Annotated in this window: 116 protein-coding genes and 4 pseudogenes (1 of these 120 cut by a window edge); 44 read left to right on the forward strand and 76 right to left on the reverse strand. The window is 69.7% G+C overall.

Features of this window, described 5'->3' with window-relative positions; translation table 11 throughout:
• Positions 1–286: 286 nt before the first annotated feature.
• The 11 genes and pseudogenes from EAO72_RS24455 to EAO72_RS24505 form a co-directional block, all read right to left on the reverse strand.
• Positions 287–1,499 (reverse strand): annotated as a pseudogene (locus EAO72_RS24455) (DoxX family membrane protein); the annotation flags it as partial.
• 308 nt (positions 1,500–1,807) lie between these two features.
• A complete protein-coding gene (rlmB, locus tag EAO72_RS24460) occupies positions 1,808–2,764 on the reverse strand; it encodes a 23S rRNA (guanosine(2251)-2'-O)-methyltransferase RlmB (RefSeq protein WP_148019395.1) in 957 nt (318 codons plus the stop codon).
• Between the two features lie 82 nt (positions 2,765–2,846).
• Positions 2,847–4,250, reverse strand: a complete 1,404-nt coding sequence (gene cysS / locus EAO72_RS24465) for a cysteine--tRNA ligase (RefSeq protein WP_148019396.1) — start codon at positions 4,248–4,250, stop codon at positions 2,847–2,849.
• A 114-nt stretch (positions 4,251–4,364) separates the two neighbouring features.
• Positions 4,365–4,769, reverse strand: a complete 405-nt coding sequence (locus EAO72_RS24470) for a PPOX class F420-dependent oxidoreductase (protein WP_148019397.1) — start codon at positions 4,767–4,769, stop codon at positions 4,365–4,367.
• Positions 4,766–6,034 (reverse strand): MFS transporter, encoded by a 1,269-nt coding sequence (locus tag EAO72_RS24475; RefSeq protein ID WP_148019398.1) that lies wholly within the window; start codon positions 6,032–6,034, stop codon positions 4,766–4,768. Before EAO72_RS24475 ends, EAO72_RS24470 begins: the two co-directional genes overlap by 4 nt.
• Positions 6,031–7,788: an ABC transporter permease subunit gene (locus tag EAO72_RS24480; protein ID WP_148019399.1), complete on the reverse strand. Its 1,758-nt coding sequence runs from the start codon at positions 7,786–7,788 to the stop codon at positions 6,031–6,033. Before EAO72_RS24480 ends, EAO72_RS24475 begins: the two co-directional genes overlap by 4 nt.
• A gap of 4 nt (positions 7,789–7,792) precedes the next feature.
• Positions 7,793–9,313, reverse strand: a complete 1,521-nt coding sequence (locus EAO72_RS24485; RefSeq protein ID WP_148019400.1) for an ABC transporter substrate-binding protein — start codon at positions 9,311–9,313, stop codon at positions 7,793–7,795.
• Between the two features lie 27 nt (positions 9,314–9,340).
• Positions 9,341–9,934, reverse strand: coding sequence for a GNAT family N-acetyltransferase (locus tag EAO72_RS24490; RefSeq protein WP_148019401.1), 594 nt, complete (start codon positions 9,932–9,934; stop codon positions 9,341–9,343).
• Between the two features lie 125 nt (positions 9,935–10,059).
• On the reverse strand, positions 10,060–10,572 hold the full coding sequence (gene ispF, locus EAO72_RS24495) for a 2-C-methyl-D-erythritol 2,4-cyclodiphosphate synthase (protein ID WP_148019402.1): 513 nt from the start codon (positions 10,570–10,572) through the stop codon (positions 10,060–10,062).
• Positions 10,562–11,308 carry a 2-C-methyl-D-erythritol 4-phosphate cytidylyltransferase gene (ispD, locus tag EAO72_RS24500; protein ID WP_148019403.1) on the reverse strand — a complete coding sequence of 249 codons (747 nt, stop codon included), beginning with the start codon at positions 11,306–11,308 and terminating at the stop codon, positions 10,562–10,564. Before ispD ends, ispF begins: the two co-directional genes overlap by 11 nt.
• Positions 11,309–11,794: 486 nt before the next feature.
• Positions 11,795–12,277, reverse strand: coding sequence for a CarD family transcriptional regulator (locus EAO72_RS24505; protein WP_006380568.1), 483 nt, complete (start codon positions 12,275–12,277; stop codon positions 11,795–11,797).
• A gap of 713 nt (positions 12,278–12,990) precedes the next feature.
• On the opposite strand from EAO72_RS24505, the gene EAO72_RS24515 reads away from it, so the two are divergent.
• On the forward strand, positions 12,991–13,668 hold the full coding sequence (locus tag EAO72_RS24515; protein WP_148019404.1) for a copper chaperone PCu(A)C: 678 nt from the start codon (positions 12,991–12,993) through the stop codon (positions 13,666–13,668).
• 93 nt (positions 13,669–13,761) lie between these two features.
• Here EAO72_RS24515 and EAO72_RS24520 read toward each other — a convergent pair whose 3' ends face one another.
• The gene (locus tag EAO72_RS24520; RefSeq protein WP_073733027.1) at positions 13,762–14,442 is read right to left on the reverse strand and encodes a response regulator transcription factor; all 681 of its coding nucleotides are present in this window, start codon (positions 14,440–14,442) and stop codon (positions 13,762–13,764) included.
• Complete coding sequence (locus EAO72_RS24525; RefSeq protein ID WP_148019405.1) at positions 14,439–15,713, reverse strand: sensor histidine kinase; 1,275 nt, start codon at positions 15,711–15,713, stop codon at positions 14,439–14,441. Before EAO72_RS24525 ends, EAO72_RS24520 begins: the two co-directional genes overlap by 4 nt.
• Before the next feature lie 198 nt (positions 15,714–15,911).
• Here EAO72_RS24525 and phoU point away from each other — a divergent pair, with 198 nt between their 5' ends.
• Together phoU and EAO72_RS42155 are read left to right on the forward strand one after the other, a co-directional pair.
• Positions 15,912–16,589, forward strand: a complete 678-nt coding sequence (gene phoU / locus EAO72_RS24530) for a phosphate signaling complex protein PhoU (RefSeq protein ID WP_148019406.1) — start codon at positions 15,912–15,914, stop codon at positions 16,587–16,589.
• Positions 16,590–16,784: 195 nt separating this feature from the next.
• Positions 16,785–16,934, forward strand: a complete 150-nt coding sequence (locus EAO72_RS42155; RefSeq protein WP_187285195.1) for a hypothetical protein — start codon at positions 16,785–16,787, stop codon at positions 16,932–16,934.
• A 73-nt stretch (positions 16,935–17,007) separates the two neighbouring features.
• Here the strand turns inward: EAO72_RS42155 and EAO72_RS24535 are convergent, their stop codons facing one another.
• Complete coding sequence (locus EAO72_RS24535) at positions 17,008–18,387, reverse strand: MDR family MFS transporter (RefSeq protein WP_148019407.1); 1,380 nt, start codon at positions 18,385–18,387, stop codon at positions 17,008–17,010.
• Positions 18,388–18,570: 183 nt separating this feature from the next.
• On the opposite strand from EAO72_RS24535, the gene EAO72_RS24540 reads away from it, so the two are divergent.
• Positions 18,571–19,332, forward strand: a complete 762-nt coding sequence (locus EAO72_RS24540; protein WP_148019408.1) for a phosphoglyceromutase — start codon at positions 18,571–18,573, stop codon at positions 19,330–19,332.
• An 854-nt stretch (positions 19,333–20,186) separates the two neighbouring features.
• On the opposite strand, the pseudogene EAO72_RS24545 reads toward EAO72_RS24540, so the two are convergent.
• From EAO72_RS24545 to EAO72_RS24590, 10 genes and pseudogenes are all read right to left on the reverse strand, one after another.
• Positions 20,187–21,414, reverse strand: a pseudogene (locus EAO72_RS24545) (tyrosine-type recombinase/integrase).
• Positions 21,414–21,614: a helix-turn-helix transcriptional regulator gene (locus EAO72_RS24550; RefSeq protein ID WP_030636111.1), complete on the reverse strand. Its 201-nt coding sequence runs from the start codon at positions 21,612–21,614 to the stop codon at positions 21,414–21,416. Before EAO72_RS24550 ends, EAO72_RS24545 begins: the two are co-directional and overlap by 1 nt.
• A gap of 2 nt (positions 21,615–21,616) precedes the next feature.
• Positions 21,617–22,990, reverse strand: coding sequence for a replication initiator protein RepSA (gene repSA, locus EAO72_RS24555; protein WP_148019409.1), 1,374 nt, complete (start codon positions 22,988–22,990; stop codon positions 21,617–21,619).
• Positions 22,991–23,117: 127 nt separating this feature from the next.
• On the reverse strand, positions 23,118–23,420 hold the full coding sequence (locus EAO72_RS24560; protein ID WP_148019410.1) for a SpdD-like protein: 303 nt from the start codon (positions 23,418–23,420) through the stop codon (positions 23,118–23,120).
• Between the two features lie 44 nt (positions 23,421–23,464).
• Positions 23,465–23,599 carry a hypothetical protein gene (locus EAO72_RS43285; protein ID WP_148019411.1) on the reverse strand — a complete coding sequence of 45 codons (135 nt, stop codon included), beginning with the start codon at positions 23,597–23,599 and terminating at the stop codon, positions 23,465–23,467.
• A 13-nt stretch (positions 23,600–23,612) separates the two neighbouring features.
• Complete coding sequence (locus EAO72_RS24570) at positions 23,613–23,804, reverse strand: mobile element transfer protein (protein WP_014047488.1); 192 nt, start codon at positions 23,802–23,804, stop codon at positions 23,613–23,615.
• 18 nt (positions 23,805–23,822) lie between these two features.
• Entirely contained in the window at positions 23,823–24,488 is a 666-nt protein-coding gene (locus tag EAO72_RS24575; RefSeq protein WP_148019412.1) for a DUF2637 domain-containing protein, read from the reverse strand.
• A gap of 77 nt (positions 24,489–24,565) precedes the next feature.
• Positions 24,566–25,921 (reverse strand): FtsK/SpoIIIE domain-containing protein, encoded by a 1,356-nt coding sequence (locus tag EAO72_RS24580; RefSeq protein WP_148019413.1) that lies wholly within the window; start codon positions 25,919–25,921, stop codon positions 24,566–24,568.
• Between the two features lie 2 nt (positions 25,922–25,923).
• On the reverse strand, positions 25,924–26,280 hold the full coding sequence (locus EAO72_RS24585; RefSeq protein ID WP_148019414.1) for an SCO3933 family regulatory protein: 357 nt from the start codon (positions 26,278–26,280) through the stop codon (positions 25,924–25,926).
• 139 nt (positions 26,281–26,419) lie between these two features.
• Entirely contained in the window at positions 26,420–27,199 is a 780-nt protein-coding gene (locus EAO72_RS24590) for a GntR family transcriptional regulator (protein ID WP_148019415.1), read from the reverse strand.
• Between the two features lie 18 nt (positions 27,200–27,217).
• Here EAO72_RS24590 and EAO72_RS24595 point away from each other — a divergent pair, with 18 nt between their 5' ends.
• Positions 27,218–27,685, forward strand: coding sequence for an NUDIX hydrolase (locus EAO72_RS24595; protein ID WP_148019416.1), 468 nt, complete (start codon positions 27,218–27,220; stop codon positions 27,683–27,685).
• 378 nt (positions 27,686–28,063) lie between these two features.
• On the opposite strand, the gene EAO72_RS24600 is transcribed toward EAO72_RS24595, so the two are convergent.
• From EAO72_RS24600 to EAO72_RS43290, 7 genes are all read right to left on the reverse strand, one after another.
• Positions 28,064–29,170, reverse strand: coding sequence for a DNA cytosine methyltransferase (locus tag EAO72_RS24600; protein WP_148019417.1), 1,107 nt, complete (start codon positions 29,168–29,170; stop codon positions 28,064–28,066).
• Positions 29,167–29,919 (reverse strand): MAE_28990/MAE_18760 family HEPN-like nuclease, encoded by a 753-nt coding sequence (locus EAO72_RS24605; protein WP_148019418.1) that lies wholly within the window; start codon positions 29,917–29,919, stop codon positions 29,167–29,169. The genes EAO72_RS24600 and EAO72_RS24605 overlap by 4 nt, the downstream gene beginning before the upstream one ends.
• Positions 29,916–30,992, reverse strand: coding sequence for a DUF262 domain-containing protein (locus EAO72_RS24610; protein ID WP_148019419.1), 1,077 nt, complete (start codon positions 30,990–30,992; stop codon positions 29,916–29,918). Before EAO72_RS24610 ends, EAO72_RS24605 begins: the two co-directional genes overlap by 4 nt.
• A gap of 301 nt (positions 30,993–31,293) precedes the next feature.
• Entirely contained in the window at positions 31,294–31,596 is a 303-nt protein-coding gene (locus EAO72_RS24615) for a hypothetical protein (protein ID WP_148019420.1), read from the reverse strand.
• Positions 31,593–32,336 (reverse strand): GntR family transcriptional regulator, encoded by a 744-nt coding sequence (locus EAO72_RS24620; protein ID WP_148019421.1) that lies wholly within the window; start codon positions 32,334–32,336, stop codon positions 31,593–31,595. Before EAO72_RS24620 ends, EAO72_RS24615 begins: the two co-directional genes overlap by 4 nt.
• A complete protein-coding gene (locus tag EAO72_RS24625; RefSeq protein WP_148019422.1) occupies positions 32,333–32,557 on the reverse strand; it encodes a hypothetical protein in 225 nt (74 codons plus the stop codon). Before EAO72_RS24625 ends, EAO72_RS24620 begins: the two co-directional genes overlap by 4 nt.
• Before the next feature lie 523 nt (positions 32,558–33,080).
• Positions 33,081–33,359, reverse strand: a complete 279-nt coding sequence (locus EAO72_RS43290) for a hypothetical protein (protein WP_148019425.1) — start codon at positions 33,357–33,359, stop codon at positions 33,081–33,083.
• Positions 33,360–33,437: 78 nt separating this feature from the next.
• Here EAO72_RS43290 and EAO72_RS24645 point away from each other — a divergent pair, with 78 nt between their 5' ends.
• On the forward strand, positions 33,438–34,193 hold the full coding sequence (locus tag EAO72_RS24645) for a GntR family transcriptional regulator (protein WP_148019426.1): 756 nt from the start codon (positions 33,438–33,440) through the stop codon (positions 34,191–34,193).
• Positions 34,194–34,423: 230 nt separating this feature from the next.
• Here the strand turns inward: EAO72_RS24645 and EAO72_RS24650 are convergent, their stop codons facing one another.
• The 3 genes from EAO72_RS24650 to EAO72_RS24660 form a co-directional block, all read right to left on the reverse strand.
• Positions 34,424–35,179 carry a HEPN domain-containing protein gene (locus EAO72_RS24650; RefSeq protein ID WP_148019427.1) on the reverse strand — a complete coding sequence of 252 codons (756 nt, stop codon included), beginning with the start codon at positions 35,177–35,179 and terminating at the stop codon, positions 34,424–34,426.
• Between the two features lie 2 nt (positions 35,180–35,181).
• Complete coding sequence (locus tag EAO72_RS24655) at positions 35,182–36,255, reverse strand: DUF262 domain-containing protein (protein WP_148019428.1); 1,074 nt, start codon at positions 36,253–36,255, stop codon at positions 35,182–35,184.
• A gap of 468 nt (positions 36,256–36,723) precedes the next feature.
• Positions 36,724–37,086 (reverse strand): hypothetical protein, encoded by a 363-nt coding sequence (locus EAO72_RS24660; RefSeq protein WP_148019429.1) that lies wholly within the window; start codon positions 37,084–37,086, stop codon positions 36,724–36,726.
• A gap of 316 nt (positions 37,087–37,402) precedes the next feature.
• On the opposite strand from EAO72_RS24660, the gene EAO72_RS24665 reads away from it, so the two are divergent.
• The 3 genes from EAO72_RS24665 (at position 37,403) to EAO72_RS24675 (ending at position 38,792) form a co-directional block, all read left to right on the forward strand.
• Entirely contained in the window at positions 37,403–37,948 is a 546-nt protein-coding gene (locus EAO72_RS24665; RefSeq protein ID WP_148019430.1) for a GIY-YIG nuclease family protein, read from the forward strand.
• 356 nt (positions 37,949–38,304) lie between these two features.
• Positions 38,305–38,553, forward strand: a complete 249-nt coding sequence (locus EAO72_RS24670; RefSeq protein WP_148019431.1) for a hypothetical protein — start codon at positions 38,305–38,307, stop codon at positions 38,551–38,553.
• Positions 38,550–38,792 (forward strand): hypothetical protein, encoded by a 243-nt coding sequence (locus tag EAO72_RS24675; protein ID WP_148019432.1) that lies wholly within the window; start codon positions 38,550–38,552, stop codon positions 38,790–38,792. The genes EAO72_RS24670 and EAO72_RS24675 overlap by 4 nt, the downstream gene beginning before the upstream one ends.
• A gap of 36 nt (positions 38,793–38,828) precedes the next feature.
• Here the strand turns inward: EAO72_RS24675 and EAO72_RS24680 are convergent, their stop codons facing one another.
• Positions 38,829–39,626 (reverse strand): hypothetical protein, encoded by a 798-nt coding sequence (locus tag EAO72_RS24680; RefSeq protein WP_148019433.1) that lies wholly within the window; start codon positions 39,624–39,626, stop codon positions 38,829–38,831.
• A 246-nt stretch (positions 39,627–39,872) separates the two neighbouring features.
• On the opposite strand from EAO72_RS24680, the gene EAO72_RS24685 reads away from it, so the two are divergent.
• A complete protein-coding gene (locus tag EAO72_RS24685) occupies positions 39,873–40,880 on the forward strand; it encodes a phosphotransferase family protein (protein ID WP_148019434.1) in 1,008 nt (335 codons plus the stop codon).
• Between the two features lie 28 nt (positions 40,881–40,908).
• Here the strand turns inward: EAO72_RS24685 and EAO72_RS24690 are convergent, their stop codons facing one another.
• The 3 genes from EAO72_RS24690 to mshA all read right to left on the reverse strand — a co-directional run bounded on the left by EAO72_RS24690 (position 40,909) and on the right by mshA (position 44,776).
• On the reverse strand, positions 40,909–42,663 hold the full coding sequence (locus EAO72_RS24690) for a glycosyl hydrolase family 28-related protein (protein WP_148019435.1): 1,755 nt from the start codon (positions 42,661–42,663) through the stop codon (positions 40,909–40,911).
• A 166-nt stretch (positions 42,664–42,829) separates the two neighbouring features.
• A complete protein-coding gene (locus EAO72_RS24695) occupies positions 42,830–43,357 on the reverse strand; it encodes a type III secretion system chaperone family protein (protein ID WP_148019436.1) in 528 nt (175 codons plus the stop codon).
• 54 nt (positions 43,358–43,411) lie between these two features.
• Positions 43,412–44,776: a D-inositol-3-phosphate glycosyltransferase gene (gene mshA, locus EAO72_RS24700; protein ID WP_148019437.1), complete on the reverse strand. Its 1,365-nt coding sequence runs from the start codon at positions 44,774–44,776 to the stop codon at positions 43,412–43,414.
• Positions 44,777–44,997: 221 nt separating this feature from the next.
• On the opposite strand from mshA, the gene EAO72_RS24705 reads away from it, so the two are divergent.
• The 3 genes from EAO72_RS24705 (at position 44,998) to EAO72_RS24715 (ending at position 48,854) form a co-directional block, all read left to right on the forward strand.
• Positions 44,998–45,774 (forward strand): class I SAM-dependent methyltransferase, encoded by a 777-nt coding sequence (locus tag EAO72_RS24705; RefSeq protein WP_148019438.1) that lies wholly within the window; start codon positions 44,998–45,000, stop codon positions 45,772–45,774.
• 300 nt (positions 45,775–46,074) lie between these two features.
• Complete coding sequence (locus EAO72_RS24710) at positions 46,075–47,133, forward strand: C40 family peptidase (protein WP_148019439.1); 1,059 nt, start codon at positions 46,075–46,077, stop codon at positions 47,131–47,133.
• 380 nt (positions 47,134–47,513) lie between these two features.
• Positions 47,514–48,854, forward strand: coding sequence for a PP2C family protein-serine/threonine phosphatase (locus tag EAO72_RS24715; RefSeq protein WP_148019440.1), 1,341 nt, complete (start codon positions 47,514–47,516; stop codon positions 48,852–48,854).
• On the opposite strand, the gene EAO72_RS24720 is transcribed toward EAO72_RS24715, so the two are convergent.
• The 3 genes from EAO72_RS24720 to EAO72_RS24730 all read right to left on the reverse strand — a co-directional run bounded on the left by EAO72_RS24720 (position 48,836) and on the right by EAO72_RS24730 (position 50,438).
• Positions 48,836–49,171 carry a DUF2516 family protein gene (locus tag EAO72_RS24720; RefSeq protein ID WP_148019441.1) on the reverse strand — a complete coding sequence of 112 codons (336 nt, stop codon included), beginning with the start codon at positions 49,169–49,171 and terminating at the stop codon, positions 48,836–48,838. The genes EAO72_RS24715 and EAO72_RS24720 overlap by 19 nt on opposite strands.
• A 117-nt stretch (positions 49,172–49,288) precedes the next feature.
• Positions 49,289–49,930, reverse strand: a complete 642-nt coding sequence (locus tag EAO72_RS24725; RefSeq protein ID WP_148019442.1) for a hypothetical protein — start codon at positions 49,928–49,930, stop codon at positions 49,289–49,291.
• A gap of 43 nt (positions 49,931–49,973) precedes the next feature.
• Positions 49,974–50,438, reverse strand: a complete 465-nt coding sequence (locus EAO72_RS24730) for a helix-turn-helix domain-containing protein (protein ID WP_148019443.1) — start codon at positions 50,436–50,438, stop codon at positions 49,974–49,976.
• 30 nt (positions 50,439–50,468) lie between these two features.
• On the opposite strand from EAO72_RS24730, the gene EAO72_RS24735 reads away from it, so the two are divergent.
• Positions 50,469–50,888: an NUDIX domain-containing protein gene (locus EAO72_RS24735; RefSeq protein ID WP_261991622.1), complete on the forward strand. Its 420-nt coding sequence runs from the start codon at positions 50,469–50,471 to the stop codon at positions 50,886–50,888.
• 413 nt (positions 50,889–51,301) lie between these two features.
• On the opposite strand, the gene EAO72_RS24740 is transcribed toward EAO72_RS24735, so the two are convergent.
• The 6 genes from EAO72_RS24740 to EAO72_RS24760 form a co-directional block, all read right to left on the reverse strand.
• Positions 51,302–55,849: a serine protease family protein gene (locus EAO72_RS24740; RefSeq protein WP_148019444.1), complete on the reverse strand. Its 4,548-nt coding sequence runs from the start codon at positions 55,847–55,849 to the stop codon at positions 51,302–51,304.
• 54 nt (positions 55,850–55,903) lie between these two features.
• Positions 55,904–56,215: a trypco2 family protein gene (locus EAO72_RS24745; protein WP_148019445.1), complete on the reverse strand. Its 312-nt coding sequence runs from the start codon at positions 56,213–56,215 to the stop codon at positions 55,904–55,906.
• A 26-nt stretch (positions 56,216–56,241) separates the two neighbouring features.
• Positions 56,242–56,976: a hypothetical protein gene (locus tag EAO72_RS24750; RefSeq protein WP_261991623.1), complete on the reverse strand. Its 735-nt coding sequence runs from the start codon at positions 56,974–56,976 to the stop codon at positions 56,242–56,244.
• A 129-nt stretch (positions 56,977–57,105) separates the two neighbouring features.
• The gene (locus EAO72_RS43295; RefSeq protein WP_261991624.1) at positions 57,106–57,237 is read right to left on the reverse strand and encodes a hypothetical protein; all 132 of its coding nucleotides are present in this window, start codon (positions 57,235–57,237) and stop codon (positions 57,106–57,108) included.
• A gap of 256 nt (positions 57,238–57,493) precedes the next feature.
• Positions 57,494–58,384, reverse strand: coding sequence for an NmrA/HSCARG family protein (locus tag EAO72_RS24755; protein WP_148019446.1), 891 nt, complete (start codon positions 58,382–58,384; stop codon positions 57,494–57,496).
• 77 nt (positions 58,385–58,461) lie between these two features.
• Complete coding sequence (locus EAO72_RS24760) at positions 58,462–58,902, reverse strand: MarR family winged helix-turn-helix transcriptional regulator (protein WP_148019447.1); 441 nt, start codon at positions 58,900–58,902, stop codon at positions 58,462–58,464.
• Positions 58,903–59,245: 343 nt separating this feature from the next.
• Between EAO72_RS24760 and EAO72_RS24765 the strand changes: the two genes are divergently transcribed.
• Positions 59,246–59,749: an NUDIX hydrolase gene (locus EAO72_RS24765; protein WP_410090497.1), complete on the forward strand. Its 504-nt coding sequence runs from the start codon at positions 59,246–59,248 to the stop codon at positions 59,747–59,749.
• Between the two features lie 156 nt (positions 59,750–59,905).
• Positions 59,906–60,985, forward strand: coding sequence for a MerR family transcriptional regulator (locus tag EAO72_RS24770; RefSeq protein ID WP_148019449.1), 1,080 nt, complete (start codon positions 59,906–59,908; stop codon positions 60,983–60,985).
• Between the two features lie 145 nt (positions 60,986–61,130).
• Here the strand turns inward: EAO72_RS24770 and EAO72_RS24775 are convergent, their stop codons facing one another.
• Positions 61,131–61,616, reverse strand: a complete 486-nt coding sequence (locus tag EAO72_RS24775; protein ID WP_148019450.1) for a winged helix-turn-helix transcriptional regulator — start codon at positions 61,614–61,616, stop codon at positions 61,131–61,133.
• A 100-nt stretch (positions 61,617–61,716) separates the two neighbouring features.
• On the opposite strand from EAO72_RS24775, the gene EAO72_RS24780 reads away from it, so the two are divergent.
• A complete protein-coding gene (locus EAO72_RS24780; RefSeq protein ID WP_148019451.1) occupies positions 61,717–62,208 on the forward strand; it encodes a PaaI family thioesterase in 492 nt (163 codons plus the stop codon).
• A gap of 255 nt (positions 62,209–62,463) precedes the next feature.
• Here the strand turns inward: EAO72_RS24780 and EAO72_RS24785 are convergent, their stop codons facing one another.
• Positions 62,464–63,024 carry a TetR/AcrR family transcriptional regulator gene (locus EAO72_RS24785; RefSeq protein WP_148019452.1) on the reverse strand — a complete coding sequence of 187 codons (561 nt, stop codon included), beginning with the start codon at positions 63,022–63,024 and terminating at the stop codon, positions 62,464–62,466.
• 114 nt (positions 63,025–63,138) lie between these two features.
• Here EAO72_RS24785 and EAO72_RS24790 point away from each other — a divergent pair, with 114 nt between their 5' ends.
• The 3 genes from EAO72_RS24790 to EAO72_RS24800 all read left to right on the forward strand — a co-directional run bounded on the left by EAO72_RS24790 (position 63,139) and on the right by EAO72_RS24800 (position 65,991).
• A complete protein-coding gene (locus tag EAO72_RS24790) occupies positions 63,139–63,831 on the forward strand; it encodes an SDR family oxidoreductase (RefSeq protein ID WP_148019453.1) in 693 nt (230 codons plus the stop codon).
• A gap of 204 nt (positions 63,832–64,035) precedes the next feature.
• Entirely contained in the window at positions 64,036–65,040 is a 1,005-nt protein-coding gene (locus EAO72_RS24795; protein WP_148019454.1) for an NADP-dependent oxidoreductase, read from the forward strand.
• An 81-nt stretch (positions 65,041–65,121) separates the two neighbouring features.
• A complete protein-coding gene (locus EAO72_RS24800; RefSeq protein ID WP_148019455.1) occupies positions 65,122–65,991 on the forward strand; it encodes an alpha/beta fold hydrolase in 870 nt (289 codons plus the stop codon).
• A gap of 28 nt (positions 65,992–66,019) precedes the next feature.
• Here EAO72_RS24800 and EAO72_RS24805 read toward each other — a convergent pair whose 3' ends face one another.
• A complete protein-coding gene (locus EAO72_RS24805; protein ID WP_410090498.1) occupies positions 66,020–66,280 on the reverse strand; it encodes a hypothetical protein in 261 nt (86 codons plus the stop codon).
• Here EAO72_RS24805 and EAO72_RS24810 point away from each other — a divergent pair.
• Together EAO72_RS24810 and EAO72_RS24815 are read left to right on the forward strand one after the other, a co-directional pair.
• Complete coding sequence (locus EAO72_RS24810; RefSeq protein ID WP_148019456.1) at positions 66,261–66,737, forward strand: TIGR03618 family F420-dependent PPOX class oxidoreductase; 477 nt, start codon at positions 66,261–66,263, stop codon at positions 66,735–66,737. The genes EAO72_RS24805 and EAO72_RS24810 overlap by 20 nt on opposite strands.
• A gap of 64 nt (positions 66,738–66,801) precedes the next feature.
• Positions 66,802–67,320, forward strand: coding sequence for a DUF2199 domain-containing protein (locus tag EAO72_RS24815; protein ID WP_148019457.1), 519 nt, complete (start codon positions 66,802–66,804; stop codon positions 67,318–67,320).
• Positions 67,321–67,351: 31 nt separating this feature from the next.
• Here the strand turns inward: EAO72_RS24815 and EAO72_RS24820 are convergent, their stop codons facing one another.
• Together EAO72_RS24820 and EAO72_RS24825 are read right to left on the reverse strand one after the other, a co-directional pair.
• Positions 67,352–68,035: a TetR/AcrR family transcriptional regulator gene (locus tag EAO72_RS24820; RefSeq protein WP_187285197.1), complete on the reverse strand. Its 684-nt coding sequence runs from the start codon at positions 68,033–68,035 to the stop codon at positions 67,352–67,354.
• A 36-nt stretch (positions 68,036–68,071) separates the two neighbouring features.
• Positions 68,072–68,911 (reverse strand): TetR/AcrR family transcriptional regulator, encoded by an 840-nt coding sequence (locus tag EAO72_RS24825; protein ID WP_410090499.1) that lies wholly within the window; start codon positions 68,909–68,911, stop codon positions 68,072–68,074.
• A gap of 59 nt (positions 68,912–68,970) precedes the next feature.
• On the opposite strand from EAO72_RS24825, the gene EAO72_RS24830 reads away from it, so the two are divergent.
• Positions 68,971–69,924, forward strand: a complete 954-nt coding sequence (locus EAO72_RS24830) for an ATP-binding cassette domain-containing protein (RefSeq protein WP_148019460.1) — start codon at positions 68,971–68,973, stop codon at positions 69,922–69,924.
• Positions 69,917–70,693: an ABC transporter permease gene (locus tag EAO72_RS24835; protein WP_148019461.1), complete on the forward strand. Its 777-nt coding sequence runs from the start codon at positions 69,917–69,919 to the stop codon at positions 70,691–70,693. Before EAO72_RS24830 ends, EAO72_RS24835 begins: the two co-directional genes overlap by 8 nt.
• Before the next feature lie 20 nt (positions 70,694–70,713).
• Here the strand turns inward: EAO72_RS24835 and EAO72_RS24840 are convergent, their stop codons facing one another.
• The 3 genes from EAO72_RS24840 to EAO72_RS24850 form a co-directional block, all read right to left on the reverse strand.
• On the reverse strand, positions 70,714–71,778 hold the full coding sequence (locus tag EAO72_RS24840; protein ID WP_261991626.1) for an aminoglycoside phosphotransferase family protein: 1,065 nt from the start codon (positions 71,776–71,778) through the stop codon (positions 70,714–70,716).
• 227 nt (positions 71,779–72,005) lie between these two features.
• Positions 72,006–72,800 carry an HAD family hydrolase gene (locus EAO72_RS24845; protein WP_148019463.1) on the reverse strand — a complete coding sequence of 265 codons (795 nt, stop codon included), beginning with the start codon at positions 72,798–72,800 and terminating at the stop codon, positions 72,006–72,008.
• Between the two features lie 2 nt (positions 72,801–72,802).
• On the reverse strand, positions 72,803–73,750 hold the full coding sequence (locus EAO72_RS24850) for a winged helix-turn-helix domain-containing protein (protein WP_261991627.1): 948 nt from the start codon (positions 73,748–73,750) through the stop codon (positions 72,803–72,805).
• Positions 73,751–74,006: 256 nt separating this feature from the next.
• On the opposite strand from EAO72_RS24850, the gene EAO72_RS42160 reads away from it, so the two are divergent.
• Positions 74,007–74,174, forward strand: a complete 168-nt coding sequence (locus EAO72_RS42160) for a hypothetical protein (RefSeq protein WP_187285198.1) — start codon at positions 74,007–74,009, stop codon at positions 74,172–74,174.
• Between the two features lie 17 nt (positions 74,175–74,191).
• Here EAO72_RS42160 and EAO72_RS24855 read toward each other — a convergent pair whose 3' ends face one another.
• Entirely contained in the window at positions 74,192–75,064 is an 873-nt protein-coding gene (locus EAO72_RS24855; protein ID WP_315986313.1) for a FadR/GntR family transcriptional regulator, read from the reverse strand.
• A 228-nt stretch (positions 75,065–75,292) separates the two neighbouring features.
• Here EAO72_RS24855 and EAO72_RS42165 point away from each other — a divergent pair, with 228 nt between their 5' ends.
• Positions 75,293–75,466 (forward strand): hypothetical protein, encoded by a 174-nt coding sequence (locus EAO72_RS42165; protein WP_187285199.1) that lies wholly within the window; start codon positions 75,293–75,295, stop codon positions 75,464–75,466.
• A 139-nt stretch (positions 75,467–75,605) separates the two neighbouring features.
• Here EAO72_RS42165 and EAO72_RS24860 read toward each other — a convergent pair whose 3' ends face one another.
• The 3 genes from EAO72_RS24860 to EAO72_RS24870 all read right to left on the reverse strand — a co-directional run bounded on the left by EAO72_RS24860 (position 75,606) and on the right by EAO72_RS24870 (position 78,652).
• Positions 75,606–76,859, reverse strand: coding sequence for a GNAT family N-acetyltransferase (locus EAO72_RS24860; RefSeq protein WP_148019464.1), 1,254 nt, complete (start codon positions 76,857–76,859; stop codon positions 75,606–75,608).
• A 127-nt stretch (positions 76,860–76,986) separates the two neighbouring features.
• Positions 76,987–77,979, reverse strand: a complete 993-nt coding sequence (locus EAO72_RS24865; RefSeq protein WP_148019465.1) for an asparaginase — start codon at positions 77,977–77,979, stop codon at positions 76,987–76,989.
• 46 nt (positions 77,980–78,025) lie between these two features.
• Positions 78,026–78,652, reverse strand: a complete 627-nt coding sequence (locus EAO72_RS24870; RefSeq protein ID WP_187285200.1) for an RsiG family protein — start codon at positions 78,650–78,652, stop codon at positions 78,026–78,028.
• A gap of 117 nt (positions 78,653–78,769) precedes the next feature.
• Between EAO72_RS24870 and dtd the strand changes: the two genes are divergently transcribed.
• Positions 78,770–79,219, forward strand: coding sequence for a D-aminoacyl-tRNA deacylase (gene dtd / locus EAO72_RS24875; protein ID WP_148019466.1), 450 nt, complete (start codon positions 78,770–78,772; stop codon positions 79,217–79,219).
• A 94-nt stretch (positions 79,220–79,313) separates the two neighbouring features.
• Here the strand turns inward: dtd and ygfZ are convergent, their stop codons facing one another.
• The 4 genes from ygfZ to EAO72_RS24900 all read right to left on the reverse strand — a co-directional run bounded on the left by ygfZ (position 79,314) and on the right by EAO72_RS24900 (position 82,165).
• Complete coding sequence (gene ygfZ / locus EAO72_RS24880) at positions 79,314–80,279, reverse strand: CAF17-like 4Fe-4S cluster assembly/insertion protein YgfZ (protein WP_148019467.1); 966 nt, start codon at positions 80,277–80,279, stop codon at positions 79,314–79,316.
• A gap of 36 nt (positions 80,280–80,315) precedes the next feature.
• Complete coding sequence (locus tag EAO72_RS24885; RefSeq protein WP_148019468.1) at positions 80,316–80,804, reverse strand: Fur family transcriptional regulator; 489 nt, start codon at positions 80,802–80,804, stop codon at positions 80,316–80,318.
• A 63-nt stretch (positions 80,805–80,867) separates the two neighbouring features.
• Positions 80,868–81,440 (reverse strand): heme-binding beta-barrel domain-containing protein, encoded by a 573-nt coding sequence (locus tag EAO72_RS24890; protein ID WP_148019469.1) that lies wholly within the window; start codon positions 81,438–81,440, stop codon positions 80,868–80,870.
• A 269-nt stretch (positions 81,441–81,709) separates the two neighbouring features.
• Positions 81,710–82,165, reverse strand: a complete 456-nt coding sequence (locus tag EAO72_RS24900; protein WP_148019470.1) for a hypothetical protein — start codon at positions 82,163–82,165, stop codon at positions 81,710–81,712.
• Between the two features lie 347 nt (positions 82,166–82,512).
• On the opposite strand from EAO72_RS24900, the gene EAO72_RS24905 reads away from it, so the two are divergent.
• Positions 82,513–82,875 (forward strand): DsrE family protein, encoded by a 363-nt coding sequence (locus tag EAO72_RS24905; RefSeq protein WP_148019471.1) that lies wholly within the window; start codon positions 82,513–82,515, stop codon positions 82,873–82,875.
• A gap of 100 nt (positions 82,876–82,975) precedes the next feature.
• Here EAO72_RS24905 and EAO72_RS24910 read toward each other — a convergent pair whose 3' ends face one another.
• The 8 genes and pseudogenes from EAO72_RS24910 to EAO72_RS24950 all read right to left on the reverse strand — a co-directional run bounded on the left by EAO72_RS24910 (position 82,976) and on the right by EAO72_RS24950 (position 88,798).
• The gene (locus EAO72_RS24910; protein ID WP_148019472.1) at positions 82,976–83,299 is read right to left on the reverse strand and encodes a DUF3099 domain-containing protein; all 324 of its coding nucleotides are present in this window, start codon (positions 83,297–83,299) and stop codon (positions 82,976–82,978) included.
• Between the two features lie 157 nt (positions 83,300–83,456).
• Positions 83,457–83,744 carry a DUF1416 domain-containing protein gene (locus EAO72_RS24915; RefSeq protein ID WP_018490348.1) on the reverse strand — a complete coding sequence of 96 codons (288 nt, stop codon included), beginning with the start codon at positions 83,742–83,744 and terminating at the stop codon, positions 83,457–83,459.
• A 49-nt stretch (positions 83,745–83,793) separates the two neighbouring features.
• Positions 83,794–84,639 carry a sulfurtransferase gene (locus EAO72_RS24920; protein WP_148019473.1) on the reverse strand — a complete coding sequence of 282 codons (846 nt, stop codon included), beginning with the start codon at positions 84,637–84,639 and terminating at the stop codon, positions 83,794–83,796.
• Between the two features lie 169 nt (positions 84,640–84,808).
• The gene (locus tag EAO72_RS44120) at positions 84,809–84,916 is read right to left on the reverse strand and encodes a putative leader peptide (protein WP_353961645.1); all 108 of its coding nucleotides are present in this window, start codon (positions 84,914–84,916) and stop codon (positions 84,809–84,811) included.
• Positions 84,917–85,151: 235 nt separating this feature from the next.
• Positions 85,152–85,844 carry an LmeA family phospholipid-binding protein gene (locus EAO72_RS24930; protein ID WP_148019474.1) on the reverse strand — a complete coding sequence of 231 codons (693 nt, stop codon included), beginning with the start codon at positions 85,842–85,844 and terminating at the stop codon, positions 85,152–85,154.
• A gap of 147 nt (positions 85,845–85,991) precedes the next feature.
• A pseudogene (locus EAO72_RS43300) lies at positions 85,992–87,271 on the reverse strand (hypothetical protein); the annotation flags it as partial.
• Positions 87,272–87,614: 343 nt separating this feature from the next.
• Complete coding sequence (locus EAO72_RS24945) at positions 87,615–87,869, reverse strand: MoaD/ThiS family protein (RefSeq protein WP_148019476.1); 255 nt, start codon at positions 87,867–87,869, stop codon at positions 87,615–87,617.
• Between the two features lie 53 nt (positions 87,870–87,922).
• A complete protein-coding gene (locus tag EAO72_RS24950) occupies positions 87,923–88,798 on the reverse strand; it encodes an alpha/beta hydrolase family protein (RefSeq protein WP_187285201.1) in 876 nt (291 codons plus the stop codon).
• A gap of 301 nt (positions 88,799–89,099) precedes the next feature.
• Between EAO72_RS24950 and EAO72_RS24955 the strand changes: the two genes are divergently transcribed.
• A complete protein-coding gene (locus EAO72_RS24955) occupies positions 89,100–89,903 on the forward strand; it encodes a response regulator transcription factor (protein WP_148019477.1) in 804 nt (267 codons plus the stop codon).
• 24 nt (positions 89,904–89,927) lie between these two features.
• The gene (locus EAO72_RS24960; protein WP_148019478.1) at positions 89,928–90,974 is read left to right on the forward strand and encodes a LacI family DNA-binding transcriptional regulator; all 1,047 of its coding nucleotides are present in this window, start codon (positions 89,928–89,930) and stop codon (positions 90,972–90,974) included.
• Positions 90,975–91,022: 48 nt separating this feature from the next.
• Here EAO72_RS24960 and EAO72_RS24965 read toward each other — a convergent pair whose 3' ends face one another.
• A complete protein-coding gene (locus EAO72_RS24965; RefSeq protein WP_261991628.1) occupies positions 91,023–92,126 on the reverse strand; it encodes a GlxA family transcriptional regulator in 1,104 nt (367 codons plus the stop codon).
• A gap of 70 nt (positions 92,127–92,196) precedes the next feature.
• Between EAO72_RS24965 and EAO72_RS24970 the strand changes: the two genes are divergently transcribed.
• From EAO72_RS24970 to EAO72_RS24985, 4 genes are all read left to right on the forward strand, one after another.
• Positions 92,197–93,204 (forward strand): NADP-dependent oxidoreductase, encoded by a 1,008-nt coding sequence (locus EAO72_RS24970; RefSeq protein WP_148019479.1) that lies wholly within the window; start codon positions 92,197–92,199, stop codon positions 93,202–93,204.
• Between the two features lie 135 nt (positions 93,205–93,339).
• A complete protein-coding gene (locus EAO72_RS24975) occupies positions 93,340–94,500 on the forward strand; it encodes a S1C family serine protease (RefSeq protein WP_148019480.1) in 1,161 nt (386 codons plus the stop codon).
• Between the two features lie 96 nt (positions 94,501–94,596).
• Positions 94,597–95,325, forward strand: a complete 729-nt coding sequence (locus EAO72_RS24980) for a response regulator transcription factor (RefSeq protein ID WP_148019481.1) — start codon at positions 94,597–94,599, stop codon at positions 95,323–95,325.
• A complete protein-coding gene (locus EAO72_RS24985) occupies positions 95,322–96,746 on the forward strand; it encodes a sensor histidine kinase (protein ID WP_148019482.1) in 1,425 nt (474 codons plus the stop codon). The genes EAO72_RS24980 and EAO72_RS24985 overlap by 4 nt, the downstream gene beginning before the upstream one ends.
• An 11-nt stretch (positions 96,747–96,757) precedes the next feature.
• On the opposite strand, the gene EAO72_RS24990 is transcribed toward EAO72_RS24985, so the two are convergent.
• Positions 96,758–97,333 (reverse strand): TetR/AcrR family transcriptional regulator, encoded by a 576-nt coding sequence (locus EAO72_RS24990; protein ID WP_148019483.1) that lies wholly within the window; start codon positions 97,331–97,333, stop codon positions 96,758–96,760.
• 88 nt (positions 97,334–97,421) lie between these two features.
• On the opposite strand from EAO72_RS24990, the gene EAO72_RS24995 reads away from it, so the two are divergent.
• Positions 97,422–98,225, forward strand: a complete 804-nt coding sequence (locus EAO72_RS24995) for an alpha/beta fold hydrolase (RefSeq protein ID WP_148019484.1) — start codon at positions 97,422–97,424, stop codon at positions 98,223–98,225.
• A 9-nt stretch (positions 98,226–98,234) separates the two neighbouring features.
• On the opposite strand, the gene EAO72_RS25000 is transcribed toward EAO72_RS24995, so the two are convergent.
• Together EAO72_RS25000 and EAO72_RS25005 are read right to left on the reverse strand one after the other, a co-directional pair.
• Positions 98,235–99,128: a phosphatidylinositol-specific phospholipase C gene (locus tag EAO72_RS25000; protein ID WP_148019485.1), complete on the reverse strand. Its 894-nt coding sequence runs from the start codon at positions 99,126–99,128 to the stop codon at positions 98,235–98,237.
• A gap of 184 nt (positions 99,129–99,312) precedes the next feature.
• Positions 99,313–101,163 (reverse strand): bifunctional metallophosphatase/5'-nucleotidase, encoded by a 1,851-nt coding sequence (locus tag EAO72_RS25005; protein ID WP_148019486.1) that lies wholly within the window; start codon positions 101,161–101,163, stop codon positions 99,313–99,315.
• Positions 101,164–101,449: 286 nt separating this feature from the next.
• On the opposite strand from EAO72_RS25005, the gene EAO72_RS25010 reads away from it, so the two are divergent.
• Positions 101,450–102,478: a PDDEXK nuclease domain-containing protein gene (locus EAO72_RS25010; RefSeq protein ID WP_148019487.1), complete on the forward strand. Its 1,029-nt coding sequence runs from the start codon at positions 101,450–101,452 to the stop codon at positions 102,476–102,478.
• A gap of 40 nt (positions 102,479–102,518) precedes the next feature.
• Here the strand turns inward: EAO72_RS25010 and EAO72_RS25015 are convergent.
• A pseudogene (locus tag EAO72_RS25015) lies at positions 102,519–102,665 on the reverse strand (mycothiol synthase); the annotation flags it as partial.
• 26 nt (positions 102,666–102,691) lie between these two features.
• On the opposite strand from EAO72_RS25015, the gene mshD reads away from it, so the two are divergent.
• The 8 genes from mshD to pstS form a co-directional block, all read left to right on the forward strand.
• Positions 102,692–103,597 (forward strand): mycothiol synthase, encoded by a 906-nt coding sequence (gene mshD, locus EAO72_RS25020; RefSeq protein WP_148022021.1) that lies wholly within the window; start codon positions 102,692–102,694, stop codon positions 103,595–103,597.
• A 91-nt stretch (positions 103,598–103,688) separates the two neighbouring features.
• Positions 103,689–104,099, forward strand: coding sequence for a GntR family transcriptional regulator (locus tag EAO72_RS25025; protein ID WP_148019488.1), 411 nt, complete (start codon positions 103,689–103,691; stop codon positions 104,097–104,099).
• Between the two features lie 32 nt (positions 104,100–104,131).
• Positions 104,132–105,001, forward strand: coding sequence for an ABC transporter ATP-binding protein (locus tag EAO72_RS25030; RefSeq protein ID WP_410090540.1), 870 nt, complete (start codon positions 104,132–104,134; stop codon positions 104,999–105,001).
• Positions 104,998–105,972, forward strand: coding sequence for a hypothetical protein (locus EAO72_RS25035; protein WP_261991629.1), 975 nt, complete (start codon positions 104,998–105,000; stop codon positions 105,970–105,972). Before EAO72_RS25030 ends, EAO72_RS25035 begins: the two co-directional genes overlap by 4 nt.
• Before the next feature lie 242 nt (positions 105,973–106,214).
• Positions 106,215–108,470, forward strand: coding sequence for an RNA degradosome polyphosphate kinase (locus tag EAO72_RS25040; protein WP_148019490.1), 2,256 nt, complete (start codon positions 106,215–106,217; stop codon positions 108,468–108,470).
• Positions 108,457–109,455, forward strand: coding sequence for a CHAD domain-containing protein (locus tag EAO72_RS25045; RefSeq protein ID WP_261991630.1), 999 nt, complete (start codon positions 108,457–108,459; stop codon positions 109,453–109,455). The genes EAO72_RS25040 and EAO72_RS25045 overlap by 14 nt, the downstream gene beginning before the upstream one ends.
• Positions 109,452–109,874 carry an NUDIX hydrolase gene (locus EAO72_RS25050; protein ID WP_148019492.1) on the forward strand — a complete coding sequence of 141 codons (423 nt, stop codon included), beginning with the start codon at positions 109,452–109,454 and terminating at the stop codon, positions 109,872–109,874. Before EAO72_RS25045 ends, EAO72_RS25050 begins: the two co-directional genes overlap by 4 nt.
• A gap of 310 nt (positions 109,875–110,184) precedes the next feature.
• Positions 110,185–110,670, forward strand: partial view of a phosphate ABC transporter substrate-binding protein PstS gene (gene pstS, locus EAO72_RS25055; RefSeq protein WP_148019493.1) — the start only. It continues 648 nt past the right edge of the window; only the first 486 of its 1,134 coding nucleotides appear in the window; the start codon lies at positions 110,185–110,187; its stop codon lies beyond the right edge, outside the window.

Consider the following 110,670-nt stretch of genomic DNA (forward strand, 5'->3'; position numbering starts at 1 on the left):
GGGCACGCGCCTTGGCGCGCTTGGAGACGGTCTGGGCCGACGCGGTGAGCAACGTCGACTCGGAGTTGTGAGCTGCCCACGGCACGGCGGTGACCGCGAGGGTCCCGGACAGGACCATGACGACAGGCAGGACGAAAGCGAGAGTTCGGCCGATACGGCGCGCGGTGTGGGTCACGCAGCGAGCGTAGCGGGCAGTGATGATTTGGCGACATTACGTCACTCTCGCGAGGGACGGTTCGAGTGGGCTTTTCGAATCCCGTGTTGACGTCCGGGAGTGAAATGACCGTTGTGCCGGGGAGCTGGTTGGTGGGGACGCCGTTCGGGCCGGGGACGGTGACGACCTCGGTGGAGCGGACGGCGCCGCCGAGCATGGAGCCGATGAGGAGGGTGAGGCCGACGACGACGGTGGCGACGACGGCGCCGCGGCGCAGGACGCGGCGGCGCAGGTCCCAGATCTCGGAGCGGGGGCCGAGCTTGCGCCAGGCTTCTCCGGCGAGGCGTCCGTCGACGGAGTAGACGGGGGCGCCCGCGATGACCAGGGGGCTCCAGGCGGCGAGGTAGATGATGTCGGGTGCGTCGTAGACGGCGACGGTGCGCCAGCTGACGGTGACCAGGAGGGCGGCCGACAGGAGGGCGCCGATGGAGGCGGCGACGCGCTGCCACAGGCCGAGGACGGTGAGGACGCCGACGACGACCTGGAGGAAGGCGATGGTCAGGCCGGCGCCGACGGGGTGGGAGAGGGCGAAGTCGCGCAGGGGTTCGGCGAGGGCCCAGGGGTGGAGCGAGGTCAGCCACTTGACCATGGAGCCGCGGTCGCCGCCGTCGAAGTAGACGGGGTCGCAGAGCTTGCCCATGCCGGCGTAGATGGAGATGAAGCCGAGGAAGACACGCATCGGCAGGAGGACGACGCCGAGGTTCATGCGGCGGCCGGGGTAGTACGCGTGCCGGACGGTGTCGCTGCCGTGGCGGCGGTCGCGGGTGTCGGTGATGTCGTCGCCGTCGTAGGCGTCGCGGTCGTGTCCGGCGGTGTCGTACGGGCCGGGCTCGACGGGGTCGTAGGCGCCGACGGCCTGGCGCATGGGGGGCAGCAGCGGGCCGCCGGGGCGGCGTGGCTGGTGCGGGGCGGTGATGACGGGGTTGGGCTGGGTCTCTTCGAGGCGCGGGATGACCTGGGTGCCGGGGCCGCCGTGTCCGCTGTCGAACTCGTAGGAGGCGTACGGCTCGTACGGGTCGTACGCGGTGTCGGGCCGGCCCGCGGTGGAGTTCCGTACGGCCTGGAGGAGTCCGCTGGCGCCGGGGTCGCCCGGAGCGGACCTGCCGCTCCATACGACGGGGGCGCGTCGGCCGCGTCCGGTTCCGGTGCCGCTCATGGCGGGGATCCTGGGTGCTCCGGCGGGTGCCACACCGCGCAGCCGTGCGCGCTGGCCGGGGGCGAGCTGCACCCGGAAGCTGGCGTGGTTGACGATGACCTGCGCGGGGTCGCAGTCCACCTTGGCCATGCTCAGGGCGGGTTGTTCGTCGAACCGAGGCGTTCTGGTGTCCACACTCATCTAACCGAGTGATGTGTGTTTAGGACACTGCCTTGACGGTGCCGAAGTGTCCGAGGCCCGTCAACAGGGGGTGGTGGGGTGCGCCGGGGCGTGCGCGGTACCGGATGCGCCCCCGGTGCGGCCCTCGCGGACCCGGCCGGCCGCCGCCTGTGCGGGTGGTCCAGGATGCCCCCATGCCGGCCCTCGCAGACCCGGCCGGCCGCCGCCTGTGCGGGTGGTCCTGCGGGACGGGCCGTGCGGCCCGTCCCGGCAGCGGATCAGGCGCGGCGGCGCGCGACCTCGTACATCACGATGCCGGCGGCGACGCCGGCGTTCAGGGACTCGGCGCCGCCCGGCATGGAGATGCGGACGCGGTAGTCGCAGGTCTCGCCGACGAGGCGGCCGAGGCCCTTGCCCTCGCTGCCGATGACGATGACGACGGGGCCGCCGAGTGCTTCGAGGTCCTCGACCGTGTGCTCGCCGTCGGCGGCGAGGCCGACGATCGCGATGCCTTCCTTCTTGTACGCCTCCAGCGCCCGGGTCAGGTTGGTGACGCGGGAGACGGGCGTACGGGCGGCGGTGCCGGCGGAGGACTTCCAGGCTCCGGCGGTCATGCCGGCGGCGCGGCGCTCGGGCACGACCACGCCGTGGCCGCCGAAGGCGGAGACGGAGCGGACGATGGCGCCGAGGTTGCGCGGGTCGGTGACGCCGTCGAGGGCGACGATCAGCGGGTCCTCGCCGTTGTCGTAGGCGGCGGCGGTGAGGTCCTGCGGCTCCGCGTACTGGTACGGCGGGACCTGGAGGACGAGGCCCTGGTGGTTGAGGCCGTTCGTCATGCGGTCGAGCTCGGGGCGCGGGGCTTCCATCAGGTTGATGTTGCCGCGTGCGCCGGCGAGCTGGAGGGCCTCGCGGACGCGCTCGTCGTTGTCGATGTACTGCTGGACGTACAGCGTGGTGGCGGGCACGCCGTCGCGCAGGGCCTCGAAGACGGGGTTGCGGCCGACGACCATTTCGGAGGTGCCCTTGACGCCGCCGCGCCGCGGGGCGGGGCGGCGGTTGGCGGCCTGCTTGGCCTTGGCGGTGGCGATGCGGTTCTTCTTGTGCTTCTTACGGTCCTCGGCGGGCGGCGTCGGTCCCCGGCCTTCGAGGCCACGGCGACGCTGGCCACCGCTGCCGACCTGCATGCCCTTCTTGTTGGACGTGCGGCGGTTCCTGCGCTGGCTGTTCCCGGCCATGACCTACCTGTTTCGTTGCTTCAGACGTGCGTACGTATAAGTGAAAGTGTGCCGCCCGGCGGGCCGGGCGGCACATGGAGGACTACTGGCGCGGGCCGAGTGTCCACCGTGGTCCGGTGGGGCTGTCCTCGATGACGAGCCCGGACTGGTTGAGCTGGTCGCGGATGGCGTCGGCCGAGGCCCAGTCCTTGCGGGCCCGGGCGGACTGGCGCTGGTCGAGGACGAGGCGTACGAGGGTGTCGACGACGCCGTGGAGGTCGTCGCCGCGATCGCTCTCGCCGGCCCAGTGCTCGTCGAGCGGATCGAGGCCGAGGACACCGAGCATGGCACGGACCTCGGCGAGGCGTGCGACCGCGGCTTCCTTGTCGTCGGCGGCGAGGGCGGAGTTTCCTTGGCGGACGGTGGTGTGGATGACCGCGAGGGCCTGCGGGACGCCCAGGTCGTCGTCCATGGCCTCGGCGAAGGCCGGCGGCACCTCGGAGGCGGGGGCGACGGTCTCGCCGGCCTTCTCGGTGACGCGCTGGACGAAGCCCTCGATGCGGGCGAACGCGGACTCGGCCTCGCGCAGGGCCTCCTCGCTGTACTCGATCATCGACCGGTAGTGCGGGGTGCCGAGGTAGTAGCGCAGCACGATGGGGCGCCAGGCCTTGACCATCTCGCTGACGAGGACGGAGTTGCCGAGCGACTTGGACATCTTCTCGCCGGACATGGTGACCCAGCCGTTGTGCACCCAGTACTTCGCGAAGTCGTCGCCGTAGGCCTTGGCCTGGGCGATCTCGTTCTCGTGGTGCGGGAAGATCAGGTCGATGCCGCCGCCGTGGATGTCGAAGGCGGTGCCGAGGTACTTGTGCGCCATGGCGGAGCATTCGAGGTGCCAGCCGGGGCGGCCGCGGCCCCAGGGGGTCTCCCAGCTGGGCTCGCCCGGCTTGGACGCCTTCCACATGGCGAAGTCGCGCTGGTCGCGCTTGCCGGTCTCGCCGTCGCCGGAGGGCTGGCGCAGGTCGTCGAGGTCCTGGTTGGAGAGCTCCAGGTAGCCGGGGAACGAGCGGACGTCGAAGTAGACGTTGCCGTCGGCCGCGTAGGCGTGCCCGCGCTCGATGAGGCCGCGCATCATCTCGATCATCTCGGTGATGTGGCCGGTGGCACGGGGCTCGTAGGTGGGCGGCAGGCAGCCCAGCGCGTCGTAGCCGTCGTTGAAGGCGCGCTCGTTCTCGTAGCCGATGGCCCACCAGGGGCGGCCCTGTTCGGCCGACTTCTTGATGATCTTGTCGTCGATGTCGGTGACGTTCCGGACGAACGTCACGTCGTAGCCGCGGTAGGCGAACCAGCGGCGCATGATGTCGAAGTTCAGTCCGGACCTGATGTGCCCGATGTGCGGGGCGGCCTGGACAGTCGCGCCACAGAGGTAGATCGAGACACAGCCCGCTGTGAGCGGGACGAAGTCACGGATCTGCCGGGCGCTGGTGTCGTACAGGCGAATAGTCACGCCTCAAGGGTAGTGGGCGCGCACCAGTGCCCTGCGACCCCTTGGAGGATTGCGTGGACAGTTGTTACGGCTCCGGGCGGGCCGGAGCCGTGAGGGGTGATCGTCCGGTACGGCTCAGATGCTCCCGACGACCTTGCGGGGCGTGATCCGGACGACGACGCGGGGGTCGTCGGCGCCGGAGGCGGGGTTGAAGTCGGCGTACTTCTTGCCCGTGTACTTCTGTGACAGCTCGTCGATGAGTTCCTGGCCGCCTTCGGTGGTGAGGGTGGCGGTGCCGCGGATCTCGGCGTAGGTGTACGGGGCGTCGAAGGGCTGGACGACGACGGAGACGCGGGGGTCGCGGGCGAGGTTCTGTTCCTTGCGGCGGCCGGTGGTGGTGGAGATGAGGACGTCGTCGCCGTCCCGTTTCACCCAGACCGGGGACACCTGGGGGCTGCCGTCGGGCTGGATGGTGGCGACGGTGACGAAGACCGGGGTGTCGAGCAGCGCCTTGAGGTCTTCGGAGAGTGCGGCGGTCATGGCGTACGTCCTCCTGAGCGGGTCGGTGATGTCTCTACGCCTACCCCGCCTCCGTCTCCTCGTCCCTGTTTCCCGTCCGCACCCACCGGAAGGGTCAGTGCCAGGGCGGCCCCGGCCAGCGGGACCGCGGCGAGGACGGCCCAGCGGACGGGTGCGGGGGCGTCGAGGAGGGCGCCGGTGGCGGCGCTGCCGCCGAGTACGGCGAGGCCGGAGACGGAGGAGAGCGCTCCGGTGGCGAGGCCCAGATGCCGGTCGTCGACGAGATCGGGTACGAGGCCGCGGGCTGCGGGCACGAGGAGCATCTGGCCGAGGGTGAGGAGGACGACGAGGGCGGCCGGGGGCAGCAGTCCGGAGGGGTCGGCCGGGGTCAGCGGCACGGCGGCGAATCCGGCGGCGACGGTGGCGAGCCCGGTGACGAGGGCGGTGCGCGGGGCGAGCCGGTGGGCGGACCAGCGGGTCAGGGGCAGCTGGGCGAGGACGACGAGGAGGGAGGAGAGGGCGAAGAACCAGCCGAGGGCGGCCTGGGACCCGGTGGCGCGCTGTACCTCGGCGGGCAGCGACAGATAGAGCTGGTTGTACGCGACGAGGTAGCTGCTGTACGCGAGGCAGAGCAGCAGGAACGGGCGCCGGGTGAGGACGTGTCGTACGGCGGCCGTGGTGCGTACGGCCGTTCGGGTGACGGGATCGCGGTGCGGCATGAGCCGGGCGTGTCCGGCGAGTACGGCGACGAAGACGAGGACGCCGGCGAGGCAGGCGGCGCGGAAGCCGCCGTCCAGGAGGAGGAGCAGCGAGCCGAGGAGGGGGCCGAGGAAGGCGCCGGCCTGTCCGGCGGCGGAGAACCGGGCGAGTACGTGGGCGCGCGGGGTGCCGGTCTGCTGTTCGTGCCGGACGGCTTCGCGGGCGGTCTCGGATTCGACGGCGGGTGAGAAGAGCGCGGCGGCGAATCCGGTGAGCAGCACGGCGCCGATGACGGTGGCGGTGGACGCGGCGAAGGCGAGCCAGCCGAATCCGGCGATGCGCAGGGCGCAGCCGGTGAGGACGACGGGGCGGGGGCCGTAGCGATCGGTGAGGGCGCCGCCGATGACGAAGAGGCCCTGCTGGCTGAAGGTACGGAGCCCGAGGACGAGGCCGATGAGCCAGCCGGTCATGCCGAGCCCGGTGCCGAGATGGGTGGCGAGGTAGGGCAGGACGGCGTAGAAGCCGGTGTTGAAGGCGAACTGGGTGGTGGTGAGGAGGCGGAGGTAGGGCGTGGTGGCCGCGCTCATGCGGGGTGCTTCCGGGTTCCACGGCCCCGTTCCGCCGCTGTCTTCCGGGTTCCACGTCCCCGCACCGCCGCTGTGGTGAGCGCGGCCAGTGCGCCGAGGACGGCGAGGGCGGTGGCGGGGGCGAGGACGGACCAGGGGGCGCGTTCGGCGTAGGGGAGGTTTTCGGAGAGCATGCGGCCCCATTCGGGTGCGGGCGGCTCGGTGCCGAGGCCGAGGAAGCCGAGCGAGGCGAGGGCCAGGGCGATGGCGGGGATGCGCAGGGCGGCGTGGCGGGCGACGGGGGGCAGGACGCCGGGCAGGAGGTGGCGGCGCAGGAGGTGGAGTCGCCCGGCTCCGAGTACCCGGGCGGCGGCGAGGTGCGGGGCGGCGCGTTCCTGGGTGTACAGGGCGGCGGTGTGGGCGGCGAGGGGTGCCCAGGCGACGGCGGTGACGGCGGCCGCGGCGCTCCAGGGGCCGGGGCCGGCGATGCCGGCGACGACGAGGCCGGTGAGGATCGCGGGCAGGGCGTTGGCGGTCTCGGTCAGTGCTCCGGCGCCCGCAGCTCCGAGGACGAGGCCCAGGAGCAGGGTGGCGGCGGAGACYGCGAGGGCGGTCAGGGCGGTGCGGGCGGCTCCGTGGCCGAGGCGGGCGAGGATGTCGCGGCCGAGGGAGTCCGTGCCGAAGGGGTGGGCGGCGGAGGGTCCGGCGAGGCGGGCGGCGGCGTCGATGTGGAGCGGGTCGCGCAGGAGGCCGGCGAGGGTCACGGCGGCGAAGAGCGCGGCGAGGAGGAGTGCGCCGGTGATCAGGGAGCGGCGTGCGCGGGCGGCCGGCGGGACGAGTGCGGGCAGCGCGCCGTCGTCGAGGGCGGGGCCGAGGAGGGCGCGGGCGGTGAGGCGGGTGGCGAGTCCGGCGGCGGTGCCGAGGAGCAGCAGGAGCAGGACGCAGGCCTGGAGGACGGGCAGGTCCTGGGCGAGTGCGGCGGCCAGGGCGGTGCCTCCGAGGCCGGGGATGGCGTAGAGGGTCTCGACGGCTACGGCTCCGCCGGTGAGTCCGACGACGACCAGGCCGAGCTGGGGCAGCAGGCCGGGCAGGGTGCGGCGCAGGGCGTGGCGGGCGGTGCGGTGCCCGGGCAGTCCGGCGGCGGTGGCGGCGCGGGCCCAGGGTTCGGCGAAGGCGGCGGGCAGGGCGTCGTCCAGGAGGCGGCCGAGGAGGGCGCCGGCGGGGACGCCCATGGCGAGGGCGGGCAGCACGGTCTGTTCGGGGGTGCCCCAGCCGAGAGCGGGAAGCCAGTCCAGCCGGACGGCGACGACCGCGGCGAGGACGGCGGCGATGAGGAATTCGGGGAGCGCGGCGAGGACGGCGGCTCCGGTGCCGGCACCGGCGGTGACGTTGCGGTGGCGTGCGCCGCGGCGCAGGGTGCGGGCGGCGAGGGCCGCGGCGGTCAGGAGGGCGACCAGGAGCGAGGCGCCCATGAGGGTGAGGGAGACCCCGAGGGCGGGTATCGCGTCCGGCGCGACGGGCTGTCCGGAGACCCAGGAGGTGCCGAGGTCGCCGTGCGGGAGCCCGGCCGCCCAGTCGCCGAGGAGTTGGAGGGGACCGCCGTCCAGGCCGGTCTCGGCGCGGATGGCGTCCAGGGTCCCGGGGGTGGGCGGCCGGTCGGCGTAGCGGGCGTGCAGGATCGTGAGGGCGGGGTCGGTGCGGGTCAGGCGGGGCAGCAGCCCGATGACGGCGACGACCGCGAGGAGTGCGGCGAGCCGGCCGGCCAGGTGTTTCACCGGGTCATCCGAGGCGGGTGTCCGCGGTGATGAGGGTGCGTTCCAGCGGGTCGAGGGAGACGCCCCGGACGCGGCTGTCGTCGTAGCCCTGGACGAAGCGTTCGTGGAGCAGCGGTACGAGGGCGTCGGTGCCGAGGACGTCGGCCTCGGCGCGCGCGGCGGCGGCGTGGCGGGCGTCGGGGGCGGTGGCGCCCGCGGCCTTGTCCACGTCGGCGTCGACGCGCTGGTCGCAGAGCTGGGAGATGTTGAAGCTGCCGTCGCAGGTGAAGTCGGAGGCGAGGTAGGAGACCGGGTCGGCGGTGTCGAGGAGGGTGTTGCGGGCCTGGATGAAGGCGTCGTACTTCCCGGCGAGGGCGTCGGCCTCCAGCTGGGCGTAGTCGCGGACGACCTGCTTGACGGTGAAGCCGCGCTTGCTGAGCTGCTGCTGGACGACGGTGGCGACCTCGGGGAGTTCGGGCCGGTTGGTGTAGGTGGCGAGGACGATCTCCTTCGTCCTCGCGACCTGTGCCTTGCCGGCGGCCTTCGTCCGGCCGACGGGGGTGGTGCGCACGCCCGCGGCCCAGGGAACGCCCGGGCCGAGGAGGCCCTGTGCGGTGTCGGCGCGGCCTTCGTAGACGGCCTTGACGAGGGCCTTGGAGTCGATGGCCTCGCGGGCTGCGGCGCGCATCGCGGGGTCGGCGAAGGCTCCGGTCGCGGTGTTGAGGGAGAGGCCGTTGGTGCGGGCGGAGGGGAACTCGTGGACGAGCCCGTCGCCGAGGAGGGAGGCCTGGGAGATCGGTACGTACTCGGCGACGTCGACGGCCTCGGTGCGCAGGGCGTTGGCGCGGGCGGTGCCGTCGGCGACGAACGTGACGTCGACGCCGGGGGCCTTGGCCTTGGCGCCCCAGTAGGTGTCGTTGCGTTCCAGCGTGGCGCTGACGGCGCCCTTGACCGCGGCGAGGGCGAAGGGGCCGGTGGCGTGTCCGGCCGGGTCGGCCCTGCCGCCGGTGTAGGCGGCGGCGGACAGGATCGTGAGGGAGGGGTTGGCGAGGCGCTGGGGCAGCAGCGGGTCGGCCCGGTCGGTCACGATCCGTACGGTGTCGGCGCCCTCGGCGGTGGCGGTGAGGCCGGTGTCGGACAGGACGCGGGGCTTCGGTGACGCCTTCTCCGCTGCGGTCAGTGAGCGGACGACGGCGGCCGGCTCGACCTTCGTGCCGTCGTGGAAGGTGGCCTCGCGCAGGGTGAAGGTCCATTCCTTCGCGCTGTGGCGCTTCCAGGAGGCGGCGAGCGCGGGCTTCGCCGTGCCGTCGCGGTCCAGGGTGGTGAGTCCCTCGATGACCGCGAGGCGGCTGAGGGTGACGGCGTCGTCGCCGTAGGGGGACATGGCCTGGGCGGGCGGGAAGGCCATGACGACCCGGAGGCGTTGCCCGCCGGCCGCGGCGCCGTCGGAGGTGCCGCCGGAGCAGGCGGTGGCGAGCGGGACGAGGAGGGCGGTCGCGGACAGGGTCAGCGGCAGCACGGAGCGACGGCGTCGGGGCGTGGGCATGGCAACGACCTTATATGAAAATGATTGTCATTTGGAATGGAGGGGCTGCGGCACTTCCGGAGGCAGCGGCAGCTCGAAGTGGACGATGCCCTGGCCGCCGTCCGGCAGCGCGCGCTCGTCGCACACCTCCCGCGCCAGCGACCGCCAGAACGGCTCGGCACCCGGCACGGCGGGATCGGTGTGCAGATAGATCGCCTCGTACCCGCCGGCCCGCACGACGAAGTCGTGGAGCTCGCGCACCATCCGGCGCGCGAGGCCGCGCCTGCGATGCTCCGGCGCGACGTAGATACGGCAGAGCTGGGCGGTGGTGCCGGACGGGAAACGGTCGGCGACCCACCGCGGATTGGGCGGCGCCTGCGGACCCCGGTCCCGTACGGCACCCGTCGCGACGATCTCGCCATCGCGCTCGGCCACCAGCAGCGTGCAGCGCGCGGGGCGCAGATAGGCGGCCTCGGGGTCGATGATGTCGGCGTGCCAGCGCGGTACGTAACCGGAGCGCAGGTCGCGGTAGACGGTGTCGAGCATGACGGCGCGCGCGCCGCCGATGTCCGGCGGCCCGGCGGTGCGCACGACGTACCCGCCGGCCTCGGCCCGTACCGGAGCGATCGTCGTCGTGCTCATCCCGGAGCTTCACCGTCCCTTGCGCGCCACGTCATTGCCGTAACAGCGTACGTGCAAGTGATGTGCAACAAGGTGGGGGGCTCCGGGGACTGCCAGGTCAGGCCCCCGGAGCGGCGTCGGCCGGGTCAGCCGGTGCGGTAGAGGAGCGCCGTCGCGATGCCGGCGATGCCCTCGCCCCGGCCGGTGAAGCCGAGCCCGTCGGAGGTGGCGGCGGAGAGCGAGACGGGCGCGCCCACGGCGGCGGACAGGACCTTCTGCGCCTCGTCGCGCCGCTTACCGATCTTCGGACGTACGCCGACGACCTGGACGGCCACGTTGCCGATCTCGAAGCCCTCGGACCGGACGATCCTGGCCGCCTCGGTCAGCAGCGTGACGCCCGCGGCGCCGGACCACTCGGGGCGCCCGGTGCCGAAGTGCTGCCCGAGGTCGCCGAGACCGGCGGCCGAGAAGAGCGCGTTGCAGGCGGCGTGCGCGACGACGTCGGCGTCGGAGTGGCCGGCGAGGCCCGGGCCCTCGCCCTCCCACAGCAGACCCGCGCACCACAGCTCGCGGCCCTCCTCGAACGCGTGGATGTCCGTGCCGATCCCGACGAGCGGGATCACGGGCGCGGCACCCCCTTCGTACGTCTCAGAAGCCATCGTTCGCCCTCCTGCGTGCGAGAACCGCCTCGGCCAGGACCAGATCCAGCGGCCGGGTCACCTTGAACGCCTCCTCGTGGCCGGGAACGACCACGACGGGCGCCCCGAGCCGCTCGACCATGCCCGCGTCGTCGGTCGCGCCCTCGCCGCTGACGGCGACCTCCTCATGGGCCCGCATCAGCGTGTCGCGGTCGAAGCCCTGCGGGGTCTGCACCGCACGGAGCCGGGCCCGCACCGGCGTGGAGAGCACCGGTTCGGGCTCCCCCGGCGCCCCGGGCTCGACCTCCTTGACGGTGTCGGCGAGCGGCAGCGCGGGGACGACGGCGGGCGCCCCGTCGCGTACGGCCTCGATCACCGCGTCGACCGTGTCGACGGGCACGAGCGGGCGGGCTGCGTCGTGGACGAGGACGACACCGATGTCCTCGGGCAGCGCGTCGAGGCCGAGCCGCACCGACTCCTGCCGGGTCGCGCCGCCGGGCACCACCAGGAAGTCGGTGCGCTCGGGCAGGGCGTGCTCGTCGAGCAGGCTCCTCACCCCGGGCGCCCCGTCCGGCGGCGCGACGACCACGACCAGGGACACATGACGGGAGGCCGCCATGGCCCGTACGGCATGGATGAGCATGGGCGTCCCGCCCAGCGCGCGGAGCGCCTTGGGGGCGCCCGGGCCGAGCCGTACGCCGCGGCCGGCCGCGGGAATCACGGCGGCGGTGCGGTGAGGACGCGATTGATCAGACATCGGTTGCACTCCGAAGCATCGGCATGTTTGTCTCCACGGCCGACGTGGGTATGGCCACAAGCGAGCCGGGCGCTACGCCATGACTCGACCGGGACCCTTTCCGTGACCCCGGGCGAGACGGGTACCACCCCGGCCGCTCGGGATCGGCCTCACACGTCGACTTCACAAGATCGCGAGCAAAGTACCGGGGGATCGTCGATGAGGCCAACGCATCGGCGCATCGGGGAGAACATCCGGTTTCATCAGGCCACGGCCACGCCCTCCGCAGGCGTCCGCCGGACCGGATGCGCCGCCCGGACGCCACCGCGCCGCGGCCGGACATGACAGGGCTGGACCCACCGCAGTCGGAAGTGCGGAAGTAACCGCAGCCGCCCATGAACCCGGATACGCGCCCAGCCGGACATGCCGCAGCGCCCGACGACACACCGTGAAAACGGCTGGTCAGCGGGCACCGCGGCACATTATTTACGACCGGTGCGATCCGGTTCAGGACGCGAGGACCTCGTCAAGAAGAGCCTCGGCCTTGTCCTCGTTCGTGTTCTCCGCAAGAGCGAGCTCACTCACCAGGATCTGGCGCGCCTTGGCGAGCATGCGCTTCTCACCTGCGGAGAGACCGCGCTCGCGCTCACGACGCCACAGGTCACGCACGACTTCCGCGACCTTGATGACATCACCGGATGCGAGCTTCTCGAGATTTGCCTTGTAGCGTCGGGACCAGTTCGTCGGCTCCTCGGCATACGGCGCGCGCAGCACCTCGAAGACCCGGTCCAGCCCTTCCTGCCCGACTACGTCGCGCACACCTACGAACTCCGCATTGTCCGCCGGTACACGCACCGTCAAGTCGCCCTGAGCGACCTTGAGCACCAAGTAGGTCTTGTCCACGCCTTTGATCTGGCGAGTTTCGATAGCCTCGATCAGCGCGGCCCCGTGATGGGGATAGACCACGGTGTCGCCAACCTTGAACGTCATGTGACAGGTACCCCTTCCGTGGCTATCAAGAGTAACACGAGAACAGCTTCTCCTGAATGGCGTTTTCGCAGGTCAGGGCATATCTCGGGGCTTGACAACTGCAACACGGACGTGCTGCGGAAGGCTCGCGGAGGACGGTATTCGCAGGTCGGAGCCGCTGTGCGGGCGAGGAGAAACACGGACGTCACACCGGCCGGAACCCGCTCGGAAGTGACGAGACGTCCCGTTTTGCCGGGTTCCGGATGATGAACATTCCGTACTCCGTTCGGAGATGGATCACCCGTACGGCGGTTAGCGGCGGCGGCAGTACCGGTGGGCAATGAAATTGATCAACGCCGGACACCGTGAGGATTATGTGCAATGAATGCGCCACAGCCCCTTGAACAGCGGCTGAACAGGGACACGAAGCGCGGGAGGAACATCAGGTCACGTGCGGCGGAACAGGTGACGGAAGGCGCCGCGGAACAGGTGACGGAACACGTGGCGGAATTGATCAAGCGCGTTATGTGAACGGCGTGCGAATGATCTCGCGCCCGCCGGCCCGCGATCTCCCGGACCGTCGGGCGAGGATCCCCCGGGCTGTCAGGGGCGGGTCGGGTGCGGGGCGGGGACGGCGGCTCGGTAACCTGGCCGCTGACACACCCTTAGGGCGGCTTTACACCGCTCGCCCGACCCCGTCCGTAAGTCCGCTCGTTCAAGGAGTTGCCGCCGCCGTGAGCCGCAGCCTTCGACACGGCGCCCTCGCCGCCACTGCCATCGTGTTCTCGATCGCCGCGCTCTCCGCATGCGGAGCCGGCAAGAACGCGCAGACGCTCGAAGTCAGGCCTGACAACGCCGCCACGTCGTCCGGCGACATCAAGATCCAGAACGCCAACGTGGTCACCCAGCCGGAGCACGGCGCCGAAGGCCCGGCCTCGGTCACCGCCACGCTGTTCAACACCGGCACCCAGGCGGAGACGCTCGACGCCATCACCCTGACGGGTGGCAGCGGCTCCGTGGAGCTGCACGCCGCCAAGGGTTCGGGACCGGTCGTCGTACCGGCCGGCGGCCGGGTGATCCTCGGCGGCAAGGGCAACGCCTCCGCCGTGATCGAGAACGGCCACGAGGCCACGCGGAACGGCGACGTGCAGCCGCTGGTCTTCAAGTTCAGCCGGACCGGCGACATCCCGCTCGGCGCCTCCGTCGTGCCCGCCACCGGCTACTTCAAGGGCTTCGGCCCCAGCGCGCTGCCCCAGACCCCGAAGAAGCCGGAGAACTCGCCCGAGGCGACGCCGACCGGTTCCGCGTCCGAGACCCCGGGCGCCTCGACCGGCAGCCCCTCGGCCCCGGCCTCGGAAGGCGACACCACCACCCCGAGCGACGCGGCGTCCGACTCCCAGCAGCCGGGCTGACCGCACCCCGCACGACAAGCAGGTGTGGCTGAGGCGCCTCCCGGWCCGGGAGGCGCCTCAGCCACACCTGCTGCCCTGTCGCCCAGGGGCGGTTTACGGCTCGAACTTGTACCCGAGACCCCGCACCGTCACGAGGAAGCGCGGGGCACCCGGGTCCGGCTCGATCTTGGCGCGCAGCCGCTTCACGTGGACGTCGAGGGTCTTGGTGTCGCCCACGTAGTCCGCGCCCCAGACCCGGTCGATCAGCTGCATCCGGGTCAGCACCCGGCCGGCGTTGCGCAGCAGCATCTCCAGCAGGTCGAACTCCTTCAGCGGCAGGTCGACCTTGCCGCCGGAGACCGTGACGACGTGCCGGTCCACGTCCATCCGCACCGGGCCGGCCTCCAGCGCGGCCGGAGTGACCTCCTCCGGCTCCCCGCGGCGGCGCAGCACCGCGCGGATGCGGGCGACGAGCTCGCGCGAGGAGAAGGGCTTGGTCACATAGTCGTCGGCCCCTATTTCCAGACCGACGACCTTGTCGATCTCGCTGTCCTTGGCGGTGACCATGATCACGGGGACGTTGGACTTGCTGCGCAGCTGCCGGCAGACCTCGGTGCCGGGCAGGCCGGGCAGCATCAGGTCGAGGAGCACGAGGTCGGCGCCGTTGCGCTCGAACTCGTCCAGGCCGTCGGGTCCGGTGGCCGCGATGGCGACCTCGAAGCCTTCCTTGCGGAGCATGTAGGACAGGACGTCGCTGAAGGATTCCTCATCCTCGACGACAAGCACTCGGGTCACGGAAGAGCCTCCGGGGCAGGGAACGAATCAAAAGTGTCGGGTGCGGCGCCCGGGTGGGACGCCTCGTCGCCGTTGACGATGAGGGGACCGCCCGATGTGCGGTCCCGGGCCCGTACGGAGCCCGCTTCGGGCAGCCGCAGGGTGAAGGTGGAGCCCTGACCCTCCGAGCTCCAGACGGTGACCTCCCCGCCGTGCGAGGCGGCCACGTGCTTGACGATGGCGAGGCCGAGGCCGGTGCCACCGGTGGCGCGCGAGCGGGCCGGGTCGACGCGGTAGAAGCGTTCGAAGACCCGTTCCCGGTCCTTCTCCGAGATGCCGAAGCCCTGGTCGGTCACGGCGATCTCGATCTCGTCCCCGCCGGGTACGACCACCCGGCGTACGGCGATGCCGACGCGGGTGCGGGCGGGGCTGTAGTTGACGGCGTTCTCGACGAGGTTGCCGAGCGCGGCGGCGAGCTGGCCGCGGTTGCCCCATATGCGGAGATCGGCGGTGCCGCCCGAGGCCATGGTGATCTGCTTGGAGCCGGCCTGCTGCCGGCAGCGGTCGATGGCTTCGGCGACCAGCTCGTCGACCCGGACCGGCTCGGCGTCCTCCAGCGGGTCGTCGTTCTGCACCCGGGAGAGGTCGATGAGCTCCTGTACGAGGTTGGTGAGCCGGGTCGCCTCTATCTGCATCCGTCCCGCGAACCGCTCCACCGCCTCCGGATCGTCGGAGGCGTCCATGACGGCCTCCGAGAGCAGGGACAGCGCACCGGTCGGGGTCTTGAGCTCATGGCTGACGTTGGCGACGAAGTCGCGCCGGACCGCTTCGATACGGCGGGCCTCGGTGAGGTCCTCGACCAGCAGCAGCACCAGCCGGGAGCCCAGTGGGGCGACCCGGGCGGAGACCGCGAGGGCCTCGCCCCGGCCCGTACCGCGCCGGGGAAGGTCCAGCTCGACCTGTCGTATCTCCCCGTCACGGCGGGTGTCCCGCGCCATGTTCAGCATCGGCTCGACGGCCAGACGGCCTCCCCTGACCAGTCCCAGCGCGTACGCGGCGGAGCTGGCCTTGACGACGCTGTCGCTCTCGTCGAGCACGACCGCGGAGGAGCTGAGCACGGACAGGACCGTGTCGACGCCGGGAGGCAGGGGGGCGCCGCTGTCGGGCCGCAGGGACGTACGCGTGGGTTTCTTCTGGTCGCGCTCGCTCCAGCGGAACGCCAGCATCGCGATCACGCCGGTACACACCCCGGCGATCGCTGCAGCTGCGGCGACCGCCGCGTTCACGTCCATGGCTCCAGGTTATGCGGCTCCACCGACACTCTCCCAGCCGTCCGAGTGCCTATCCGAACACTCGTCGCCCAGAGTTCACCGAGGGGCAAGCGCCGGTTCACTTGGCCGGTCGGAACCCGACGCGTACGGCCGTCACGGTGGCACCGTGGGGTTCAGAGCTGGCCCCGGCCTCGGTTCAGAACTGGAGAGGGACTTCCCATGCGTGACGCGTACCACGAGGAACTCGATTCGATCGGCGAAGGGCTGGTCGAGATGGCCCGGCTCGTCGGATCGGCGATCGGCCGGGCGACGACGTCCATGCTCGACGCCGACCTCAAGCTCGCGGAGACCGTGATCGCCGCGGACCAGAAGGTCGACGACCTCCAGCACGACCTGGAGGCCCGGGCCATCGCGCTGCTGGCCCGCCAGCAGCCGGTGGCGACCGATCTGCGGATCGTGGTCACCTCGCTGCGGATGAGCGCCGACCTGGAGCGCTCGGGCGACCTCGCCCAGCACGTCGCCAAGCTGGCCCGGCTGCGCTTCCCGCAGAAGGCGGTCCCGGACGACCTGCACGCCACCATCCTGGAGATGGGCCAGCTCGCGCAGCGCCTGATGGCCAAGGCCGCCGAGGTCATCATCACCAAGGACGTCGACCTGGCGCTCCAGCTGGAGCAGGACGACGACGAGATGGACCTGCTGCACCGCACGCTGTTCCAGCACCTGATGGACGACCGCTGGAAGCACGGCATCGAGACGGCCGTCGACGTGACGCTGCTCGGCCGCTACTACGAGCGGTTCGCCGACCACGCGGTCTCGGTGGCCAAGCGCGTCGTCTATCTGGTGACGGGCGAGCACGCGGACGAGATCCAGCAGCCGACGCCGGTCGAGGGGGCGTAACCGGCCGCACCCGCACAGCCGGCCGCGGACGCATCCGGCGCCAGGGACTCGCACATGCGTTCCTGCGCGTGTGCGCCGTTGATGCGCCCGCCCGGCTGGGCATGCAATGGGGTGGGGCGGCACGACCTTTCCGTACGCCCCGGTCGCGGGCCCCGGGCGGGCGTGCGGCCCTGTCGTACACCTTGAGGAGGAACCATGGCCGATTCCCCCACGACCGAACCCCAGCAGGAGACACCCGCCGACGTGGCGCACCGGGGCGTCGTCGGCGCCTGCGGCTGCGGATCGGGCTGCGGGTGCGGCTGCCAGTCCGGCGCGCCGTGCCAGTGCGGCGGCTGCTCCGGCTGACCGGGAGCGCGCAGCGGCAGAGGGCGCCCCGCACGGACCGACAGGGTCCGCGCGGGGCCGCCCCGTGCCCGGATCAGACGGCCCGGTCCACAGCGGGCCCGGCACCGGCACCCTGAACCGCCCCCGCCCCGACCGCTCCGGCGGCATCGACGACCCCGCCCGCTTCGGCCGACCCGGCCGCTCCGCCCGCTCCGGCCGGCCCGCTCACGGCCGCGGGTGCCGGCGCCGGAGCCGCGCCCTCCCGCGGCAGGTTCCGCATCAGCAGCCAGTAGCCGAACGCCGCCGCGGTACCCAGGACCGCACACGTACCCCACAGCCACCCGGCGCCGAAGTGGTCGATCACCACACCGGACATCAGCGGGGCCACGAGCGCCGCAGCCGACCAGGACAGGGCGTACATGCCCTGGTAGCGGCCCCGGCCGTGAGCCGGTGAGAGCTGGACGACCAGACCGTTCTGCACGGGCGCGTTGACGATCTCGGCGACCGTCCAGACGCAGATGGTCAGCGCGTAGAGCGCCACCGAACCGGCGAAGGCCGTCAGCCCGAACCCGTACCCGGCGAGCAGCGACGACACGATGAGCAGCCGGCGCGGGTCGCGGCTCTGGATGAACCGGGTGACCGGGATCTGGAGCACCACGATGAGCACGCCGTTGACGGCGACCGCCGCGCCGAAGTCGGAACTGCTGAACCCGTCGGCCCCCATGGCCACCGGCAGCCCCACATACCCCTGCTGGAAGATCAGGGCGATCACGAACGACAGCCCGACGACGCCCATGAACCGTCCGTCGCGCAGCACCGTGCCGAGCCGGACGCCATCGCCGGCGGCACGCGCGTCCGTGGCCGTGGACGGGGCCTTCTGCGGCCGGGACTCCGGCACCTTCGTGAAGACGACGATCGCGCAGCACAGCGTCATCACCGCCTCGCCGACAAAGCCGGCGAGGTAGCTGTACTCGGCGACGAACCCTGCCCCGGCGGACGAGACCGCGAACCCCAGGTTGATCGCCCAGTAGTTGAGCGAGAAGGCCCGCACCCTGTCCTTCGCCGGGACGATGTCGGCGATCATCGCCTGCACCGCGGGACGTGAGGCACTGCTGGCCATGCCGACGCAGAAGGCGACGGCGGCGATCGCCACCGGATGGACCATGAAGCCGAGCACGGCCACCGAGACGGCGGTCGACAGCTGCGCGACGAGCATCGTGGGCCGCCGCCCGAAACGGTCCGTCATCACGCCGGCCACCAGCGAGGAGACGACCCCGCCGAGCCCGTGCAACGCGGCGACCAGCCCGGCGTACGAGGCGGAGTACCCCCGGTCCAGGGTCAGGTACAGGGCCATGAAGGTGGCGACGAACGCCCCGAGGCGGTTGACCAGGGTGCTGGTCCACAGCCACCAGAACTCTCTGGGGAGACCGGAGACGGATTCACGGGTGGCCCGTCTGAGACCGGCGACAGACATACGGGTTCCCCCAGGACGTACGGATGCGGATGCCGGCGGTAAGCGGTCCGCCGACGGTCCGAACATTACAAATCCTGGATTCGGCGCTGCCACCCAATTGACGGCCGGCGTCAATCCACGCGGCTCTGTCCGCCCTGTGGCCGGGCGCGCGCGGCCCGTACGGGTTCGATTACGCTCGGACCCATGGCCGACGCACCGTACAAGCTGATCCTCCTCCGCCACGGCGAGAGCGAATGGAACGCGAAGAACCTGTTCACCGGATGGGTGGACGTCAACCTCACCGAGAAGGGCGAGAAGGAGGCGGTCCGCGGCGGTGAGCTGCTCAAGGACGCCGGCCTGCTCCCCGATGTACTGCACACCTCGCTCCAGAAGCGCGCCATCCGCACCGCCCAGCTCGCGCTGGAGTCCGCGGACCGCCACTGGATCCCCGTCCACCGCTCCTGGCGCCTGAACGAGCGCCACTACGGCGCCCTCCAGGGCAAGGACAAGGCGCAGACGCTCGCCGAGTTCGGCGAGGAGCAGTTCATGCTCTGGCGCCGCTCGTACGACACCCCGCCGCCCGCCCTCGAGGACGGCACCGAGTTCTCCCAGAGCGACGACGCGCGCTACGCGACGATCCCGCCGGAGCTGCGCCCGCGCACGGAGTGCCTCAAGGACGTCGTCGTCCGCATGCTGCCGTACTGGTACGACGGCATCGTCCCGGACCTGCTGGCCGGCCGCACGGTCCTGGTCGCCGCGCACGGCAACAGCCTCCGTGCCCTGGTCAAGCACCTCGACGGCGTCTCGGACGAGGCCATCGCGGGCCTGAACATCCCGACGGGCATCCCGCTCGCGTACGAACTGGACGAGAACTTCCGCCCGTTGAAGCCGGGCGGGACGTACCTGGACCCGGACGCGGCGAAGGCCGCCATCGAGGCCGTGAAGAACCAGGGCAAGAAGAAGTAAGCAGAGCTGAAGTAGCCCCCCACCTGCGGGTTTTCCGCTTGGTGGGGGGCTTCTTGGTGCGCTGGGCCGTCTGTGGGCCGTCGCGGTCAGATACTGCGGAGTCCCACTCGTACCGAAACCAGGAAGGCAAGCGGGAGGACAGCGGCAGGTTCGGCGCCGACCCACACCGCAAGCGTCGCGCCTCCGAGGCCGATGAGGACCAGAGGCAGCTCACGGGGGATGAGGTCGATACGCAGTCCGCGTCGTGGCACCATGGGCTTCTCCGTAGGGCGCATTACTTCTCCTATCGCACTGGTGAATAAGTGTGCCGACGGGGCGAGGGGCCGCTCATGCCCGTGAGCGGCCCCTCTTTTTCCCTCGATGGCTTAGTGGACTTTAGCGGCCCACCGAGGGGTGCTACAAATCCGCAGCTAAAACGCGCTATTGGCAGCACACCTCAGCTTTAGAACGACGCCACGAGTGGCGTGGTGAGCAGCCCTCCGGCGTCCGAATCAAGGATCACCTACGAAAAAATCGTAGGTGATCCTGTCGGACTGAAGGGGCCCGTCGAGCCAGCACCCGCCCTGGCAACCGCAGCGACCAGGAGGCCAGGTGACGGGCCCACAGGGGCGAGCATGAGACGCGAAAATGTTGCGGCCAGGGGAACATTCACGTGTGGTGATTCCAAATGCCAGCTTCGACAATGCTGCGGGGCGGGGAATTCACGTGTGGTGATTCCAAATGCCAGCTTCGACAATGCTGCGGGGCGGGGAATTCACGTGTGGTGATTCCAAATGCCAGCTTCGACAGTCCTGTGGGGCGACATTGCGGCACCGGGCAGGGAGCGGGCGGCTTGTGCTGCGGAGTATCTCCCCTCAGGCGAACACGGCAGCAATCGCCTTGCGGGTGCGCTCCTGGCTCGACGGCATGAGGTGCGCGTACACCCGCAGTGTGAGGCCGGGGTCCGAGTGCCCGAGGTACTCGGCAAGCGCCTTGATGTTCTCCCCAGCGTCCAGCAGCACCGACGCGTAGAAGTGCCGCATGGCGTGCATGCCGTTCTCGCGTGACTCGGCGTGCGGAGCGCCGGCCGCCGGGACCGGGATGACTCCCGCCGAGGCCAGAGCCGGTTTCCACGCTTCCTCGTTCAGCGAGGTGCGCCAGACATGACCACCGCGCGGTCCCATGAAGATGAGCCGCTTGGTCACCAGCGGTCCGCCCGCGACCTTCCACGGCAACGTGATCTCGACCGGCGGGAACTGCTTCATGTGGGCCCGAAGTACCTCAGCGACCGGGCCGGGGAGCGGCACGTCCCGCAGCTTGCCGCCCTTGGGCGGAGCGAAGACCGGCTTGCTGCGGCTCAGCTTGAGCTGCTGGACGACATGCAACGTGTCCGACCGGAAGTCGATCGCGTCCACCGCGACACCCAGGATCTCGCCTTGCCGCAGGCCGCAGGCCGCAGCCGCCGCCCAGGTCGACCATCGCCTGATACCGCTCCGGCATGCCCGCTCGCACCGCGAAGAGCCGTTCCGTAGTCCAAGGCGTGACGCGCTTCGTGTCCACGGTCGGCGGCCGTACCGAGCGGGCGGCGCAAGGGTTCCGAGGAAGGTGCCCGTCGTCCACGGCCGCGCTGAGAGCCGCCCGGACGTTGGAGTAGATCGTCCGGGCGTACGAGCCACGTACACCGTTCGCCTGGAGCTGCTGCACCCAGTCGCGGATGTGCGCCGGCTGGAACGAACCAAGTGGACGCGTGCCGAGGTACGGGAACGCGTGCAGCCGAAGCTGCGACTCCATTGAGGCTTGCGTGTTGGGGTCCGCGCCTTGTGTGGACACCCAGCCCTCCGCGTATTGCTGGAAGGTGGTCCGGGCCGCGCGGGGATCGATGTACTGTCCCCGCGCCATGTCCGCCTCAGTATGGGCCAGCCACTGATCAGCGAGCCGCTTCTGTCGGTCCGGGAAGCTCTTCGACTTCTCCGTGCCGTCCGGCCCGACATAGCGCGCGCGGTAGCGGGACCCCACTCCGTAGCGATCCGACTTCACCTTGCGAGGCTTACCGTCAGGGTCGGTCACGGTCACGAACCAGCGGTCCTGAATGTGTCCGGCCATCAGGCAGCCGCCTCGCTCCGGCGGGAGTCGACCCAGGCCCGTACGTCGTCGGGGTCGAAGCGGAGGTGCCGGCCGACACGGAAGCCGCGGGGGCCGGTCCGCTTCCGGCGCCACTGGTAGACCGTCTCGACGCTGGGCAGCTCGAACATCTCGACTAGGTCGTCAGGCGTCAGATAGCGACTCGGCAGAGGAAGCGCCATGGTCACCACTCCCCCTCATCGACCAGCTCCGCCATGGCTGCACGAGCGGTTTCGCGGTTGAGCCGGAGACCACGGGCAATGGTCGCGGCGAGGACGGATTCGCCGGGCGAGTGACCGTGGCCGGCGTATTGCCAGTCGGCCAGGACGAGCACGGTGTCCGGGACGCGGTCCTCCAGGCCGAGGGACTGCCGTTCCTGAGCAGCGCGGAAGTCGGCGCGGGCCTGGCGGAGCTCGCCGAGAGTGGTCGAGTAGCGGCGGGACTTCGAGGAGAAGTGCCCGCGGAACCCGAGCATGTGTGCCCAGGCACGCAGCCGACGTTCGGGGTAGATCGGATCGAGGAGGTGGCATGCGGCGATGAGACGGCGGGCGTGGTCGGGAACGCCGTGGCGATCGAGCTCGGAGAGTTCGCCAATGCGGCGGTCCAGAGTGCCGGTGTTTTCCGCCGCTTTGGTGGCGTACTTCGCGACGTAGGACGCCACAGCCTGTTCGGTGACATCGGAGCCGTCGCCGAAGGCAACGACCGGGCGGACGTCGAGTTGTGTGCCCCAGCGGAAGGTACGAGCGGGCTGCTCGCCGACGGCGGGTGCGGACACCGAGGTGTAGTTGTGCTGAGCGGCTGCGTGTATCGCATTGGTGAGCAGGTCGACGGTCGCCCAGGACGGAGGTGGCGTGCCGGGCCCGTCCGGTCCGTCGATCCGCATCACGGCGTGGAAGTGGATCGCCCCACGCCTCTGAAACTCCGCGACTTTGCCGTACGAGAGCCGAGCCGATTCCTTCAGCTCTACCTGCGTAAGCCCGGCGCGGGCCGCTATTTCCCGTCGGAGGCGAGTGGTGAACCGCATCCAGAGGTCGCCGGCGTAGTTGTTGAACAGGACCGATCCGGCGTAGTCATACGTCTCGGGGTCCAGCGCGGTACCGAGCTCGGATGCATCTGCCGAGTGCCGGCTACCGCAACGGCAAGTGCCACGTTCGGGACGGTTGTGGACCGGGCCGAAGGACGGGGCGGTAAGGGTGGCGAAGACCCGGGGGTGATCCCGCACGGTGGCGGGGAGATCGCGGCGGTCATCTCCGGCCAGGCCCGCGCGGATCAGGTGGTAGGTGTCTCCGGCGTACGTCCAGGCGCAGGAGGGGCAGCGGGAAGCGCGGCGATTTCCGCAGGCGAGGCGGAGACGTCCGCCGGGCTCGGTCTCGGTCGAGTAGTGGTGAAGGGTCTCGCCGGTGGTCTTGTCCTTGGTGAGGGTCCAACCGGTCAGGTGGATCGGGTCGGAGCAGCCACCGGTGCGGCGGATCTGGTCCTCCCAACGGTGGAACTCGGGGGCCGAGGCCACCCTCAGCAGGTCGCCGAGGGTGAGCCGGTCGAGCTGCGATTCAGGCATGTGCACTCCCCCGGCGGCGGGCGGTGCGGTCGGTCATGATGGTGCTTCCTTCCGGATCTGTGGTTCGGGCAGGAGCACGGCTTCCGGGCGGCGGATGCTTGGCGGTATCGAGGCCGCCGGAAGCCGGTCAGCGGTGGTTCTGCGACGCCACGAGCGACCGAATGACCAGGGCGCTTATGGCGAGCGACGCGGCGGTGACGGCGACCGCAAGGAGCATGGAGACCAGGACCGCGCCGACGACCAGCACCACGGCCGTGCCGCCACCGATGACGGCGACGACGGCACCGGGCGTGAGCTGGACCGTGGGACGTACGGGAGCCGTAGGGGCCGGGGCCAGGGTCTGGTGGGGCACGGCGGGGACGTCGCTCCGGGCGGTTCCAGTGACAATTCCGGTCGGCAACGGGTTGGTGGGGATCTTCGGACGGAGCATGGCGGTTCTCCCTTCGGCGGGGGGTTACTTGACGGCGGTGTCGATCACGGGGTCAGGAGGCTGTCGGCGAGGAGGTAGCCGCCGAGCAGCAGCACGAGCACGAGCCACCAGGGCGGGCGGATCAGCTTCACGCCGAGCCAGCCGACGACGATCAGGGCGAGCCAGAGCGGTACGTCCATGGATTGGTCTCCTTCAGCGGACCTTGCAGCGGTGGGTGCGGGCGGCGAGCTGGGCGGCGGACCGGCTGCTGAAGTCGGACGACCAACCGCAGCGATCGGCGGTGCACACGGCGGCGTGCTGGGTGCGGCCGTGCCGGTCGCGGTGGGTACCGATCTGCACCGGTCCGATCCGCATCACGGAGTGGAAGTGGTCGCGGGCGGGCATGGTGGATCTCCTCTCGGGTCAGGCGAGCTGAGCGGCAATCGCGGCGGCGAGTTGAGGCGGAACTCCGAGGCGGGCGCGGAGCGTGTCGGTGTCGATCGGTGAACCGGTACGGGCGCGGTGGTCGTCGGCGACCTTCCGGGCGTGGTCGACGAGCGCGGCCGGCACGGGCGGAGACGCGTCGGCGGGAGGCAGGACCGGAGACTCCTCAGCGGCAGGAATCGGCGCTGGTTCCAGCTCCGGGGCCTGTTCCTCGGTGACGAGCTCCGGCGCTGAGGAATCAGCCGTAGGCACCGCCGGAACGGGCGTCCCGTCCTCAACCGAGGTCTCTGTGTGGGCGAGGAGCGTCCCGCCGAGGAAGGCAAGCGCGGGCCATCCAGCAATGCCGAAGCGCAACCAGGCCGGAGGGTGCGCGAGATCGAGGAATCCTGCGGTGGCGACGTTGGCACCGAGCGAAGCGACGAGCGCGATCAGGAACCAGCACCAGGCGAGCCGGGACGGGCCGTCCTTGCGTAGCCGCCGCCAGGCAGCGACCAGGAGCAGATCAACGCTGATCGGGTAGGCCCATGCCTTCCAGCCGTCCTGGCCCGCGGCGGCGGCAAGGTCGTGGAGGTGGGCGAAGGAGAGCGCGCCAGCGATCACGGCTTGGATCAGTACGGCGTCCACGCGCACGGAGGGACGGGCCATCGGACTTCTCCTTTTCGGCATGGGACGGGTAGGGACTTGGCGCGGGAATGGTCCACGCCGACCGGTGAGCGGGAGGGTCAGGCGGTGGTGGGCGCGGCTTTGGTGAGCGGCGCGGTGGCCGAGGCCAGGGGTGCGACGGTGGGCCGGAAGGCCGCGAGGGCGGGCACATCCGGAGTGCGGTCAGCGTGCCGGTTGCAGATGTTCACGGCTTGGCGCAGTGAGGTGTGTGGTGCCCGGATGCGGGTCCATCCACCGGTCGAGTCACCCGAGACCGCGATGCCGGGGACGTCGGTGGGAATCTGGATCGCGGCAAGGACGGCGTCCGGAGCAATGTCTCCGAAGGCCATGTTGGCGCTGGACTCGTCATTGACCCGGTGGGCGGTCCGACCCGTGAGTTGGGCACGGAGCATCGTGATGCCCTTGCCGAGTTCGGAGCCGAAGCGCTGGCCACAGATCTCCAGGTAGATCCCCGCGGCACGGCCGAGCTGAGCGAGGCGGACCAGAGCAGTGACGATCCGGTCGCGGCGCTTCTCCTCGTCCTTGGTGGCGAACAGCGCCAGCTCGGCGACCTCGTCGACCAGGACCACGACCGGCGTCGGGCGTATGTCGGTCGGCAGGTCCCAGATGTCGGCGGCTATGTCGGCGTCCGGAACGTCAACGGTGATGCGCTGAGCGGAGCGGATGAGCTGGTAGACGTCCTCCATGTGCTGCACGAGTGCTTCGAGGAGTTCGAGGGCGGTGTCCGGGTTGTCGGCGAGGGCGGAGAAGCGCCGGGCGAGCGGAAAGAGCTCGACGCCCTGTTTGCAGTCAATCCCGACGAGCGCGACGTCGTGCGCCGCGAGGCCGGCGACCAGGTTGCGCTGGTAGACGGACTTCCCCGACTCGGTCGCGCCGAGCGTCAGCCCGTGGGGCACAGCCCGGTAGTCGCGGTAGTGGACGGATCCGTCCTCGCGCAGTGCGACGGGGATACGCATCGGCGCGGGGCCGGTTTCGGCGGGCATCTGCACCCGCCGGAGGACGTCGTATCCCGTCATCCGTAACTCCACGATTCCCGAGCGAAGTTCGCGGGAGGTGACTCCGTACATCCCGAAGGAGTGCCGGAGGCGGTCGGTGGCCGAGGCAACGTCGAAGGCATCCTGACCGGGACGGAGCTTGATCCGCAGGACCAGCCCGGTACGAGTAGGCCGAAGCCGGAGAATGCGCGGGGCCCTCGACTCAGGAACGGGGCGGTTCGTCATCCGGGCGAGGGAGAGACGCCAACGCGCGGGCGGAACGGTGAGTCCGCAGGCGTCCATGACCGAGGCGTATCGGACCGCTACCCGCAGCGCGGCAAGGGTGACCCCGAAGGTCATCCAGTACCAGGCGGGACGCCGCCACCGCAGGATCACTGCGATGACGACGACCAGCAGCAGCGTGACCAGGCACCCGGTCATGATCAGGCCGCCTTGGGCTTCTCGGCAGCGGCGACGAGCGAGGTGACCGCCACCGCGCGGAAGGCGATGCCATGTCGCTTCTGCCCGTTGAACTCGTTCTCCCACGGCCGGGCGATCAGGCCGGTGACGGCGACGGGCGTGCCCATCATCAGCTCACCGGAGATGCCCGGCTCAGGGACGGTGACCGAAAGGATCTCCACCTCCTCGTTCGCCACGAACATCACGTCCACGGTCATGAGCTTCGCGCCGCTCTCGACGTCCACGGCGATCTCGCCGGTCCGGCGGTCCTTGACCTTGATCTGCGGGGGCTTGGCGACCATCACTGACGCGGCGGAGGTGTCGACGGGGATCGTACGCACAGAAGATCACTCCTATAGAAGTCTTCGACTCAGTCACTCATGTATATGAGTGACATAAAGAAGAGTGCATCACTCCTATACATGAGTCAACCCGCCGAGACGAGGAAGTCACGGCGGGCTGCGTTGAGTTGAGTGCGCGTCAGTCGGAGGCGGGGATCCGGTAGCTGAAAACGAACTGGTCAGCGGCCATGAGCGTGTCGCACACCTCTACGACACGATCCTCCGTCGTCCTTGCCTCACGGATCAGGTGAACCACCGAAGCACCGGGGCTCAGGGCCAGTTCGGAGGCCTCCGCCTTGGTCGCCAGCCGGGCTTGCAGCGTCTCGACGAACTCCGCGAACTCGTGCCCGTGGTCTTCGAGGCGGGCGTAGATGCCACCACCGCCGGGGTTCTTCGCGAAGAGCTCGGGGATGTCCTTCGCAACGTCCCACGGGAGGTACGACGTGGCCGTCTCGACGGGGGTTTCATTGCGGAAGTAGAGACGGCGCCGGGCGAGCACCTGAGCGCCGGCGGGGACGCCGAGCCGCTCCGCAATGTCGTTCGGTGCGTCCATCGGACCGATGTAGAGAACACTGACGCCCGCTTTGGCGCCGGACTGTTCCGACTCGGCGAGGTACGCAGCCTTGCCGCCCTGTCGATGGGAGCGCTTGAAGCGGTCCGAGGAACGGTGCCGTACCGGCGGCCGGGCCTTCACCATGGAGCCCTTGCCCTGGCGGGTCTCCACGAGGTCACTCGCGCGGACCTCCACCATGGCCTTGCGGATGGTGCCGCCGGAGACGCCGTAGCGCTCCACGAGCTCCGATTCGCTGGGCACCATGTCACCGGGCTTGAGGATTCCGGCGCGGATCTGCTGAACGATCTCCTCGGCGATCTGCACGTACCGAGGTACGGACTTCCCACCTCCTACTGCTGTTTCCATAGTCCTTCTCTTCCTCCTATGCTCCTGTACATGAGTAACAGTGCGCAGGAAGGCACGTCAACGCCGCTTCACTCCGTGTCCGTAGCCGGAGTGGTCGTGCGCGAGGACGGGCGACTCCTGGCGATCCGCCGTGCCGACAACGGCACTTGGGAGCTCCCAGGCGGTGTACTCGAACTCGACGAGGCCCCGGAGACGGGCGTTCAGCGCGAGGTCCTGGAGGAGACGGGCATCCACGTCGAGGTGTACGAGCTCACGGGGGTCTACAAGAACACCATGCGCGGCATCGTGGCCCTGGTCTTCCGATGCAAGCCCGCCGGCGGAAGCGAGCGGACGTCCAGCGAATCGACCGCGGTCGGCTGGCTCACGCCGGACGAGGTCACCGAGTGGATGTCCGAGGTCTACGCGGTCCGACTGCTGGATGCCCTCGACGGGAACGGGCCCCACGTGCGGAGCCATGACGGCAAGCGCCTGACGCCGGTGCGATAGAACTTTCTCTACTTCATCAAGGCCCGCGCACGGCGCGGGCGCGCGCCGCCTCAGCGGCGCGGCCTGCCTCTGTCTTCGCCCCGGCTGGCCGCGCCCGGCGGCGCGCTGGCGAGCTGCGGGCCTGAAGGTGGGGGACACCCTCTGTGGCTGGGGCGGTCGGCTCCACGGCTTTAGGCAGCCACTTTGGGGCGAGCCTCTAAGATCATGGCCCCAACGTCGTGCTTTAACGGGCAGGTCCACAGACTGCCCGACTCGCCGGAAGCTTAAGGGGCCATGATCACTCGCCCCAAAGCAGCTCCAGCCCAAAGCCACTCCGCCGACCTGTGAGCCGTGGCAGCCCTTGTGCGGGGAAGCAAGAGGAGCTCCCCGCCCTAACACCTAGAACAAGCGACCCAACTGCTCGGGAACGGCCGACGCTACCGCGTCTGTTGCACCGCTTTCGTAGGCGCGCACGTGCTCCGAGAGACACTTCCCAATGACCTCTCCAAGACGAACAGGCACGGCGTTCCCGATCATCCGCCCTAGGCGGCTGAAAGTGACTTGCTCACCTCGTTTGAGGAACTTGTAGTTCCTGGGGAAGGTCTGCAGCATCGCGGCCTCTCGGAGAGAGATTGCACGATCTTGGGTGGGATGGCCAAAGCGCCCATTGCCGTACCCAAAGCACTGAGTGGTAATTGTGGGCGCCGGCGCATCCCACTCCATTCGCCCATAGACGCTTGGGTAGGTTGATCCAGTTGTCTTGCGGTGGCACGCCGCAATGAGGTCCGGGTCCCAGTCGCGCCAAGTGCCGCCGGGCTTCGAGGCTTTGATTCGCTTCATGTTGGTTTCACTGAGGGACGAAGCAATGTGCAGAGGGTCCCTGGCGTGCTGCTCCCCGGCATTGATAGGTGGCAGCTTCCCAATTTCTTCTCTGACTGTGCGAGGATTTTCACCGAATTGCGAAGCCAGATCCAGTCCATGCCCGCCGAGCTTTGACGCCAGAAGAACGAGCCTTTTTCGAGATTGCGGGACACCGATCTTCGTGCATTCGACCTTTGTCCAGCTAACAGAATAGCCTTTCAGGGATTCTAGGAACTCTGAAAAGACTTCGTGGTCAGTTAGCTGAACCACATTTTCCATGGTTACGAGATCTGGTTGCAGATCAGCCACGAGAGAACCAAAGTCCCGGACCAACTGCCAGTCCATACCCCGCTTCTTACTCCTGCCCCCCTGACTGTATGTAGAGAAGGGCTGACAAGGTGCACATCCGGCGAGCAGTGAGTACTTACCTTCATCCAGATACGGCTTCAGGGTCGCCGCATCAAGGTCCTTCACGTCCTGCTCAATGAACGGTGCTGCGTTGTTCGCTTCGAACGGGTAGCGGCAATGCGGATCCAGATCGACTCCAGCAGTGACGTTAATTCCGCTGCGCACTAGCCCGTGAGTGAGTCCCCCGACGCCACAGAACAGATCAACCGCTGAAATAGTAGGGGGGTCTTCACTCATGCCGTATCACCGCTTGGCCTGCTGTCCGGTCGGAGGAAATCATGGGAATCGATATAGCTCTTGAAGCACGTGATCACTTCGCGTAGGTACGCCTCTACACTCTGCGACATCTCTCGTAGTTCGCTCACCAGTACGCCATCCGCACAGTCCACAAAAGAGATCGAACCGTGAGCCAGGCCGTTCCTGCGGTTCTTAACCAGTTGCAGGGGGCCGAGGCCATCGCGCTTCTTCCGCTTGACGCTCGCCTGGGTGGGCAGGGTCAGCGACAGAGGGCAGCCCAGCCGCTCGGCCATCTTGTAGATTACCTGATCATCCCAGTTCCCCCCGCCACCGACATCTATAACGAAAGGCTCGATTGGAAGTTGCTGAACGATATGAGTGCTCATCTGGAGTGCATGCTTCAGTCGACTCTCTGCGGACATGTCAGCATGCGTGCGCGCCGTGGACCTCACCCATTCACCCATGAGCTGGTCATTGAGTTGATGGGGTTGCCACCTGCCTGCAGTTGAAGTCGCTTCAGTCAACTCGGATACGCATCTAGCCATTGTGGCTTCAACGAGATTATACAGTTGCAGATAGACGCTGCTGTATAGGATTTTCTGCTGTTTGGCCGTGATTCGATATTCCGATACGGCGATTCGAGGGATTCCGTTTTGAGTTGCCTCCTCGACCTTTTCGAGAAGATCGACGTAGGAGTCAACTTCACCAAAGCGCTCCTCGAAGAACGGCAAGAGATCTGCAGTACTCATGCGGCTACCAGACGACCCCGCACGAAACCGATACGGTTTTCAAGTCGCGCCCGCGCATTCGCCCCATCGGATCCCGTAATTTCGACAAACTCATCGCTTCGAAGCCAGCTCTCCACGTCGAAAATCTCTCGACCAAAATTCACAATTTCGGGGCGTTCCTGCATGGCGGAATAAGATCCGAGGGCAATGGACTCATATCGCGCGCGGGGCGTGGCATTTCCGTTAGCAGATTTACGGAAACCGTACGGGAAGACCCTCTGAACGAACTCCATTGTCTCTCGAAAACGGCGAGCATAAGAGATGGCCAGGGTTGGGTCTGTCGCGAAAGCCAGGTTCATCTTTTTTGCGTACTTGAAAATAAAATCAGACGGCCGATCCCTGTAATCATGGAGACCATCACCATATGCAAAGAATCGCGTTACGAGCTCATCGTAACCACGCTCATCTTTTTGTTTCTTGCTCATGGGGGCAAGTGAGATTAGGAGCTGGTCATCAGCCAACTCCATGACTAGATCAAGGAATGGGCCAGCGAGCGCGCCACGCCTAACTTCGGCCTTGTTCGCGATTTTGCTTCCGGTGTTAATTCGCTCGAACATGTCCAGTCGGGCAGCCTCATCGGCAAGCTCATTTAGGACGATCCCTCGAATTGACTTGTTTTTAATCTTCCGTTGCCGCGATTCGGGGAGATCCGCGAACCTGAACCCGGAAATATGCGAGAGTTGGTCAAGCTCCCCGAGTTGGAAGTTTCCAAGAATGAACTCTTCCAATGTGCGAAGCCGTTGAGACCCGTCTACGATCTCGAGTTTTCCGTCTTCCATCTCCCAGAAGAACACAAATGGGATCGGCAGTCCCATGATTACAGACTCGATGAACTTGGATTTACGCTCAGGCTCCCAAGTGAACGCCCGCTGGTAGCGCGGAACGACATACTCCTTGGCGCGCATCTTGCTCGCCAAGATTTCTACCGTGTATTCAGTAATGTAAAAGTCAATCCGCTTAGACTGATCCACGATTTGCTGTTCAGCGGCAGCCTGCTCGTCCGGACCGATCAGGAGATCACCGTTCGTCACCATTCGTCCCCACCTATGCAGCGCCCTGAGCCAAGTTCGTTAGCCGACCTATACACGATCATGCCATGTGCTGTCTCGCAGTCCTGGAGATTCTCATCCTCTGCTGGGCAGGGGGTGGTTCTGCCAGCCTACGAGAGGGTCACAGCCGGGGTAGGAGGCTGGCCCCACCCAAACTGAGAGCCGCCGCAGTGAGGTTGCTTGGCCGGCAGGCAACGAGGAAGGGAACCGAGAATCTCACTCGGGTTCCCCTCCCGCGTAGCAGGGAGTGTCTGTCCTCGGCTGGCGCCGTTGTGCCGCTGCCTCTTCAGACTCGGTGAGGATCGTTCACTGCGAGCAGATGTCCGCGGCTTGCCGCGACCCGAAGCACATCCCGCAGTGCGCCGGTCAGGTCGTGAACCAGGCGGCGCAGGTCATTCAGGTCCGTGTCTTGGTCGTCGAGGGCTCCCGAGACCTCTTCCAGCAGTTCGGCTGCCGTGCCGAGTTGTACCGCTTCCGTGTTGTCTGCCAGGCGGGACATGTAGCTATCCGGGTCGTCGGTGCTCAGGTAGCAGGGCTTGCCCTCCGGGCCTGACCATGGGAGAAGCCGAAGTTCGTTCGGTGTCGTCATCCTTGGGTTGGCCTCTCGTTGAGCACGTGGTGGGCGGTAAAGACGGCGTCGACTCGGTCTCCTGGAAAGGCCAGGAGCGCGGCTTCAACGACGCGGCCGGTCTTGTCGGTGGCGATGCGGGTGATCGCGAGAACGGCCATGTTGTTTCCGATCCGGAGGGCCGAGGCTTCGTCTGGGGTGGGAGAGCGAGCGGAGACCGTCTCGCGGATGGTGGCCGGCGACGGGCCGAGGACGGCGAATCGCGTGGCGGCCTCCTGGCACACGGGGTCGTCGTCGAGGACTCCGGCCGGGGCCAGGTCGCGCGGGATGTAGATGCGGGCCAGGCCGTGCGGCGAGCCTTGTTCGAGGCTGAGGCAGGTGTACTCCGCGAGAGGGCTACCTGTTGGCACCTTCAGCAACGTCGTCAGGTGCACGGAGGCCGGAACCGTGGTGCTGCGAACCGTGATGCGCAGCGTTGACTCAGCGGCGGTCCAGGGGTCCAGCGTGCCCCAGCCGCCGACGTACATGATCTTGCGGCGGGGGTGACGGACATAGTTGCCCTTGCCGTGGATCTTCTCGACGAGTCCTTCGCCCTGGAGCACGGCGAGAGCGCGTCGCAGGGTCACCGTGCTGACTCTGTACCGGGCGGCCAGGTTGGCTTCGGACGGGAGGCGTTCGCCGGGCTTGATGCTGCCCGTCGTGATCTGGTGGCGTAGGTCGTCGGCGATGTCGTGGTGGCGAGAGGGCACGGAGCCGGTCACCGCCTTCTCAGCAGTCGCAGGGCGATGAGCCGGGTACGCGTGTGTATGGCCAGCAGTTCGCCCGACTCGAAGACCAGTTGCTTGGCTCCCTGAGGGAGTTGGAAGAGGTCTCTCACTCGGCAGGCTTGACCGCCGAGTTGGATGATGTCGCCGCGCTGCACGGTTGCCGCGGTGACCTCGACGGGGGAGACCAGCGCGCCGACGGGGGCTCGGTCCTTCACGCCTTCACCTCGGCGGGCGCAGACGAGTCGGGGGTCGAGTGGCACGGGCAGTCACACACCTCGTAGATCAGCGGTACGTCGGCCGGCGCCAAAGACGGGGACGGGTCGATGCAGGAGTGGTGCGTGCCAATCCCGCACGCGATCGAGCGGTACGGGACGGGAGCTGTACCCGGGGGGTGCGGTTGTCGGCGAGGAGGCATCAGTGGGCCCCTGCGAGGGCCGACCAGGCTTCGGCCGGGAGTTTTGGGGCGACGAGCACCGTGCGCGTCCGTACCTGCTCTTCCCACGCCAGCAGGTACGGACGGACAAGCGCGACGTCCTCACCCCTCAGGGGGTAACGGTGGACCGCGCCCGCCGAAGCCCGACCCATAGCGACGGTCGAAGCGTCAGCGGGTGCGAGGACAGTGACAGCGGCCAGCGGCCGGGAGGGCGTTAAGGGGCGGCGATGCCGGCCCTTCGAGAAGTACCGCTCTCTGGTGAGCGAGGCGGTACGGCGGATACGGTTGAGCATGCTGTTCAGCTCCTATCGCTGATAGCCCGGTCCCCCGACATCGCCCGTCGTGGGGACCGTTTTGCGTACAGCCGCCCATAAGGTGCGGCCGTTCAAACTGGTGGCCAGGAGTCCGAATCGATCGGCATCGGCCACCACGTCCAGGACCTCTCGCCATGACTCGGCGGAGAGCGCTTCTGGTACTTCCGCCTCGACCGTCGTGAACCGCGTGTGCTCCTCCACGCGGGTGGGGAGCCCGATGGCGGACAGTCGGGCGGCGATGGCCCCCGCGGTTACTCCCGAAGTGGGCACAGGGCAGCCTCCGTCACCAGCGATCACTTTCAGTGAAGCTAGTTAACTAGATTAGAGCTAGTGGACTAGATTTTCCATATGTCTGAGCAACCGCCGTATCTCCGCATCGCCGACGAACTCCGGCGGCGCGTTGCGGAGCACGTCTGGGAGCCGGGGGACCGCCTCCCCTCCCGCGCCCAGATCGGCCAGGAGTGCGGCGTGGGCGAGAACGTGGTGCGCCGGGCACAGGAGCTGCTGATCTCCCAGGGCATGCTGGAAGGCCGCGCCGGATCGGGCACGTACGTCGCCGAGACCCGGCAGCGAGTACGTGTCGTCCGGTCAACGGCGCGCGAGCAGCCCGGCGGAGCTCCGTTCCGCCAGGACATGAAGGCGCTCGGCAGACAGGGCGACTGGGAGAGCCGGACCGACGCGAAGGTGCCGGCTCCGGCGGAAATCGCGGCGCGGCTCGGGGTGGCCGAGGGCGAGCTGTGCGTAAAGACGACGTACGAGTTCCTGGCGGACGGCAGGCCGGTGCAGTTGTCGACGAGTTGGGAGCCCTACGACCTCACCGCCGGCACACTCGTCGTCCTCCCTGAGGGAGGGCCGCACGCCGGGGCAGGTGTCGTGAACCGCATGGCCACGATCGGAGTCACCGTCAGCCACGCGGTGGAACAGCCCGAACCACGGCACGCGACCGCCGAGGAAGCATCGCTACTCGGCATCCAGAAAGCCGCACTCGTGACGCATATCCGGCGGACGTACTACAGCGACCAAGGCCGTCCCGTGGAAACAGCCGACATCGTGGTGCCCGCAGCGCACTGCGAGATCGTCTACGAGATTCCCATCAGCCGGTAGCGGGTGGACAGCCCTCGTGGCTTGTCTCATTCCTGGAGACGTGCCCAAGCGTGCCCCTCCCCTGCCTGATGGGGGCACCAGGGGAAGGAGTCGTTCCCGGCGGGAATGTGAATCGCTGATTCCCTCCGGCCGAGCACTTGGGGATATTCACCTGAGGGTTTGGGATTAACCCCATGGTGACGTCGCTGCCACGACGGTTCGCATGACAGCGAGTGATTGACGAGCAACTTTCATTTAGACCATTTAGCAGGAACCCTTCCGCTGGCTCGCGCATGCGATTCGACCTGATCCTTGAGTACCTGATAGATAGCGTCGGCCAAATGTCGCGCGAAATGCACATTGAAGCGGATCTCTGTCGGCGAGGACGGGATTCGAGCGCCACTGTGCGCGACGATATTACGCAGCCCTACTAGCTCACCCAGACGTTCCTGTAGGTCGCCTAGCGCCATTCCGGATAGCTCCACGCTCCTGGGTTCAATGTAATGTGCCTCGAAATGCCTGGATATTTGAAGCCACGGTTTTTCTACTCCAGTGAGCTTCATCAGATCCGCGACCGTATCGGGCCCCGGGTTTCCTCCGGTCTCAATTGCGTGTCCGGCGCTGATCTTACCGGCCACTATTCCCTCTGCCGCCGCCTTTCCATCACTGATTCTTTCGTTCGGTTCGCGCAATTTCCCAAACCTCTTGGCCTGGAGAGCGGCATTCAGGTTTTTAGTGATTAATAGAACCTGTACCCGTTCCGGAAGATCCCAAAGCAGGAATTCCGGCGCCGCTTCTCCATGCCTCTCCAGCGCGTACGTGACTACGTCCTTGATGAACTCTTCAAACCGGGCGCAAAGAAGCACGACAGCCCCTGCCAGTAGAGGGCTAGTGTTCGGCCTGTTAGGCAAGTAAGAGAATGCGGGATGGCGCAAGGTGATGGATTCAGCGAGGTCTAGCAAATCTTCGACGTCGTCGAGCTGTGTTCCGAATTTCTGAGTCGGCATCGCTACCTCGCGACACTTTCAATCATTTCCACGATCAAATTTACCCGCATGGCTAGGTGATGCTTGCCCGCTGCTGTGAATGTTCCTCTGAATTCCGGGTTACCAAAAAGCTCGCGCATTCCAAGGCGAATCCGGGTGGAATTTTGGGCGATCATAGAAGCTGACAAGGTGCGGACCGCCAGCATCTGGGCGTAGTAAAGAGGGGCGGAGATTCTCGATTCCGCCTTTCCCTGTACAGGTAGCCACCGCCTAAAAACTTCACCCTCGAAGGCAATTAGGCATTTATCCAGCGTAGTGGCGAAGGATGCTCGATATTCTTGAATCACTTCCAGCGAAGACTCATTCTTGCGCTGCAAGTAATGTGTGAGCAATTGAGGTGAGGGCATTGAATCCACGGTGTCTTCTGTGAGCCAGAAGTAACGCAGCACCAGTTCTGCATCTCGGATGATCTTAATGCCGCCGGAACTCACGCCAAGGGCGCGCCGAAACTCGTCGCTGCTGGCAAGTTCGATCGTTAGCGAATTGAATGGGCCTTGATGCGCAGCATTTCTAATTTCCTGCGTCGTTAGATGAGTTCCTCCCGCATTGATCCTGGAAAAAACTTCTGTCGTCACATCGGAAGTGGAGCTGGCGGCTACGATTACCGCGCGCATCGTGCACGCGAGCAAGTGACGCCGCATCTGTTCCGGGAGCTCACTAAATTTGAGACCGTTCGCTGAATGCAGCCCCACAAGGCCCTGAAGTGGGTACTCTCCTTTTATGTAAGAAAGCACCGCGTCGAGGCGTTGAGTTCCGTCAAGAACTGAATATTTATACGTGTCAGGGTCCTCTGCGAAGAACAGAGAGGGTACTGGGATGTTCAACAAGAGAGATTCAAGGAACTGGGAATTCTGAGAGAGTGTCCAGACTTTCCTGCGAGCGAACGACGGAATTACGAGGTCCCCTTGCTCGAAAATTCTCTCCAACGAAGCGATAGGGAAATCCATTGCACTGGTCCTGATGTCTGCTTTGGCTAGCTGCCAGTTCCGCCGAATTTCTTCACTTGTGGGCCCTTCGTCATGGCCTTGCCCTTGCATGGCGTGCCTTCCCTCTAGTAGTTGCCCGCTCGGTCGAGGGCTTCCGGCATGCTACCGACGTACGCTTTGACGAGGGCCGATTCCGCCATGACGGCTAGTAGTGGAACGGCCCGCCCGTGACGCCCCGTCCGCCTCCGTCCTGCACGCGTCGCCCCGCACGCCGTGGAACGGGCGTAGTTAGAGGGACATCAAGGTGCGGCGCATCACTGTCCGAACGGCCGTGACGTCCCCCTGGGCCGCGTCTCCCGCCCGCCACCGTCTCTCCAGACGCTCCTAACGGCCGGTATGGCCGTCACTGACCGATCCGGCTAGAGCTACGGATCAGAAGGCTTCTGACATCCACTGCTGACATCAACGACGCCGGACGGGCGCGTACGCCAGCATCCATGTCCGGCCGTCGCACCAGTCGACGGCAGCAGCCAGAGCGGGCTCGGATCGAACTCCTAAAGCGGGTGTCGAGGACCGACGTCATTCCTCGCGGTGCTGAGCGAACACCTGCTGCTGCTCGTCCCGCCAGCTCCAGTTGGCCGACCGGGAGAAGGGCAGGCTTCGGGCAAGGCCGGAGAACTGGTCGGAAGGCTCCCGGCTGGCCTTGTTCACCACGATCGCCGAGAGCATCGGTGCTCGTCCGTCTTCATTGCGGTGAAGACAGGCATCCTTGAGCAGGTAGGTCATGACTCCGCGGTAAGGCGGGATGGAGTCGAAGCCCTCGGCCGCCAACTCGGCGCTCAGCTCCCCGTACGAGATGGTCTGACCCTGCCGGGCCCGCTTCCGCAGGATCTCCACGGCCGCTTCGACCGCTGCCGGGTACTCCGAGTCCTTGATCCTCATTGCCCCTCCCCCATCGCGTGGACACTGCCCAGCCTGCGCATCGTACCGGCCAGGCACCGCCCTGTACTGCTAAAAGCGGATGAAGAGGTCGTGCCAGAACTGTGCCAGATCGTGCGGGGAACCACGGGGAATTACGGGGGATCAGGGCGCCAACTAGTCAGGCTCCAGGGCCGCTCCACCACAGGTCAGCGCAGCAACCGCCCGTGGACAACGCGAGCTTCCCAAGCTGACGTCCCACCGCACCTGTGCAGGCAGGGGTGTCCTGTCGGTGCCGACCAGTAGCCTGCCGCCGTCACTCATCACGCCTGGAGGCTTCATGGAAGCGGACGCTCTCGTTAGTCCGGACCGGCTTTGGTCGGCGCGGGAGGTCTTGTTGCGTCCGAGTCCTGTACCGGCGGCAGCAGGTGTCTACGGGTGGCACTTCGAGCAGGCGCCCCACAAGGACCTGGAGGCCGGACGCTTGCTCTACGTCGGCATAGCCCCGCGGTTCATGGCGAACCGGACCAGCACGCAGAACCTGCGCAAACGGGTGCGATACCACTACCGAGGCAACGCGGCTGGCTCGACGCTTCGGCTCACCCTTGGGTGCCTGCTCGGGCTTGAGTTGCGCCGCGTGGGAAGCGGTAAGCGGTTGACCTTCTGCAAGGCCGGCGAAGCCACCCTGACTCAATGGATGGCGGACAACGCCCGAGTGTGCTGGATCGAGCAGGACGAGCCATGGGGCCTGGAATCGAAGCTCATCTCCCAACTCGACCTACCCTTGAATCTTGACCAGAACCGCCAGAACGCGTTCCACGGTCGGCTGAAGGAACTGCGGGCCCAAGCGCGTCAGCTGGCACGGGACTTGCCGATCAGCGCGTAGTGCGTCGGGCCGGGCCTGCGGGCAGAGTCTGGGCCGTCCCTGGGCCGCCCGAGGCCGCTCAACAGTGGCCAATGACGACCAAGGACGACCACCAGGCGCATAGGCCCACCGGTCCTGAGCAGGGAAAATGCAGGTCACCGTGATCCCTGGCAAGAACCAGGGCAAGAAGTAACAGCCCACGCGTCGAGCCCCCCGCCCGCGGATCAACCGCGAGCGGGGGGCTCTTCGCTGCCGCCGCCTGCGCCACCCGCTCGGTCCAGCAGGGGCACGCGACGCGGCACTGCGCCTCCGCGTGTGACGGCGCTCACCCGGCGTCGTACCCTGTGGCGCATGTGGGGAGAGCGGGGAGAGCAGCCATGAGTGAACCCCTGAAGACCTTTGTCGGCGGTGCCGAGGTCGAGGTGCCCAACAGCATCCCGGCCATCCGCGACGCCCTGCCCGAGGCGAGGCGCGAGGAGTTCGACCGCGCCATCAACGAGGCCGGGGTGCACGAGATCCAGGCCGTGATGCGGCACTGGATGCTGGAGGCCGTCCCCGATCCGGAAGCCGAGCGGATCCTGGACCGGCTGGCGCGGGACGAGGCCGAGAGGCGGAGCGTCGCTTGAGCCTCAGGATCTCCTACGCGCCTCCCGCCGACGACACCCTGGCCAAGATGCGGGACGGCGAGACCTTCCGGGACGAGATGGCGCGCACGCTGGGGCACGACCCGTACGGACACGGCTCGTCCGCCGTCAAGGGTGAGCACGATCGCCGTGAGGCGACGGTCGCCGGGGCGATCGTGCTCTACTACGTCTCCGGTTCGGTCCTGACCGTCACCGTGGTGCGGCTCGTCCCGCTTCCGTAGGACGGCCCGCCCCGCGGACCGCGATCTGACCCCTGATCAGGCGAGCTTGGCGGCCTGGGCGTCGATGACGGCGGTCGGCAGGTCGAAGTCGCCACCCTCGGCAGCCGCGCCCAGGTTGAGCGAGGTCAACGAGGCGAGCGTGGTGCCCTGGCGGAGCTGGATGAGCTTCATGGCGTACTTCTCGCCCTCACCCTCGACCGTGACCGTCCAGGCGACCGCTTCCTCGCCGCCCTTGACCGGCACCTCCGTGATCTTGGTGACCTTCTGCTTCGCTCCGGCGGCGGTGAGGGTGAAGCCGGAGGCGCACTCGGTCGCGGCAGTGCGCAGACCGGCCAGCGCCTCGTCGGCGCCCTTGCCGTCGTACGTGGCGAGCGTGGTGAGCGTCGTCGTGACGTTCATCATCGCCTCGAGCATCTTCGCCGGGTCCTCGTTCGCCTTCGGGTCGTCGCTCTTCTTCGGCACACGGGCCACCTTCCGCTGCGTGGACGCGGCGGGCTTTCCGGCCTTGGCGCCCATCAGGGCATCGGCGAACGCGTCGCAGGCGGCCTTGTCGACCGTGACGGCGTCGCCTTCGATGGCGTCGGCGGGAGTGCCCTTGGAGATCTTGTGGTCCTTGACGTCGCCTTCGGCCAGCGAGACCTTCTCCAACTCGGCCGCGGTCAGCGCCTTCGCGTGGGAGTCCGCCCCCTTGTCCGCCGGCTCGGCGGAGGCGGAGCCGGCCGCCTTGCCGTTGTCCTTGGCCGCGTCCCCGTCCGAACCGCAGGCCGCGGTGAGCAGGGCCAGGGACATCACGGTGGCGGCAACGGCGGTACGGCGTATGGCAGTGGGTCGCATGGCCCGTCCTTCGGTCTCAAGGTGTTTCGCCCGCACGAGAGCGGCCGTCGCCGGGTTCGGCGCGGCGGTGAGGAATCGTGGAGGTTTGCCAACTCTATGAGCACGCTGTGGTTTGGCAATGCGTCAACGCGGGCATCGCCCGTGATCGTGACGACGTCGTGATCACCTCGTGAAGGCCCTGGACCGGGCATTTGCCACAGATGGCAGCAACACGTCGCGGGGTGACCGCTCGAAGGGGGTCCGCTGATGTTGCCCGACACCGTCCTGAGCACCGTGCTGGGTTCCGTGGGCGTGCCGCCGGAACTGGTCGCCTCGTGCGATCCGCTGGCGGGAGGTACGTACAACGCGGTCACCCGTGTCGGTCTCGCCGACGGCCGGCGGTGGGTGGTCAAGACGCCTCCGCCGGGCGGGAGTCATCTCGCGTACGAGCGCGATCTGTTGGTCAACGAGGTGACGTTCTACACCGCGGCGGCCGGCCTCGCCGAGGAGACCGCCGTCCCCGCCGTCGTGCGCAGCGGCCTCGACCCGGCCGCGCCCGGGGGCGCGTACGTGATCATGACGGAGCGTCCGGGGCGGCCCTGGCACGAGCTCGGCGGCGCTCTGGGCGACGCCGAGGGGCGGCGGCTGCGTGTGGAGCTCGGGCGGATCGTCGGCCGGCTGCACTCCGTGCCGGGGCCGGGCGGTTTCGGCTACCCGTCCGCGGCGCTGGGCCCGTTGGCCCCCACCTGGCGCGGCGCCTTCACGGCGATGACCGGCGCCGTGCTGGCGGACGCGGAGCGGTACGGGGCGCGGCTGCCGCGGACGCCTTCGGTCATCCGCCGCCGGCTCGACGCCGCTTCGTCCGTCCTGGACGACGTCGCCCGGCCCGCCCTGGTCCACTTCGACCTGTGGCAGGGCAACATCCTGGTCGCCGGGGAGCCGGGCGCGCGGCGGATCGGCGGGATCATCGACGGGGAGCGGATGTTCTGGGGCGACCCGGCCGCCGACTTCGTGTCGCTCGCCCTGTTGGGGGACATCGAGGAGGACGAGGACTTCCTGACCGGGTACGGGCAGTCGGCGCCCGGCGGTCCGGTGGGGTTCGACGGTTCCCTGCGGACGCGGATCGCGCTGTACCGCGCGTACCTCTACCTGATCATGCTGGTGGAGACCGTGCCCCGGAAGACCTCCGGGGAACAGTGGGAGTGGACGTGGAACGAGGTCGCGCCGCGGCTCGAAGCGGCGCTCGACGACATCGGGCCGGCGCCGCGGGCGTGAGGGCGGCCGCAGCGCCGGCGCTCGTCCCTCAGCGCCCCAACGCGCGTTGGGCGTCGTGGAGGTTGGCCGGACGGACGGTCTCCGGGGTGCCGTACGCCTCCAGGCGGGTGTGCAGGTCGCCGGCGAAGTCGGGGACGTCGATCTGGTCGAACTCCGTCACCTCGCTCACCCCCGCCGTCGCGCTGTACGGGGCGAGGCCGTCGATCCGCATCAGGCCGGCCCGGCCGTTGGTGACGCGGATGTTCCAGTGCGTGAAGCGGGCGCCGAACAGCGGTCCGGCGCTCGCGTCGCCGCCGTGGCGCCCGTTGTTGTTCACGGTGATGTCGGTGCGGACGTTGGCGAACGGCATGCCCCGGTGCGAGTCGAAGGTGCCCATCTCCATCACGCCGCGCGACCACACGTTGTGGCTGGACAGGCCCTCGACGTTGATGCCGTGCAGCTGGGTCCCGGGGGGCGCCGGGACGGTGCGCTGCTCGATGGTGAAGTCCTCGATCAGGTTGTCGTGGCTGCCTTCACGGCAGTAGTACGGGTGGTGCGAGCCGCGCCCCGCGACCTTCGTGCGGCGCAGGGTGCAGGCGGAGGCGCCGATGAGGCCGAAGCCGTTGTCGACGTGGCGGACGGTGATGTCGTCGGCCCAGCAGTCGTACGCGCACTGGAACGCGACGCCGTTGTACCCCTTGTCGAGCAGGTGCGGCGACTGCGGGGTCTCGACCGCTTCGAGGGTGAGGCCTTCGACGCCGGAGCCGGTGAGCGGGGTGGCGAGGGTGGTGAGGCGCGGGTCCCACTCGGGGCGGACGTCGAGCGGGAGCGGCCGCTCCAGGGTGACCCGGCGGCCGTGCACGGCGGTGATGCGGACCGGCCACTCGTAGGGGACGTAGGAGGTCAGCTTGGTCTTGTCGTCCCAGTAGTACGCCTCCGGCCCGGCCCCGCCGCCCGCCATGTGCTCCAGGAGCGTGTGGGCGGAGTCGTCGGCGAGGCGGAGCAGGACGAGTGCGCCGCGCTTCAGCTTCCGGGGGTCGTCGACGGTGATCGTGCGGTCGCCGAGGCGGGCGGGGGCGACGGTGGTCAGGGTCCGCCACTCGTCCCGCTGGTTGCCGGTCCAGCCTTCGAAGGGCCAGGCCTTCGCCTTGATGGCGTCGGTGAGCGAGGCCCAACGGGCTTCCGGGCAGAACCAGATGAGGCCGCCGGCCCAGGACCAGCTGGACTTGTCGCCGCCGTAGCGGCTGCCGTACGCGCCGATGAGCTCGGTGAGGTTCTTCGTGGCGATGAGCGTGGTGCGGCCGCTGCCCGCGCCGCGTACCACGACGTTGCTGTGGCCGATGCGGATGATGTCGTCGACGCGGTACGTGCCCGCGGGGACGATCACCGTGCCGCCGCCGCGCTCTCCGGCGGCGGCGATGGCTCGGTTGATCGCGGGGGCGGCGTCGGCGGAGTTGTCGGGCCGGGCGCCGTAGTGCAGGACGTCGGCGGTGAAGCCGTGGCCGGTACGGGGGCGGGGCAGGGCGGAGCCGCCGCGGTAGCCGGCCCGGCCGATGAACGGGATCTGCGGGTGGGTGAAGGGCGCTGCGGCGAACTCCCGCCAGAGCGGGGACGGCTGTGACCGTCCGCCGGCCACGGCGCCTGTGCCACCGCTCGTGGGGAAGGCCGGGGCGCCTGTGCCACCACTCGCGGCGGAGGCCGTCCCGCCGCCGAGCGTTCCCGTTGCCGCGGCCGCGGCGACGGCCACCGCGCTGCCGAGCAGTCCACGCCTGCTGAAGTCCCTCTGCGTCGCCTGGGGCGCCATGAGCCGGCCCGCCTTCCATGATTTTCACGGATGTGAACGCTGTTCATATCTGCGTCGGCGGTGAGCATGCCACGAGCCCCGGGCGCAGCGAAAGGGCCGTGCACGGGGGAATCCTCAGCCAGCGAGCCGGGGAAAACTCAGGCAGCCGATCGGTCAGCGGCAGGCGTCAGTTGACGGGGCGCTGGGTCAGGTGGGTGAACGCTTCCAGGTTGCGCGTGGACTCGCCGCGCGACACCCGCCACGCGTACTCCTTGCGGATCGCGCTCGCGAAACCGAGTTCGAGCAGGGGGTTGAAGGCGCCGTCGGCCGCCTCCAGTACGACGCCGAGCAGCCGGTCCAGCTCCCCCGGCGTCACCACGGACAGCGGCAGCTTGCCGACGAGGTAGATGTCCCCGAGCGAGTCGACCGCGTAACTCACGCCGAACAGCCGGAGGTTGCGCTCCAGCAGCCAGCGGTGCACCGCCGCGTCGTTCTCGTCGGGGTGCCGGATGACGAAGGCGTTGAGGGACAGCGCGTGCGTGCCGACGATCAGCGAGCAGGTGGTGGCGAGCTTGCGGGTGCCGGGCAGCTGGACGACGTAATGGCCGGGCGCGGGGCTCTCGTAGTCGAGCCCGGCATCCTTCAGCGTCGCCTCGATGACCTGGGCGACCTGTGTGACCTGCGGCGTCGCCGCTTCCTCGGGTACGTCAGCCATGGAGCGAGCGTACGTCAGGCACCGGGTGCCCGTCCGGCGGGAACCCCGCCGGCCTCATCCGTGGTGCGCGCGGACCCGGCGGCGGTGGTCCTGCACCGCGCCGGTGTACACGTCCGCGGTCGCCGCCGCCGCCGTGTCCCAGCCGAAGCGCTGCGCGTGCGCGGCGGCCTCGCCGCCCATCCGGTCGACGAGCCCGGGCGAGGCCGCGAAGCGCTGGAGCACCGCCGCGTACGCCTCCGGGTCGTGCCCGGGGATCAGGAAGCCGCTGACCCCGTCCCGTACCGCCACGGGCAGCCCGCCCACAGCCGCCGCGACGACCGGGGTGCCGGCTGCCTGGGCCTCTATGGCGACCAGGCCGAAGGACTCGCTGTACGAGGGCATGACCAGCACGGACGCGGCCCGGAACCAGTCGGCGAGCTGGTCCTGCCCGACCGGCGGGTGGAACCGCACGACGTCCGCGATGCCGAGACGGGCCGCCAGCTTCTGCAACCCCTCCGGCTTGGCGAGCCCGCTGCCGCTGGGGCCGCCGACGACCGGCACGACGATGCGCGCACGCAGCGACGGGTCCCGGTCCAGCAGCGCGGCGACCGCGCGCAGCAGCACGTCCGGGGCCTTCAGCGGCTGGATGCGGCCCGCGAAGAGCGGGATCAGGGCATCCTGCGGCAGACCGAGGCGCGCACGGGCCGCGGCACGGCCGTCCGCGGGGCGGAAGCGGTCCAGGTTGACACCGGGGTGGACGACGGCGACGGCGCCCGGATCGGCGTCGTAGAAGCGGACGAGCTCGTCCGCCTCCTCGGCGGTGTTCGCGATCAGCCGGTCGGAGGCGTGCACGATCTGGGTCTCGCCGATGACGCGGGCGGCGGGCTCGGGGGTGTCGCCCTCGGCGAGCGCGGCGTTCTTGACCTTGGCCATGGTGTGCATGGCGTGGACGAGCGGGACGCCCCAGCGCTGCGCGGCGAGCCAGCCGACCTGGCCGGACAGCCAGTAGTGGGAGTGCACCAGGTCGTAGTAGCCGGGGCGCTGACCGGCCCACGCCTGCATCACGCCGTGCGTGAAGGCACAGAGCTGAGCGGGCAGCTCCTCCTTGGCCAGACCCTCGTACGGGCCCGCGTCGACGTGCCGGACCAGGACGCCCGGCGCCATTTCGACGGCCGGCGGCAGGGCGCCGGTGGTGGAGCGCGTGAAGATCTCGACCTCGATGTTGATCGCGGCCAGGCGCTTGGCGAGCTCCACGATGTACACGTTCATACCGCCCGCGTCGCCCGTACCCGGCTGGTGCAGCGGCGAGGTGTGCACGGAGAGCATCGCGATCCGGCGCGGCCTGCGATGGCCGCCGGGGAAGGAACCGGTGAGGCCTGCGGGGAACCTGAGACGCGGCGCGACACGGCTGCTGCCGAGCCGGGAGACGTACTGACTCACGTCGTCCGGTCCTCCTCGCTCAGGGCACTGGTACCGACTTTGTTCACGGCATGGCACGGAAGGGACGCACAGCCTCTTTCCGAAGGCGCACGGACCCTTTCGGAAGGCTGGAACAGCGGAACGACTCCTTTCATTTCCGCTTTGCCAAATCATTACGGTATGGCTCCGGCGCGTCGCGGTGCACGGCCGCCGGGTCCGGGCGAGTGGTTACGCTCTGTGTCATGCGCCCGATCGGCACCGCCACCCGCGGGACCACCAACCCGAACCGGCTGCGCCGCATGGACCGCTGGATCGCCGCCACGCACGGCCCCGCCCTGCGCCGCGCCGACGCCCCCGTGGCGGTCGACCTCGGGTACGGCGCCGCGCCCTGGACCGCCGTCGAGCTGCTGGAGCGCCTGCGCACCGCCGAGCCCCGTACCCGCGTGGTCGGCATCGAGATCTCCCCGGAGCGCGTCGAGGCGGCGCGGCCGTACGAGCGCGAGGGCCTCACCTTCCGGCACGGCGGCTTCGAGATCCCCCTGCCGGAGCGGCCCGCGCTGATCCGGGCGGCGAACGTGCTGCGCCAGTACGACGAGGCCGAGGTCGCCGCCGTCTGGCAGCGGCTGTGCGGCCGGCTCGCGCCGGGCGGACTGCTGGTGGAGGGCACCTGCGACGAGATCGGGCGCCGCCACGTCTGGGTGGCGCTGGGCCCCGAGGGCCCCCGCACGGTCACGTTCGCGACCCGGCTCGGCTCCCTCGGCCGCCCGTCCGACCTCGCGGAGCGGCTGCCCAAGGCGCTGATCCACCGCAATGTGCCGGGCGAGCCCGTCCACGCCTTCCTCCGCGACTTCGACCGGGCCTGGGCGGCGGCCGCGCCGTACGCCTCGCTGGGCGCCCGGCAGCGCTGGATCACGGCCGTGCGGGCCCTGTCCGGCGCGTGGCCGCTGACGGACAACGTACGGCGTTGGCGCCAGGGCGAAGTGACGGTGAAATGGGCGGCGCTCCAACCCGAGCGGTAGCCCAACACGCGGAGAACAGAGTGAACTCTCCCGGCACCGGGAACGTCGGGACGGCATCGTTCGTCCCAGAACAGGGGGCCTGATCCACACGGGCGGACACCGGGGGCCGGGGAGGGCCAAGGGTGTTCGCGAGCTGCGGAGATGTGTCTGCCTCTGTTGCTTTTCGGTAGGGCATGGCACGATCTCGTCGGCACCGTAAGTTACTGACGGTAAATCAGATCTCCATCGGTGTCCGTGCCCGTGTCCGTGTGTCCATATCCGTATCCGTACCCGTAGGGATCCGCTCGGAGGGGGAGCTTCGTGTACCGACGTCACTGTGCCGCTGCCGCGATCACTCTGGTCTGCGCGATGGCCGTCCTGGCCTCGCCGGTCCAGGCCTTCGCCGCACCCGCGCCTCCCTCGCCCGCCGCGGACCGGCCGGTGAAGAAGAGCCTCGAAGAGGTGCGCCAGGAGATCGACGGCCTCTACCGGGCCGCCGGATCGGCCACGGACGCGTACAACCTCGCCGAGGAGAAGACGAAGAAGCAGTCCGGCGAGATCGTCAAGCTGGCCCAGGCCATAGTCGAGGGCCAGGCGAAGATCGCCGAGCTCAAGAGCAGAGCGGGCGCCCAGGCCCGCGAGGAGTACCGCAACGCCGGACTGCCCCCGGGCGCCCGGCTCATGCTCAGCGGGGACCCGCAGCTCTTCCTGGACGGCATCGGCCGCGCCCAGCAGGGCCAGAAGGCCGCCAAGGGACTCCTGGGGGAACTGAACAGGACCCAGGAGGACTTGAAGACGTACACGCAGGACGCGAGCACCAACTGGACGAAGCTCGAAGCCAATCGCGTCAAGCAGGCCAAGGCCAAGAAGAAGATCAACGAGCAGATCGCGGCGGCGAAGAAGCTGGAGTCCCAGCTGGAGAAGGAGGAGCGCGCCCGTCTCCTCCAGCTGGAACGGGAGGCGGAGTACAAGTCGCAGACCGCCTGGCTGAGTTCCGGCGCGCTGAAGGAGATCAACCGCGGGGCGAGCGCGAGCGGCAAGAAGGCGGTGGCCTTCGCGACCTCCAAGATCGGCCTGCCGTACGTGTGGGGGGCCGAGGGACCCAAGTCGTACGACTGCTCCGGACTGACCTCGCAGGCCTGGGCGTCGGCCGGCCGGCCGATCCCGCGCACCTCGCAGGAGCAGTGGCGACAACTGCCGCACATCGCGATCGAGGACATGCGCCCCGGCGACCTGATCATCTACCACGGCGACGCCAGCCATGTCGGGATGTACATCGGCGACGGCGCGATCGTCCACGCCCCGCGCCCGGGCCGCAACGTCACACTCGCCGGGGCCGGCTCGATGGAGATCCTCGGAGTCGTCCGCCCGGACCGCTAGGCACGGCGTCTCGCTCGGAACGGGCCGGAGCGGGCCGGCGCGGAGCTCGGGCCGGGGTCGGGGCCGAAGCGGAGAACTCGGGCCGGGGTCGGGGAGCGGGTCCGGTGGGTGGGGTGTTCGCACCGCGCGGTCACCGGCGTGAGCGGCGCCACTTGGGCCCGGGCGGGTGGCGTGACCTTTGTCATGTCGCTCCGGGCGCCTCGGAACGGCACATCGCGCCGGATCCGTGACCTGACGCGGCTTATGCCGGTGCATATGCCGGAGGCCGGGTGTCGTGCACCATTCCGTTCCCGCATCCCGTACCGCTATCGTCCCCGTCTGGCGGGTCGTCGATCGGCGTCCCGCCGCGCCCTCGGGGGGAGGGAAGGAAACCCGAACCGATGCCCGTACCCGTACCGCAGCAGCGTGCCGTTCCCGCTGCGGAGGCCAGCAACGGCACCGACCTCACCCTCCTGGTGATCGAGGACGACCCGGCGGGCACCTTCAGCGTCCCGGAACTCTCCGCCGCGACCGGTGCCCGGGTCCGTATCCGCGCCGCCCGCAACCTGACCGAGGCGGGCCGGCTCCTCACGGACGACGTGGACTGCATCCTGTTGGACCTGGCGCTGCCGTCCGGCGACCGGAACGCCGAGGCCGACGGACTCGCGACCCTCCAGCACGTGCTGCGGATCGCGCCCCGGCACGCCGTGCTCGCCCTCACGGCCGAGGACGACGCGGAGCTGGCCGCCGAGGCCGTACGGGTGGGGGCGCAGGACTACCTCTTCCGCGGCGAACTCGACGCCAGGCTGCTCAGCCGCGCCATCCGCTACGCCGTCGAGCGCAAACGCGCCGACGTCACCCAGCACAAGCTCACCGAGTCCCGGCTGCGCGCCCAGGAGAACGCCCGGCTGGAGCGCGGCCTGCTGCCCACCCCGCTGCTCGAGGGCTCCGATCTGCGCTTCGCGGCCCGCTACCGCCCCGGCCGCAGCCGCGCGCTGCTGGGCGGCGACTTCTACGACACGGTCCGCACCCCCGACGGCACGGTGCACGCGATGATCGGCGACGTCTGCGGGCACGGCCCGGACGAGGCGGCACTCGGCGTCGAACTGCGCATCGCCTGGCGGGCCTTGACCCTGGCAGGACTCTGCGGCGACGAACTGCTCTCCACGCTCCAGCAGGTCCTGGAGCACGAACGGGAGAGCGAGGAGATCTTCGCGACCCTCTGCACCGTCGACATCACCCCCGACGGCCGCCGGGCGGGCCTGTGCCTCGCGGGCCATCCCGCACCGCTGATCGCCCGGCAGGGACGGGCCGCGCACCTGCTTCCGTACGAGGACGGCGGCCCGGCACTCGGCCTGCTGCCGCGCGCCCGCTGGCCGCGCCGGCAGGTGGAACTGGGCGGCTCCTGGAGCCTGATGATGTACACGGACGGACTGATCGAGGGCCGCGTCGGCAACGGCACACAGCGTCTCGGCCAGGAAGGCATGGTCGCGATGATCAACCGCCAGCTGGCCGAGGGCCTGGCCGGCGAGGAGCTGCTGGAAGCGGCGGTCACCCACGTCCGCGAGCTGAACGGCGGCGAACTGACCGACGACGTCGCGATCCTCCTGCTCGACCGCGACCAGGACACCGCGCGCGACAGCGCCCGCCACCGGGCCCAGAACGGCGGCCGGGGCCGGAGCATCCCGCGCCCCCGCCCCGGTCAGGTGTCACCCGCAGGCGTTCAACGCCCGCCGTTGTAGGGCCCGTACGGCCCGTCGCTGCTGGAGCCGCCGTTCCGGCGGCCACCGCCGGACACGGCCTTGATGGCGGGCCGTACGTCCACGAAGAACACGATGGACGCGATCAGCCCGGCGATCTGCAGGAAGAGCATCGGCACCCAGAGGTTCACCACCACCGCGATGCCGAGAATGATCAGCCAGAACGACTTCTTCTGCTTGTCCGCGGCGCGGTAGGCGTCCTCGCGGGCGATCGCGGCCATGATGAAGGCCGCCACGGCGAGGACGGTCATGACCGTGAAGATCAGCCCGAGGATGGAATTGAAGCCTTCGAGCAACATGAGGTGCACCGCCTAGTGAGTGGATGAGCGCTCGCGGCCAAGGTACCGGGACAACGACCGGGGCACGTGAAAAGGTGCCCGCCCGCCGCCCCGGCACACCTGCCGGGCAACGCCGCGCTACTTGGTGGTGGGCGGCGTGGTCTTCTTCGCGGCGGGCTTGCGCGCGGGCGCCTTCTTGGCGGGCGCGGCCGCGGGCGACGGCTTGGCCGTCTCGGCCTTGACGGCCTTCGGCGCGGGCTTGGCGGCCGGCGCCGGCTTGGCGGCGGGCTTCGGCGCGGGCTTGACCGCCTCCGGCTTCGACTCCTTGCGCGGCTCGACGACGACGGCGATCTCGACGATCTCCTCGGCGGTCTCACCCCGCCACGTCCGCACGCTCTGCTCGCCGCGCTCGGCGACCTTCTCGTACGTCTCCCGGGCCCTGACCGCGTACTCCGCGGCCACGCCGACGCCGCGCAGCGCCAGGTCCTGGGCGCTCTCGCCCAGCTTCTTCAGGTCGGTGTCGAAGGCCCCGATCACCTCGGTGACCTTGGCCTGGAAGGTGGCCTGCGCCTCCTTGGCCTGCCCGGCCACCTTCTCCTGCACGGCCTTGGGGTCGGTGTTGCGCACCGCCTCGATGCGCTCCGGCGCCTCGGCCCGCAGCTGCTCGATCAGGGCCGGGACCTTTCGGGCCTGCCGCACGGCGAGGTCCGCCGTGCCGGCGGCGAAGTAGAGGGGGGTCGGGTCGGTGAGGGTCTTGCGCAGGTCATCGGTGATGGCCATGACTGTGGTCCTCCCGGATCATCAGACTCAGTGACTCAGTGACTCACTGTGAGGGTTTTGAAGGCTTTGAACCTGTATCGGCAGCACTGCCGTCGGCACTGAAGGGCTCATTCGCACCGGATGGGTGCCCCTCGCCGTCCGCGGGGTCCACGGGCTCGTCCTCGAACCCGTTCTCCTTGCGGAACGAGGCGTAGATCTGCAGCAGCACGCTCTTCTGCCGCTCGTTGATCGACGGATCGGCGAGAATCACCGCCCGCGTCTCCAGCTCGTCCCGCTCCCGCTCATCCAGGATCCCGGCCCGTACGTACAGGGTCTCGGCAGAGATCCGCAGCGCCTTGGCGACCTGCTGGAGGACCTCGGCACTGGGCTTGCGCAGCCCGCGCTCGATCTGGCTGAGGTAGGGATTGGACACCCCGGCGGCATCGGCGAGCTGCCGCAGCGACAGCTGCGCGGTACGGCGCTGCTCGCGCAGGTACTCGCCGAGATTGCCGACGTTGAGTGAGGCCATGAGTCGATAGTGGACCCATGGCGCTAACTATTGCAAGCAGGTGCTTGCAAAAGTGCGCTGCGCCACTCGAATGCTCGGATCCTCGTCCACCGGCGGTCGGAGCAGGTATCGCGCTTCCCCGGGCTCTATGAGGTCGAGGTCGGTGGCGCCGCGAATGTCGGCGAGTCCCATGAACTGGCCGCCGCGCGGGAGCTGGCCGAAGAGCTGGGCATTCGTGCGCTGCCGCGCCTGCTGTTCACGTTCATCAACCGCAGCGGCTTGAGCCCTCACTGGCTCGGCGTGCACGAAGCTGTGGTGCCGGACGCCATGGCCGCCGACCCCTATGAGGTCGCCTGGCATGGATGGCTGACCGAGCCGGAACTGCGGTCGGCCCTGCTGGAGTGGCACTTCACCTCCGACAGCCACGAAGCCTTCAGCCGGTATCTCGCGTTCCGGACCGCGCGGTCCTGACCTTGCCCGCCTCGCGGGCTGGGACGCCTACTTGCGGCCAACGCGCCTCGCGAAAGCGGCTGTCCGTGGCGGGGAGTACGGATGCTTGGTCGACTCCCGCTCATTGAGATCGTTTCATCCTGATTCTGCAGGTCGCAGGGCTGGTGCGGGCCGGGAGTGACGGACTCCTGCCGGTCAGCATCATGATCACTGCGGGGTGATCGTCGGTTCACCTCTGAACCTCGGCGTTCGCGAGGACGAGGAGGGCCCGCTGACGTTCAACCCCGACTGGTGACGATGCGGCGGCCGCCGCGGTGACGGATGGCCACGCCACCCGGGCGTGGCCGTCCGCGAGTCGGAGCGGGCCGGACCGGAGCCCCCGAGCCGCACCGGGCCGGCTTCCCGTCAGGGAAGTTCCCACTGCCAGATCGAGGTCATTTCCCTGCCAGGAGTTGCCGCAGCAGGCGATCTGCCGCCTTGAGTCTCCGTACACACAACTCGTGGAAGCCTCCGACGGAACGTCCAGTTGCCGACTGGTAGAGATCGACGGCCAGCTTGAGCCAGCTGGGCTTGTGCTCCGGGAGCCACGGGAAGGGGTTGACCGTTGCCGCCAGTTGCGCGGCCTGGTAAACGGCCTCGGCCCGATGAAAGCGATTGACTCCGTGCTCACCCTCGAAGAATGCCTCTTGAAGCATGCGGCACGCATCGAAACAGTCATATGCCCTGAGTGCCACAATGTCCATCGAAACGGGGCTCCCGTCCACATCCTTGGAAACGGAAAGCAACTCCGCCTGCCTAAGATAAAGCTGGCCAAGCCCCTCGATGAGCTCCAGCTCCGTAAAATTCTCGTAGAGCAGTTCGGATAGCGGAGGCGTCTCCGGATCGTCAGCAATCGTGGACGTCGTCTCGTTCGATGCGCCAGCAATCTCCCGGCGCCGGCTCTGCAAATAGATACCGATGGTAGTTGCGTAGTTGGTGCCGATGATCTCTTCGAAAGCTGTGTCGATGAGGCTCCAGTTGACAGGCTTCCCCTCTTCCAGGGCGAGACGCTCACGTAGAACCGCGACACGCTTGGAGTAGAAGCGGTGGCCCAGAGGTTCACTGAGGTGGGATGCGGCATGCTCCAGCAGGGAACTTTTCACCTGCGGCGCCAGACTCTCGAAACGTACCCTTTGGAGAAGCGCCTCGACACTGGCGATCTGCGCTCTGCGGCGCTCATCTCCATTGCGAGCACTCCGGATGGCAGATTCCAGTACCTCTGCCACTTCCTCGTACTCCCACAGATATCGGTGGAGACGCGCCTTCGCCAACTGGATCTTGGTACTGTGCGGCCAAAGCTCCGCCGCGCGGTTGAGAGCTTCCCACGTGGCACTGTTGTCAACCGGGCGCCCCGGCAACTTGCCGGCCGGGCCGTGCACAGAGAGCAGGCGCCGGTATTCTCGCTCCACATCGGATCGGAGAAGCAACGTGTCGATCGTGGGGCCGTAGCGATTCTCGTGACCGTCCAGCATTTTGACACGCTTCACGTACAACTGATTCAGCAGATCGATCGGCACGGCCGGGCTTCCACCGTTCGCCTGGGCAACTGCTGCCCTCAGGCTCCCTCCCTGCTGCTGCCAGTCGGCCTCAATGCACATGCGAGCCAAACTCGCGTGGTTCACACTCCTCGACTCCTGCGTCTTCAACCACTGCTTCGTCTGGTGGACAGCACGGCGCAGGACGGGCCGCTTGGCCGACTCGCTGCCCGCGTCTCTCCTCTCCCACTTCTCACGGCGCCGGAGGGAGATGAGCCAAGCTGCGTACGCGGCAGCGTCGGGAGCCTGTTGAACGGCCCATTCCGCGTATTGCTCAGCGCTTCGCGCAGAGGCGAGCGCGGATCTCCACTGTTCGTTGTCCCTGTAAGCAAGAGCACTGAACCCGAAGGCCCGGGAAAACTCCAGGAGTCGGCGGGCCCCTTGGAACTCAACTTGCTCGTGCAGGGTGGCCATATGGGTGTCCAGCAGGGCCAGAACTTCTTGCGCGCCCTCGAGACGCAACAGAGGGTCGGCCTGGCGTTGGTACACGTTCCGCATGAATCTGGCAGCAACCAGGCAGGTTTCCACGTCCCACTCCGGCGGCCGTCCGCACCTTGCTCTCAGCACCTCGAGCACCGAATCGACGACGGCGCTTCGGGCCTCGTCCGACCGCAATTCGCGTGTGTAGTTCAAGGCGTTTTCGAGATAGCGTCGCGTCCAGAGCTGCCGTAGATTCGGTGTTGGCGTGCACCTTTCCAACCCCGCCCTGCTGAGCCGCATGGCCTCACCCAAGGCGCTGATCCGCTTTGTTTCGTCGTCCGCCGTTCTGGCTTGCAGTCTTGCGATACGAATATGGAGAGTCAGGTTAAATGCCTCCCCCTGATGCGTGTCCGGCACAGGGAGCAACTCCACCATTTCCTGGGCGAGCTGAAGCGTCTGATCACCCCTCTCCATTTGCTGTGCGTCAGATTGCAGCTCGGCGGTGTTGAGGATCCAGGAAATCACCCAGGCTGTTCTTCCCACCCTGCCAACTGCAGGCCGGCGCGCATCCTCGACGAGGATTCCGACGAGACCCTCCCGGATCTGCAGTACCTCACCAGCACATTGGAACCGTCGGACACCAAAGTAAAGGGCACTATCGATCGAGCGGAGCATGTGCGAGGGAATTTCCGGCGCACTGCTTCGTAGCGCTTCGGAGGCCTGGCGGCCAGCGTCCACGAACAGGATCTGGTCGCCTCGTGTGACCGGTGCACGCATTTTCACGTTCAGCTCGGAGACTGATCGGTACAGCGTCTCGATCGGTGTCTCCGAGACCGTGCCGGGGTCGACTGCCGGCACCTCCACCGCGCGAGTGGGCGGTTCCACTGGAATGAAGAGGGCCTCGATGTCGATGGAGTTCGCAAGGTCGCCCAGCTGCTGTGCGAGCCGCGGCAGGCGACCAGGAACCTCTTTCCCAATCCAGCCCACGGCACACTCGACCTCGAACAGCAGTTTCTCACGTGCGTCCTCGTCGGCAGCCTGGACGAAAGCTGCGTCGAACATGGCAAGAGCTGCCTGTCCGAGGGTTTCGTCGAGGAGTTCAGGGTCACCGAAGGCTCGCCCGAGTGCCTGGGTCTCTTCGCTTCTGGGCCTGCGCTTCTTCTTGCCCTTAAGTATGGGAAGGCTCACCAGGTTGCGTAGGGCTTCACGGGAGGAGCGGCTCAACCGGTAATTCGTGCGCGAGGAGTCGGACGTCTCGATCAGCACATCACAATCGGCCAGTTGCTCCAGAGTTGCACTGTTGAGTCCGCTCCCCTGGAGCACACCTTCCGGAATGGTCAGGTCGTCAGTCAGCGACCACACCATGAAGGGAGCGAGAGAGCCAGGTGGTCCGTCGTCGTTCAGCAGCCGGCATCCTGCATCCTCGAAGGCAGTGGTGACAGGCAGCGTGCAGGCGTCCCAGAGGTCTACGACCACGGCATCGGGGTCCGCGGTGAGCCGCTCCCCCAGGTCGGGATACCTCTCAAGGTGGCGCATCACACCCGTCAGAAGGATGCCCGGGCGTTGTGCCATGTTGTCGTTCGCTTCGGTGATCACCTTGTGAGCGTCGACAGCCACGTTGTACTTGGAGAGTTCGGACTCGAGAAGTTGAGCCGCCTCGGCCTGGCTGAGCGGACCGAGCCTCACTGCAGGAGCTCGGCGCAACTGCTGCTTCCCGTCGGCCCAGAGGTCAGTGGTGCCGGAAACCAGCACAACTGATTTTTCGAATGCAGGAATCGCGAGGACCGCGTCAAGGTCGCGGTCGAGCGTGTCGGCGTCCTCACCAAATCGGTCGCAATCGATGACCGCGACCATATTCCTGTCCCCTATGACATTGACCATCTGCTCCAATGCGGACTGAATTTTGTATTCAGTCGATTCGACGTCCTCGCAGTCCGCCATCTCGAACAGTTTCGCATTGAGCTTCTTGGACAGTGCTCGAGAAACAGGAAATTTACTGCCGTTGCCGGCCACGTTGACCTTGAGAAGCGCCGGAGACTGATCCTCGGGGAATGCCCGACAGAACACACCGTCCGACATTAGCCGCTCAATGAACGTTGTCTTGCCTACCTTTTCTGACCCTACTACAGGAATCAAGTGTCTGACTCTTGCGTAGCGTGCCGCGGCTGTCAATTCAGTACTGCGCCCTACGAATTCCGGAGGGGGGGTTGTGGGCAGCCTCGAGAGCCACGGCGGCATCGATGGATCGGCAACCCGGGGTGCCGGGGTGCAGAATTCACGCCGCAGAAACACCCCTGCGGCGTCCAACGCTTCCAGAAATCCTGGAAACTCCAGGCATTTGGAAAAATGAACGGCCTGCAGCGTTTCGGACTCATGGCCGATACGGTGATCCTTGATGATCACACCCAACAAGGAAGACTGACGAAAGAGGGCCGCCCCTGACATTCCCTTCCAGCCGGAGACCTTGCCGTTGCCGTCGGACCTTCCTATCGGGCTTACAGGGCGGGGAACCACGCTGGTGACCTGGATCGTCAGCAGTCCAGACCGCAGCGCATGCAGCGTGAGCACCTTGCCAGTCAGATGAAACGTGTCCTGGACCCTGTCGGGCCGGTTCTCGCAAACAGGAAAACCAACCGCAGTGCATTCGACGACGCCGCCGCCCTCCACCTTCCACCACGAGAGACTGTCCGAAGAACTCGATTCCTGCCAGTCGTCGATCTTCAGCAGTGCGACGTCGCTGAGCGGGTCGGCTTCGAAATCTGGGGCGGAGGAGGGCCAGACGATCGTCGCCGTAAGCCATGGCTGGGACGACGGATCGGCGTCGTACTTCCTGACCTCTACATCGCGGGGGACGCCAGCTTTGTGCACGCAATGATATGCCGTCAGGACCAGGCCGCCACCGATCATATAGCCGGTACCGCTCTCCCGAGCAGTCTTGGAATAAACCTCGTACAGGCCGGAGATCTCCACCGGTGCGGCACTGATCATGTCCTGACGTCCCCCGTCGCTGATCAATCCGGCATTCGCCAGAAGTAAAAGATCCTAGGCCGGTCGTTCATCGACGGTGTTAGAAATTCGCGCATCGTTGCCCTCAAGATCCACAGGCTGAAGTGTGACCTTGAGGCGATGGGTTCGCGTAGATGCGAGCCCGCCCCTGACCTCTGCGGTCCAGGGCAGTACCATCACCTTTGTCCGCGCCTCACCGTTCTTCTTGATTTCAACGGCGAACTCCATTTCGACCGGGCCGGCCGTGAATTTCAGATCTTCGTCCTTCCCGTCCTTCATCGCCTGCTGCAGTTCTGCACGGATGGCCCCCACGGCCTCGGCAAGCCCCGACCACGATTCACTGCTCATTACGCCTCACCAGGGTCGTGGTCCGGTCATGGACCAATGAGGTCAAGGAGTGTAGCGGATCCCAAGTGTGTGCCGGGGCAAGCAAGTTGTCCGGCAACGGCAGACCTGGTGGTCGTCGTCGGCCGGTGTGCGGGGCTCGGCCTCTCGCGGACCATGACCGGCAAGATCGTGGTGTCCAGGGCGACGGCCTGTCCCGGCCGGGTCACCACCACGTGCCCGTTCTTGGCGGGCAGTTCGGCCGACCGGCTGTAGCGCGGCCGGGCACCGCCCGGACCGAACCACTCCTTCCAGATCCGAAGCAGTGTGGGGTAACCCGGGATCTCGATCTCCTCCTCCGGGAAGGTCTCCCCGAGGTAGCGGTGGATCATGTTCTCGCGGGTGCGTCCACTCACTCTGGAGCGGTGGTGGCGCGTCTCGTCCCTGACCGCCAGGATCGCCTCGCGGACCTCCTCACCGACGCTGGGATGGCCCCCGCTCTCCCGAAGCCACCGGTGATCGGCGCAGCCGACCATCCCGTACTTCCTGCGCCGGCGTTCCCACCGCTCCAGCGTGCGTGCCCCGACGTGGCCGACGCCCAGCAGCAACTTGAGCTCCGTCGGCCGCAAGGCCGCCAGCTCGGTCGCCTTCGCCGCCCGGCGCGCGGTCAGCGTCGTGCGGTCCGGATCGTACTCGGGACGCGGCTCGCCCGGCTCGGGACGCAGTGGATCCTTGCTGCGGAAACCGCACTTCACCTCCATCAGGTGCTCGAAGCGCTGTCGCATCAGCGGGCGCTTCTCCGGCTTGACGTCGCTCCACGTCGCCGGCTGACGCCCCCGGTTGACTCCCTCCGCGGCCGTGCGTGACGAGGGACGGCATTTCGGGTGGTTGGCCAGGAAGCGGAAGGTCACCCGCTACCTGCCACCGTCCGGCCGCACCAGTTGCACCCGGCCCAGATGCGGCTCCTGCCGTTCGACCCGCCATTCCACGTCATTGAGCACGATGCCGGCACCGGGCGAGAGACCCAGCGTGGCCAACGCGTTCACGAGGCACCTCCCCCGAGCACCAGCTCGTGAGCTGTCCGTCAGCGGCAGAGAGAGATCGACACCGATGCGGCGGACGACGTGGCGGAGTCCCGGCGAAGCCGACGGCCGGTTGTCCTGGCTCGCTGAAACTGACGGATTTCCCGGACAGCCCGAAAAGGGGAGCTTCGTGACCGCTCCAACCGTTGGCGGATGCGTTGCCGTGCCCAGAGCGCCGGGACCGTGGGCACGACCGGGGGCGCCGCCCGCGGCCGGAGGCTCAGGAACCAGCCCCGTTCGCGGGCGCGGTCCAGCCGGTAGCCCGGATCCACTCGACCAGGTCCAGGGTGGCCGGCTCGATCGAGCGCACCACCGCGAGGGCCGCAGGGGATTGCTCCGCTTTCGCGAACTCGCGGAACATCGCCCTGTCGAGGTCGCTGGGAAGCACGCTCAACGGGAGGGTCTCGTACCGTGCCGGGAGCCCGGCGCGCGCGCCGAACGCCGCGGCGATCCGGGGGCCCGTCAGCTCGTCGCCGACGAGCTCGACGGCTCCCCCGGGCGCCTCCGCGGTGTCGAGCAGGAGCGCGGCGGCGACCCGGCCGATGTCCCTGACCGCGATCATCTTCAGGGGGACGTCCTCCGGCAGCGGCAGCCTCAGCACGATCTCCCCATGCTCCAGGCTCGGTGCCATCACGCTCGCGAAGTTCTCCATGAAGGCGGTCGCGCGAACCATCGTGGCCCTGAGGCCCGACTTCCTCAGGTGCTCCTCGATCCAGTGCTTCGAGTCGTGGTGCGGCACACCCGACTCCCGGTCCGCTCCGAAGACCGAGTTGAACACGACGTGCGGGACACCCGCCTCGACCGCCGCGTCGACGAGCGCGGTACCGATGCGGATCTCCGCCTCGACCTCGTCGAGACTGTTCGCCTCCGGGGTCATGAAGTAGAACCCCTCGACCTCCGCCAGCGCGGCGGCCAGCGTCGCCGGGTCGTCGGCCCGGATGGCCGCCAGCTCGACGCCGCGGGCGGCCAGCGCCTGAGCCCGTTCGGACCGCGGGTTACGGACCAGAGCCCGCACCCGCGCCTTGTGGTCCAGCAGCGCGTCGACCACCGCCCCGCCCTGCTGCCCCGTCGCGCCGAAGACCGCGATCGTGCCGGTTGTCCGTGTGCTCATCGCTTCCACCCCTAACTAGTTCACGTCGTGAACGAAATTAGTTCACGGCATGAACTTCGTCAAGGTGTGGCGGGACCTCAGGGTGTGATGGGTTGGTTCGAGGCGGGCGAAGAGAGGTCCGAGGTGTCCACGATGGCGGTGGCCACGCGCTCGAAGTCGCGCTGGTCGTCGGCGTCGAGGTTGCTCGCGATCTCGGGCAGGCGCGTGGCGATCTCGGCGTAGACGGCCTCGGCGAGCGCCTTTCCCGTGGGCGTCGCGCTGAGCATGACGACCCGCCGGTCCTGTGCCGAGCTTGCCCGGCCGACCAAGTCGCGCCGCGCGGTGCGATCGACCAGCTGGCTCAATGCGTTCTTGGTCATACCCAACGACGCGGCGAGGTAGGCCATCTGCCGCGGCTCGTTCCTGACCGCGCAGAGCAGCGTGGCCTGCGAGGGGGTCAGGTCGAACTCGGCGCAGATCTGCGCGTACTTGCGCTGAATCACGACCGAGAGCCAGAAGAGCTTGTCGCCATAGTCCACGCCGACCTCCCGGTCCGATGACGAACGATCGTCGTACTCGTCGCGGGCCGGCCGACCACGCCACTCACCAGGACATGCACACCTCTGCGAGACCGGCCTGGCACTCCCGCCCCCACCACTTTGACCGACTTACCCTATCCCCTCGCCCTCAGGCCCGGCGGGCGACGGGTCGTGCGCCTGAGCCATGTCACTTCCGTGCCGCGTCGAGGGTGGGGCAGCCGGTGTGTCCGGTGCGGTCGCCGCCGTAGAAGGTGGTCGGATCGGCCGCGTTCAGCGGGGCGTACGTCTGGAGGCGGCCACGGACAGCGGCGCGTTGTCAGTGGGCCCTGCCAGGGTGTCCGCCGTGGAAGAACTGGTGCAGCGGGTCGACGATCAAGACCGTGTGCTGGGGCCGGTCGTCGGCCGCCGGCAGGCCATCCGGGAGGGCTGGCTGCACCGGGTCGCCGTGACGGTGTGCCGGGATGAGCGCGGGCGGATCCTCGTGCACCGGCGTGCGGAGCACCTGTCGCGCTTCCCCGGGCTCCACGAGGTCATGGTCGGCGGCGCCGTGACCGTCGGCGAGTCCTACGAACAGGCCGCCGGACGGGAGCTGGCCGAAGAGCTGGGCGTCCGTGCGCTGCCCCGCCTGCTGTTCACGTTCCTCAACCGCGGCGGTCAGAGCCCTCACTGGCTCGGCGTGCACGAAGCCGTGGTGTCCGACCCGCTGACCGCCGATCCCGATGAGGTCGCCTGGCACGACTGGCTGACCGAACCGGAACTGCGGTCGGCCCTGCTGGAGTGGCACTTCACCCCGGACAGCCACGAAGCCTTCGGCCGGTATCTCGCGTTCCGGGCCGCGCGGTCCTGACCGTGCCCGCCTCTCGCGCCGGGCGCCGGGCCGACGGCATCCAAGGGCTCGGGCCGACGGCACGCAGGGGCTCGGGTTGACCTTCACCTTGGGGGAGCCCACAGCATCGGTCGTGCCGGGCGACGCGCCCGGCACGAGGAAGGACGGGGAACGGGCATGGAGCTGCTGACCATCGGGACGTTCGCGAAGGCGTCCCGGCTGTCACCGAAGGCGCTGCGTCTTTACGACGAGCTCGGCCTGCTGACGCCCGCTCGCGTCGACCCGGTGACCGGCTACCGCCTCTACGCACCGGCCCAACTGGATCAGGCCCGGCTGGTCGCCTGGCTGCGACGGCTCGGGATGCCTCTCGCCCGTATCCAGCAGGTCTGCACGCTGGAGGCGGGACCGGCAACCGAGGAGATCCGCGCGTACTGGGCGCAGGTCGAAGCCGACATCGCCGCACGGCGGGACCTGGCCACCTTCCTCATCGACCACCTCTCCTGGAAGGACCCCGCCATGTCCGCGATCACCAAGCCCTTGGGGATCCGTTACGCCGCACTGTCCGACACCGGCCTCGTCCGCGAGAGCAACCAGGACACCGCCTACGCGGGTTCCCGTCTGCTCGCCGTCGCCGACGGCTTCGGCAGCGAAGGCGCTCCCGCGAGCGCCGCCGCTGTCGACGCGCTCAAGAGCCTCGAAACCGACAGCATCCCGGCCGGCAGTCTCCTGAACGCCCTCGAAGCCGCGATCGGCCGCGCCGAGCACGCCGTGCACGGCGTCTCCGGAGCGGGTCCGTCCGCCGAGGCGGCCGGAACCACACTCACCGCGATGCTCTGGACCGGCACCCAGCTGGCCCTCGTCCACATCGGCGACTCCCGCGTCCACCTCCTGCGCGACGGGGAGCTGTTCCAGATCACCCATGACCACACCGTGGTGCAGGCGATGGTCGACGAAGGACGCATCGGCCCGGAGGAAGCCGCCTCCCACCCCCAGCGCTCCCTGCTGATCCGCGCTCTGGGCCAGGGCGCGGACGGCACCCCCGACATGCGCCTGCAGGACGCTCAGCGGGGAGACCGCTACCTGCTCTGTTCCGACGGGCTGTCGGCCGTCGTGCCGGCCGAGGACATCCACCGGGTCCTCGACGGGACCGGTGAGCCCGAAGAGGCGGCCCGCGAGCTCATCGCCCTCGCCAACGGCTCCGGCGGCCCCGACAACGTCAGCTGCGTGGTCGCCGACGTCGTGGAGCTCCCGCAGTAGGAGCGGGTGACACGCACTTCCGCGGGACACCAGCCACCGCCTGGTCCCACACAGCCGCAGGCACCGCACCGCAGGTCCTGGCCTCGGCCCACCCGCACTTGTCCGGGACAGGGCACCTTGGTCCGGTTCCGCGGAGCGACGCCCGTCAACGCCCGGCTGGGTCCGCGCGGCGGGCGCCCGGACCCAGCCGGGCGGTGACGTCCGCGGGCGTGAGTACGGACTGCTCCGCGGAGCAGTGGACGGCAACCCGGACCGGGGCACCGCAGTCGGTGTGGCGTACGTCCAGGACGGGACCCGGGCTCTCGGGGCCGAGCGCGTGGGCCTCGCCCCACTGGCTCAGCGCCATCAGGACGGGCCACAGGTCCCAGCCCTTGCGGGTCAGACGGTACTCGTCGCGGGAGCGGCGCCCCGGCTCCCGGTAGGGCACCCTCGCCAGGACGCCGGCGGCCGTCAACTTGCGCAGGCGGTCGCTGAGTACGGCCTCCGAGAGCCCGATGTGCCGGCAGAAGTCGTCGAAGCGGCGCACCCCGTTGACGGCGTCGCGCACGATCAGCAACGTCCACTTCTCCCCGACCACATCGAGCGTCCGCTGCACCGGGCAGTTCTCCGTGCTCGCCTCAAGCCACTCCATGCAGCCATCGTAGGTTTCTGGCTTCGTCATTGACAGTCAGATATAGGCGAAGCTAGCTTCGATCTGAAAAGTCAGAGGATGCCGGGGAAGGTGCGAGGCCGTGGGGCGAACACGTACGTACAGCTGGGACGATCCCTCGATCCCGGCCCGGGCCGCCAGGGAGATGTCCGGCCTCGACTTCCTGCGCGAGGTGCAGGCGGGGCGTCTCGCCGCGGCACCCATCGGGAAGACCATGGACTTCGCCCTGGACGAGGTGGAGCACGGCCGGGCGGTCTTCTCCCTGTTGCCGGGCGAGGAGCACTACAACCCCATCGGCAGCATGCACGGCGGCGTCTTCGCCACCCTGCTCGACTCCGCGGCAGGCTGCGCGGTCCAGTCCACGCTCCCGGCGGGGACGGCGTACACCTCGCTCGATCTGACCGTGAAGTTCCTGCGCCCGGTCACGGTGGAGACCGGCCGGGTGCGCGCCGTCGGTACGGTACTCAGCGGAGGGCGTCGAACGGCCCTGGCCCAGGCCCAGTTGCTCGACGCGACCGACCGCCTGCTGGCCCACGCCACCAGCAGCTGCCTGATCTTCCCCGTGCCCATGTGAGCTGATGCGCGGCGGTTCACCGCCGCGGCGCCATGAGCCGTCCGCCCCGGGCGGGACGGACGGCTCATGGGTGCGCACTCAGGCCCGGGACTGGGCCTGAGCGAAGGCCGGGTAGTCGGCGTAGCCGTGCTCCCCACCGCCGTAGAGGGTGGCCGGTTCCAGCTCCCCGGTCGAGCGAAGCCACGGCCTCGGGGTCAGGCGTGCCGGGGCTCGCGAGCCCCCGCAGGATCCGGACGAGAGCCCGGGGTCAGCCGGTCAGCCGGCTTCCGTCAGGGCCGCGTGCGCGGCGGTGAGGATCTCCTCGGAGAGCGGCGAGCCCTTGGTGGCCCGGGACAGAACCAGCGCGCCGAACAGGGTGCAGAGGCGGGCGACGCCGTCCCGGTCGTCGGTGGCGAGGAAGCCGGCGAAGTCGGCCACTCCCTCGGTGTAGACGCGACGGGCCTCGCTGCTGTCGCCCTCGCGTGCGATGTCGGTGGCGAGCGCGGCGACCGGGCAGCCGTCCGCCGGACCGTCCCGGTGCTCGACGGAGAGGTAGGCGTCGATCAGCGCCTCCTGGGCGGCCTCGCGCTGCCCGTCGAACTGCTGGAGCTCGCCCGCGTAACGCCGTGCGAGCTCCGCGAAGGCATGGGCCGTGGCCTCGTCGACGAGCGCGTCCTTGGAGGCGAACTGCTTGTAGAAGCCGCCGTGGGTCAGACCGGCCGCCTTCATCAGGTCGGCGACGCTGACCTGGGTGCCCCGCTCCCGGAACAGCCGGGACGCGGTGTCCACCACCCGCCTGCGATTCTCCTCCGCCTGTGCCTGCGATACGCGGCCCATGACCACCTCCCGTTTGGATGTCGACTGGCATCTATCATAGGCCCATGTTTAGATTGGACACATAATCTAAATCATGCGGGTGGTCGACGGCCCCCGCCAGAACCAGGAGCAGGCATGGAACTCAAGAACGCGGTCGCGATCGTCACCGGCGCCAACCGGGGCCTCGGGCGGCACCTCGCAGCCCAGCTCGTCGAGCGCGGCGCGAAGGTGTACGGCGCGGCCCGACGCCCCGAGACGGTCGACGTCCCGGGAGTCATCCCGCTGCGGCTGGACGTCACGGACGAGGAGTCGGTACGGGAGGCCGCCCGCATCGCGTCCGACGCGACGCTGCTGATCAACAACGCGGGCATCTCCACCGGCGCGACGCTGATCGGAGGCGACATCGACGAGGTGCGCGGGGAGATGGAGACCAACTTCTTCGGTCCGCTCGCCGCGACCCGCGCCTTCGCGCCCGTCATCGAGCGCAACGGTGGCGGCGCCGTACTCAACGTCCTGTCCGCCCTGTCCTGGTTCCATCCGGCCGGCCTCGGCTCCTACGCGGCCTCCAAGGCCGCCGCCTGGGCCCTGAGCGACGCGACCCGCGAAGAGCTGGCACCGCGCGGGATCACCGTCTCGGCGCTGCACGTCGGCTACATGGACACCGACATGGCCGCCGCCGTGCCCGCCGATCAGAAGGTCGCCGCCGCCGACGTGGCGGCCCAGGCCCTGACCGGCATCGAGACCGGTCTGCCCGAGATCCTCGCCGACGAGACCAGCCGCTACGTCAAGCAGAGCCTGTCCGCGGCACCCCAGCCGAACGCGGGCTGACGCCCGCTCCTCCCCCGATGCGACGCGACACGACCGCCCGGCCCCCTGGCCCCTCCTCCCGGAAGGGTCGTGCGCGCATCGCGCATCGCACGTCACGGATCACCAGTTACTTCAGATACTTACCGATAAGGGAAGAAACAGTCCCTCGGAACGAACAGCTCTCCCGCCCCTCGCAGGCGGAAGACGGAACAGACGGAGACGACGATGAAGGCCTTCATGGTCGAGAAGTACGGCGACGCGACCACGATGCGCGCCGCCGAGGTACCCGACCCTCAGGTGGGCCCCGACGACGTCCTGGTCAAGATCCACGCGGCGGGCGTCAACCCGTTGGACATCAGGATCCGCAACGGTGACTTCAAGTTGTTCATGCCCTACCGTCTCCCGCTCGTCCTGGGCAACGACCTCGCGGGGACCGTCGTCCGGGTCGGACCGTCCGTCACCCGCTTCACCGTGGGTGACGAGGTCTACGCCCGGCCCGACAAGGACCGCATCGGCACCTTCGCCGAACTCATCGCCGTCGACCAGCGCGACGTGGCGGCCAAGCCCGCGTCACTCACCATGAACGAGGCCGCCTCCCTTCCCCTGGTCGCGCTGACCGCGTGGCAGGCCCTGGTCGAGCGGGCCCACGTACAGCCGGGCCAGAAGGTCCTGGTCCATGCGGGCGCCGGCGGCCTCGGCTCCATCGCCCTCCAGTTGGCCAAGGCGCTGGGCGCCCACGTGGCCACCACCGTCAGCACCGCCAAGGTCGGCCTCGCCGAGGAACTCGGCGCAGACGAGGTCATCGACTACCGCACTCAGGACTTCAGCGAACTCCTCAGCGGCTACGACGTCGTCCTGGACAGCCTCGGCGGCGAGAACCTCGCCACATCCCTGCGCATCCTCAAGCCCGGCGGCCGGGCCATCTCCGTCGCCGGCCCGCCCGACCCGGAATTCGCCCGCGAGCTCGGCGCGAACCCGGTCCTCCGCCTGGCCATGACCGCGATCAGCTTCAGGACCCGACGTCAGGCCAAGCGCCTCGGCGTGACGTACTCCTTCCTGTTCATGAAGGCCAGCGGCGACCAGCTCCGCGAACTCACCCCCCTCATCGACACCGGGAAGATCCACCCCGTCGTCGACCGCGTCTTCCCCTTCGATCAGACCCTCCAGGCCATGGAGTACGTCGAAAAGGGACGGGCCAAGGCCGGCAAGGTCGTCGTCACCATGATGTGAGCGCGGGCGCAGGCCCAGCCGGACGCAGAAGGGCAGCCCTCACGACGAGGAGCCCTCACCCCCACACACCAGGACCCGGCCATGACCGCATCGTCCAACTCCCCCGCACCCGCCCCGTCGTCGTCCAGGAACGCGCCGACCCGCTCCGTGTCCGTGCAGGGCGTCGACTTCGCCTACCGGCAGCACGGTCCGGACGACGGCGTACCGCTGATCCTGCTCAACCACCTGTCCGCGGTCCTGGACAACTGGGATCCGCGGGTGGTCGAAGGACTCGCCGCCCGGCGCCGCGTGATCACCTACGACAACCGCGGCGTCGGCGCGTCGGGCGGCTCCACACCCGACACGGTCGAGGCGATGGCCCGCGACACCGTGCTGTTCGTCCGGGCCCTCGGGTTCGAGCAGGTCGACCTGCTCGGCCTGTCGATGGGCGGCTTCGTCGCCCAGGTCATCGCGGCAGAGGAACCCGCTCTCGTACGCAAGGTCATTCTCGCGGGCACCGGCCCCGCCGGCGGACCCGGCATCGACAAGGTCACGTCCGTCACCGTCCGGGACATGCTGAAGGCCGCCCTGCGGCTCAAGGACCCGAAGCACTACCTCTTCTTCCCCCCGACCGAGGGCGGCCAACGGGCGGCTCGCGCGTTCCTGGCGCGGCTGAAGGAGCGCACGGACGACCGCGACAAGGCGATCTCGGTGCCGTCGTTCCTTGCCCAGCTGAAGGCCATCAAACGCTGGGGCCGCGCGGTACCGCAGGACCTGTCGCGCATCCGGCAGCCGGTCCTGGTGGCCAACGGTGAGAGCGACCGGATGGTCCCGAGCGTCAACACCCTCGACCTGGCGGCCCGGCTGCCCCGCGCCGAACTCATCCCGCTCTACCCCGATGCCGGACACGTCGGGATCTTCCAGTGCCACGAGGCGTTCGTCCCGCGGGCCCTGGAGTTCCTCGCTTCCTAAGGCCCGTCGTCCGGAGAGGAACCGGCCCTCAGGCCGGTCCGGGGAACAGTCCGGAACCGCAGGGTACGGCCACGGCCACGGGCCGAGCCTGAACACAAGCAGGGGCGGGGCGCATCACGGGAAGCAGATCGGTGGCGTAGTGCGCGTGGACCGGGAGCCGGGTGAGGAGGCCGAGCATCCCGATCAGCAGGGCCAGCCCCAGGAGCAGGACGTTGCGGTCGCCGAACCGTGCGCTCAGCCGGGCCGAGATCCCGAGCGACACCGCGCCGATGACCGCGGCCCCCGGCACCGGCCCCGCCCCGCGCGCACTCACCGAAGCGGAACTGTCCCGGCTGCTCGCGGAGCAGCAGTTCGGCGTCCTCGCGAGCGTGCGGCGCACCGGACACCCCCACCTGACGACGGTGCTGTACGCCTGGGACGCCGGAGAGCGCGTGGTACGGATCTCCAGCACCGCCGACCGCCTCAAGCCGCGTCAGTTGCGCACCGATCCGCACGCGGCGCTGCATGTGCGCGGCCAGGACGTGTTCTCGTTCGCGGTCGCCGAGGGCGAGGCGGAGGTGTCCGTGCCGGCGGCCGTGCCCGGTGACGCGGTCAGCCGCGAACTCCTGTCCCTGACAGCCGGTTTCGATGACCCGGCCGAGGAGACGGCCTTCCTGGCGCAGATGGTCGCGGACCGGCGCGTGGTGATCCGGATCCGGGTCTCGCGGCTGTACGGAACGGCGCTCGACATCCCCGCCGCGGACTGAACGCAGGCGGCGACGGTCCACCGGGGCCATGTGCGCGACAAGCGGACGCTCTAGGATCCCGCCCATGGCTACCGACCCCGGCTACACCTGCTCCCGCTGCGGCGAACACCACACGGAACTCCCGATGGGGTACTCGACCATGGCGCCCGACGTCTGGGACGCGAGCTTGGAGAGCGACCCCGACAGCATGCTCTCGACGGACCAGTGCATCGTCAGACACGAGCACTACTTCATCAAGGGCCTGATCGAGATACCCGTGACCGGCAGCCCGGAGCCGTTCTCCTGGGGCGTCTGGGTGTCCTTGAGCCGGGAGAACTTCGCCCGCGCCCTCGATGTGTGGGAGACCCCGGGCCGGGAGTCCGAGAAGCCGTACTTCGGCTGGCTCACCACCGAGTTGGGGCTCTACACCCCCCGTACGACCAACCTCAAGACCAACGCGCACACCCGCCCGATCGGCCGGCGCCCGCTCATCGAGCTGGAGCCCACCGATCACCCGCTGGCCGTGGAACAGCGCACCGGCATCACGCTCGACCGGGTCCGCGAGATAGCCGAGGCGGTCCAGCACGCCGAGGACAGCCGATAGGGCAGGGCACAGAGCCGGGAATCAGCCGGGATCAGCCCTCCAGCCCCGACCGCAGTTGCACGAAGCCCGTCTCGGCGGCCTCGACCGCTTCCGCGTACACCTGGTCCGCGCTCCGGCCCTCGCTGATGCGCTGCCAGTTCTCCAGGGACAGGATGCGCAGGACCGCGATGATCTGGCCCGCGGCCAGCCGGTCCGCCGCCCTGCTGCCCAGGGCGCGGGCGAGAGCGGCCTCGGAGCGGCTCTGGTACCCGTAGAGCCGGGCCACCAGGGACGGCGTCCCGTAGAGCAGCCGGTGGAACGCCAGCACCTGCGGTACGTCGCACAGGCCCGTGACCGGGTCGCGGCGCTCCAGACCGTCCAGGTAGTGGCGCCGCAGCGCGTCCAGCGGGGACTCGCCCTCCGCACGGCCGGCGACGACCCGCGCGGACTCGTCCTCGTGGTCGGCGAACCTGTGGAGGGCCAGGTCCTCCTTGGCCGGGAAGTAGCGGAACAGCGTCGGCTTGGAGATGTCGGCCGCGGCCGCGATCTCCGCCACCGAGACCTTGTCGAAGCCACGCTCCAGGAACAACGCGATGGCGGCGTCGGAGACGGCCTGATACGTCAGCTGCTTCTTCCGCTCCCGCAGGCTCATCGGCGCGGCCGCGTCCCCGCCCTCCGCCGTGTCCGCCGCGTCGGCTGCCGTCCGGGGGCCGGGCTTCTCTCCGCTCATGACCATGAAGCGTAACGCCTCCGACCTCAAGCGAACTTGACGTCAGCAGCCGTCCGGCCCCGCCCCGGAGGCATCCGTTCCGCGCTCCCGCGCACGCGAGGCGATCAGTACGCCGATGCCGTCCAGCACCCGTTCGAGACCGAACGTGAACTCCTGGTCGGGCTCGTCCGGCCCCCAGATGCCCTCGGTGGCCATCAGCCGGGAGAGCGCGGGATGACGCACGGGGTCGACCAGCCGGCCCAACGTACGGGCGTAGCCCTCCATGACCTCCGCCTCCGATACGCCGCGGGCCTCGACGGCCGCGTCGAGATCACCCATCAGCAGCGCCTCGTTCCGCACGAAACCACTGACCAGAAGGATGACGGAGACCTCCTCACCCGCGTCCAGACCGGCGCCCGCGAGGGCCTGAAGGCCCTGTTCCCACCAGGCGACCGAGTTCGGGCTGGCGGGCGGGCCGGAGATGGGGATGCGGAGCATCCAGAGGTTGGCGTGGTAGACCCGGCGCATCGCCCCGGCCCACTGCCTGAGTGCCTCGCGCCAGCCCGCCCTCTCCTCCAGGGCGGGCAGCGGAGGCGGCGGGCCCATGGCCGCCTCCTGCATGAGCACGTAGAGCTCGTCCTTGGCGGCGACGTACCGGTAGAGCGACATCGTCGAGGCGCCGAGGTCCTTGGCGACCCGCCCCATCGACACCGCGCCGAGCCCCTCGGACGCCGCGACCGCGACTGCCGCGTCCACGATGCGCCCCAGGCTCAGCCCGGGCTTGGGCCCCTTCACCGGGCGCGCCCGCAGCCCCCAGGCGGCCTCGATGCTGGCCGGCAGGCCCGTACCGCCCGGCGAACCGTTCTCCTGCGTCACCTGAACCCACCTTCCCTTGACGCCCATCCTAGTTATGCGTAACCCTTACACAACAACGCGTATGTCATACGCATAAGGGGGAGTCCATGCCGTCACCCGCCATGATCGAGGCCGTCGGCCTCACCAAGTCGTACGGAAAACCCGCGCGACCCGTCCTGGACGGCATCGACCTGCGGGTCGACCGCTCCACCGTCGCCGCGCTGCTCGGCCCGAACGGTGCGGGCAAGACCACCGCCGTACGCATCCTGGCCACGCTCACCACCGCCGACAGCGGCACGGCCCGCGTCGCCGGGTACGACGTCGTCGCCGACCGGAGCCGGGTACGCCGCTCGATCAGCCTGACCGGGCAGTACGCCGCCGTGGACGAGGGCCAGACCGGCGAGGAGAACCTGCGCATGATGGCCCGGCTGGCCGGCCGCTCCCGCAGGGACGCGCACCGCCGCGCCGCCGGACTCCTCGACCGCTTCGGCCTGTCCGACGCCGCCCGCCGACCGGTCCGCACGTACTCCGGCGGCATGCGGCGCAGGCTCGACCTGGCGGCCGGTCTGGTCGGCAGCCCGCAGCCGGAGGTCTTCTTCCTGGACGAGCCGACGACCGGCCTCGACCCCCGCAGCCGTCAGGAACTCTGGCAGGTCGTCCGCGAACTGGCCGCCGACGGAGCCACGGTCCTGCTCACCACCCAGTACCTGGAGGAGGCCGACCGGCTGGCCGACCGCATCGCCGTCATCGACCGGGGCCGGAAGGTCGCCGAGGGCACCGCGGACTCGCTGAAGTCACGCGTCGCGGGACACCGCCTCGACGTGGTCCTGGCCGACCGGGCGGCCTACCTCCGCCTCACCCACCGTGCGGTTCACCACGCACCCGCGACGCTCACCCTCGGCCTGCCGACGGACGGCTCGGCGGCCCATGTCCGGGCGCTGCTCGACGAGATCGACCCGGCCGGGACGGCGATCGAACGGTTCTCCCTGCACAGCGCCACGCTCGACGACGTCTTCCTGGCCCTGACCACGACGAAGGAGACCCGGACCGCCCATGTCTGAAACCCTCACCGCGCCCCTCGCCCGCGCCGGCACCATGGCGGGCCGCTCACTGCGGATCAGCCGGCGCAACACCGACGCGCTCATCACGTCCCTCATGCTGCCCGTCCTGCTGATGCTGATCTTCGTCTACTTCTTCGGCGGCGCGATCGACACCGGCGTCCCCCACTCCTCGTACGTCACCTACGTCGTCCCTGGCGTCCTTCTCCTGTGCGCGGGCTTCGGCTCCGCGAGCACCGCCGTGGCGGTCAGCGAGGACATGAAGAACGGCATCATCGACCGCTTCCGCTCCCTGGACATCGGCGGCGCCGCCATCCTGGCCGGCCATGTCGCCGCGAGCACGGCGCGCAATCTGGTCTCCACCACGGTGGTCCTGGCTATCGCCCTCCTGATCGGCTTCCGCCCCACCGCCACCCCCACCGGCTGGCTCACCGCGCTCGCCGTCCTGCTCGCCTACATCGTCGCGCTGTCCTGGCTGTCCGCGGCGATCGGTCTGCTCGCCAAGACCCCGGAGGCCGCGGGCGGATTCACCTTCCTGATGTCCTTCCTGCCCTACCCGAGCAGCGCCTTCGTCCCGGTCGACTCCATGCCCTCCTGGCTGCACGGCTTCGCCGACCACCAGCCGGTCACCCCGGCCATCGAGTCCCTCCGGGCCCTGCTCCTGAACCAGCCTGCGGGCAACACCCCCTGGATCGCGCTGACCTGGGCCGGAGGGCTGCTGCTGGTGGCGATCGGACTGTCGGGGGTGCTGTTCAGGGTGCGGACGCGGTGAGGGCGGGGGCGGCGCGGCGCTCAGGACGTGGCCGTGGTGGCGGAGGACGGATGGGCGCGGAGCCACCGCGCGTAGGCGGCCGCCACCTCCTCCGCGGTGGGCTCGGCCCTCAGCCCCAGGGGGCGGCGCGCCGCCCCCAGCACACCCTTGATACGCGAGGCCAGCTGCGGCAGCTGCCGCCGAGCCGCCTCCTCCGTGAGCCCGTGAAGGCCCAGCGCGGCTCTGATCACATCTGTATAGACGGACTGCGCCCGCTTGTAGGCGCGAAGCACGGGAAGATCCGTGCGCCAGCCCCAGGAACTGCCGGGCCTGGCGCTCTCGACCGCCCTGCACCACATGGTGATGATCCGCACCTGTTCCTCGGGCGGATAGTGCATCAGGTGGAGGTGGGTTGCCAGGTCGTAGAGCGGATCGCCGACCATGGCCAGCTCCCAGTCGATCGTCCACAGGTCGTCACGGGCGTCCACGACGAAGTTCTCCCGATGCAGATCGCCGTGGAGCAGCGCGAACGGGCGCGGCACCAGGGCCTCGGCCGCCGCCCGGAGACCGTCGAGGGCGCCGCCGGGTATGCCCAGGTCCCGGAAGAGCGAGCGGTAGCGCGGCAGGTGCCGTTGATAGATGTGGACGTCGGTGAAGTCGATCAGACGGCCGAGAAAGGCTGCTGAGTCGTCCTTCCACCCCGCGAGAAAGCCTCCTGTCGCCAGACCCACCGATGCGACAACCGCCTCCGGCCGCACCGAGACGAGTTCACGGAACAGAACGCCGAGCTGACCGGCGTGACGCTCCGACAACGCCCACTCGGGAGGGCAGGCCTCACCAAGCGTCCGCCCCTCGACAAAGGTGTAGAGGGAGACGGCCTCCCGGTCGATCACTGCGGGAATGCGCGTGATGCTTCCCTGCAGGGCCCGGACCAGCGCTTTCTCCGAGGCGAACACGCGCAGATCGAACCAGAGCAGACCTGCTCGCGGATCCCGGCACTTCCACCAGGTCTGCCGGCCCGAGCCGTCGGCCGCCGGCAGCGGAAAGGCGTACGTCTCGTGGTGGTAGCCCTTGAGCGGGCCCACCAGGAGTGCCTCGTCGGACACGAGCGCGGCCGCACGCCGCCGAGCGGCGGACTGCCGCACATCCCCCCGCCCTACGGGCGGCACCACGTCACCGGGCAGACGGTCCCGCGTCACCGTCGCCCCCGGCCGAAGGCTCCCGGCACGAAGGGTGGGCGCTGTACCGGTCGCCGGCCGTGGACCATCGAGGATCGGTTCCGGCATCCCCCCGCGTTGAGATCCATACAGGGACGGTACAACTACCCGTCACATCAACGCACTTGCAAGCCCAACGTCGCCGCTCCATCAGCCAGTACCACCATGGAGTCCACGACGGTGGGGGCGCCGGCGTCCGCCAGGGCTTCCCGTCCGGCGGACGTCCGGTGATAGCCGATGAACGGCATGCCGACCGCGTCGGCCGCCCCCAGGTCGGCCGTGGAGTCACCGATCATCACATGGTCGGCAACAGCGAGGCCGGTCGCGGCGACGACCTCGGTCAGCACCCAAGGATCGGGCTTCATGCGCCGCGTATCGGCGTCGCAGCGCCCGATGACCGGTCCGCCCGCGAAGTACCCTTCCAGCGAGGTGCGTTCGAGGTAGCGCCGCACCGCGTCCGCATGGTTGTTGGACGCGACGGCGAGCCGGCGGCCCAGCCCGTGCCACGCGCGGACGAGACGATCCGCACCGGGGGCGGGGGTGGCGTGTTCGGCGGCCTTCAGCTCCCGGGCGGTGAGCGCGTGGCGCATCTCCATGGCGATCGCCCGCGCCCGGTCCGGAGCACCCGGACGGTTCGCCAGGCGGTCGTACCACCGGAACACCCCGTGCGGATCCGTGTTGCCCCGCACTTCGTCCGGTACCCGGCCGTGCTGCGCGGCAATGGCGATGAGCTCGTCCGCGATCAGGTGCGCTTCGCTGCTCCCGTCGCCGTGTTCGCTGACGAAGAGCTGGGCCATGGGCCCGTCGAAGTCCCAGACGATGCACTGGGCACGGGCAAGCAGATTCCACGCGCTCCGAACGGCCGGGGCCTCGGCTTGTGCGGGAGCGGGCGCAGCAACTGGGTACAGCACGATCAGAGATCCACCCTCGTGGCCAGGTATTTCCAGTTCGAGTCGAAGAACGCCTGGCACTTCTGCACGACTCCGCGCCTGTTCTCGGCGTCGTCGTCGGAGGCACGGTACGGAAAGAGGGTGGCTCCCGTGCCGTACGCATCGTAGATCCCGACTTCCTCACGGTCCGGAAGGAGCTGGATGGTGCCCACATCCGGGACGTAGAAGCCCTGAAGTGCCAGGTGGCGGTTCAGAATGTACAGCTTCACCTGGGGCGAGAACGGCACCACTCGCACCTCGACCTCGACTTCCGGCGCGGGAGTGCAGCGCTGGAGCTCGTACAGAGCCTCCTTGAACATGGTCGCGTGGCTCTGCAGGATCGCCTTCAGCCGCTGCCGTACGCGGGGCTCGTCCGCACCGTCGATCCGGCGGGGGATCGCCAGATTCGGGGAGTCGCAGTCCGGAAGCATCAGGCGGGCCTTGATGCTGCGAGGCGGCGGGATCTCGCCCTCCATGATCCGGTCCTTCTGGTCCGACACCCGCTTGGTCAAGGATTCCGTGGTCATCGAGAAGACATCGAGGGTCACTTCGGGTGCTTCGAACGCCTCTGCCAGATACGGCTTGAGCATCACGGGCGTGACGCCCTCCGACTCCACCGCCCAGGTGTCGCCCCCGCCTCCTCCCTCGACGGAACCGCCGTCACGGCGCATGGTGCGCCGGCCGCCCTGCGCTCCGCCCCTCACGAAGGAGCCGCTGCCCTGGCGGGTGACGATGAGTTCGTCCCGGCGCAGCAGTTTCAGCGCTTCGTTGATCGTTGCGGGGGAGACGCCGAATCGCTCGGCAAGCTGCGCACGCGTCGGCAGCCGGTCGCCCGGCCCCCACTCCTCGCTGTTGATGCCCCGGCGCAACTTATCGGCGATGCGCTGGTAGGCGAACTCACCCTCAGCCAGGCCCTGCTCACGATTCGTCACATCACAACCATACAACCACCCACCAGCAGCGGGCACTTCGGGTGCACAACCATGAAAATCACACGACCACATCCACCGCCAACCAAACCCGAGCAACCATACAAGTTTACGACTACTCATTCGTAGGGACACTTACACTCAAGCCAACCAGTCAAATCTAAGAGGTTGATCGGTTGTTCTAGGTACACAGGCAGCGTCCACTCGGCACAACGGAGTGCGAGCACGACGCCCCTTCACCGCCGGAGGAGTGATCGTCATGCCATTCGTCACGCTGGGGCTCGAGCAGATCGTGCAGTGGAAGTACGGGCTGATGGGAACGGTGGGCTTCGCACTGCTGTCGTTCGGCCTCAAGGCGGGAAGCTCCAACTGCGCCTGCGCGGGAGCTTTGATTCTGGCCCTGCTCCTGGTCCCGACCGACACCTGACCTGTGGCCGTATCTAGCTAAGACCTCAGGTCCACCGGAGTCGCAATGGTGTTCCACAGGCTCTCGAACCACTCCGCGGACTCCGCCACGAACTGCTGATCCCGCACACCGGCCGAACTTTCGAAGCGGAAGAGCGTCGAGAGACTCCCCAGCGCGTCATAGATCTGGGTGGGCGCACCCTTGATCACCTCCTCGCGCTCCTCCACCGTGTAGTACGCGAACAACGCCTCCACACTGTTCAGCACGTAGAGCTTCACCGGTGGCGTGAACGGCATCGCCCGCATCGTCACGTCGATACTCAGCGCACTGGTACTGCGCACCGCTTCAAGTCTCTGCAGCAGCACCTTCGCCTGAAGGTTTCGGTTGTCCAGCCAGCGGTCGTGCACCGCCTCGTCACCTTCAACCGGCTCGGTGCGACGCGGAAAGGCAAGGTCGATCTCACGGTCGGGGAGCAGCACCCGCAGCTTCACCGAACCCGGCCGGAGCACCCCCGTCGTGATCCGGGTCAGCGACTCCGACAGTGCGGGGACGAGCGACTCAGCCGTCAGGCAGAGCGCGTCGATGCGTACGTCGTCGCAGGCGAAGGCGTTCAGCATCCGGGCCCCGAGCACGGCCGCCGTCTGCTGAGGCGCCTGGGTCCCCGGCAGGCTCGCCACCTTGGGCGGAGCCCCCCGGGTGACGGCGGTCAGCAGACCGTCCCCCTGGAGGCGCTGCAACGCCTGCCGGACGACGCCCCTGTCGACGCCGAACTCACCAGCCAGTACGGCCTGGGTGGGCAGCGAGTCGCCCGACTTCAGTTCCCCGGTACGGATACGCGTCCGCAGCGCATCCGCCAGGTCCTCCGACGAGGGCTTACGACTGCCGTCCATCGCTGCGCGTTCTGGGTCCACAACAGGACGCTACAACTCCGCGCCATGAAAAGGGAGTTGTTGGTGAGTTACTTGAAGATGGTGCCAACTGGGGACAGCTCTCTCACCTTGTCGCGACCTCGCAGGGATCCGGCACGCCATCTGAGCACAGCACCTTCCGCTCACCCGTCCACCGTCGTACGGGTGTTGCTCGCGCATCGGCAGATTCCCCGAGCCTCTCCGCTCACCACCTCCTGAGGAGGGACCGCCATGCCCTGGATCACCCTTGCCCTGGAGCAGTTCCTGCAGTGGAAACTCGGCGTCCTGGGAAGCGTGGGCTTCACCTTCACGGTCGTCGGCATCAAGTTCGGCAACGACAAGTGCCTGGCCGTGGGGGGCGCGACCCTTGCGCTCCTGATCTGCCCTCTGCCCGACGGGCAGTGACTGCCGCTGTCGCGGAGCCGCACGGGCGGTTCAGAGCGCGGCCGGACCTCGGACGTCGGTGGCGAGAAGTCCTCCGGCCACGAGAGCGACGCCGCCCCAGGCCAGTTCGAACGCGTGACTGTCACGGTGATGTCAGTACCTAGAACACATCCGGGCACCAGGCCCGCCGCCCCGTCCGCAGCATCCCGTCCGCCCGGGCCGCCGCTCCCGGGGTCAGCTCCTCGATACGGCCCAGGGCCGCCAGGCGCAGGGGCGACTCGTCGCCCAGGTACAGCGTGCCCAACTCGCGTACGTCCAAGGCCAGATCGGCCGAGCGCGTCGTCGGGGCGCAGGTGGCGCCGTCCGGGGTGGCGTCCAGGTGGAAGCGGCCCGCGGTGAGGCCGGCCGGGTCGTGGATGTCCAGGACCAGCGATCCGGGTACCGCGTAGGTGCGGGCCTCCAGTGCGCGGACGATGTCCAGGACGCGCACCCACAGGAAGTCCGCGTGCGTCACCACGCGGGCCGCGCGCGGGTCCGGGAGGAGGAGCGGGAGCAGGTCGTCGGGGGCGCGGTGGCCGGTGCGGATCGTGGCGATCCAGTCGACCGAGCAGAGGAAGTGCCACAGCGCCCGCTCCGCCGCCGGGGTCGCCGCGATCAGCCCGCGCACCGTCGCCCGGTTCAGCGGCTGCTTGGCGTCGCCCCAGTGGGCGTCGGCGCTGTAGGTCAGCAGCCCGTCGACGCTGCCGTCGGCCCCGCGGTACACGGCGTGGAACGGCTCGGTCCAGTGGTCGTGCGGGAAGAGCGACTGACCGGTGGCAAGGTCCCACCACCGTTCCCCACGGCTCACCACCCCGTGCTGCCGGGCCCGCAGCCGGTCGTGCAGGACCGGGCCCAGCTTCCGTACCTCCGCGCCGTCCACCAGGTCGATCCGGCCGCCGTCCTCGGGCGACGGGACCCGGAGATGCGGGTCGAGGCCCGTCCGCGGGATGTCGACCTCCCACTCGGTGGTCCAGGCGGCCGGGCCGAAGCCGTACCGTCCGTAGATCGGGTACTCGGCGGCGATCAGCGTGGCGGCCACATCGCCGCGCTCCTTCGCCGCCGCCAGGTCCGTGGCCATCAGCCGCGAGAGCAGTCCGCGACGCCGGTGCGTGGGCGACACCGTGACGTTGGTGACCGCGTCCGTCGGTACCGTGGCGCCGCCGACGACCGTCAGCTCCTGTGCGAACGACCGGAACGTCGCCACGCACCGCCCCGCGTCGAACACCCCCTGCGTGCGCGCCAGGTCGAGGTACGGCAGACGCCCCGTCACCTCCTCGTCCGACGGTGTCGGCGCGCGCAGGAAGCCGGTGTTCAGGGCGCGCAGCCAGTCAGGGAGCTCGGATGCGGAGATGGGGCGGGCGTCGAGGGTGCTCATCCGCCTCACGCTAGGCGGGCGGGACCACAGATGTCACCGGCTTTTCGGGCGGCCCCGTCAGACCCGGTCCGGATGTCGCCGGCTTTTTGCGCGGCCCTCGGAACACCGTCCCCGAAACGCGGCCCCCTCAGAACGCCGCCCGGATCTCCCCGACCTCCGCGCTGCCGCCCATCAGCGGCGCCCGGCCGATCCGCGACACCACCGGGGCGTCGACGCCGAGCAGACCCAGCGCGCGGGCCAGTACGGGGCCGAGGGCCCGGGTCGAACCGTCGTCGATCTTGAAGGCGAGCGCCCGGCCGTCCGCCAGTGCCACCGCCTGGACCGCCTCGGCGCCCATCTTGGACAGCGTCCCCGGCACCTCCCGCATCAACCAGGTGTCGGGGCGACGGGTGCCGGCCACGTACTCGGGATGGGCGCGCATCGCGTCCGCCACCCGGCGCTCCGCCGTGCCCTGCTCCGCCGTGACGAACGTACGGAACGCCCGGGCGAGGCCCACCAGCGACAGCGCCATCAGCGGGGCGCCGCAGCCGTCCGTGCCGACCGCGGCGACCGGCTCGCCCGCCGCCTCCTCGACGACCCGGTGGACCAGCTGCTGGAGCGGGTGGGCCGGGTCGAGGTACGTGGCCGGGTCCCAGCCGTTGCGCAGGCAGGCCGCGAGCATCGCCGCGTGCTTGCCCGAGCAGTTCATCGTGATCCGCTCCCGGACATGGCCCGCGGCGAGATACGTCTCCGCCTCCACCGGGTCCAGCGGGAGGTCGGGCGGGGTCTGCAGGTCCTCGGGCGCCAGTCCGTGCTCGGTGAGCATCTTCCGTACGAGATCGAGGTGGAAACCCTCACCCGAATGGCTCGCGGCGGCCAGCGCCAGCCGCTCCCCCGACAGGTCGAGACCGGCCCGGAGCACCGCGGCGGCCTGCATCGGCTTGTTGGAGGAGCGCGGGAAGACCGGGGCCGACGGATCGCCCAGGGACATCTCCATGCTGCCGTCCGCGGCCAGGACGACCAAGGAGCCCCGATGGTGGCCCTCGACGAAACCGGACCGGACGACCTCCGCCAGTACGGGCAGGTGGGGGGCCCGGCCGGATATGCCGGACGGGGACGACGGGGCTGCGCTGGAGGTCATGGTGGCCTTCCGGGACGGGCGGGGACCCGCCCCCGGAAGGGTCGCTTCAGGCGAGCAGGTCGTCTACTTGTGCTTCCCCGTCACGGTACCTGCGGGCGATCTCCGCACCGCAATCGTCGGCGGTGCGCTGGAGCCGGTAGCGGCGCCGGGAAACCTGCTGTTCGTAGCGGACCAGGCGTCCCATCGCGGTGTGCAGCTCTTCGTCCGTCCGGGCGTCGAGGTCGGAGAGTTCGACCTCGGCCAGTGTCTCCGCCGCCAGCTTCCGGTACTCGTCGCTGCGCGGCGTGCTCAGCGTGACGTGCCGTGCGGAGGAGCGGTGCAGCGACGGGGTGTCCGCGAGGATCTCCGAGAGCCGGTCCACCACCGGGGACTCCGGGTCCCGGCGCCGCGCCAGCTCGGCGCGCAGGATGTCGATGCGCCCCTGGACGAGCCGCCGCACATAGCTGAGGTCCGCCTCGTCCCGCTGCGCGTCCCGCCGTAGCCCGCGCAGCTCCGGCAGCCGCAGGGCACCCAGATCGAGCGGCGCCGATGCGGCGGGCCCGTCATCGGAGCCCTGCCCGGTCCGCTGCACGGGTGGGCGCATGGTGCTCGCACCCACAGAGGCCTTGCTGTTGACGCCGGGGCGCGCGACCGGCACTGCGCCCGGGGACTGCCCGGTTCCATGCATGCTCATGCTTGTGTCCATCCCCTCGACCGGTGCGTCGGCACACCGCCTCCCGTGCATGGTGCCACTCCGAGGGGTCCCGTGGAGATGCTCTGTACCCGTTCAGCCCAAGATAGGTTGGTCTGTATGCGTGCAGTGGTACAGAGGGTGGACGGTGCGAGCGTCACGGTGGCGGATGCCGGGGGCGAGGGCGGCGGTTCGGCGGTCGTCGGCGAAATCGTCGGCGAGGGCCTGTGTGTGCTGGTGGGAGTGACCCACGGCGACACCGCGGAGAAGGCGGCCCAGCTGGCCCGCAAGCTGTGGTCGGTCCGCATCCTGGAGGGCGAGAAGTCCTGCTCCGATGTGAATGCACCACTTCTGGTGATTTCACAGTTCACTCTCTACGGGGATGCCCGCAAGGGCCGCCGGCCCACGTGGAACGCCGCCGCTCCCGGCGAGATCGCCGAGCCGCTGGTCGACGAGGTCGTGGCGCAGCTGCGGGCCCTGGGCGCGCAGGTGGAGACGGGCCGGTTCGGAGCGGACATGCGGGTCTCGCTCACGAACCACGGCCCGTTCACGGTCATCGTCGAGGTCTGAGCCGGTCTCGCTCACAAACCACGACGGCCCGTTCACCGTCATCGTCGAGGTCTGAGCCGGACACGGTGGACGCGGCGGGTACGCCGGGCCGGGTCTACGGTTCGACGACCGTCTCCTGGGCCGCCGCCGTGTCGCCCGCCAGCAGCTCCGCGTCCACCGCCACGTTCCGCTTCACCAGGGCCAGGGCGATCGGCCCCAGCTCGTGGTGGCGGGCGGAACTGGTGATGAAGCCGAGCTGACGGCCCTCCGCGCCGTCCGCGGCCAGCCGCACCGGAGTGCCGTGCCCCGGCAGCAGCACCTCGCTGCCGTCCAGGTGCAGGAAGACCAGGCGCCGCGGCGGCTTGCCGAGGTTCTGTACCCGGGCCACCGTCTCCTGGCCCCGGTAGCAGCCCTTCTGGAGGTGGACGGCGGTGCCGATCCAGCCCAGCTCGTGCGGGATGGTGCGGTGATCCGTCTCGAACCCGAGCCGCGGGCGGTGCCCCTCGACGCGCAGCGCCTCGTAGGCCAGCACCCCGGCGGCCGGGCCATGCGCCGCCGCGTACGCCTCCAGGCCCTCGCGGGGCAGGAACAGATCGCGGCCGTACGGCGTCTCCCGCACGGTCGCACCGTCGGGAACCTCCGCGATGGAACCGGCCGGCAGGTACACGACCGCGTAGTCCTCGGTACGGTCGGCGACCTCGACCCGGTAGAAGAACTTCATCGACTCCAGATAGGCGATCAGCTCGCCCTGGGTGCCCGGCTCGACGTGCATCCACACGGTCTCGCCGTCGTCGACGAGATACAGGGCGTGCTCGATGTGCCCGTTCGCCGTGAGGATCAGGGACTCGGTGGCCTGGCCCGGAGCGAGTTCGCTGACGTGCTGGGTGATCAGGAGGTGCAGCCAGGCCAGCCGGTCGCTCCCGGTGACGGTCACGACCCCGCGGTGCGAGAGGTCGACGAGACCGGAGCCGTCGGCGAGGGCGCGCTGCTCGCGGAACAGATCGCCGTAGTGCGCGGCGACGCCTTCGTCGCGCCCCTCGGCGGGGACGGCGCCGGGCAGGGACAGCAGGGGGCTCTTCATGCGACCAGCGTACGACTCGGGGCGGGGCGACGGTTCCTAGGGCTGGGGCCCGGCAGCCGGACCGGTCATCGCTCCGGCCTCGCCGGCTGCTTCGGCCGGTCCCCCCGACTTCGCCGTGCAGTCGGCGCAGCGGCCGAAGATCGCGAAGTGCTTCATGTCCGTCTCGAAGCCGAACGTGCCGCGCAGCTTCTCGGTGAACTCCGCGACGACGTCGACATCGGCCTCGATGACGTTCGTACAGTCCCGGCAGACCAGATGGATGTGGTGGTGGCGGTCGGCCAGGTGGTACGTCGGGGCGCCGTGGCCCAGATGGGCGTGGCTGACCAGATCCAGCTCCTCCAGGAGCTCCAGGGTCCGGTACACGGTGGAGATGTTCACTCCGGACGCGGTCCGGCGCACCTCGGACAGGATGTCGTCGGGCGTCGCGTGTTCCAGCGTGTCCACGGCCTCCAGGACAAGCTGCCGCTGCGGCGTCAGCCGGTAGCCGCGCTGCCGAAGATCGGTCTTCCAGTCGGTGCTCACCACAGGCTCCAGTGTAGATCCGGGCCGGCCCGTCACCCGGCTGTCCGCCGGAAAGCGCCTCGTGGGCTACTTGAAGAACGCGATTCCGTCGTCCGGGAGGTCGCCGAGGCTCTTCGCCATCGCCGCGACCTCTTCCGGGGTGACGACCTTCTTCAGGTGCGCCGACATGTACGGCCGCAGCTCGACCTCGGGCGTGGCCTTCTCGCCCACCCACATGAGGTCGCTCTTCACATAGCCGTAGAGCCGCTTGCCACCGCTGTACGGGCCGGAGGCCGCGGTCCGGGCCACCGCGTCGGTGACCAGGTCGATCTGCGGCTTCTGGTCGGCCAGCTCGCCGTACCAGATCTCGATGACGCCCTGGTCGCGGGCCATGACGACCTCGACCTTGCGGTCCTTGTCGATGCGCCAGTAACCGGACTCGGTCTCCAGCGGCCTGACCTTGTTGCCCTCGGCGTCGAGCACCCAGGAGTGCGAGACGTACTCCAGGAAGTTCCGGCCGTCGTGGCGGAAGGAGACCTCCTGGCCGAAGTTGCACTTCTCGGCGCCGGGGAAGTCGGACACCCCCGCACCCGTCCAGTTGCCCAGCAGGAAGGCCAGCGGGACGAGGTCCGGGTGGAGGTCGGACGGGATCTCGATCATGAACGGCTCAATCGATCTGTGAGGCGGAAGCGGAAGGCGGAGGGTGGGGGACGCCGGGCCGGAAGGGCTAGCGCTGGCCCTGGTACAGCTTCTTCACGGTCAAGCCGGCGAAGGCGAGAACGCCGACACAGACCAGGACCAGCAGGGCGGAGAAGAATGCCTCAAGCACGGGGGCTCCTTGAACGAGCGGTATGGCGGCAGTACAGGGCCGGGCCCCAGCCTAATGGGTGGGGTCCCGGCCCGCCGGTTCGGGGCGTGCCGCGGAGCGGTCAGCCCAGCAGTTGGTTCTGCAGGATCACGGTCTGGTGGAACGGCACGCGTGGCGTTCCGCCGCCGCCCTTACGGGACTGGACGATGAGGGCGAGGGTGTCGCCGGCGGCCACATAGGCCTGCCGGGTTTCGGCGACACCGTAAGGCTTCGCTTCGGTGAACACGTAGGGCGAGGTGTCCGCCACCTTCCCGCCGCCCGACCACGAGATGTCGAGGTCCGTATCCGCCACCCCCACCAGCGGAAAACCTCCCGTGGCTCCGATGGCGCACGCGTCGCGGAACGCGTCGGTGAAGGCCGTCGAGTTGAAGCGGAGCAGATAGACCCGGCTCGACGTGCCGTCCGGCATGGTCCAGCCGCGCGCCGCGATGTGGCGCAGCGCCCCGTCGCGCAGCGTGGCGGCGATGTCCTCCCGGTACTCCTTCTCGTACTCGGACACGAACTGCCGGGTGCTCACCCAGCCACCCGTCCGCTTCTTGTCGACCGTTGCTCCCGCCTGGGGCCGGAAGCAGCAGCTCGCGCAGGTCGGCGTAGTGGATCTCGGCCCTGTTGTCCTCGTTGAAGGGCCGGGGCGCCGCGGCGGCGATGCGGCGGACGCCGGCGTTCAGGAGGTCTTGCTTCCGGAACTGCCTGTTCCGGCGTCTCCACCCGCACGGGAGGCTCGGCCTGCCCGTCAGGAATGGTGTCTTTCGGATTCACAATGGGTCCCCCCACGAGACCTGAGGCGCGGATTCCGTATTTGCGCACAGCCCTGACCCGCCGGGCATCAACGAGGTTGTGCGACCGGGGATTACAGTTCGGCATATGCCGAAGAAGCTCGTGATCAAGGTGACCGCAGGTGCCGACTCCGCCGAGCGCTGTTCCCAGGCGTTCACCGTCGCGGCGGTGGCCGTCGCCAGCGGCGTGGAGGTCTCGCTCTGGCTGACCGGCGAATCCGCCTGGTTCGCGCTGCCGGGACGCGCCGCCGAGTTCGAACTGCCGCACGCGGCGCCGCTGCCGGATCTGATCGAGTCGATTCAGGCGGGCGGACAGATCACCCTCTGCACCCAGTGCGCGGCCCGCCGGGACATCACCGAGCAGGACGTCCTGGAGGGCGTACGGATCGCCGGCGCGCAGGTCTTCGTCAGTGAGGTCATGGCGGACGGCGTCCAGGCGCTCGTCTACTGATCCGGACAGGCATGCGCGTACCGACCCGCACAGGCACACGCGTACCGACCCTGACAGGCTCGCGCATACCGACCGGGGCAGGCTCGCGCGCACCGGCTCCTCAGGGGCGGCGCTTCTTGCCGTCGAGCTCGTCCCACCACGCGTCCGACTCCGGGTCCCCGGTCGCCTCGCCCTTGGTCAGGCGCACGTGCGGCCGGGACGAAGGAGGCCGGGGCGGCGTGGCGGTGGGGTCGTCCCACCAGCGGTCCTCCGGGCCCTTCCGGTTGGCGACCATCGCCGCGACGGGCGGGATCACCATCGCGACCACGCACATCGCGATGGCGGCGGGCATCGACCAGAGCCTCACGAAGGCCCAGGCGGAGACGAAGAGGACGAGACAGATCCCCATCATCACGAAGTAGGCGCGCCGGCGTCGGCGGTACATGCATCCAGCGTAGGCCCGATCGGCCCGCCCGGCCGTTCCTGGACCTCGCCGGGTTCCGCCCGGACGGCACGAAGGGCCGTACCCCGTTTTCAGGAAGCGTCCAACCCCCTGGGGTACGGCCCTTCGGCCGGTCATCGGCAGAGCCGTGACAGTGCTGCTAGACGGCGATGGCCACCTCGGAGAGGCCGCCCGTCTGGGCCACGACCGTGCGGTCGGCGCTGCCGCCGGGGACGAGGGCGCGCAGCGTCCAGGTGCCCTCGGCCGCGTAGAAGCGGAACTGTCCGGTCGCCGAGGTCGGGACCTCGGCGGTGAACTCGCCGGTCGAGTCCAGCAGGCGGACGTAGCCGGTGACGGGCTCGCCGTCGCGGGTCACACTGCCCTGGATGGTGGTCTCACCGGGCTTGATGGTCGAAGCGTCGGGGCCGCCGGCCTTTGCTCCACACATGGCGTTCTGTCCTTCTGGTCGGGGGTCGTGCTGGTCCAGGTCGTACGGGTTACTTGTTGGCGCCGAGCTCGATCGGCACGCCCACGAGGGAGCCGTACTCGGTCCACGAACCGTCGTAGTTCTTGACGTTCTCCTGGCCGAGCAGCTGGTGCAGCACGAACCACGTGAGCGCGGAGCGCTCACCGATGCGGCAGTAGGCGATGGTGTCCTTCGACAGGTCGACCTGCTCGGCCTCGTAGAGGGCCTTGAGCTCGTCGTCCGACTTGAAGGTGCCGTCGTCGTTGGCGTTCTTCGACCACGGGATGTTGCGGGCGCTCGGCACGTGGCCGGGGCGCTGCGACTGCTCCTGCGGGAGGTGGGCCGGGGCGAGCAGCTTGCCGCTGAACTCGTCGGGCGAGCGCACGTCGACCAGGTTCTGGCTGCCGATGGCCTTCACGACGTCGTCGCGGTAGGCACGGATCGACTCGTCCTGCGGCTGGGCCTTGTACTGCGTGGCCGGGCGGGACGGGATCTGGTCGCCGTCGACCAGGTCGCGGGAGTCGAGCTCCCACTTCTTGCGGCCGCCGTCGAGCAGGCGGACGTCCTGGTGGCCGTAGAGCTTGAAGTACCAGAAGGCGTAGGACGCGAACCAGTTGTTGTTGCCGCCGTAGAGGACGACCGTGGTGTCGTTGCCGATGCCCTTGTTCGACAGCAGCTCCTCGAAGCCGGCCTGGTCGATGAAGTCACGGCGGACCGGGTCCTGGAGGTCCTTGGTCCAGTCGATCCGGATCGCGTTCTTGATGTGGTTCTTCTCGTACGCGGAGGTGTCCTCGTCGACCTCGACGATGGCGACCTTCGGGTCGTCGATGTGGGCCTCGACCCAGTCGGCGTCTACCAGGACGTCACTGCGGCTCATTCTGTTCTCCTCCGGGGCAGTCTGCGGCGGGATGATGCGAGTGGTGCGCGATGGTGCGTGGTGATCCGGATGTGCGCTGCGCGGGTTCGGCGCGTGCGCGGGTGCCACGCGGGATGGCCCCGACGAGCGGTCGAAGGGCCGGGAATGCGGGAAATCCGACGGATCCCGCTCAGACAGTGCGACAGAGCATGGCGGCGACGCGGCACAGGTCCACTGCCCGCCGCTTCGTGAGATCCGCCTGTCCCCGCTGCGGGAGACCGCTAATAGAGCACTGCATGGGACCGATCGTAGGGACGTACGGGCGGACATGTCACCGTTGTGTCGCATACTGAGACACGATCGTCCGGAATGTGAGATGCGATCGAGGCCGCAGGTCCCTGGAGACGACCGTCCGGCCCGCGCGGCGCGTCGGGCATCTGCGGAACGGACTCCGTCGTCTCAGTATGTGGCGTCGCGGTCCGTCCCGAGGCATGGCTCCGCCCAGGAACCCCTCTACCCGGCGAGGGCCGGGGTTATCCGGCGAGACGTACGTCGGCGCCCGTCACGGAGATCTCCAGCCCGGCGGCGGTCGGCTGGATCTTCTCCAGCTGCAGGCCGTTCGGCAGTTTGCCCACCTCGCGCTCGAAGTCGGTCTTCTCGCGTACGAGCTGTTCGAGACCGCGGATCCCCTCGCCCGGCACCTTGTCCGCGTGCACCCGCACGGTGTGGCCGTCGACCAGCGTGACGGTGGACAGGACGCTGCGCGTGACCGCGCCGAGGACGGGGATGCCGGTGACCGTGCCGGTCACCTTCACCTTGCCGTTGCCGCCGTACTCGACGACGACGCCGTCGGCGGCCTTCGTCAGGTCCTCGTACGAGATGACGGCCGTCCCGCTGGCCCGGGCGGCCGTGGCGCCGGAGAAGCCGTCGGTCAGCCGCACCTGGTGCAGTTCGGCTTCCATCCTGCTGATCCGAAGCACACGGCCGCCGGCGGTCGCCTCGATCCCGGTGACCTTCACGTCGACCTCGTCGAGTTCCGATCCGGCGACCTGGGTGAGGAACGGAAAACCCTTGATGGACACGTCCGTCGATCCGGTCCGAGCCCCGGAGACCACCACCCGGTCCGCCGCCTCGGACTCCGCGAAGTACACCGCCGCACGGTCCACCGCGATGAACACCCCGGCCAGAACCACCACGACGATCAGCAGTATTCGCAGTGCACGCATGCCTGTCCTCCCCCGCGCCACATCCATCGGATCCCTGGCGCCGTGAGCCTACTGCGGCCGCACGTCACGCCCCGGGTGATCGACGTGCGAAAGCCCTCCGACGGTTCCCCGTGGAGGGCTTCGGCAGGCCGGGTGACGCGGTACGGGCTACGCGATCATGCGCCCGATCAGATAGACGGCCGGGGCGGCCGCGGTCAGCGGCAGGGCCACACCCGCGGTCATGTGCACGAAGCGTGACGGGTAGTCATAGCTCGCCACCCGCAGCCCGATCAGCGCACAGCCGCCGGCCGCGAGGCCGAGCAGCGCGCCCTTGACGCCCAGGTCGGTGACGGCGCCGCCCACCGCGCCGGCACCCGCCGCGACGACGAGCGCCGCCACGACCGAGGCCGGTCCGGGCAGCGGCAGCGCCCGGACGAGCACCGCCGCGGCGACGGCCACACCGCCGGCCGTGACGGCGTCCGGGACGGCCGCGAGGTGGCCGGCGGCGAGGACCGCGAGCGCGGCCGAGGCGACCGTGGCCATCAGCCCCTCCATCCGCTCGTCGGCACCGGCCCGGCTGCGCAGCTGGATCACGACGGTGAGCAGCACCCAGACACCGAGGGTGCCCAGGATGGCGGCGGGCCCGTTCTCCCGGCCGGCCGCGAGCAGCGCCACATCGGCGACGAGGCCGCCCGCGAAGGCGAGCGCGATGCCCTGCCGGGCCGGCCACATGCCGTTGAGCCGGAACCAGCCCGCCGCGGTCACCGCCTGGAGCAGCACCAGCGGGACGACGAGGGCGTACGGCCCGACGGCCGCGCCGAGCGCGAGGAGCAGCCCGAGCCCGGCGGTGATCGCGGCCGGCTGCATCCCGGGCGCGATGATCGGCGACCGGCCCTCGGCGCGGGCCCGCTGGGCGTCGGTGATGCGGCTGTTGCCCAGGGTGGTCGGCGCGCTGTAGCCGTCCTCGCCCGGCGCGGGGGCCACGGTCGCCTCGGCCGCGCTCGCGGTCCTCGCCGCCGGCCACCTCGCGGCCGTCCCGGACGCCGTCACGGCCGGCGGTGTGGCCGTCGCCGCGGCGGTGCTCGTCCGGGGGCCGGGGCGGGCGCGGCAGGCGGTGCGGGCGCTGCCTGGGCCTCGGGAGGCAGCGGGTACGAGCCGGACCCGCCGTGCAGCGGTGCCAGGTACGCGGTCTCCTCGGCGGCCTGCACGGGAGGCGCGGGCTGCTCAGCAGCGGCGGGCCGCACGGGAGGCGCGGGCTGCTCAGGAGCGGCGGGCCGCACGGGGCCTGCGGGCTCGGCGGGCCGGATCGTCGGCTGGTACTGCGTGTCCCAGGTCTGGCCCTCCCAGGTCTGGGTGACCCCCTGGTCCCCGGCCGGCCAGCCGGCCCCGGGCTGCTGCGCCTGCGGGGCGGGCGTTCCCTGCTGCGGGTACGGGGCGGCCTGCTGGGGCGGGTGTGCGTCGTACCCGCCCGCCGTCCCGTACGGCGCCGCACCGCCCGTGTAGGGCCCCTGCTGCCCGTACGAGGGGTCGGCATATCCCTGGGCCGGGTCGGCGTATCCCGGGGCCGGGTCGGCATATCCCGGGGCCGGGGCGGCTTGTCCCTGGCCGGGGTAGGCCTGCCCTGAGTACGCCTGAGCGTCGTACGGGGCGTCGCCGTACACGGGGTCCCCGTACGACTGCTGATGCTGCTGCGGCTCCTGCCCGTACGGATACTGCGGCTGCGGCTGCGGATATGGCGGCTGCTGCTGCGGATACGGCTGCTGCTGATCGCTGCTGCTCATGTTCTGCGGTTCACCCTCCTGCGAACGGCGGGAGCACCTCGACCGTGCCGCCCTCGGCAAGGCGTACGGTCTCATGGCTCCGGGTCCCGACGGGGTCACCGTCGATGAGGAAGGAACACCTTCGCAGTACGCGGCTCAGCTCGCCGGGGTGCCGCTCCCGTACCGCGTCGAGCGCCTCTTTGAGCGTCGCAGCGGTGTACGACTCCTCCGCGGTTCCGGCCGCGGCCTTGGCGGCTGCCCAGTAGCGGATGGTTCCCGCAGGCATGGCGGCACTCCTCTCGTCTCGCGTCAGCTCACGCGTCGGCTGTCCATCATGGTTCACCGCGTCATCGCCCAGTCGGCGATGCGGGTGAGCAAGGTCTCGTCCGCCGCGTTCTCCGCGTGGCCCATGCCGGGCTCCAGCCACAGGTCGGCGGCGCCGCCCGCCGCGCCGGCGAGCATCCGCGGGTGGTCGAGCGGGAAGTACGGGTCCCGGTCGCCGTGCACGATCAGGAGCGGGGCCGGGGCGATCCGGCCGGCGGCCTCGACCGGGGAGAGCGGGACCGGGTCCCAGTCGTCGCGGTCGATCCGGGTACGGAATCCGTACCGCCCGACGAGCCGGCCGGCGGGGCGGGTGACCATCCAGTGCAGGCGGCGCATCGGAGCCGTGCCCCGGTAGTACCAGCGCGCGGGAGCGCTCACCGACACCACCGCGTCCGCGTGCGCCTCCCCGTGCGCTTCCGTGCGCCCCTCGGACTCCCCCACCGCTCCGGGGGCCGTATACAGCGCCCCGTGCCGGAGCACCACGGAACCGCCCATCGAGAACCCGGCCGTAACGATGCGCGTGTGTCCGAGCGACCGCGCCCAGGCCACGGCGGCCGCCAGATCCAGCACCTCGCGGTCGCCCACCGTGGACCGTCCGCCGGAGCGTCCGTGCCCCCGGAAGGAGAACGTGACCACCGCCGCACGCTGCGAGAACACCCGCACGGCACGCCGCACGGCCGGGCGGTCGGCCGAACCGGTGAATCCGTGCGCGACGACGATCGCCGTACCGCCGCCGCCGGCCCCGGCGCCGGCCGCGTCATCTCCCGTACACGGGTCGTACACCGCCTCGATGAGGACCCCGTCATCGGCCCGCAACGTGGTCCGCAGCGGACCGCGCGTGATCAAGGGAACAGAGGAACTCCGAAACAGCCCCTCGGACACAGAAGTCATGTGGGCTATTCTGCTGGGAAGAGGATCCGGGCAAAGCAGCCCCCGGGTCCTTTTGTGGTTTCCGCGCGTTGTTACGACGACGTTTCGACAAGCTCAGCGGTCCTGGGCGCGGGCCGCACGAGTAAAGGCCGTATGACGAAACGTCGTACGACCGCAACGGAAAAAGCGTACGAAGCAGTGCCGCATACTCCCCCGGGTCCGACCCGGGAGTGCCCCTCTCGCAGGGAACGAGGAGGACCGACGTAATGGGCGAGCCAACCGTGCACGATCATCGACCGACGACCCAGGCAGGTGGGCGGCGATGAGTTCACTGCTGCTCCTGACGAATGCCCTCCAACCGTCGACGGAGGTGCTTCCCGCCCTCGGCCTCCTGCTGCACAGCGTGCGGGTGGCTCCCGCCGAAGGCCCCGCTCTCGTCGACACCCCCGGTGCCGACGTCATCCTCGTCGACGGACGGCGCGACCTGCCGCAGGTCCGCTCGCTCTGTCAGCTGCTGCGGTCCACCGGACCCGGCTGTCCGCTGATCCTCGTCGTCACCGAGGGCGGCCTCGCGGCCGTCACCGCGGACTGGGGCATCGACGACGTGCTGCTGGACACGGCGGGCCCCGCCGAGGTCGAGGCGCGGCTGCGGCTGGCCACCGGCCGGCAGCAGATCACCTCGGACGACTCCCCGATGGAGATCCGCAACGGTGATCTCTCGGTGGACGAGGCCACGTACAGCGCGAAGCTCAAGGGCCGGGTCCTGGACCTGACCTTCAAGGAATTCGAACTGCTCAAGTACCTGGCGCAGCACCCGGGCCGGGTCTTCACCCGCGCCCAGCTGCTCCAGGAGGTCTGGGGCTACGACTACTTCGGCGGTACGCGGACGGTCGACGTCCACGTACGGCGGCTGCGCGCCAAGCTCGGCCCCGAGCACGAGTCGCTCATCGGCACCGTCCGCAACGTGGGCTACCGCTTCGTCGCGCCGGAGAAGGTCGAGCGTGCCGCCGCCGAGGAGGCCAAGTCGGCGGCCGCGAAGGCGACCACCGAAACCCTCACCCGTTCGGAGCAGCCGGAGGGAGCCGAGGTCACGGAAGAAGCCCCGGTCCGGCCTGCCGGGAAGTAGTTCCATCCGCGTAGACTGCCGCGCGTGGCCAAGGTGACGCGGGACGATGTGGCGAGACTGGCGGGGACGTCGACCGCAGTGGTCAGTTACGTCATCAACAACGGACCCCGGCCGGTCGCCCCGGCCACGCGCGAGCGGGTGCTCGCCGCGATCAAGGAGCTGGGCTACCGGCCCGACCGGGTCGCCCAGGCGATGGCCTCGCGGCGGACCGATCTCATAGGGATGATCGTGCCGGACGCGAGGCAGCCGTTCTTCGCGGAGATGGCGCACGCGGTCGAACAGGCCGCCGCCGAGCGCGGGAAAATGGTGCTCGTCGGCAACTCGGACTACCGCGACGAGCGCGAGGTCCACTATCTGCGCGCCTTCCTCGGCATGCGGGTCTCCGGCCTGATCCTGGTCAGCCAGGGCCCCAGCGAGCGCGCGGCGGCGGAGATAGAGGCGTGGGACGCCCGGGTCGTGCTGCTGCACGAGCGGCCCGAGGCGATCGACGACGTCGCGGTCGTCACGGACGACGTCGGCGGCGCCCAGCTCGCCACCCGCCACCTGCTGGAACACGGCAACGCGTACGTCGCGTGCCTCGGCGGCATGGAGTCGACCCCGGCGGTCGGCGACCCGGTCGCCGACCACGTCGAGGGCTGGCGCCGCGCCATGCACGAGTCGGGCCGCTCGACCGAGGGCCGGCTGTTCCAGGCCCCGTACAACCGTTACGACGCCTACCAGGTGGCCCTGGGGCTCCTCGCGGGCCCCGACCGGCCGCCGGCGATCTTCTGCACGACGGACGACCAGGCCATCGGGGTGCTGCGGGCCGCGCGCGAGCTGCGGATCGACGTGCCCGGTGAGCTCGCGGTGGCGGGCTTCGACGACGTGAAGGAAGCCGGTCTGACGGACCCGCCGCTCACGACGGTGTTCTCCGACCGCCCGGCGATGGCACGGGCCGCGGTCGACCTGGTGCTGGACGACTCGCTGCGGGTGTCGGGGTCGCGGCGGGAGCGGCTGAAGCAGTTCCCCTCGGCACTGGTGGTCCGGCGTTCCTGCGGCTGCGGTGAACCACCGGCTGCGCAGCGCGGCTGAGAACCTGTCGTAAGGCACCGGGAGGACCGGGGGCGCCTCGCGGTCGCTTCAGCCCCGGGTCCTGATGTTCCTGTCGTCACCCGCGGCCGGGCCCGCGGCACGGAAGGTGCGCCGGTACGCCGACGGGGCGACCCCCGCCTCCGCGGCGAGGTGGCGCCGCAGCGAGGTGGCGGTGGCGAAGCCGACCTCGTGGGCGACCCGTTCCACCGGCAGGTCGGTGGACTCCAGCAGGTGCCGTGCCCTCCGCAGTCGTTGCTGGGTCAGCCAGCGGCCGGGGCTCAGACCCGTCTCCTCCTGGAAGCGCCGGGCGAAGGTGCGGGTGCTCATCGCCGCTTGCGCGGCCAGTTCGCCCAGCGACAGGGGCAGTTCAAGCCGCTGGAGCGCCCAGTCGCGGGTCGGCCCGGTGCCGGTGCCGCTCGCCGGCGGCAGGGGCCGTTCGATGTACTGCGCCTGCCCGCCGTCCCGGTACGGCGGCACGACGCAGCAGCGGGCGACATGGTTGGCCACCTCACTGCCGTGGTCCTGGCGCACCAGATGCAGGCAGACGTCGACACCGCTCGCCGCCCCCGCGGAGGTCAGCACGTCACCGTGGTCGACGAAGAGCACCCCGGCGTCGACCTCGACCCGGGGGAAGAGCTCCTGGAAGTAGTCGGTGAGCGCCCAGTGGGTGGTGGCCCGGCGCCCGTCGAGGAGACCGGCGGCGGCCAGCAGGAAGGCACCGGTGCAGATGGACACCAGACGAGTACCGGGGCGGACGCGGGCGAGGGCAGCGAGAGCCTGCGGATCCGGGGCCGTACCCGAGGCCGGCGAGATCGCGTACGGCGGGATGACCACGGTGTCCGCCTCGTCCAGCACCTCGGGACCGTGGCCAGGGGTGAGCGTCAGGTCCGAGTCGGTTCGCACGGACTGCCCGTCCACGCTCGCGGACACCACCTCGTAGCGTCCGTCGGCGGAACCCAGGACCCGGTGCGGGATACCGAGTTCGAACGGGTAGACGCCGTCGAGGGCAAGAACGACAACCTTGTGGGCGCCGGACCGCGGAACCGGCCGCAGCCGACAGTCCGGTGCAGCCGCACGGTCGGCGCGGTCGGTGTCGTCCGCGCGGTCGGTGGGGGCGGCGCGGTCGGTGCGGGCGGCAAGGTCGCGAGGCATGGCAGGAATGTATCGCAGGCTGACCTTCTTGCCATCGTCCGGGCCGCACCGTGCGGGCCAGGATCGACACATGACTTCGACGGACACTCCTCACAACCTCGTCCCCCAGGACTCCGCGGACCCGGCTGCCCCCAAGGGTGCACCGGTGATGCTCGCCCTGCATCAGACGGCCCTCGGCGGCCCCGAGGTCCTGCGGCTGACCGAGCTCCCGCGGCCCGCGCCCGGTCCCGGGGAGATCCTCGTCGCCGTGCACGCGGCCGGCCTCAACCCCACGGACGTCAAGCACCGCGCCATGAGTCTCTTCCTGCCGCCCCCGCCACTGACCCTCGGCTGGGACGTCTCCGGCACCGTGGTGGAGACCGGCTTCGGCGTCACCCTCTTCCGGCCCGGTGACGAGGTGTTCGGCATGCTGCCCTACCCGCACGGAGCCGGCTCCCACGCCGAGTACGTGACCGGCCCCACCCGCGCCTTCGCCACCAAGCCCGCCGGCATCGACCACGTCCACGCGGCCGCTCTGCCGCTGGCAGCGCTCACCGCCTGGCAGGCCCTCGTCGAGACAGCGGACCTCCGGGCCGGGCAGCGGGTGCTGATCCACGCCGCGGCCGGCGGTGTCGGCCATCTCGCCGTACAGATCGCCAAGGAGCGCGGTGCTCACGTGACCGGGACGGCGAGTGCGCCCAAGCACGACTTCCTGCGCGAGCTCGGTGCGGATGCCTGCATCGACTACCGCTCCGAGGACTTCACCGACGCGGAGGAGCCCTACGACGTGGTCCTGGACACCCTCGGCGGGGAGACCGCCACCCGTTCCGTGGGCGTACTCCGCCCCGGCGGCGTCCTCGTCTCCCTGCTGCCGGGCAGCAAGGACACCCGGGCCGCAGCGGAGAAGGCACAGGTCCGCGCTGTCGCTCTGCTCGTCGAGCACGACCATGCCGGAATGCGCGCCGTCGCCGAACTCGTCAGCCGGGACAGGCTCCGCGCCCACGTCTCCGGCACCTTCCCTCTCGCCGAAGGAGCCCGGGCCCACGCCCTGGGGGAGACGGGCCGCACCACGGGCAAGTTGGTCATCACCGTGCGCTGAGGCGCGGCAGGCCCTCTGCCGAAGATCCTTGCAGGGCCTCGGCGCACGGGCCTTTATATCGGGCATACGAGGTTCTGCCGGGCTTCTCAGCAGGCACTCAGGGTCCTCTCATGTTCGCTGGACACTCTCGTAGACATGACAGAGACCCAGCGCCCGAGCGGCGAGTACCCGATGTACCCCTCGTACGGCAACGGAGACGCGGCCTACCCGCCGCCGCCGTCATACCAGCCCGTCCAGCCGGTCGCCATGGGCCCCGGAACCACCGTGTGGCCCGCCCCCGGCACGGCCGACCCGTACGCCGGTGGCGCGGGCCACGGCGGTGACGGCTCCCACGGGCTGCCGCAGCCGGCGCCCGAACCGTCCGCCCCCCGCCACGGGGTCCGCCGGCCCGTCGCGCTCCTCGCGGCGGTGGCCATCGCGGCCGCCATCGTCGGCGGCGGCACCGCCACCGTGATCGGGCAGCTCACGGACAACGGCACCAGCGGTACGGCCGGCAGCGTCATTCCAGGCACCACCGTCTCGCAGAGCAGCAAGGGCACCGTCTCCGGCGTGGCCGCGGCCCTCGCGCCGACGATCGTCGAGATCGGCGCGACGTCGACCTCGGGCGAGTCCACCGGTTCCGGCGTGGTCATCACGTCGGACGGCGAGATCGTCACCAACAACCACGTCGTCGCCGGCGCCTCGTCCGTCAAGGTCACGCTGAGCACCGGCAAGACGTACACCGCCGACATCGTCGGCACCGACGCCGACAAGGACCTCGCGCTGATCAAGCTTCAGGGCGCGAGCGGCCTGAAGACGGCCACCCTCGGCGACTCCTCCCGGGTCGCCGTCGGCGACCAGGTCGTCGCGATCGGCTCGCCCGAGGGCCTCACCGGCACGGTCACCAGCGGCATCGTGTCCGCACTCGACCGCGATGTCACGGTCGCAAAGAACGACGACAGTACCGGCAGTACCGGCGGCTCCGACAGCGGCCAGGGACAGGGTCAGGGCGGTCAGGGCGGCGGGCAGCAGTGGCCGTTCGAGTTCGGCGGACAGCAGTTCAACGGCGACACCGGCGACTCCACCACTACGTACAAGGCCATCCAGACCGACGCCTCGCTGAACCCGGGCAACTCCGGTGGCGCCCTGATCAACATGAACGGCGAGATCATCGGCATCAACTCGGCGATGTACTCGGCCAGTTCGTCGAGCGGTTCGGGAGGCTCCAGTGCGGGCAGCGTCGGCCTCGGCTTCGCCATCCCGGTGAACACCCTCAAGGCCGACCTCGACACGCTGCGGGCCGGCGACGGCTCCTGAGCCGCGCCGCGCGACGCCGCGCCACGGCCGTGCGAGGCTGAGAAAACCAGCGGTGCGCCCCGGCCCCGTACAGAACGAGAAGAGGACGAAGCAGCGATGAGCCCCGCCGAAGACGATCCGCAGCGCATCCTGATCGTCGACGACGAGCCCGCCGTGCGCGAGGCCCTGCAGCGCAGCCTCGCGTTCGAGGGATACGGCACCGAGGTCGCCGTCGACGGTCTCGACGCCCTCACGAAGGCGGAGTCGTACGACCCCGACCTCATCGTCCTCGACATCCAGATGCCGCGGATGGACGGGCTGACCGCCGCCCGCCGCATCCGTGCCACGGGCACCACCACGCCCATCCTGATGCTCACCGCCCGTGACACCGTCGGCGACCGTGTCACCGGGCTCGACGCGGGCGCGGACGACTACCTGGTCAAGCCCTTCGAGCTGGACGAGCTCTTCGCCCGCATCCGGGCCCTGCTGCGCCGCAGTTCGTACGCGGCCGCGGCGGGCCCCGTCCCCGACGACAACGTCCTGGCCTTCGCCGACCTGCGCATGGACCTGGCGACCCGCGAGGTCATGCGCGGCACCCGCCACGTCGAACTGACCCGGACCGAGTTCACGCTCCTGGAAATGTTCCTGGCGCACCCGCGCCAGGTGCTGACCCGCGAGCAGATCCTCAAGGCGGTCTGGGGCTTCGACTTCGAACCGAGCTCCAACTCCCTGGACGTGTACGTGATGTACCTGCGCCGCAAGACGGAGGCGGGCGGCGAACCCCGCCTCGTCCACACGGTCCGCGGCGTGGGGTACGCGCTGCGGTCGGGCGGGGGCGAGGGATGACGGGCCCGCTCCGGCGGATCCGCGCCCTGCCGCTGCGCTCCCGGCTGGCGCTGCTGGTCGCGACCGCGGTGGCGGTGGCGGTGGCGGCGGTGGCGGTGGCGTGCTGGTTCGTGACGAAGGCGCAGCTGGAGCATCAGCAGGACACGTCGCTGCGCAACACCACGGTCGACGGGCGCTACCTGACCTCGCTGTACTCGTACTGCCTGGGGACCGGACAGCAACTGCCCCGTACCGACTCCGGACTCACCGTGCAGCTCATCGACGCCCAGGGAACGGTCTGCACCGACCCGGAGTCGGCGGCGCTTCCGGTGACCGCGTCCGACCTCGCCGTGGTCACCAGTGAGCAGGCGACGGCCCTGCACTCGTCGACCGACGCGGACGGCGTGAAGATGCGCGTATTCACGAAGCCGGGCGAGGTGAAGGGCGTCGGCCAGCCCTCCCTGAAGATCGGCATCTCCTTCGCCCGCCCCCTGAGCGAGATCGACAAGCCCCTCACCACCCTCGCCTGGGTCCTCCTCCTCGTCTCCGGAATCGGCGTCGTCGGCGCCGGCGCCGCCGGGCTCTGGGTGGCTCGTTCCGGCCTGCGCCCCGTCGACGAGCTCACCGAGGCGGTCGAGCACGTCGCGCGTACCGAGGACCTGACGGTCCGCATCCCGGTGGAGGGCGAGGACGAGATCGCGCGGCTCTCCCGCTCGTTCAACTCGATGACCGCGTCGCTGGCCACCTCCCGCGACCGTCAGGCGCAGCTCATCGCGGACGCCGGCCACGAGCTGCGCACCCCGCTGACCTCGCTGCGTACCAACGTCGAACTCCTGGCCCGGAGCGACGAGACCGGCCGGGCCATCCCGCCGGACGACCGCAGGGCGCTGATGACGTCCGTGAAGGCGCAGATGACGGAGCTGGCCTCACTCATCGGCGACCTCCAGGAGCTCGCCCGCCCGGACGCCACGGACCCCGGTCCGCTCCAGGTGGTCGCGCTCCACGACATCGCCCGCACCGCCCTGGACCGCGCCCGCCTGCGTGGCCCGGAGCTGACGATCACGGCGGAGCTGGCCCCCTGGTACGTACGGGCCGAACCGGCCGCGCTCGAGCGGGCGGTCGTCAACGTCCTGGACAACGCGGTGAAGTTCAGCCCGCACGGCGGCACGATCGACGTCGTCCTGCACCGGGGCGAGCTGACGGTCCGCGACCACGGCCCCGGTATCCCGGCCGACGAGCTCCCGCACGTCTTCGAACGCTTCTGGCGCTCCCCGTCCGCCCGCCAGCTGCCCGGCTCGGGCCTCGGCCTGTCGATCGTGGCGCGTACGGTCCAGCAGGCCGGCGGCGAGATCGACCTGCGCCCGGCTCCGGGCGGCGGCACGGAAGCCGTGATCCGCCTCCCGGGGGCACCCCAGCCACCGCCTGAGGCGCCGCGGGGGTAGGGCCGGCGGCCCTACGCCCCGTCCAGCCGCCCCGCCAGCGCCCGCAGTCCCGCCGCGATCTCGGCGGCGTCCGGTGCCTGGTCCGGGTCGGTCAGCCACTGGATCATCACGCCGCTCATCAGCGCGAGCTGCACCGAACCGAGCCCCCGCACATCCGCCGCGGCGACCTCCGCCTCCGGCACTCCGGCCAGCTGCGCCGCGACCCCCCGGCGGCCCTCGCGCTGACCGGCGGCCAGGAGGGCCAGCAGGTCCGGGGAGCTCTGGGCGTGGACGAAGGCCTCCACGGAAGCGATCCAGAGCCAGCGGTCGGTGCGGTACGAGGCGATCTCGCGCGTCCACAGGGCCGCGTACCGCTCGGCGGCCGTGCCGTCTCCGGCCCCGGGCCCCTCAGCCGTGCGCCGCCCCCACTCGTCGATGGCCGCGAACAGCGCCTGGTTGAGCAGGGCCTCGCGGGAGCCGAAGTGGTAGCCGATCGCCGCCATCGAGACCCGGGAGGCGGTGGCGAGGTCGCGCACGGTGGTGCGGAGATAGCCCTTCTCCTCCAGGCAGCGCCTCGCTCCGGCCAGCAGATCCTCGCGGTTTCCCATGCCCGGGATCGTACGGCTCCGCGATGGGGGCAAGCGATCTATACAAACGTATTGCGCGCTCGATCTATACGGCCGTACAGTTCCTGTCATGACGCAGCAGCGCACCACCGCATCCCGGCGTGAACTGACCCTCGACGGCCGCCGCCTCTCCTACCTCGATCACGGCCCCGCCACCGGACGCCCGCTCCTCGCCCTGCACGGCCACCTCTCCGAGGGCGCCTCCTTCGACGCCCTGGCCGCCGAGCTCGGCCCGGAATGGCGGGTCATCGCCCCCGACCAGCGCGGCCACGGCGACTCCGACCGCGCGGACGGCTACGGCCGGGAGGTGTACGTCTCCGACCTGACCGCCCTGCTCGACCACCTGGACCCCGGACCGGTCGTCGCCCTCGGGCACTCGCTCGGCGGCATCAACGCGCTGCACCTCGCGGCCGCGCGCCCCTCCGCCGTCGCCGCCCTCGTCAACGTCGACGCCCCGGTCGACCTGCCGCACCAGGACCCCGGCCCGCTGGCCTTCCTCACGGGCTTCCCGTACACGGCCCCGGCCCGGGAGGAACTGATCGCCGCCTGCGGTCCGGTGGGCCCCATGGTGGCGCCCCTGCTCCGGCCGCTCCCGGACGGCGGCGGCTGGCGGCTGCCGTTCCACCCGCAGGACACGCTCGACTCCGAGCGGCAGGTGCACGGGGACCACTGGGCACCGTGGCTGGCGAGCGACTGCCCGGCGCTGGTGGTCAACGGCCGCACCAGCCAGGCGCTGCCCGCCGAACAGGCCGCCGCGATGGCGTCACTGCGCCCCCGCACCTCGCTCGTCACCCTGGAGACGGACCACTTCGTGCAGCTCCAGGACCCACAGGGGTTCGCCCGGGCGGTACGGGAGTTCCTGTCGACCCTGTGAGCACCCGGCTCAGGAGACCGGATTGTGCCGGATCAGCGACTCCACCAGCCCCGACCGGGTCGCCGGGAAGTCCAGCGGGACGATACCGAGCCCCGTCCAGCCGGACGCCTGCGAGGAGTCGAGGAACGAGTGGACCTGGGGGTTGAGCCGGTCCGCGTTCCAGCGGGGCGGCAGCAGGGCCGCGGTGCTCACGTAGTTCATGAAGAGCTTGCCCGGCTGCTCGGCCGCCCTGCGGAACTGGGCCTCGATCTTCGGGTACTTGGCGAACGGCTCCGCCATGTAGTCGTCCTGGATGTCGAAGAGCCCCGGATCCGCGTACCGCACCCCGGGCAGGCCGCCGTTGTCGGCCAGCAGCACCACCTTGCCGCGCGCCCCGCCGAGCGTCGGCAGCGCGGAGTCGATGTGGAACAGCGGGCGCCAGCCCCGGCCGTCGAGGTAGTCGTCGAAGACCGCCCGGAACGCGGCGTCGCTCTCCTCCGAGTACTCCTGCTTGACCCGCATCAGGACGGTCTCCGTGGGCCGCTGGGCCAGGAAGTCCCAGCAGGCGCCGAGCACGTCGCCGAACATCAGGTTCTGGTACGAGGCCCCGTGGTGGATCGCGAACGAGCCGCCGGTGATCCGGCAGCGTACGTCCAGAAAGCGCACCCCGCTGTTCAGCTGCTCCGCGATCGTGGTGTTCTGGCACTCCGTCCAGGGGCCGCCGTAACGGGCGCCGGAGTCGTGCGAGCCGGGGATCGTGAGCCGCTGGAGCGCCGTGGCGTCCGCGATGCCGCGCATCCAGTCCTGCACGGTGCGGGCCTGCCGGGCCTCGGCGCGCGCGGGCGCCGTGCCGACGAGGGCGGTGGCGGACACGGCGAGCGCTCCGGCCAGGAAGGTCCGGCGGTTGGCGGTGTACGGGCTCATACGGGGATGCCTCCGGGGGCCGCGTGGGGATCAGCCCCCGGATTATGACCCGTACACATCACGCACGGAACAGGGCGTACGCCTCGGGGCGGCGCGAAAACGACGGATGCGCGGCCGGGGCCTCCGCCCCGCCCGCGCATCCTGCCGGTGTTGTCGTCCGCCGGATCTACTGCAACTACTGCAACTACTGGATGATCGTGATCCGGTCCGTCGCCGGCGGGGCCAGCGGCGCGGCGGCCGTGGAGTGCGCCGCCAGGTAGGCGTTGAACAGGTCCAGGTCCGAGGCGCCGACCAGCTTGTTGGTGCCCGCGCCGAGAGCCGCGAAGCCGTCGCCGCCGCCCGCCAGGAACTCGTTCATCGCGACCCGGTAGGTCTTGGCCGGGTCGATCGCCTCACCGTTCAGCTTGATCGAGCCGGTGACCACACGGTCCGCACCCGACTTCGTCATGTCCAGCGTGTAGGTCAGGCCCTTGGACACCTGGAGGATCTTCGGGCTGGCCTCGTTCGAACCGCTGACCTGCTGCTGGAGCGCGGACACCAGCTGCGCACCGGTCAGGTCGACGACGTTCATCATGTTGGTGAACGGCTGCACGGTGAACGACTCCCCGTACGTCACCACGCCGTCGCCCTCGCTGCCCGTCGCCTTGTACACCAGGTCGGCACGGATGCCGCCCGGGTTCATGAACGCGACGACCGCCCCTCCCTTGTCCGCCGGCGCCAGACCCTCCAGCTGCGCGTCGGCGATCAGGTTGCCGAGCGGCTTCTCGGGGGCCGTGGAACCGCGGCCGTTGATGTCGGCGGAGATGAATCCCTGCGGGCGGCTCGCGATCGGCGCCGCGAGGGTGTTCCAGCGGGCGATCAGGGCCGTCATGTCGGTGGCCTTGGCCTGGTCCCGGGTGACGACGTGGTTCACCGAGACCGGGTTCGCGGGCGCGGGGCGGTGCTTCGAGGACGCCTTCACCGCGGTGCGCACGATGTCCTTGGTGCGGCGGTCGTACGTCAGCGTCGTGTCCGTGTACAGCTTGCCGAACGACGAGGCCGAGGTGACCAGGCGCGGGTTGCCCGCCGGGTCCGGGATCGTGCACACGTACGCCTGGTGGGTGTGGCCCGTGACCAGCGCGTCGACCTTCGGGGAGATGCCCTTGGCGATCTCGGTGATCGGACCGGAGATGCCGTCACCGGCGGCCGGGCTGTCGCAGTCGTAGTTGTACGAGGACGAGGCCGGGGCGCCGCCCTCGTGGATCAGCGTGACGATGGACTTCACGCCCTGCCGGTCGAGCTCCTTGGCGTACTTGTTGACCGTCTCGATCTCGTCGTGGAACTTCAGGCCCTTGACGCCGTTGGCTGTCACGATGTTCGGCGTGCCCTCCAGGGTCACCCCGATGAAGCCGATCTTGACGCCGTTCTTCTTCCACACCGTGTACGGCTTGAGGATCGGCTTGCCGGTCTTCTCGTCCGTCACGTTGGCGGCCAGGTACGGGAAGTCGGCGCCCTCGAACTTCTTGCCCTGCTCGTAGCACCCCTCGACCGGGTGGCAGCCGCCGTTCTGGAGACGGGCCAGCTCCGTGGCGCCCTCGTCGAACTCGTGGTTGCCGACGGTCGTCACATCGAGGTCGATCTTGTTGAGCGCCTCGATGGTCGGCTCGTCGTGGAACAGACCCGACAGCAGCGGGCTCGCCCCGACCATGTCGCCGCCGGCCGCGGTGATGGAGTACGGGTGGCCCTTGCGCGCCGCACGCAGCGAGGAGGCGAGGTACTCCACGCCGCCGGCCGGGACGGCCTTCACGGTGCCGTCGGCCTGCTTCTCGCTGACCGTGCCGGCCGAGCCGGACGGCGGCTCCAGGTTGCCGTGCAGGTCGTTGAAGGACAGCAGTTGCACGTCCACGGTCCGGGCCGGCGTGTGGTGGCCGTGGTCCTTGGCGTGGCCCTGGGCGCCGGCCGGCATGGCGGCGACGAGCGCTCCGACGGTGGCCAGACCGGCTGCGGCGGCGAGCACCCGCCGGGACGCGCGGTTCTTCTGCGGTGTCGCTGACATCGGTCCCCTTGTGAGTTCAGCGGGTGGTGTGAGGGTGTGACAAGTCTGGAGACTGCGTGCCGCAGCCTAGAGTCAACGCGCGTAGCGCGACAGATGTCTGGGGTTACGAAGAGGTTGCCGTCCGAGCAGAACGGCACTATCCACTCATATGGCTTACATATGTGAGCAGAAACGTCACCGCCTGCATCACGGGCGCAAATCTGTACGCCATGGACAGCACCACCACACCACCCAAGGCCTCGTCCCCGCTCAACGGCCCTCCGGACTGCCTCCCGGCTTTCACGAGATGATCGACGACCTCAAGTCGATCGTGCGGGGCGCGCATGTGCGCGCACAGCTCAAGGTGAACACCGAGATGCTCCAGATGTACTGGGAGATCGGGCGGACGATCCTGGAGCGGCAGCGCGGGGAGAAGTGGGGCACAAAGGTCATCGACCGGATCGCCACCGAGCTGCGGACGGAGTTCCCGAACCAGCGGGGGTTCAGCACGCGCAACCTTCAGTACATGCAGCAGCTGGCTCGAACGTGGGTCGAACCATTTGCGCAGCAASTTGCTGCGCAAATGCCCTGGGGGCATCTCCAGCTCCTCATGGACAAGTGCAAGACCCCCTTCGAGCGGGACTTCTACGCTCAGCACGCCGTCCACCACGGCTGGTCCCGCGACTACCTCGGCTCGATGATCCACACGAAGCTGCACCTCGCCGAAGGCGCCGCGGCCAACAACTTCGACGTCACGCTGCCCGCCGGCTCCGACGCCGTGAAGCAGATCTTCAAGGATCCGTACCGTCTCGACTTCACCGAGTTGGAGGGCCGTCCCGCCGAGCGCGATCTGGAGGACGCCCTCGTCGCCCACCTGATCCGCTTCCTCACCGAGCTGGGAGTCGGCTTCGCCTTCGTCGGACGCCAGTACCCCATCGTCGTGGGCGACAGCGAGTACCGCATCGACCTGCTCTTCTACCACTGCAAGCTGCACTGCTACGTCGTCCTGGAGCTCAAGACCCGCAAGGCCCATCCCGAGCACTTCGGACAGCTCGGCTTCTATGTCTCGGTGGTCGACGACCTGGTCCGGGACAAGGAACGCGACGAGCCCACCCTCGGCATCCTCATCGCCGAGAGCCGCGACCGCGCCATGGTCGAGTACACCCTGCGCGGATACAACACGCCTCTGGCCGTCAGTACGTACGCCGGGCTGCCCGACCGGGTACGCGCGCTGCTGCCCGCCGCCGAGGACCTCTCCCGCATCGCGGACCGCGTGCTGAACCAGCCGGAGCCCAGCAACCGGACCCCGGAGAACCCGCCGGAGCCCGACAACTGAGCGCGGAGGACCACGCACACCCCCCGTCCCCACCCCGCCCGACGTACAGCATCGCGGTGGGCAGGCCCTCGGAGGCGAGGTGGCGCAGCCCGATCGCGGTGAGCGCCTTGCCCAGGCCGCCGCCCTGTGCGTCGGGCCGGATGCCGACCACGTACACCTCGCCGAGCTGCTCATCGGCGTGCACACGTACCCCTCCCCGCCCCCGGACGCGAGATCCAGACGCTCGACACCCTCTCCCCCGACCAGGCGGCCGCCGTCTCCGAGCTGCTCGCCGAGGCCGCGCAGTCCGACGGCCGGCAGGCCGTGTCCGAGCAGGGACGGCTGCAGTTGCGGGGCGGGCACCGGGAAGGCGTACGGCACTTCCTGCTGACCGCCGGCGGCACGCTGGTCGGCTACGCGCAGCTGGAGGACACCGACCCCGTCGAGGCACCGGCCGCCGAGCTGGTCGTGCACCCGTCGCACCGCGGACACGGGCACGGGCGGGCGCTCGGAGCGGCGCTGCTCGCCGCGACCGGCAAGCGGCTGCGGGTCTGGGCCCATGGCGGCAAGTCCGCGGCACGCCACCTCGCGCAAGTGCTCGGCCTTTCGCTCTTCCGCGAACTGCGGCAGCTGCGCCGCCCGTTGAGCCCGCTGAACATCGCCGAGCCGGTGCTGCCGCCGGGCGTCACCGTCCGCACCTTCGTGCCGGGCGAGGACGACGCCGCCTGGCTCTCCGTGAACAGCGCCGCCTTTGCTCACCACCCCGAGCAGGGCGCGCTGACCCAGCGCGACCTGGACGACCGCAAGGCCGAACCCTGGTTCGACCCGAAGGGATTCTTCCTCGCCGAGCGCGAGACCGAGGGCGGCGACGGCAGCTCCGAACTGATCGGCTTCCACTGGACGAAGGTGCACGCCGATGAGCAGCTCGGCGAGGTGTACGTGGTCGGCATCCGGCCCGACGCACAGGGCGGCGGCCTGGGCAAGGCGCTCACCGCGATCGGGCTGCGCCACCTCGCCTCCGAGGGCCTGCCCACCGCGATGCTGTACGTCGACGCGGACAACACGGCGGCCGTGTCCGTCTATGAGCGGATGGGCTTCACCACCCACGAGGTCGACCTGATGTACCGCACGGAGTCCTGAGCACCCCTCAGCATCCCCGGGGGCGGCGTCACTTGACGCCGCCCCTTCTTTACGCCACCCTTTCACTACTCAATTAGTGAAAGGGGTGAACATGGCACAGTCCGCAGCGGTCGAGTTCCGCATCGACCGGCGCAGCGGCGTCGCCACGTACCTCCAGATCGTCCAGCAGACCAAACAGGCCCTACGGCTGGGACTGCTGGAGCCCGGCGACCGGCTGCCCACCGCGCGCGAGGTGGTGGAGGCCACCGCCATCAACCCGAACACCGTGCTGAAGGCCTACCGCGAACTGGAACGCGAGGGCCTCGTCGAGGCGCGGCGCGGCCTCGGCACCTTCGTCACCCGGGCCCTCGGCGGCGCGGCGGCGGCCGACGACGCCCCGCTGCGTGCCGAGCTCGCCGACTGGGCCCGCCGGGCCCGCACCGCCGGCCTGGAGAGGGACGACGTGAGCGCGCTCTTCACCGCCGTACTGGACAGGACTTTCGAGGGGGATCACACCGGATGACAGGCGCTGCGATCGAGGCCGACGGCCTCGGCATGAAGTACCGGAGCAGGGGCGGGGGCTGGGCGCTGCGCGCGTGCTCGTTCCGGCTGCCCGAAGGGCGCGTGTGCGCGCTCGTCGGACCCAACGGCGCGGGAAAGTCCACCCTGTTGGGCATCGCCGCGGGATTCCTGCGACCGGCCGAGGGGTCGGTACGGGTGCTGGGGTCCTCGCCCGCCGACGTCCGCGCCCGGGTGGCCTTCGTGGCCCAGGACAAGCCGCTGTACCCGCAGTTGACGGTCGCCGAGACGCTGTGGGCGGGCGCCGAGCTGAACCCGGACACCTGGGACCGGGCCACCGCCGAACGCATCGCCGAACCGCTTCCCGGCGACGCGAAGGTCCGCACCCTGTCCGGCGGTCAGCGCACCCGGCTCGCCCTGGCCCTCGCGCTGGGCAAGCGGCCCGGACTGCTGCTGCTCGACGAGCCGATGGCCGACCTCGACCCGCTGGCGCGGCACCAGCTGATGGGCGCGCTGATGGCCGAGTCCGCGGAGCACGGCACCACCATCGTGATGTCCTCGCACATCCTCACCGAGCTGGAGAGCGCCTGCGACTACCTCCTGCTCGTCGACGGCGGCCGCGTCCGCCTCGGCGGTGAGACGGACGACCTGATCGCCGCGCACACCCTGCTCACCGGTCCCGTACGCGACCTCGCCCCGCACACCGTGGTCGAGTCCCGCACCACGGGACGGCAGCTGACCGCGCTCGTCAGGAGGGAGGGCGCGGTGGACGTGTCCGCCGGCTGGGAGACGGCGGAGCCGTCGCTGGAGGAGCTGCTGCTGGCGCACCTGCGCTCGCCGGACGCCCCGCCCCTGCTCACGCCGAGCGCCGAAGCCCGGACCCGTGAGGCGGTGAGCGCGGCATGAGCGCCCTCGCCCTGCGCGGCCCGGCCCGCGTCATCGTCCGCCAGCACCGCCGCGTCCTGTGGATCGCCGGGGCGCTCGCGCTCGCCGGGATCGTCCTGCTGACCGCGTCCGTGTGGTGGAACTCCGGCCCGGCGGACACCTACGCGGACAGCGGGTGCTCGTTCCTGGACACCTCCCCGCGCTGCGTCGCGGCGTTCGACGACATGCTCAGCCACCAGGCGTGGCTCCGGGACGTGCTGCGGTACACGGGCATCGCCATGATGGTGCTGCCCGCGGCCATCGGGATGTTCGTCGCCGGTCCGCTGATCGGCCGGGAGCTGGAGAGCGGCACCTACCGGCTGGCCTGGTCCCAGTCCGTCTCCCCCGCCCGCTGGCTCGTCGCCAAGCTCACCGTTCCGGCGGCGATCACGGTGGTGGCGGTGCCGGCGCTCTCGGCCTTCTACGCCTGGTGCCGGACCGCCCCCGACACCGACCGGCCGGCCTGGTACGACACGACCGTGTACGCCGCGACGGGCACCCTGCCCACGGCCTCGGCCCTCCTCGCCATCGCCCTCGGCGCGCTCGTGGCGCTGCTGGTACGCCGCACGCTGCTGGCCATGGGCATCACGGCCATGGTCTACGGGGCGGTGGCTCTCACGCTCGGCGCCGTACGCAGCAGCCTGTGGGCGGTCAGTACGGTGGTCACGCCGCTGAACGCCACCCCGGCGGGTCTTCCGGGCAGCACCCTGTTCGTCGGCAGCGGGCTGATGGCCGGAGAGCAGCGGCTGTCCGGCGAGACCTGCTACCAGGCCCCCGTGCCCGAGCTGGTCGACCGCTGCCTGGCCGGCCACCACGTCACCGGCACGTACGCCGACTTCCACCCCGCCTCCCACTTCTGGCCCCTCCAGCTCGTCGGGACGGGCATCGTCCTCGTCCTCGCCGCCGTCGCCGTCGCCGTCGCCTTCCGCGTCCTGCGCCGCCGTCACGCCTGAGCGACCGTGGCCGTGCCCCGGGGTCTCCACGGACCCCGGGGCACGGCCACACCGCTTCCTGCATGTCATGTCGCCGTTACCGGGCATTCAGACGCCCTTGCGACCCTCTCAGGATGCAGCCAGCTGTGCCGACCCCCCGCAACGGGAGAAATCCCGGCGGAGAGCGCGCCGACCACGCGATCTCCGCGATCTCCTTCCTCTCCGACGCGCCCCCGGAGCACTCCACGCGGAAGAATGGGCCCATGAGCCAGCAGCCCAGCTCCGAGGTCCCGGTCCAGCCCGCCGCCCAGCCGTCCGTCGGTTCCCTCGCCGCGCACCGGCCGCACGCCGTCGCCACCCCGTCGTCCTCCTCGGCGGCCCTGTCCACCGCGGCCGACCTCGACCCCGACATCGATGCCGACGCCGACGCGTACGAACCCGATGTCGACGGGGACGAGCTGCCGCAGGGCCGGTTCCTCGACCGGGAACGCAGTTGGCTCGCGTTCAACGAACGGGTTCTGGAACTGGCCGAGGACCCGGCGACCCCGCTCCTCGAACGGGCTAATTTCCTCGCCATCTTCGCCTCGAACCTGGACGAGTTCTTCATGGTCCGGGTGGCGGGCCTGAAGCGCCGCATCGCGACCGGTGTCGCCACCCGGTCCGCGTCCGGTCTCCAGCCCCGCGAGGTCCTCGACCTGATCTGGACCCGCTCGCGCGAACTCATGGCCCGGCACGCCGCCTGCTACCAGCAGGACGTCGCCCCCGCCCTGTCCGACGAGGGCATCCAGCTGATCCGCTGGCCGGAGCTGACCGAGAAGGAGCAGGCCCGCCTGTTCACCTTCTTCCGCCAGCGCGTCTTCCCCGTGCTGACGCCGCTGGCCGTCGACCCGGCGCACCCCTTCCCGTACATCTCCGGCCTCTCGCTCAACCTCGCCGTCGTCGTACGCAACCCGGTCAGCGGTCACCGCCACTTCGCCCGGGTCAAGGTGCCGCCGCTGCTGACCCGCTTCCTGGAGGCCTCGCCGCAGCGCTACGTCCCCATCGAGGACGTCATCGCGGCCCACCTGGAGGAGCTCTTCCCCGGGATGGAGGTCCTCGCGCACCACATGTTCCGGGTCACCAGGAACGAGGACCTGGAGGTCGAGGAGGACGACGCGGAGAACCTGCTCCAGGCCCTGGAGAAGGAGCTCATGCGGCGCCGCTTCGGTCCGCCGGTCCGCCTGGAGGTCGAGGAGTCCATCGACCCGTACGTACTGGACCTGCTGGTCCGCGAGCTGAAGGTGTCCGACGCCGAGGTCTACCCGCTGCCCGGACCGCTCGACCTCACCGGGCTGTTCGGCATAGCGTCGCTGGACCGGCCGGAGCTGAAGTTCCCCAAGTTCATCGCCGGCACCCACCGCGACCTCGCCGAGGTGGAGTCCGCCTCCGCGCCCGACATCTTCGCGGCCCTGCGCGAACGCGACGTGCTGCTGCACCACCCGTACGACTCCTTCTCCACCTCCGTCCAGGCCTTCCTGGAGCAGGCGGCCGGCGACCCGGACGTCCTCGCGATCAAGCAGACGCTCTACCGCACCTCCGGCGACTCCCCGATAGTGGACGCCCTGATCGACGCCGCCGAGTCCGGCAAGCAGGTCCTCGTCCTCGTCGAGATCAAGGCCCGCTTCGACGAGCAGGCCAACATCAAGTGGGCGCGCAAGCTGGAGGAGGCGGGCTGCCATGTCGTCTACGGGCTCGTCGGCCTGAAGACGCACTGCAAGCTGTCGCTCGTCGTCCGCCAGGAGGGCGACACGCTGCGCCGCTACTCGCACGTCGGCACGGGCAACTACCACCCCAAGACGGCCCGGCTCTACGAGGACCTCGGCCTGCTCACCGCCGACCCGCAGGTCGGCGCGGACCTCTCCGACCTCTTCAACCGGCTCTCCGGCTACTCGCGCCGCGAGACCTACCGCCGTCTCCTCGTCGCCCCGAAGTCACTGCGCGACGGGCTGATCGTCCGGATCAACAAGGAGATCGCGCACCAGCGGGCCGGCCGGCCCGCCTACGTACGCATCAAGGTCAACTCGATGGTCGACGAAGCGATCATCGACGCCTGCTACCGGGCCGCGCAGGCCGGCGTCCCGGTCGACATATGGGTCCGCGGCATCTGCGCGATCCGCCCCGGCGTCACCGGCCTCTCCGAGAACGTCCGGGTCCGCTCGATCCTGGGCCGCTTCCTCGAACACTCCCGGGTCTTCTCCTTCGGCAACGGCGGAGAGCCCGAGGTCTGGTTCGGCAGCGCCGACATGATGCACCGCAACCTCGACCGCCGTATCGAGGCCCTGGTCCGGGTCACCGACCCCGCGCACCGGGCCGCACTCAGCCGGCTCCTGGAGACCGGCATGGCCGACACCACCTCCTCCTGGCACCTGGGCCCCGACGGCAACTGGACCCGGCACGCCACGGACGCGGAGGGCCGGCCGCTGCGCCACGTACAGGAAATGCTCATTGACGCCCGGAGGCGCCGGCGTGCGACGCCCTGACCACCAGACACAGGCGGACGTGACCGCGGGAGCGGTGCTCGCACCGTATCTGCGGGCACAGGCCGCGGACTTCCTGCGCAGCCTGCGTCTGCACCGCGAGAACAGTGCCCCCAGCGACGCCGGGCCCCAGGCCGCCGTTCAGGCAGCCGGGGCGCTGCGCCGCTCGTCCCGCCGCATCGGCGCCACCCTGCACACCTTCCGGTCGGCGCTCGACCCGCTCTGGGCCGAGCAGCTGCGCACCGAACTGGCCTGGCTCTCCGGCACCCTCGCCCGCGAGCACGCGTACGCGGACCGGCTGACCCGGCTCCTCGAAGCGCTCCACGGACTGTCGGGCGCGCCCCTGCCCGCCGCCCGTACCGAGGCCGGCGGCGCCACCGCCGTCGTGGACAAGGAACGCGCCGTCCTCGGCGTCGGCGCGGCGCGCGCCGGCGCCCTGCTGGAACGGCAGCTGACCCTCGCCCGGACACGCGCCCACTCCGCGGCGCTCCAGGCGCTCGGCTCCTCGCGCTTCCACGCCGTGGCCGACGCGGTCGCGCTGCTCGCCTCCGAGGTCCCGCTGTCCGCCGAGGCCGCGGAACCCGCCGGTGAGCTGCTGCGCGAACCCGCCGACCGGGCGGAGCAGCGGCTGCTCGGCGCCGTCGCGGCACTTCCCCCGTGCGAGACGGCCGAGCCGTACAACGAGGCGCACGACGCGCCCTGGCACCAGACCCGGCTGCTGCTGCGCCTGCACCGGTACGCCCACGAGGTGGTGCGCGGCGCCCCCGATCCGGTCCTGGCCGGCCCCGGTCACGCGCTCGATCTGCACCGGGACGCGGCGGAGGCGGCCGCGGCGGCCTCCGCGGCCGCCCGTACGCCCCGCATCGCGCCGACGACCGCGTACGCCCTGGGGGTGCTCCACGCCGACCAGCGCCACGAGGTGGAGGCGGCACGGTCGGTCTTCCGGGAGAGCTGGCCGTACGCGACGGCGGCGGCGATCCGGCCGTGACCCGGGCGGCCGGCTCCACGGTGCGGGCGGCGGGCTGCGTCCTGTGGCGCCGCCCGCCCGCCGGCGGGGGCGCGGAGCTCTGCCTCGTACACAGGCCCCGCTATGACGACTGGTCGTTCCCGAAGGGCAAGCTGAAGCGCGGCGAGTCCCCGCGGGACGCGGCCCTGCGCGAGGTCCTGGAGGAGACGGGCCACCACTGCGTGCCCGGGGCCGTGCTGCCCATGGTCCGGTACGTGGCGAACGGCCGGCCGAAAGAGGTCACGTACTGGGCGGCCGAGGCCACGGCCGGCGCCTTCGTGCCGAACGACGAGGTGGACGGCGTGCTGTGGCTCCGCCCCGCCGCCGCCCGCGCCCGCCTGACCCAGCCCCGCGACCGCGAGCTGCTGGACGCCGCCCTGCGGGTGCTGCCGCGCGCTTAGGGCCTCTCGTCCGGATCGGGCCGGGCTGCCGGGGCGGGCGCTCGGGCCGGGGCGACCGGGGCCCGGACGGGGGTCCGTCCTCAAACGCCGGACGGGCTGGAGTGGCGTACCACCCCGGAACCAGGCCGCCCGACACGGTTCACCTCCCGTTCACTCACCCCCGCAAGCCACTTCACCTGTTCTGCCTAATTTCGGCAGTGCACGGTGCGAGGAACACACCGCACCGGACACGACTTCCGCACGACCCACCACCTCGCACGCCGTCGTAGACCGAAACCACCACGGCGGCTCCTGGAAGGAACACCCGAAAGTGAAGCTTCAGCGCAAGAACCGGCTTCGTGCCACCGCGCTCGGTGCCCTCGCCGTCTCCGGCGCCCTGGTCCTCACGGCGTGCGGTTCGGACAACAACAGCGGCGGCGACACGGGCGGGAGCGGCCAGACGAAGGCCGCGTCGAACGTCAAGTGCGACGGCGCCAAGGGCCAGCTGCGCGCCTCAGGGTCCAGCGCCCAGAAGAACGCCATGGACCTCTGGGTCAAGGAGTACATGGCCGCCTGCTCCGGCGTGGAGATCAACTACAACTCCTCCTCGTCCGGCGAGGGCATCGTCGCCTTCAACCAGGGCACCGTCGGCTTCGCCGGTTCCGACTCGGCGCTGAAGCCCGAGGAGGTCGCCGACTCGAAGAAGATCTGCAAGACCGGCCAGGGCATCAACCTCCCGATGGTCGGCGGCCCGATCGCGATCGGCTTCCACCTGGACGGCGTCGACAGCCTGACGCTGGACGCCCCCACCCTCGCC

This window comes from Streptomyces sp. OR43 (assembly GCF_008042275.1).
Lineage (GTDB): Bacteria > Actinomycetota > Actinomycetes > Streptomycetales > Streptomycetaceae > Streptomyces.

Coding starts and splice junctions, on each gene's coding strand:
- ispF (WP_148019402.1), bottom strand. CDS start 10,572: ATGGCTTCTGAGACGTACGAAGGGGGTGCCGCGCCCGTGATCCCGCTC.
- EAO72_RS24490 (WP_148019401.1), bottom strand. CDS start 9,934: ATGAGCACGACGACGATCGCTCCGGTACGGGCCGAGGCCGGCGGGTAC.
- EAO72_RS24865 (WP_148019465.1), bottom strand. CDS start 77,979: ATGACCTCCAGCGCAGCCCCGTCGTCCCCGTCCGGCATATCCGGCCGG.
- EAO72_RS24915 (WP_018490348.1), bottom strand. CDS start 83,744: ATGTGTGGAGCAAAGGCCGGCGGCCCCGACGCTTCGACCATCAAGCCC.
- EAO72_RS24795 (WP_148019454.1), top strand. CDS start 64,036: ATGAAGGCCTTCATGGTCGAGAAGTACGGCGACGCGACCACGATGCGC.
- EAO72_RS24910 (WP_148019472.1), bottom strand. CDS start 83,299: ATGTACCGCCGACGCCGGCGCGCCTACTTCGTGATGATGGGGATCTGT.
- EAO72_RS24665 (WP_148019430.1), top strand. CDS start 37,403: ATGGAAGCGGACGCTCTCGTTAGTCCGGACCGGCTTTGGTCGGCGCGG.
- EAO72_RS24980 (WP_148019481.1), top strand. CDS start 94,597: ATGAGCCCCGCCGAAGACGATCCGCAGCGCATCCTGATCGTCGACGAC.
- EAO72_RS44120 (WP_353961645.1), bottom strand. CDS start 84,916: ATGCAGTGCTCTATTAGCGGTCTCCCGCAGCGGGGACAGGCGGATCTC.
- EAO72_RS24715 (WP_148019440.1), top strand. CDS start 47,514: ATGCCCGTACCCGTACCGCAGCAGCGTGCCGTTCCCGCTGCGGAGGCC.
- EAO72_RS24800 (WP_148019455.1), top strand. CDS start 65,122: ATGACCGCATCGTCCAACTCCCCCGCACCCGCCCCGTCGTCGTCCAGG.
- EAO72_RS24970 (WP_148019479.1), top strand. CDS start 92,197: ATGACTTCGACGGACACTCCTCACAACCTCGTCCCCCAGGACTCCGCG.
- EAO72_RS24485 (WP_148019400.1), bottom strand. CDS start 9,313: ATGCCCACGCCCCGACGCCGTCGCTCCGTGCTGCCGCTGACCCTGTCC.
- EAO72_RS25025 (WP_148019488.1), top strand. CDS start 103,689: ATGGCACAGTCCGCAGCGGTCGAGTTCCGCATCGACCGGCGCAGCGGC.
- EAO72_RS24930 (WP_148019474.1), bottom strand. CDS start 85,844: ATGCGTGCACTGCGAATACTGCTGATCGTCGTGGTGGTTCTGGCCGGG.
- EAO72_RS24820 (WP_187285197.1), bottom strand. CDS start 68,035: ATGGTCATGAGCGGAGAGAAGCCCGGCCCCCGGACGGCAGCCGACGCG.
- EAO72_RS24860 (WP_148019464.1), bottom strand. CDS start 76,859: ATGAGCACCCTCGACGCCCGCCCCATCTCCGCATCCGAGCTCCCTGAC.
- EAO72_RS24740 (WP_148019444.1), bottom strand. CDS start 55,849: ATGATCAGTGCCGCACCGGTGGAGATCTCCGGCCTGTACGAGGTTTAT.
- EAO72_RS24790 (WP_148019453.1), top strand. CDS start 63,139: ATGGAACTCAAGAACGCGGTCGCGATCGTCACCGGCGCCAACCGGGGC.
- EAO72_RS24605 (WP_148019418.1), bottom strand. CDS start 29,919: ATGAGTACTGCAGATCTCTTGCCGTTCTTCGAGGAGCGCTTTGGTGAA.
- EAO72_RS24575 (WP_148019412.1), bottom strand. CDS start 24,488: ATGGCCCGTCCCTCCGTGCGCGTGGACGCCGTACTGATCCAAGCCGTG.
- phoU (WP_148019406.1), top strand. CDS start 15,912: ATGCGTGACGCGTACCACGAGGAACTCGATTCGATCGGCGAAGGGCTG.
- EAO72_RS24695 (WP_148019436.1), bottom strand. CDS start 43,357: ATGGCTGACGTACCCGAGGAAGCGGCGACGCCGCAGGTCACACAGGTC.
- EAO72_RS24505 (WP_006380568.1), bottom strand. CDS start 12,277: ATGACGTTCAAGGTTGGCGACACCGTGGTCTATCCCCATCACGGGGCC.
- EAO72_RS24615 (WP_148019420.1), bottom strand. CDS start 31,596: ATGACGACACCGAACGAACTTCGGCTTCTCCCATGGTCAGGCCCGGAG.
- EAO72_RS24945 (WP_148019476.1), bottom strand. CDS start 87,869: ATGCCTGCGGGAACCATCCGCTACTGGGCAGCCGCCAAGGCCGCGGCC.
- EAO72_RS24825 (WP_410090499.1), bottom strand. CDS start 68,911: ATGGGCGTCAAGGGAAGGTGGGTTCAGGTGACGCAGGAGAACGGTTCG.
- EAO72_RS24725 (WP_148019442.1), bottom strand. CDS start 49,930: ATGGCCATCACCGATGACCTGCGCAAGACCCTCACCGACCCGACCCCC.
- ygfZ (WP_148019467.1), bottom strand. CDS start 80,279: ATGAAGAGCCCCCTGCTGTCCCTGCCCGGCGCCGTCCCCGCCGAGGGG.
- EAO72_RS24540 (WP_148019408.1), top strand. CDS start 18,571: ATGGCCGACGCACCGTACAAGCTGATCCTCCTCCGCCACGGCGAGAGC.
- EAO72_RS24580 (WP_148019413.1), bottom strand. CDS start 25,921: ATGACCGGGTGCCTGGTCACGCTGCTGCTGGTCGTCGTCATCGCAGTG.
- EAO72_RS24730 (WP_148019443.1), bottom strand. CDS start 50,438: ATGGCCTCACTCAACGTCGGCAATCTCGGCGAGTACCTGCGCGAGCAG.
- EAO72_RS42160 (WP_187285198.1), top strand. CDS start 74,007: ATGCCATTCGTCACGCTGGGGCTCGAGCAGATCGTGCAGTGGAAGTAC.
- EAO72_RS24920 (WP_148019473.1), bottom strand. CDS start 84,639: ATGAGCCGCAGTGACGTCCTGGTAGACGCCGACTGGGTCGAGGCCCAC.
- EAO72_RS24750 (WP_261991623.1), bottom strand. CDS start 56,976: ATGCGACAGCGCTTCGAGCACCTGATGGAGGTGAAGTGCGGTTTCCGC.
- EAO72_RS25035 (WP_261991629.1), top strand. CDS start 104,998: ATGAGCGCCCTCGCCCTGCGCGGCCCGGCCCGCGTCATCGTCCGCCAG.
- EAO72_RS42165 (WP_187285199.1), top strand. CDS start 75,293: ATGCCCTGGATCACCCTTGCCCTGGAGCAGTTCCTGCAGTGGAAACTC.
- repSA (WP_148019409.1), bottom strand. CDS start 22,990: ATGCCTGAATCGCAGCTCGACCGGCTCACCCTCGGCGACCTGCTGAGG.
- EAO72_RS24745 (WP_148019445.1), bottom strand. CDS start 56,215: ATGAGCAGTGAATCGTGGTCGGGGCTTGCCGAGGCCGTGGGGGCCATC.
- EAO72_RS24955 (WP_148019477.1), top strand. CDS start 89,100: ATGAGTTCACTGCTGCTCCTGACGAATGCCCTCCAACCGTCGACGGAG.
- EAO72_RS24650 (WP_148019427.1), bottom strand. CDS start 35,179: ATGCCGACTCAGAAATTCGGAACACAGCTCGACGACGTCGAAGATTTG.
- EAO72_RS25030 (WP_410090540.1), top strand. CDS start 104,132: ATGAAGTACCGGAGCAGGGGCGGGGGCTGGGCGCTGCGCGCGTGCTCG.
- EAO72_RS24470 (WP_148019397.1), bottom strand. CDS start 4,769: ATGACCGCCGCACTCTCCGAAGACCTCAAGGCGCTGCTCGACACCCCG.
- EAO72_RS24950 (WP_187285201.1), bottom strand. CDS start 88,798: ATGACTTCTGTGTCCGAGGGGCTGTTTCGGAGTTCCTCTGTTCCCTTG.
- EAO72_RS24720 (WP_148019441.1), bottom strand. CDS start 49,171: ATGTTGCTCGAAGGCTTCAATTCCATCCTCGGGCTGATCTTCACGGTC.
- EAO72_RS24830 (WP_148019460.1), top strand. CDS start 68,971: ATGCCGTCACCCGCCATGATCGAGGCCGTCGGCCTCACCAAGTCGTAC.
- EAO72_RS24525 (WP_148019405.1), bottom strand. CDS start 15,713: ATGGACGTGAACGCGGCGGTCGCCGCAGCTGCAGCGATCGCCGGGGTG.
- EAO72_RS24755 (WP_148019446.1), bottom strand. CDS start 58,384: ATGAGCACACGGACAACCGGCACGATCGCGGTCTTCGGCGCGACGGGG.
- EAO72_RS24975 (WP_148019480.1), top strand. CDS start 93,340: ATGACAGAGACCCAGCGCCCGAGCGGCGAGTACCCGATGTACCCCTCG.
- EAO72_RS24985 (WP_148019482.1), top strand. CDS start 95,322: ATGACGGGCCCGCTCCGGCGGATCCGCGCCCTGCCGCTGCGCTCCCGG.
- EAO72_RS24815 (WP_148019457.1), top strand. CDS start 66,802: ATGGCTACCGACCCCGGCTACACCTGCTCCCGCTGCGGCGAACACCAC.
- rlmB (WP_148019395.1), bottom strand. CDS start 2,764: ATGGCCGGGAACAGCCAGCGCAGGAACCGCCGCACGTCCAACAAGAAG.
- EAO72_RS24965 (WP_261991628.1), bottom strand. CDS start 92,126: ATGCCTCGCGACCTTGCCGCCCGCACCGACCGCGCCGCCCCCACCGAC.
- EAO72_RS24995 (WP_148019484.1), top strand. CDS start 97,422: ATGACGCAGCAGCGCACCACCGCATCCCGGCGTGAACTGACCCTCGAC.
- EAO72_RS24785 (WP_148019452.1), bottom strand. CDS start 63,024: ATGGGCCGCGTATCGCAGGCACAGGCGGAGGAGAATCGCAGGCGGGTG.
- EAO72_RS24835 (WP_148019461.1), top strand. CDS start 69,917: ATGTCTGAAACCCTCACCGCGCCCCTCGCCCGCGCCGGCACCATGGCG.
- EAO72_RS24705 (WP_148019438.1), top strand. CDS start 44,998: ATGCGCCCGATCGGCACCGCCACCCGCGGGACCACCAACCCGAACCGG.
- EAO72_RS25040 (WP_148019490.1), top strand. CDS start 106,215: ATGAGCCAGCAGCCCAGCTCCGAGGTCCCGGTCCAGCCCGCCGCCCAG.
- EAO72_RS24670 (WP_148019431.1), top strand. CDS start 38,305: ATGAGTGAACCCCTGAAGACCTTTGTCGGCGGTGCCGAGGTCGAGGTG.
- EAO72_RS24810 (WP_148019456.1), top strand. CDS start 66,261: ATGACCGCGGCCCCCGGCACCGGCCCCGCCCCGCGCGCACTCACCGAA.
- EAO72_RS24905 (WP_148019471.1), top strand. CDS start 82,513: ATGCCGAAGAAGCTCGTGATCAAGGTGACCGCAGGTGCCGACTCCGCC.
- EAO72_RS24775 (WP_148019450.1), bottom strand. CDS start 61,616: ATGGAGTGGCTTGAGGCGAGCACGGAGAACTGCCCGGTGCAGCGGACG.
- EAO72_RS24660 (WP_148019429.1), bottom strand. CDS start 37,086: ATGAGGATCAAGGACTCGGAGTACCCGGCAGCGGTCGAAGCGGCCGTG.
- EAO72_RS24550 (WP_030636111.1), bottom strand. CDS start 21,614: ATGGCGCTTCCTCTGCCGAGTCGCTATCTGACGCCTGACGACCTAGTC.
- EAO72_RS42155 (WP_187285195.1), top strand. CDS start 16,785: ATGGCCGATTCCCCCACGACCGAACCCCAGCAGGAGACACCCGCCGAC.
- EAO72_RS24770 (WP_148019449.1), top strand. CDS start 59,906: ATGGAGCTGCTGACCATCGGGACGTTCGCGAAGGCGTCCCGGCTGTCA.
- EAO72_RS24990 (WP_148019483.1), bottom strand. CDS start 97,333: ATGGGAAACCGCGAGGATCTGCTGGCCGGAGCGAGGCGCTGCCTGGAG.
- EAO72_RS25005 (WP_148019486.1), bottom strand. CDS start 101,163: ATGTCAGCGACACCGCAGAAGAACCGCGCGTCCCGGCGGGTGCTCGCC.
- EAO72_RS24685 (WP_148019434.1), top strand. CDS start 39,873: ATGTTGCCCGACACCGTCCTGAGCACCGTGCTGGGTTCCGTGGGCGTG.
- dtd (WP_148019466.1), top strand. CDS start 78,770: ATGCGTGCAGTGGTACAGAGGGTGGACGGTGCGAGCGTCACGGTGGCG.
- EAO72_RS24645 (WP_148019426.1), top strand. CDS start 33,438: ATGTCTGAGCAACCGCCGTATCTCCGCATCGCCGACGAACTCCGGCGG.
- EAO72_RS43285 (WP_148019411.1), bottom strand. CDS start 23,599: ATGGACGTACCGCTCTGGCTCGCCCTGATCGTCGTCGGCTGGCTCGGC.
- EAO72_RS24690 (WP_148019435.1), bottom strand. CDS start 42,663: ATGGCGCCCCAGGCGACGCAGAGGGACTTCAGCAGGCGTGGACTGCTC.
- EAO72_RS24890 (WP_148019469.1), bottom strand. CDS start 81,440: ATGATCGAGATCCCGTCCGACCTCCACCCGGACCTCGTCCCGCTGGCC.
- EAO72_RS24570 (WP_014047488.1), bottom strand. CDS start 23,804: ATGCCCGCCCGCGACCACTTCCACTCCGTGATGCGGATCGGACCGGTG.
- ispD (WP_148019403.1), bottom strand. CDS start 11,308: ATGTCTGATCAATCGCGTCCTCACCGCACCGCCGCCGTGATTCCCGCG.
- EAO72_RS25000 (WP_148019485.1), bottom strand. CDS start 99,128: ATGAGCCCGTACACCGCCAACCGCCGGACCTTCCTGGCCGGAGCGCTC.
- EAO72_RS24680 (WP_148019433.1), bottom strand. CDS start 39,626: ATGCGACCCACTGCCATACGCCGTACCGCCGTTGCCGCCACCGTGATG.
- EAO72_RS24870 (WP_187285200.1), bottom strand. CDS start 78,652: ATGAGCATGCATGGAACCGGGCAGTCCCCGGGCGCAGTGCCGGTCGCG.
- EAO72_RS24590 (WP_148019415.1), bottom strand. CDS start 27,199: ATGGAAACAGCAGTAGGAGGTGGGAAGTCCGTACCTCGGTACGTGCAG.
- EAO72_RS24595 (WP_148019416.1), top strand. CDS start 27,218: ATGCTCCTGTACATGAGTAACAGTGCGCAGGAAGGCACGTCAACGCCG.
- EAO72_RS24610 (WP_148019419.1), bottom strand. CDS start 30,992: ATGGTGACGAACGGTGATCTCCTGATCGGTCCGGACGAGCAGGCTGCC.
- EAO72_RS24655 (WP_148019428.1), bottom strand. CDS start 36,255: ATGCAAGGGCAAGGCCATGACGAAGGGCCCACAAGTGAAGAAATTCGG.
- EAO72_RS24535 (WP_148019407.1), bottom strand. CDS start 18,387: ATGTCTGTCGCCGGTCTCAGACGGGCCACCCGTGAATCCGTCTCCGGT.
- EAO72_RS24600 (WP_148019417.1), bottom strand. CDS start 29,170: ATGAGTGAAGACCCCCCTACTATTTCAGCGGTTGATCTGTTCTGTGGC.
- EAO72_RS24560 (WP_148019410.1), bottom strand. CDS start 23,420: ATGCTCCGTCCGAAGATCCCCACCAACCCGTTGCCGACCGGAATTGTC.
- EAO72_RS24475 (WP_148019398.1), bottom strand. CDS start 6,034: ATGAGCGCGGCCACCACGCCCTACCTCCGCCTCCTCACCACCACCCAG.